Annotated in this window: 75 protein-coding genes and 1 pseudogene (2 of these 76 cut by a window edge); 38 read left to right on the top strand and 38 right to left on the bottom strand. The window is 40.9% G+C overall.

What is annotated here, in order from left to right; translation table 11 throughout:
- On the bottom strand, window positions 1-26 hold the beginning of the coding sequence (locus tag J4856_RS06080; protein ID WP_025836716.1) for a SusC/RagA family TonB-linked outer membrane protein. It extends 3,040 nt beyond the left edge of the window; only the first 26 of its 3,066 coding nucleotides appear in the window; the start codon lies at window positions 24-26; the stop codon falls past the left edge of the window.
- Between the two features lie 283 nt (window positions 27-309).
- Between J4856_RS06080 and J4856_RS06075 the strand changes: the two genes are divergently transcribed.
- Both J4856_RS06075 and J4856_RS06070 read left to right on the top strand, forming a co-directional pair.
- Window positions 310-1,335, top strand: coding sequence for a LacI family DNA-binding transcriptional regulator (locus J4856_RS06075; protein ID WP_025836715.1), 1,026 nt, complete (start codon window positions 310-312; stop codon window positions 1,333-1,335).
- A gap of 85 nt (window positions 1,336-1,420) precedes the next feature.
- Window positions 1,421-2,755: an SLC45 family MFS transporter gene (locus J4856_RS06070; RefSeq protein ID WP_025836713.1), complete on the top strand. Its 1,335-nt coding sequence runs from the start codon at window positions 1,421-1,423 to the stop codon at window positions 2,753-2,755.
- Window positions 2,756-2,949: 194 nt separating this feature from the next.
- Here J4856_RS06070 and J4856_RS06065 read toward each other — a convergent pair whose 3' ends face one another.
- Complete coding sequence (locus tag J4856_RS06065; protein WP_065367635.1) at window positions 2,950-4,830, bottom strand: IS1634 family transposase; 1,881 nt, start codon at window positions 4,828-4,830, stop codon at window positions 2,950-2,952.
- Between the two features lie 669 nt (window positions 4,831-5,499).
- Between J4856_RS06065 and J4856_RS06060 the strand changes: the two genes are divergently transcribed.
- The 5 genes from J4856_RS06060 to J4856_RS06040 all read left to right on the top strand — a co-directional run bounded on the left by J4856_RS06060 (window position 5,500) and on the right by J4856_RS06040 (window position 13,370).
- Window positions 5,500-8,193: a 4-alpha-glucanotransferase gene (locus J4856_RS06060; protein ID WP_025837029.1), complete on the top strand. Its 2,694-nt coding sequence runs from the start codon at window positions 5,500-5,502 to the stop codon at window positions 8,191-8,193.
- 97 nt (window positions 8,194-8,290) lie between these two features.
- Complete coding sequence (gene pulA / locus J4856_RS06055; RefSeq protein ID WP_065367636.1) at window positions 8,291-10,204, top strand: type I pullulanase; 1,914 nt, start codon at window positions 8,291-8,293, stop codon at window positions 10,202-10,204.
- 149 nt (window positions 10,205-10,353) lie between these two features.
- The gene (locus tag J4856_RS06050) at window positions 10,354-12,333 is read left to right on the top strand and encodes a glycoside hydrolase family 13 protein (protein ID WP_065367637.1); all 1,980 of its coding nucleotides are present in this window, start codon (window positions 10,354-10,356) and stop codon (window positions 12,331-12,333) included.
- Window positions 12,334-12,622: 289 nt separating this feature from the next.
- Window positions 12,623-13,198, top strand: coding sequence for an ATPase (locus J4856_RS06045; protein ID WP_025837031.1), 576 nt, complete (start codon window positions 12,623-12,625; stop codon window positions 13,196-13,198).
- On the top strand, window positions 13,188-13,370 hold the full coding sequence (locus J4856_RS06040) for a hypothetical protein (RefSeq protein WP_025837033.1): 183 nt from the start codon (window positions 13,188-13,190) through the stop codon (window positions 13,368-13,370). The genes J4856_RS06045 and J4856_RS06040 overlap by 11 nt, the downstream gene beginning before the upstream one ends.
- A gap of 120 nt (window positions 13,371-13,490) precedes the next feature.
- Here the strand turns inward: J4856_RS06040 and J4856_RS06035 are convergent, their stop codons facing one another.
- The 6 genes from J4856_RS06035 to J4856_RS06010 all read right to left on the bottom strand — a co-directional run bounded on the left by J4856_RS06035 (window position 13,491) and on the right by J4856_RS06010 (window position 20,767).
- Window positions 13,491-14,024 (bottom strand): DUF6646 family protein, encoded by a 534-nt coding sequence (locus tag J4856_RS06035; protein WP_025837036.1) that lies wholly within the window; start codon window positions 14,022-14,024, stop codon window positions 13,491-13,493.
- 7 nt (window positions 14,025-14,031) lie between these two features.
- The gene (locus J4856_RS06030; RefSeq protein WP_025837039.1) at window positions 14,032-15,480 is read right to left on the bottom strand and encodes a hypothetical protein; all 1,449 of its coding nucleotides are present in this window, start codon (window positions 15,478-15,480) and stop codon (window positions 14,032-14,034) included.
- A 681-nt stretch (window positions 15,481-16,161) separates the two neighbouring features.
- On the bottom strand, window positions 16,162-16,659 hold the full coding sequence (locus J4856_RS06025) for a hypothetical protein (protein WP_065367858.1): 498 nt from the start codon (window positions 16,657-16,659) through the stop codon (window positions 16,162-16,164).
- A 375-nt stretch (window positions 16,660-17,034) separates the two neighbouring features.
- On the bottom strand, window positions 17,035-17,964 hold the full coding sequence (locus tag J4856_RS06020; RefSeq protein WP_025837041.1) for a redoxin domain-containing protein: 930 nt from the start codon (window positions 17,962-17,964) through the stop codon (window positions 17,035-17,037).
- A 128-nt stretch (window positions 17,965-18,092) separates the two neighbouring features.
- Window positions 18,093-19,772: an ABC transporter ATP-binding protein gene (locus J4856_RS06015; protein ID WP_025837043.1), complete on the bottom strand. Its 1,680-nt coding sequence runs from the start codon at window positions 19,770-19,772 to the stop codon at window positions 18,093-18,095.
- Window positions 19,773-19,876: 104 nt separating this feature from the next.
- Complete coding sequence (locus tag J4856_RS06010; RefSeq protein WP_025837045.1) at window positions 19,877-20,767, bottom strand: NAD kinase; 891 nt, start codon at window positions 20,765-20,767, stop codon at window positions 19,877-19,879.
- Between the two features lie 134 nt (window positions 20,768-20,901).
- Between J4856_RS06010 and J4856_RS06005 the strand changes: the two genes are divergently transcribed.
- The 4 genes and pseudogenes from J4856_RS06005 (at window position 20,902) to J4856_RS05990 (ending at window position 26,002) form a co-directional block, all read left to right on the top strand.
- Window positions 20,902-21,471, top strand: coding sequence for a DJ-1 family glyoxalase III (locus J4856_RS06005; RefSeq protein WP_025837047.1), 570 nt, complete (start codon window positions 20,902-20,904; stop codon window positions 21,469-21,471).
- Between the two features lie 23 nt (window positions 21,472-21,494).
- Complete coding sequence (locus tag J4856_RS06000; RefSeq protein WP_025837049.1) at window positions 21,495-22,187, top strand: 2-C-methyl-D-erythritol 4-phosphate cytidylyltransferase; 693 nt, start codon at window positions 21,495-21,497, stop codon at window positions 22,185-22,187.
- Window positions 22,188-22,625: 438 nt separating this feature from the next.
- Window positions 22,626-24,723, top strand: a pseudogene (gene recG, locus J4856_RS05995) (ATP-dependent DNA helicase RecG).
- Between the two features lie 274 nt (window positions 24,724-24,997).
- A complete protein-coding gene (locus J4856_RS05990) occupies window positions 24,998-26,002 on the top strand; it encodes a peptidoglycan DD-metalloendopeptidase family protein (RefSeq protein ID WP_025837054.1) in 1,005 nt (334 codons plus the stop codon).
- A gap of 156 nt (window positions 26,003-26,158) precedes the next feature.
- Here the strand turns inward: J4856_RS05990 and J4856_RS05985 are convergent, their stop codons facing one another.
- The 10 genes from J4856_RS05985 to J4856_RS05940 form a co-directional block, all read right to left on the bottom strand.
- The gene (locus J4856_RS05985; protein WP_025837056.1) at window positions 26,159-27,373 is read right to left on the bottom strand and encodes an anaerobic sulfatase-maturation protein; all 1,215 of its coding nucleotides are present in this window, start codon (window positions 27,371-27,373) and stop codon (window positions 26,159-26,161) included.
- A gap of 237 nt (window positions 27,374-27,610) precedes the next feature.
- Entirely contained in the window at window positions 27,611-28,054 is a 444-nt protein-coding gene (locus J4856_RS05980) for a BAR domain-containing protein (protein ID WP_025837059.1), read from the bottom strand.
- 160 nt (window positions 28,055-28,214) lie between these two features.
- Complete coding sequence (locus J4856_RS05975; RefSeq protein ID WP_025837061.1) at window positions 28,215-28,994, bottom strand: glycosyltransferase family 2 protein; 780 nt, start codon at window positions 28,992-28,994, stop codon at window positions 28,215-28,217.
- Window positions 28,991-30,265: a glycosyltransferase family 4 protein gene (locus J4856_RS05970; RefSeq protein ID WP_025837064.1), complete on the bottom strand. Its 1,275-nt coding sequence runs from the start codon at window positions 30,263-30,265 to the stop codon at window positions 28,991-28,993. The genes J4856_RS05975 and J4856_RS05970 overlap by 4 nt, the downstream gene beginning before the upstream one ends.
- A gap of 1,133 nt (window positions 30,266-31,398) precedes the next feature.
- A complete protein-coding gene (locus J4856_RS05965; RefSeq protein ID WP_025837066.1) occupies window positions 31,399-31,878 on the bottom strand; it encodes a hypothetical protein in 480 nt (159 codons plus the stop codon).
- Window positions 31,868-32,380 carry an RNA polymerase sigma factor gene (locus tag J4856_RS05960; RefSeq protein ID WP_025837068.1) on the bottom strand — a complete coding sequence of 171 codons (513 nt, stop codon included), beginning with the start codon at window positions 32,378-32,380 and terminating at the stop codon, window positions 31,868-31,870. The genes J4856_RS05965 and J4856_RS05960 overlap by 11 nt, the downstream gene beginning before the upstream one ends.
- Window positions 32,381-32,860: 480 nt before the next feature.
- On the bottom strand, window positions 32,861-34,753 hold the full coding sequence (gene speA / locus J4856_RS05955; RefSeq protein ID WP_025837070.1) for a biosynthetic arginine decarboxylase: 1,893 nt from the start codon (window positions 34,751-34,753) through the stop codon (window positions 32,861-32,863).
- Window positions 34,754-34,832: 79 nt separating this feature from the next.
- Window positions 34,833-35,417: a shikimate kinase gene (locus tag J4856_RS05950; RefSeq protein ID WP_025837073.1), complete on the bottom strand. Its 585-nt coding sequence runs from the start codon at window positions 35,415-35,417 to the stop codon at window positions 34,833-34,835.
- Between the two features lie 91 nt (window positions 35,418-35,508).
- The gene (gene topA / locus J4856_RS05945) at window positions 35,509-37,845 is read right to left on the bottom strand and encodes a type I DNA topoisomerase (protein WP_025837075.1); all 2,337 of its coding nucleotides are present in this window, start codon (window positions 37,843-37,845) and stop codon (window positions 35,509-35,511) included.
- A gap of 78 nt (window positions 37,846-37,923) precedes the next feature.
- Window positions 37,924-38,460, bottom strand: a complete 537-nt coding sequence (locus tag J4856_RS05940) for an NUDIX domain-containing protein (RefSeq protein ID WP_065367639.1) — start codon at window positions 38,458-38,460, stop codon at window positions 37,924-37,926.
- A gap of 321 nt (window positions 38,461-38,781) precedes the next feature.
- Between J4856_RS05940 and J4856_RS05935 the strand changes: the two genes are divergently transcribed.
- Window positions 38,782-39,606, top strand: coding sequence for an alpha/beta hydrolase (locus J4856_RS05935; protein ID WP_065367640.1), 825 nt, complete (start codon window positions 38,782-38,784; stop codon window positions 39,604-39,606).
- Between the two features lie 170 nt (window positions 39,607-39,776).
- Here the strand turns inward: J4856_RS05935 and J4856_RS05930 are convergent, their stop codons facing one another.
- The 10 genes from J4856_RS05930 to J4856_RS05885 all read right to left on the bottom strand — a co-directional run bounded on the left by J4856_RS05930 (window position 39,777) and on the right by J4856_RS05885 (window position 57,237).
- Window positions 39,777-41,321, bottom strand: a complete 1,545-nt coding sequence (locus J4856_RS05930) for an arylsulfatase (protein WP_065367641.1) — start codon at window positions 41,319-41,321, stop codon at window positions 39,777-39,779.
- A 78-nt stretch (window positions 41,322-41,399) separates the two neighbouring features.
- Window positions 41,400-41,666 (bottom strand): helix-turn-helix domain-containing protein, encoded by a 267-nt coding sequence (locus J4856_RS05925; RefSeq protein ID WP_025837077.1) that lies wholly within the window; start codon window positions 41,664-41,666, stop codon window positions 41,400-41,402.
- Between the two features lie 709 nt (window positions 41,667-42,375).
- Window positions 42,376-43,257: a carbohydrate kinase family protein gene (locus J4856_RS05920; protein WP_025837080.1), complete on the bottom strand. Its 882-nt coding sequence runs from the start codon at window positions 43,255-43,257 to the stop codon at window positions 42,376-42,378.
- Window positions 43,258-43,264: 7 nt separating this feature from the next.
- On the bottom strand, window positions 43,265-44,425 hold the full coding sequence (locus tag J4856_RS05915; RefSeq protein ID WP_025837082.1) for an MFS transporter: 1,161 nt from the start codon (window positions 44,423-44,425) through the stop codon (window positions 43,265-43,267).
- 165 nt (window positions 44,426-44,590) lie between these two features.
- The gene (locus tag J4856_RS05910; protein ID WP_025837085.1) at window positions 44,591-46,285 is read right to left on the bottom strand and encodes a glycoside hydrolase family 32 protein; all 1,695 of its coding nucleotides are present in this window, start codon (window positions 46,283-46,285) and stop codon (window positions 44,591-44,593) included.
- 179 nt (window positions 46,286-46,464) lie between these two features.
- The gene (locus J4856_RS05905) at window positions 46,465-48,060 is read right to left on the bottom strand and encodes a glycoside hydrolase family 32 protein (RefSeq protein WP_025837087.1); all 1,596 of its coding nucleotides are present in this window, start codon (window positions 48,058-48,060) and stop codon (window positions 46,465-46,467) included.
- A 16-nt stretch (window positions 48,061-48,076) separates the two neighbouring features.
- Window positions 48,077-49,465, bottom strand: coding sequence for a DUF4960 domain-containing protein (locus J4856_RS05900; RefSeq protein ID WP_025837089.1), 1,389 nt, complete (start codon window positions 49,463-49,465; stop codon window positions 48,077-48,079).
- A gap of 3 nt (window positions 49,466-49,468) precedes the next feature.
- Window positions 49,469-51,202: a RagB/SusD family nutrient uptake outer membrane protein gene (locus J4856_RS05895; RefSeq protein WP_025837090.1), complete on the bottom strand. Its 1,734-nt coding sequence runs from the start codon at window positions 51,200-51,202 to the stop codon at window positions 49,469-49,471.
- Between the two features lie 23 nt (window positions 51,203-51,225).
- Complete coding sequence (locus J4856_RS05890) at window positions 51,226-54,327, bottom strand: SusC/RagA family TonB-linked outer membrane protein (RefSeq protein ID WP_065367642.1); 3,102 nt, start codon at window positions 54,325-54,327, stop codon at window positions 51,226-51,228.
- 273 nt (window positions 54,328-54,600) lie between these two features.
- Window positions 54,601-57,237 (bottom strand): substrate-binding domain-containing protein, encoded by a 2,637-nt coding sequence (locus J4856_RS05885; protein ID WP_025837092.1) that lies wholly within the window; start codon window positions 57,235-57,237, stop codon window positions 54,601-54,603.
- A gap of 1,212 nt (window positions 57,238-58,449) precedes the next feature.
- On the opposite strand from J4856_RS05885, the gene J4856_RS05880 reads away from it, so the two are divergent.
- A complete protein-coding gene (locus J4856_RS05880; RefSeq protein WP_172823679.1) occupies window positions 58,450-58,617 on the top strand; it encodes a hypothetical protein in 168 nt (55 codons plus the stop codon).
- 50 nt (window positions 58,618-58,667) lie between these two features.
- Window positions 58,668-61,475: a fimbrillin family protein gene (locus tag J4856_RS05875; protein ID WP_025837094.1), complete on the top strand. Its 2,808-nt coding sequence runs from the start codon at window positions 58,668-58,670 to the stop codon at window positions 61,473-61,475.
- Between the two features lie 312 nt (window positions 61,476-61,787).
- Here the strand turns inward: J4856_RS05875 and J4856_RS05870 are convergent, their stop codons facing one another.
- Window positions 61,788-62,882: a lactonase family protein gene (locus tag J4856_RS05870; RefSeq protein ID WP_025837096.1), complete on the bottom strand. Its 1,095-nt coding sequence runs from the start codon at window positions 62,880-62,882 to the stop codon at window positions 61,788-61,790.
- A 515-nt stretch (window positions 62,883-63,397) separates the two neighbouring features.
- On the opposite strand from J4856_RS05870, the gene rplM reads away from it, so the two are divergent.
- From rplM to ispF, 8 genes are all read left to right on the top strand, one after another.
- On the top strand, window positions 63,398-63,862 hold the full coding sequence (rplM, locus tag J4856_RS05865; protein WP_025837098.1) for a 50S ribosomal protein L13: 465 nt from the start codon (window positions 63,398-63,400) through the stop codon (window positions 63,860-63,862).
- A gap of 11 nt (window positions 63,863-63,873) precedes the next feature.
- Entirely contained in the window at window positions 63,874-64,260 is a 387-nt protein-coding gene (gene rpsI, locus J4856_RS05860; protein WP_004358788.1) for a 30S ribosomal protein S9, read from the top strand.
- Between the two features lie 310 nt (window positions 64,261-64,570).
- Window positions 64,571-65,386, top strand: coding sequence for a 30S ribosomal protein S2 (rpsB, locus tag J4856_RS05855; protein WP_025837104.1), 816 nt, complete (start codon window positions 64,571-64,573; stop codon window positions 65,384-65,386).
- Between the two features lie 121 nt (window positions 65,387-65,507).
- Window positions 65,508-66,506, top strand: a complete 999-nt coding sequence (gene tsf / locus J4856_RS05850; RefSeq protein ID WP_025837106.1) for a translation elongation factor Ts — start codon at window positions 65,508-65,510, stop codon at window positions 66,504-66,506.
- A gap of 164 nt (window positions 66,507-66,670) precedes the next feature.
- On the top strand, window positions 66,671-67,288 hold the full coding sequence (locus J4856_RS05845) for a fumarylacetoacetate hydrolase family protein (protein ID WP_025837107.1): 618 nt from the start codon (window positions 66,671-66,673) through the stop codon (window positions 67,286-67,288).
- A gap of 75 nt (window positions 67,289-67,363) precedes the next feature.
- Window positions 67,364-70,957, top strand: coding sequence for a type IX secretion system sortase PorU (gene porU, locus J4856_RS05840; protein WP_025837109.1), 3,594 nt, complete (start codon window positions 67,364-67,366; stop codon window positions 70,955-70,957).
- A gap of 55 nt (window positions 70,958-71,012) precedes the next feature.
- Window positions 71,013-72,179: a type IX secretion system outer membrane channel protein PorV gene (porV, locus tag J4856_RS05835; RefSeq protein ID WP_025837111.1), complete on the top strand. Its 1,167-nt coding sequence runs from the start codon at window positions 71,013-71,015 to the stop codon at window positions 72,177-72,179.
- Between the two features lie 175 nt (window positions 72,180-72,354).
- The gene (gene ispF / locus J4856_RS05830) at window positions 72,355-72,858 is read left to right on the top strand and encodes a 2-C-methyl-D-erythritol 2,4-cyclodiphosphate synthase (RefSeq protein WP_025837114.1); all 504 of its coding nucleotides are present in this window, start codon (window positions 72,355-72,357) and stop codon (window positions 72,856-72,858) included.
- Window positions 72,859-73,424: 566 nt separating this feature from the next.
- On the opposite strand, the gene J4856_RS05825 is transcribed toward ispF, so the two are convergent.
- From J4856_RS05825 to J4856_RS05815, 3 genes are all read right to left on the bottom strand, one after another.
- Complete coding sequence (locus J4856_RS05825) at window positions 73,425-74,579, bottom strand: TlpA disulfide reductase family protein (RefSeq protein ID WP_025837116.1); 1,155 nt, start codon at window positions 74,577-74,579, stop codon at window positions 73,425-73,427.
- Window positions 74,580-75,417: 838 nt separating this feature from the next.
- Window positions 75,418-76,689 (bottom strand): NAD(P)/FAD-dependent oxidoreductase, encoded by a 1,272-nt coding sequence (locus J4856_RS05820; protein WP_025837119.1) that lies wholly within the window; start codon window positions 76,687-76,689, stop codon window positions 75,418-75,420.
- Between the two features lie 87 nt (window positions 76,690-76,776).
- Window positions 76,777-78,018, bottom strand: a complete 1,242-nt coding sequence (locus J4856_RS05815; protein WP_065367859.1) for a M16 family metallopeptidase — start codon at window positions 78,016-78,018, stop codon at window positions 76,777-76,779.
- Between the two features lie 141 nt (window positions 78,019-78,159).
- On the opposite strand from J4856_RS05815, the gene J4856_RS05810 reads away from it, so the two are divergent.
- The 4 genes from J4856_RS05810 (at window position 78,160) to J4856_RS05795 (ending at window position 83,251) form a co-directional block, all read left to right on the top strand.
- Window positions 78,160-79,098 carry a carbohydrate kinase family protein gene (locus tag J4856_RS05810; RefSeq protein ID WP_025837121.1) on the top strand — a complete coding sequence of 313 codons (939 nt, stop codon included), beginning with the start codon at window positions 78,160-78,162 and terminating at the stop codon, window positions 79,096-79,098.
- A gap of 76 nt (window positions 79,099-79,174) precedes the next feature.
- Window positions 79,175-80,365, top strand: a complete 1,191-nt coding sequence (locus J4856_RS05805) for an FprA family A-type flavoprotein (RefSeq protein ID WP_025837123.1) — start codon at window positions 79,175-79,177, stop codon at window positions 80,363-80,365.
- A 12-nt stretch (window positions 80,366-80,377) separates the two neighbouring features.
- Complete coding sequence (locus J4856_RS05800) at window positions 80,378-80,896, top strand: LOG family protein (RefSeq protein WP_025837125.1); 519 nt, start codon at window positions 80,378-80,380, stop codon at window positions 80,894-80,896.
- 327 nt (window positions 80,897-81,223) lie between these two features.
- On the top strand, window positions 81,224-83,251 hold the full coding sequence (locus tag J4856_RS05795) for a glycoside hydrolase family 16 protein (protein ID WP_025837127.1): 2,028 nt from the start codon (window positions 81,224-81,226) through the stop codon (window positions 83,249-83,251).
- A gap of 137 nt (window positions 83,252-83,388) precedes the next feature.
- Here the strand turns inward: J4856_RS05795 and J4856_RS05790 are convergent, their stop codons facing one another.
- Window positions 83,389-83,823, bottom strand: a complete 435-nt coding sequence (locus J4856_RS05790; protein ID WP_025837129.1) for a DUF4299 family protein — start codon at window positions 83,821-83,823, stop codon at window positions 83,389-83,391.
- Window positions 83,824-84,250: 427 nt separating this feature from the next.
- Here J4856_RS05790 and J4856_RS05785 point away from each other — a divergent pair, with 427 nt between their 5' ends.
- The 3 genes from J4856_RS05785 to J4856_RS05775 all read left to right on the top strand — a co-directional run bounded on the left by J4856_RS05785 (window position 84,251) and on the right by J4856_RS05775 (window position 89,172).
- Window positions 84,251-85,477, top strand: a complete 1,227-nt coding sequence (locus J4856_RS05785) for a nucleoside recognition domain-containing protein (protein WP_065367643.1) — start codon at window positions 84,251-84,253, stop codon at window positions 85,475-85,477.
- A gap of 90 nt (window positions 85,478-85,567) precedes the next feature.
- Entirely contained in the window at window positions 85,568-87,019 is a 1,452-nt protein-coding gene (locus J4856_RS05780) for an oligosaccharide flippase family protein (protein ID WP_025837131.1), read from the top strand.
- 29 nt (window positions 87,020-87,048) lie between these two features.
- Window positions 87,049-89,172 carry a S46 family peptidase gene (locus J4856_RS05775; RefSeq protein ID WP_025837133.1) on the top strand — a complete coding sequence of 708 codons (2,124 nt, stop codon included), beginning with the start codon at window positions 87,049-87,051 and terminating at the stop codon, window positions 89,170-89,172.
- Window positions 89,173-89,965: 793 nt separating this feature from the next.
- Here the strand turns inward: J4856_RS05775 and J4856_RS05770 are convergent.
- Window positions 89,966-91,888, bottom strand: coding sequence for a DEAD/DEAH box helicase (locus J4856_RS05770; protein WP_065367644.1), 1,923 nt, complete (start codon window positions 91,886-91,888; stop codon window positions 89,966-89,968).
- Window positions 91,889-93,146: 1,258 nt separating this feature from the next.
- Here J4856_RS05770 and pnp point away from each other — a divergent pair.
- From pnp to J4856_RS05740, 6 genes are all read left to right on the top strand, one after another.
- Window positions 93,147-95,387, top strand: coding sequence for a polyribonucleotide nucleotidyltransferase (pnp, locus tag J4856_RS05765; protein WP_025837137.1), 2,241 nt, complete (start codon window positions 93,147-93,149; stop codon window positions 95,385-95,387).
- A 201-nt stretch (window positions 95,388-95,588) separates the two neighbouring features.
- On the top strand, window positions 95,589-97,634 hold the full coding sequence (locus J4856_RS05760; RefSeq protein ID WP_234967194.1) for a lamin tail domain-containing protein: 2,046 nt from the start codon (window positions 95,589-95,591) through the stop codon (window positions 97,632-97,634).
- Window positions 97,635-97,827: 193 nt separating this feature from the next.
- Window positions 97,828-98,469, top strand: coding sequence for an SH3 domain-containing protein (locus J4856_RS05755; protein ID WP_025837139.1), 642 nt, complete (start codon window positions 97,828-97,830; stop codon window positions 98,467-98,469).
- A 904-nt stretch (window positions 98,470-99,373) separates the two neighbouring features.
- The gene (locus J4856_RS05750) at window positions 99,374-100,930 is read left to right on the top strand and encodes a SusR family glycan utilization regulator (RefSeq protein ID WP_044080992.1); all 1,557 of its coding nucleotides are present in this window, start codon (window positions 99,374-99,376) and stop codon (window positions 100,928-100,930) included.
- Between the two features lie 927 nt (window positions 100,931-101,857).
- Entirely contained in the window at window positions 101,858-105,187 is a 3,330-nt protein-coding gene (locus J4856_RS05745) for a glycoside hydrolase family 66 protein (protein WP_065367645.1), read from the top strand.
- Between the two features lie 344 nt (window positions 105,188-105,531).
- On the top strand, window positions 105,532-105,993 hold the full coding sequence (locus tag J4856_RS05740; RefSeq protein WP_025837144.1) for a copper resistance protein NlpE N-terminal domain-containing protein: 462 nt from the start codon (window positions 105,532-105,534) through the stop codon (window positions 105,991-105,993).
- A 410-nt stretch (window positions 105,994-106,403) separates the two neighbouring features.
- On the opposite strand, the gene J4856_RS05735 is transcribed toward J4856_RS05740, so the two are convergent.
- From J4856_RS05735 to J4856_RS05725, 3 genes are all read right to left on the bottom strand, one after another.
- Complete coding sequence (locus J4856_RS05735; protein ID WP_025837146.1) at window positions 106,404-106,958, bottom strand: DUF3332 domain-containing protein; 555 nt, start codon at window positions 106,956-106,958, stop codon at window positions 106,404-106,406.
- 170 nt (window positions 106,959-107,128) lie between these two features.
- Window positions 107,129-108,049: an IS256 family transposase, variant Zn-binding type gene (locus J4856_RS05730; RefSeq protein ID WP_428842426.1), complete on the bottom strand. Its 921-nt coding sequence runs from the start codon at window positions 108,047-108,049 to the stop codon at window positions 107,129-107,131.
- A gap of 198 nt (window positions 108,050-108,247) precedes the next feature.
- Complete coding sequence (locus J4856_RS05725; RefSeq protein WP_025839717.1) at window positions 108,248-109,918, bottom strand: DUF6377 domain-containing protein; 1,671 nt, start codon at window positions 109,916-109,918, stop codon at window positions 108,248-108,250.
- Window positions 109,919-110,169: 251 nt separating this feature from the next.
- Here J4856_RS05725 and J4856_RS05720 point away from each other — a divergent pair, with 251 nt between their 5' ends.
- The 3 genes from J4856_RS05720 (at window position 110,170) to ybeY (ending at window position 113,606) form a co-directional block, all read left to right on the top strand.
- Entirely contained in the window at window positions 110,170-112,308 is a 2,139-nt protein-coding gene (locus tag J4856_RS05720) for a glycoside hydrolase family 97 protein (RefSeq protein WP_025839716.1), read from the top strand.
- A gap of 376 nt (window positions 112,309-112,684) precedes the next feature.
- The gene (gene coaD, locus J4856_RS05715) at window positions 112,685-113,131 is read left to right on the top strand and encodes a pantetheine-phosphate adenylyltransferase (protein ID WP_025839715.1); all 447 of its coding nucleotides are present in this window, start codon (window positions 112,685-112,687) and stop codon (window positions 113,129-113,131) included.
- Between the two features lie 46 nt (window positions 113,132-113,177).
- Window positions 113,178-113,606: an rRNA maturation RNase YbeY gene (gene ybeY, locus J4856_RS05710; RefSeq protein ID WP_065367646.1), complete on the top strand. Its 429-nt coding sequence runs from the start codon at window positions 113,178-113,180 to the stop codon at window positions 113,604-113,606.
- A gap of 392 nt (window positions 113,607-113,998) precedes the next feature.
- On the opposite strand, the gene J4856_RS05705 is transcribed toward ybeY, so the two are convergent.
- Window positions 113,999-115,343, bottom strand: partial view of a S41 family peptidase gene (locus tag J4856_RS05705; protein ID WP_025839714.1) — the 3' portion only. 224 nt of this gene lie beyond the right edge of the window; 1,345 of the gene's 1,569 nt are visible here — the last part of the coding sequence; its start codon lies off the right edge, out of view — the gene reads right to left on this strand; the stop codon is at window positions 113,999-114,001.

The raw sequence follows: 115,343 nt of genomic DNA, 5'->3' as shown, positions 1-115,343 counted from the left end.
GGAATTTTGCATTTTACCTGCTTCATCTTTGTTATTGTTAAAGTAATTTATAAATTGATTAAAGTTATATCGTTTAGTTCGATTAAAACGTTAGGTTAATAGCCGTTTCGTGGGCTTTTTCGGTTGCAAAGATAGTTGATATTAAGCTACTTTATACTTTTTTCGTTTTAAAATCGTTATTAAAATCAATGCAAACGATTGCGCAAATAAATATAATATAATTAAATTGACATAAGTCAAAAAATTACTAGAAAATATGTATATTTGCGATATAAAACAGTTAGCAGACTAAAAACAAAGTTAAATCGCATGAGTGACGAAACTAACATAACAATGAAAGATATAGCTCGAGACCTAGGTGTTTCGGTCGCTACCGTCTCTCGTGCGCTCAAAGACAGCCCTCGTATCTCTGCTGAAAAACGTGAGGCAATAAAGAAGTATGCACAAGAACATAACTTCTATCCTAACTTTCTTGCTGAGAGTCTGCGCAAAAGTAAGGTACAACCGATTAAGGTTATCGGTGTCATCGTGCCACAGCTTGACCACTTCTACTTCTCATCTATTCTTTCTGGTATCGAAGAAGAGGCTTCTTCACGTGGCTATCGAATTATGGTTGCACAGAGCCGAGAGAGCTATGAGGACGAAGTGAAGATCTGCCGAGCATTTTCGGAAAGTAAGGTTTGCGGAATTATTGTCTCTCAAGCCAAGAACACTATGAAGTACGATCATTTCCAAACGCTCATTGACAAGGGTATTCCTTTGGTATTCTACGATCGTATCAGTACGGGTATAAATGCGAGCCGAGTAGTTGTTGATGACTATATGGGTGCTTTCTCTGCCGTCACACACCTTATTAATACTGGTTGCAAGCGTATTGCTTATTACGGCACGTCCTTAACAATGCAAATCGCAAAGAATCGTTATAATGGATATCTTGACGCCTTACTGAAAAATGGTATGCATCCTAACGAGCAACTGATAAAGAACTGCGACAACAGATCAGAAGCCGAGCTTATCACGCCAAGCATAATGCGACTTCCCGAACCACCAGATGCCTTCTTTGCCGTCAATGATGATACGGCTATTGGTATTCTTTATTCCTGCAAACGATTAGGTTTCCGTGTACCAGAAGACATCTCTATCTGTGGGTTCACTAATGGCCAACGTGCCATTGCCTGCGACCCAATGCTGACAACTGTGGAACAAAGAGGAATCCGCATAGGAGAAGAGGCAGCAAGTATTCTCATCGATCAGGTGGAAGGAAGATTGCCTAAGGATAAAATAGAGAAACGAGTAGTGAGAACAAGGCTGATTATCAGGGGGACTACAAGGTAATTTATCTTAGCATTTATTAGCCCAATTGAGTCAATTAGCCCAAAAGTCTGATAAGTCCAATAATATTCTAAAAACAAATATAACAATGAAACAAAAGCCTAACTTAAGCTTCTGGCAACTTTGGAACCTCAGCTTCGGGTTCTTCGGAGTACAGATTGCATACGCACTACAGAGTGCCAACATCTCACGTATCTTTGCGACTTTAGGTGCTGATCCTCATAATCTTAGCTATTTTTGGATACTTCCTCCGCTGATGGGTATCGTCGTGCAGCCTATTGTAGGTTCATTCTCAGATAAAACATGGACACGCTTCGGACGCCGCATTCCTTACCTTTTCGTAGGTGCAGCTATATCCGTCCTCGTGATGTGTCTATTGCCAAATGCAGGCTCTTTAGGTATGGCTGTGTCAACTGCTATGGTGTTTGGACTCGTCTCATTGATGTTCCTCGACACAAGTATCAATATGGCTATGCAACCCTTTAAGATGTTGGTGGGAGACATGGTCAACGAGAAACAGAAGACACTCGCCTACTCTATTCAGAGTTTCCTCTGCAATGCAGGTTCTATTGCAGGTTATGTTTTTCCTTTCCTCTTCACCTTCTTGGGTATCTCTAACCAAGCTCCATCAGGTGTAGTACCAGACTCAGTAGTCTATTCTTTCTATATCGGTGCAGCCATCCTCATCCTTTGTGTTATCTATACCACAACCATGGTAAAGGAGATGCCACCAAAGGTTTATGCCGAATACCATTCTTTACAGAAAAAAGAAGAGACTACAAAGTCTAATCTCTTCACCTTATTAAAGTCTGCACCATCTACCTTCTGGAAAGTTGGTTTGGTACAGTTCTTCTGCTGGTTCGCCTTTATGTATATGTGGACTTACACCAATGGAACCGTAGCAGCAAACTGCTGGGGTGTTGACATGCTTGCTCATGATGCAACGATGACAAAGGATTATCAAGAAGCAGGCAATTGGGTAGGAATCTTGTTTGCCGTACAAGCCATTGGTTCAGTGGTCTGGGCAATGGTTCTTCCACAGTTCAAGAATACCAAACTCGCATACTCCTTCTCGCTTATCTTAGGTGGAGCAGGCTTTGTTCTCGCAGCCTTCGTGCACAATCAGTACGTGATGTTCATCCCATTCCTCCTCATCGGATGCGCTTGGGCGGCGATATTGGCAATGCCATTCACCTTAGTGACGAATGCGCTCGAGGGTTATGGCCACTTGGGAACTTATCTTGGCTTGTTCAACGGAACCATCTGTATTCCACAGATTATCGCTGCTGCTATTGGTGGCGTGATACTTCAGTTGGTTGGTTCTGTACAAAGTAATATGATGATTGTTGCAGGCGTTTCTCTATTCCTCGGTGCAATGTCCGTTGGATTCATAAAGGTACATCGTCCTGCAGAGCAAGGGTAACAATAACTTTTTTATAATCTCTCTGAATTTAAGGGTGTGCTGAAAAGTGTTTCAGCACACCTTTTCCTTTTATACAAATGCTTTTTACACCTCTTATCGATCAACAAAACAAACCTTTTCTACCTCCTACTTAGCCCAAGTTTAACCCCCACTTTCGCCTATTTCTTGCAGTCACCGTACTCTCCTCGTTTTTCTTATGGACTCTGTGTCCTACAAATTTTATTCTTTTTGTATGGTGAGTGTTTTAAGTTCAACTTATCGTATATCTGTTTTGCTTGCTTCGAAGGACTACTACATTGGCGCATCTCGATGTTCTCACCTAATGGATTTTTCCCTTTTGTTGTGACGAGCTTCTGGGTGCTCATACGTCGTACAATCTCAGTCCAGTAACAGGATTCTCCTTCTCGTTTTAATTGACAGCGGATGGTGTTTACCACCCAATAGGCTAATAAACCGAAGAAGAGGTGTGCGTCGCTTCGCTCATCTTTCTGATGATAGATAGGACGGAGGTTGAGGTCATTCTTAAGTTGCCTGTTCGTGCATTCTATCTCACGAATGAGATTGTAGTATTCCCATGTCACACGCTCAGAAAGTGTCCTGACATTGCTGCGGAGGAAGTAGACTCCGTGACCGGACTCCATTGCAGAGAGGTCTTTTATCTCCCAGTCTACGCGCAGCATCTGCTTGGGTTTCTTCTCATCTTTTATGTAGCTTATCTGATAGAACTTCGCTATAGATGGGTACTTCTGTATGGCACGTCCTGTACGTTCAACAACCTTTTCATAGGTTTTTGTTCCACCTTTCTTGGAGATTCCATCGTTTATTCTCTTCAGTTCCATCTCAAAACGCTCTCTCCAGACCCTGTTCATAGACGACTCTGTCATAGCTTTCGAAGGAGATGTTATTTCGAGATAATAATCCTTGTCATCTTCTGTCTTAACCTCTTTCAGCGTTATTTTCTGCCGACGGGCATCCATTACCGTAACACTCTTGTTATCATCACTGAGCGTATAGTCCTTCATCTTTGTACGGGATACGCAGAGATAATTGTAACCTTTTCTTTTGATCAGCTCCAAGTTCTCTTCCGTGGCAACACCTGCATCCATGACAACGAGCGTATCTTTTGTCCGTGATGGATTCCTCTTTGCTAACGTATCAATCATATTGGGCAGAGACTTAGGGTCTGCTGTATTACCCTCCAAGATAGAAGAATAACGTATAAAACCTTCTTTATTGATACATAGTGCAAGTACAAGTAGCTTACAGTCAGAGCGTTTTTCTTTTGATCGGCCGAACTTGGCCTTGTTGCTGTTACGCTTGCTGCCCTCGAAATAGAAGTTGGTTAAGTCGAAGAGCATCAACTTGTTGTCTATATTAAAGAGATCGTCAGTAACGTTGCACAGATGACGCTCTAACTGTTCCTTTAGTTCATATAATTTGTCAGTGACTTTATACAGAGAATTGATTCCTGGTGTCCAGCCAGGAACTCCACTATAAAGTTCACCAGCAGCCGAGTTATCACGCAAATAATAATAAGACGAACGTTCAGAAACAGCATATACTGTGCGAACAATCAATGCTGACAAAGCTGTGTGTATTGTATTCTCCGTCCAGCCGTTTTTGCGCAGGAAACCCTCTAATTGCAGTTTGTCTATCGTCTGCTTGCAGAGCCACTCAGCACCGACATTCCTTGCGTCAGTATATTTTGCCGTCTCAAGGTCAACGTAGTTCTCATATTTTCTCAGCGATTTCTGCTCTTCCTTGTTAAACCTATCAATTCCACCTTCGTTCTCCATACGGCTCCACCATTCGTCAGCCTTTGCCTGTTCAATAGGAGTAAGTCCGTCAAGATGTTCCTTGAAAAGCGAGGGTGTACTTCTGTTTTTGAAGCGTTCGGTAAGTGCGTATGCAATTTTTCGAACCTGTACGGCTGTAAGTGAAGGTTCGAACCCGATGTTCAACAGAATTAGCGAATGTACATGACCCTGCACGTCACGATATGACTCCTTAATGCGATAATAAGGAGCCATGTCACCTGTTGCAGGGTTGAATCGTGTCTGTACATTTGCGTGCATGAGTGCAAAGTAACAAAATAATTTTGATATGACGGTGTCCTACAAATCAGATTTTACTCCTCGTTACAATACCCTATGCCTGATTATCAGTCTTTTATGAAATTAATACTACATAAAACATCCCGAAAATTTATGAAAAATATTTTTGCCGGTTAAACTTGGGTTAGCCCCTATCTACCCCTCCCTATCAAATTATTTTCATGAAAAAAAATATTTTTCTTCATGAAAAGAAATATTTCTTCTCACATAAATAAATATTTATCATCATGATAAGAAATGATAAACCACTGAGAAGTTAATCCCAACAAAGTATTCTTTTCTAAGCAAATAAATAACTATCATCAGTTAACAAACATCCTCTTTCAAGTTTGCCATTCGCAGTTTACAATTCATATAGTCCTAATCGCAAAGTTCGTTTACCATTTCTAACGACTGTGTTGCAGCCACGCACCATTGGTGTTAAGCACTAACACGAAAACAAAGTAACATTGGTGAGCATCAAAAATTATTTTATTTATACTTATAGAGCATTAGTTCTTTAGCCATGAACTTCTTCCTGTTCATCACCATGCAAACGATTGCGCAAGAATTGATATAAATCATATAAAAGGGTATTGCTTATTCAAATTAATATTATTATCTTTGACGAAAAATAACTATCCCAACTCTATGAACATACAGTTTCACATAAACTACCAGACCTACTATGGGCAAGACCTTGTCCTGAATATTATTACAGGTCAACACAACGGGGCTGTTGAGGCCTCACAGTATAGAATGCGCACTGCTGACGGCTACCACTGGGAGGTGGAAGTGAAGAAAGATGCAAAGCCAGGAACGCATATCGAATATTTCTACAGCATTCTCTGTGGCGATACCGAACAGCGAAAGGAATGGGGCGTAATCAATCACCGACTGGATTTTGATACAGAACGCAGTCTTAATTATCGTGTTTACGACCATTGGAGTGACATTCCGGACAATGCTTATCTCTATACTTCTGCTATTACCGATTGTGTTGCGGGTAAGAAGTTACTGAAGGGAAAACTCAATAACTACAACAAAGCTGTCACGCTGAAGGTGCGTGCGCCACAGTTAGGTGCTACGGATGAGCTTTTCCTTGTAGGTGCTGAGTCTGCATTAGGTGCTTGGAACGTGAAGAAGGCATTGAAGATGGTACAGCATAATATCAACGAGTGGAGTTATACCTTAGATGCAACAAAGCTTGTTGGCGACCAGATTGAGCTAAAGTTCTTCGTCAAGAGCAATGATAGTAATGAGAATCTCGTTTGGGAATATAGCGACAACCGCACCTTACTATTGCCAACAATGGATGAAGGCGACGTTGTTGTTTATGAGTTGACAGAGGCTGCTTTCCCACTTCCTGCTATTCGCGTTGCTGGAACATTGGTTCCTGTTTTCTCACTTCGTTCGGAAACAAGCTTCGGTATCGGCGACTTCGGTGATTTAAAGAAGATGATTGACTGGGTAAGTATGACCAACCAGCGTGCGCTGCAGATTCTCCCTATCAACGACACAACTATCACTCACACTTGGACAGACTCTTATCCATATAGCTGTATCTCTATCTTTGCCCTCCATCCACAGTATGCTAACCTTACAGCATTACCTGCGTTGAAGGACAAGAAACAGAGTGAGAAGTTCGAGAAACTGCGCAAAGAGCTCAACGCACTGCCACAGATTGACTATGAGCGCGTGAACGATGCGAAGAATGAATATCTCCATCTGCTTTTTGAACAGGAGGGTGCTAAGGTACTCGAAAGCAGTACTTTCAAAACCTTCTTTGCTGAAACTGAGAGTTGGCTTGTCCCTTACGCACAATATTCATATATGAGAGATAAGTTCGGCACAGCCGATTTCTCTCACTGGCCAGATCATAAGCAATGGGATGAAGCAGACCGCAAGGCATTGTCTAACCCTAAGGATAAGGCTTATAAGGAGGTAGCATTCTTCTATTATGTACAATTCGTGCTGAGTAGTCAGCTGAAAGCCGTGCACGAATATGCACAGGCACATAAGATAATCCTCAAGGGTGACATTCCTATTGGTGTCAACCGCTATGGCTGTGACGTATGGACAGAACCACGTTACTTCAACCTTAACGGACAGGCGGGTGCTCCACCTGATGACTTCTCAGTAAACGGTCAGAACTGGGGGTTCCCTACTTACAACTGGGATGAGATGATTAAGGACGGCTGTCAGTGGTGGGTAAACCGCTTCCAGAATATGGCGCAGTACTTTGATGCTTATCGTATTGACCACGTACTCGGCTTCTTCCGTATCTGGGAGATTCCTATTCATTCGGTACACGGACTGCTTGGACAGTTCGCTCCATCGCTTGGTATGAGCCGTGAGGAGATTGAAGGCTATGGTCTGCACTGGCAGGAAGAACTCTTCACAGAGCCATTCATTGCAGATTGGGTACTCGACCGCATCTTCCGTGAGCACGCTGATGAGGTGAGACAGAAGTATGTGGAACACGTATGGGGCGACAGATACAAGATGCGTCCAGCATATGATACACAGCGAAAGGTTGAGAAAGCATTTGCTGGTAAGAACTCAGATGTTGATATCTGGCTGCGCGATGGTCTTTACGCATTGATTAGTAATGTACTCTTCGTTCGTGACCATAAGGATCCAAACCGTTTCCATCCACGTATCTGCGTACAGTTCGACTTCATTTATGAGAGTCTCTACGATAGCGATAAGGCTATATTCAATAAGCTTTACAACGATTACTACTATCGTCGTAACAACCAGTTCTGGTATCAGGAAGCAATGAAAAAACTACCAAAGTTAGTCAATGCGACTCGTATGCTTGTCTGTGCAGAAGACTTGGGAATGGTTCCTGATTGCGTGGCATGGGTAATGAACGAACTACGCATCCTCAGTCTTGAGATTCAGAGTATGCCAAAGGACCCTAAGGTTCGCTTCGGTCATCTTAGTGAGAACCCTTATCGTAGTGTTAGCACCATCTCTACTCATGACATGGCAACACTACGTCAGTGGTGGGATGAAGACTGGGAACGTGCGCAGGACTACTTCAATAGTATGTTACATCGCGGTGGTCCAGCACCTCATCCACTGCCAGGTTGGTTGGCAAGAGACATCGTTAGCCGTCACCTAACATCCCCAAGTCTACTCTGTATCCTCGGTATTCAGGACTGGATGAGTATTGATGAGGAATTGCGTTTGGCTGACCCTAATGCAGAACGTATCAATGTCCCCTCTAACCCTAAGCATTACTGGCGTTACCGTATGCACGTTAGCATTGAGGACCTGATGAAGAATAAAGCTTTCAATGAGCAGATGACAGACCTTATCTATCAGGCGGGGCGATAAAAAGAATAGGTGATGATGGCTATTGTAAATTGTTATAACAATCCATCATCACCTAATATTCAACATTCAACACCCAATATTCAACACCTAACACCCAATGAAAATAAAATATAAACTTACAGCATCAGTCGCTGCATTCATCTTCGCACAGAACGTTGTTGCACAACAGCGGTTCAACGAGATATCTTATTCTCCGAATGAGACAACCTTCCGCCTCAACGCTCCCTCTAAGCCAACGCTCCGCCTTTATGAGGCAGGACTAGGTGGGAAAGCCTACAAGAAGATAAAACTCACACAGAATGGTGACAACACTTGGACAGCTACTGTAAAGGGTGACCTCAAAGGTAAGTTCTATACTTTCGATATCGGACACGGTGAGACACCAGGTGTCTTTGCCAAAGCAGTCGGCTGTAATGGCGGTCGTGGTGCCGTTGTTGACATGAAGGAAACTAACCCAACGGGCTGGGAAAGCGATCGTCGTGTACCGACTAAGAGTCCGGCAGATCTCATTATCTATGAGTTGCACCACCGTGACTTCTCTATTGATCCTTCATCGGGCTTGATGCACAAGGGTAAATACCTTGCTTTGACAGAGCAGAAGGCTATTAATCACTTGAAGAAGTTGGGTATTAACGCTGTGCATATCCTCCCTTCGTTCGATTTTGCCTCGGTAGATGAATCCAAACCGGACGTGCCACAGTATAATTGGGGATATGACCCATTGAACTACAACGTACCAGAGGGAAGCTATTCATACGATGCTAACCTGCCTACACGCCGTATCATGGAGTTCAAGCAGATGGTACAAGCATTGCACAAGGCAGGTATCAGAGTTATCCTCGACGTTGTTTACAACCATACTTTCGACCTTACAAATAGTAACTTTGAGCGTACTTATCCTAAGGCTTACTACCGATACAAAGCTGATGGTACACCATCTGATGGCACAGGATGTGGTAATGAGACAGCAAGTGAGCGTCCTTTGATGCGCGATTATATGCTGGAGTCAATGAAGTATTGGGTGAAAGAGTATCATATTGATGGTTTCCGTGTCGATCTCATGGGAGTACACGACATTCAGACGATGAATGATATCCGTCGTGAACTCAATGCTATCGACCCAGAGATATTTGTCTATGGTGAGGGATGGAGCGCAGGTACATGTGCTTATCCTCATGAGAAGCTAGCGATGAAAGCTGCTGTTTCACAGATGCCGGGCATCGCAGCGTTCTCTGATGACATCCGTGATGCCTTGCGTGGACCCTTCTCTGACGACCATAAGCCCGGTATGCTTGGTGGTGTTACAGGCTTGGAAGAGAGCTTGAAGGCGGGTATTGCGGGTATGATTGAGCACCCACAGGTAGACTACTCAAAGGTAAACTATTCTAAGAAACCTTATGCCCTTGAACCTACTCAGATGATTGCTTACGTCAGCTGTCACGATGATATGTGTCTTGTTGACCGCTTGAAGGCTTCTATTCCAGAGGCAGAATACGATGAGAATGAGCTGATTCGATTGAACGAACTTGGCCAAACGGCTATCTTCACATCACAAGGTGTACCTTTCATGCTCTCTGGTGAGGAGATGCTTCGTAACAAGAAAGGAGTGCATAACTCGTATAATTCACCCGATAGCATCAATCACCTCGACTGGAATAACCTCAAGACTTATCCACAGGTATTCAACTATTACAGTGGACTCATCAACCTTCGCAAGGCACATCCTGCCTTCCGATTGGGCAAAGCCGACCTCGTTCGCAAGCATCTTGAGTTCCTTCCTGTACAGGACTGTTTGGTTGCTTTCCGCCTAAAAGACAATGCTGGTGGTGACAAGTGGAAGAATATCTATGTTATCCTTAATGCCAACAAGGAGCTTCGCACCGTCAACATCCCTAAGGGACAATATACGATTGTATGTGCTAATGGTGAAGTGAATGAGGCTGGATTAGGCAAAATGGAAGGTGGGGAGGTGATGGTTGACGCCCAGTCAGCCCTCATCCTACATGATTAAGGAGCTATAACCTTCCACTCTTTTCCCAAAAAGGAGGATTGCTGATCATTCAGCAGATTATTAATAGCAATTAAGGAGATTGGGCTTTTAGCCCTATTAGGCTAATAAGGCTAATAAGCCCAATCCCACAGCAAAACAAATTACCTAAAATGAACTGCAGACAACTAACGAACGAATCTAATCTTCCTCTCTTTCAAAAGACTTGGAAGATTTTATTATTCTTACTTCTTTTATCATCTCCTATGACCGCTCAGAATAGCACGGCTACTCAAAAGAAAGCCAATAATCGAACAGCTACACCAAACGTTACCCGCATTGACCCTACCAACTGGTTTGCTGACATGCAGGACCCAACGTTACAGCTGATGGTATATGGCAAGGATATCAAGTTTGCTGACGTCACAACGGACTACCCTAATGTAAAGATTGACTCGCTCGTACGCCTCGATTCACCTAATTATCTCCTTGTTTATCTTAACTTAAAAGGGGCAAAACCGGGTGAGATAACCCTTACCTTCGCTAATAAGAATGGTAAAAAGACTACGAAGAAGTTCCAACTAAAGGCACGTGAGATGGCAGGAGCAGACCGAAAAGGCTTCGATATTTCGGATGTTCTTTATATGCTTATGCCCGATCGTTTCGCTAATGGTAACCCAAAGAACGATGTAATCAAAGGGATGGAAGACCAACTATGCAACCGCAATGAGCCAAGTCTTCGACACGGTGGCGACCTTGAAGGACTCCGCCAACACCTCGATTACTTCACTAACCTTGGTGTTACTGCTCTCTGGTTGACGCCAGTATTGGAGAATGATCGCCCTGCCGATGGTGGCAAACACAGTACTTATCACGGCTATGCTACAACCGACTACTATCGTGTTGACCCTCGCTTCGGTACAAATGAGGAGTATAAAGTCCTCGTTGACGAATGTCATAAGAAGGGATTAAAGGTGGTTATGGATATGATTTTCAACCATTGCGGAGACTATCATCCATGGGCTAAGGGCACACGAGTTGATGAAAACGGCAAGACAATCAAAGACTATCCATCAAAGGATTGGTTTAATAGTCCTAACTATGGGCTGCAAACAAGCTACAAGCTTACTCCAGTCCTCGACCCATACGCCAGCAAAGTGGATATGAAAGAGACTGTTGACGGATGGTTTGTACCCTCTATGCCTGACCTCAACCAGCGCAACCCACACGTTATTAAGTATCTGATTCAGAATTCTATTTGGTGGATTGAAACCGTAGGTATCGATGGAATCCGTATGGATACTTATCCTTACGCAGACCGACAAGCCATGGCTGATTGGATGAAGGTACTCAACAAGGAATATCCTAACTTCAACACCGTTGGCGAAACATGGGTAACAGAACCTGCTTATACGGCAGCTTGGCAGAAAGACAGCAAACTCTCTGACATTAACAGCAATCTAAAGACGGTGATGGACTTCGCCTTTTTCGATCGTCTTTCGCAGGCAAAGAACGAGGAAACAGATGATTGGTGGAAGGGATGGAACCGCATTTACAACTCTCTTTGCTATGATTACCTCTATACGGACCCATCTTCTGTGATGGCATTCATCGAAAATCACGATACAGACCGCTTCCTTGGCAATGGCAAGGATTCAACGGCTTTGAAGCAGGCGTACGCCCTCTTGCTGACAATGAAGCGTATCCCGCAGCTTTATTATGGTACGGAGATTCTGATGAACGGTACGAAAGCGGAAACAGATGGCAATGTACGACAAGACTTCCCTGGTGGTTTTCCTGGTGATAAAGTCAATAAGTTCACACCAGAAGGTCGTACGAAAGCCGAGAATGCCATGTTTGATTGGACCCGTCGTCTCCTCCATTGGAGACAGAACAACGATGTAATCATCAATGGTTCACAAACACAATTCATTCCGCAACATGGCGTTTATGTACTTGCACGTCAACATAATGGCAAGACGATCCTCACCATCCTCAATGGAAAGAAAGCTGATAACCAAGTAGATGTAGCCCGCTATGCCGAGGTGATAGGCTCACACACCACCGCAACCGATATCCTTACAGGGACTACTGTAGACCTTACAAAGAACATTCCTTTGACACAACGACAAGCAATGGTGCTCAGCTTCTAACTCCTCTGTAAGTTAGAAGGATTATATAATTATTAATTACGCATTAGACAATAGCCCAAAAACTTTTCATACACTGTATATATAGGCAATGGCTACCAACTCTATTTGGTTGCTATTGCCTTTATTTTTCTTCCTTATTGAGTAAATATTACCTTCAAACATACCAAGAACTTATTACAAACACTATCAATTTTAGGTACAATTAAGAAAAGAACAAAAAAGAAATGACCTATTAATAAAAAGGCTACTCACTTGTTTTATTCATAATAAAAGATTATCTTTGCATCGAATGGTAAAACATTTATATATCATAGCAGGATGTAATGGGGCTGGAAAGACAACAGCTTCTATGACAATATTACCAAAAACTCTTTTGGTAAAGGAGTTTGTCAATGCTGATGAAATAGCAAAAGGATTGTCACCACTCAACCCTGAAGGTGCAGCCATTGAAGCCGGGAGGTTGATGCTTCAACGAATAGATTACCTCTTAAACAAAGATGAGTCATTTTCTATTGAAACAACACTTGCCACTCGCTCTTATATTAAACTCATAGAGAAGGCACATCAAAGAGGATTCGTAGTCAATCTCTTATTCTTTTGGCTACCATCACCAGAGCTTGCAAGCATACGTGTAACTGAAAGAGTAAGAAATGGTGGACACAACATTCCTAAAGACACAATATACAGAAGATATGTATTGGGAATATCAAACCTATTTAACTTGTTTATGAATAAGGTGGATATATGGTCAATATATGATAATAGCATACAGCCTAAAGAGCGTATTGCTTTTGGAGGAAATAGTATAAGAACCAGAATTAGTAATGAAGTAAAATTTAGAAAGATAAGAAGTTATGTCAAATAAAGAAATAGAAGCCTATTTAAAAACTATTGAAGAAGGGTTTATTGAGTCAGAACGAATCTTGTTAAAAGAGAAAGCTGCCAAAAATGAGCCTGTCATCAATTGTGATGAAAACGGTAATATTGTTAGCATTCCAGCGGAAGACATTATTGCCAGACACCGTCAGTATCAATAAAAAGACTATTATCATCCAATAAAGGCTATCGGAGTTTCCGATAGCCTTTATTGTTTATTTACACACGTACTTCACCACTCTGACATTCAAACATCACAAAACAGTAGTGGATAAATAGCTTTAAAACGTAACAGTCAGACCCACAGAGAGAGCTGTTTTGCCTTGATAGACGCGTCCATGTTCCACATCATCGCCAAAAGTCTTGACGAGATTCTGCCGCACCTGCCCATAAAGTCCGAATGTCTCACTAAAGTTATAGCGCACACCTGCCTGCAAACCAGCTGTTCGCAAGCCGACGGAAACACCACTATAAATATCCAGTACGGATGGTAGTTTCAGTACTTCAGCCCAATGATAGTTACCCGTCAAGCTGAAATCATACCCCATAAAGGCTCTATCACGTCCCTCGTCATAGTCCTTCACGTTGACATAAGTTAGCTGTCCGCCTACTGAGACAAAGTCGCTAAGCGCATAATCGCTGCCCAACTCTATACCAGACCTCCCTCCAACATTGGCATAACCAGCATAAACTTTAATATCTCCTTCTCCGTCCCACGCCTGTGCCTGTGCGCTATGCGGAACACAAAGCAGACAACCAAGCAGTAAAAGCCATTGATAGAGACGGAATTTATCAATATATCTCATCATCTTCATAGCTCAATTATTTTATAGTGTACTTTGTAACAGCAAACACTTTACGGCGTTCACCAGTCTTAGTATTCTTCACCACCTGCGTTCCATAGACGAGGAAGTTATCTCCATACCAGTGCTGAGAGTTAGAGTAACGCATCTTCTTAACATCTTCGTCTTCGTTATCCGTTTCTATAATCTCCGACGTACGGTCTTGAATCACATTTCCATCAGCATTTCTAAAGAGCTTTGATACCAGTCTGTTCTTATCAGTAAAGAGAAGATTCACATTATTCCCCTTCATACTTGCAGAAACAAAATGCTTTACATACATCGGCATGAGGCGTGGCTCCATAGGGAAGCATTCGTCCCAAAGCAGATTACCTGCAACATCAAACTTTGCAAGAACAGCGTGTGTATAGTTATAACCTGCGAAGGTTGTAATCATTGTATTACCAATCCAGGTTGTCCGATAAACTGGATAGTAAGCCTCACCAAGATAGAAGTAATCCTTACCATCCGTCATAATACGATGAGAAGCCATCAGATACCTCAGCGAATACTCCTTACCAGCCTTCTCTGCCTTTTCCTTTCTGCGTTCAATCTTTGCTTGCTTACGGTCGCTCATATACTCCGTAAAGTTCTTCAACTTTAAGAAGTTATAGAACTTGATATTATTAAACCTATCATCTTTCAGCTCTGAGAAGAAAATACCTTCCGCCCCACCTTTCTTCGACTTAGAGTAAGTTCCTGTAACAAAGAACTTATTTCCAGCCTTTGAGACTGATGCCGAGATGATTCGTTCAGCAATATCAGCAGTGAGATTGTTTGCTCCTAACTGATTGCCCTGCATATCCAGACGAAGCAGATAGACGTCGGTCTCTACTCCTACCAACGCATAGATAGTATTGTCTATCACGGTATTTTCAAGCACAAAGATATTCTTATCCTTCACTTTTGGGAAGTGAATATCAGTAAATCGACAGTTACCCGTCTTCAAATCAATGATGCCAATGCGGTCTAATTTCTTCTGTGTTGAACTGAAAACGACTGATCCATTCGCAATAACGAGATTTCTCATCGACCCTTTACGGGTGTATTCACCATCCGTTGTGGTTATTTTATGTGTTGCAGGATTGAAAGCAACGATCATAAACGAACCATCCTTCTGGCGCAAAACAGTATAAAGCACACCACTCTCAACCACATCTGAATAGAAATACATACCCTTATCAATCAATATTGAATCGGTACTTATCAGCTTCATTGCAGTTGAATAAAATTCTGTCTTGAAGTAACGCTTACCCTCTTTGCTGTCCTTAGCAAACGACTGAATGACCAGTCCCTTGTCATCCACAGGCAACACGACCTGATCTTCATAGTCGGCACGGTGAGGATACTCTATTCTTCCTGTCACCTGAGCAGTCATACTCATCACCTGAGAGCACAACGCAATAACACATAATAGCAGAGTTCTCATAATTACTTTATCGTTAATAGTTAATGATTAAGATTGTCTTTATCTTTTTAGAACTATCTAAAAGTTCGTTACACTATATAATTTTAGGCTCTCTTCATCCTCCTTTTAGAGTTTTAACTTACTGAACACAAAAGTACATTTTTTATTGGATAGTTACAAATAAATCAAAGAAACTTTCACTGCCTCCTATTATTTTCATCCAAATTAACCTAATCTATTGACCATAAAGAGGTTTTGAAAGATTATTGCATACAACTTATTCACTCCTTAAAAAAGTTTTTTAATAGATATACAAGGTTCTCCAGAGCCATGTAATGATAAAGCCTCTCTAATAGTAGATACTTATTCAATTTATACAAGAATAAGTTTTATTTGTGTTTGCTGTCACATTTAACACTTCGTGTAACCCTACTGTAAACTAAACAGTTATATGATGACTTTGAATGACAGCAGTGACAGCAACTTTTGTTTTAGATAAAAAGAAATCATATCGAATACAGACTCAGCACATTGGCAGAGTCCTCAATTTCCATGAACATTTCAAGCTGTTTAGGGAGCAACGAAAGACAGAAGTAATAAAGTAGAATGACCATGCCAAATGAGAAGTCGGATAACTCATCTATTGACACAACAGCGAGACAGTACGAACGCTCTTCTCGCTGCTTTTATACGTCTTTCTCCCTATTCAGCATCATACACTTTTAATAGATCCATAAGTTCATCGAACTCGGAGGAGTATTTTACTCCAGTTCGCCCCCAATCATATTGATATTGAACTGTCTTTCCGGGATAATAGAAATAAATGTAGAGTCCACCCAAATCACTGCAATGGTTGTTATCTACTACAGCCACAATGTCCTTTGCAGTACCCTTGACATATATATCATCAACAAGTTCTTGTACACGATGAGCACTATCATCACTAAACCGAACTGTTCTGATTGTGTCTTTACCATCGTCAGATGCAAATATTGATCGCGTACATTTCGTTACAATACCATCCTTATATAACATCCAATAAACCTCCGTAAGATGTAAACTAAAGCCGGGATCACGTTCAATAAGAACGGAGTCATACGCACTGAGTGTATCCTTTTTCTTGATACTACCTCGATTACCTTCTGTACAACTGACGACTGCGAAGGCAATTATTCCACACAACCATAATAACTTATTCATCCCTCTAAAAATAAAAAATTCAACCATTATCAAGCGCTTCTACTAACTATATCGAAATGCAAGACACAGTAAAACAATGCGACTATCGACCATTACCTTTCCTTATATACCTTTCACAAAAGTAAGCATTAATATTCTTGTTTCCAAACATTGCCAACAAAAGTTCGTCTTACCCATCTTTTCTATACGTATTAGTGCTTAGCACATAGCGTGCGGAGGGTAAGCACCAATGGTGCGGAGTACTAACACGATAGATGATAAAGCTGAAGTGGGTTCAAAAAGAGCGTTTTTCAAGGGATAAAAAACACAAGGCTGCCCTCGTTAGGACAGCCTTGTACATCTTATTTAGAACTTAATTGTTGTCCAATCCGTCTATTACTGGAAAACAATATTCACTGTTGTCTTACTCTTTACAGGGCGACCATTCTGCATAGCAGGATTCCACTTAGGCATATTATTCGTAAGACGAACTGCCTGCTCTTTGTAATATTCAACGCAGTTGTTCAACACACGCTTCTGTTTCTCAGCATCCATCTTCATAAAGTGCTTACTTGTACCCTTCACATTCTTTACGTCAACGACACGAGCACCAGTAACAGTGCCATCCATCTCAACATTGAAAACAACGGTCATCTCTGCCTGTACCTTTGAACGGAATGACTGAATACTGCGACGCTGACTCTGTGCAAAATAGTTATTAATAGCTTCCTGACCACCTTCAAAGGTTGGGAGCACCTCTGTCTTGCTTACCTCTGGAGCAAGCGGAAGTGATTCTAATTTAGCTTTCAGCTTATCAATCTCCACTGTTCCCATGACAATTTTGCCATCTGGGTCAACAAGATACATTGAAGGGATCCAATCAATCTTATACAACTTGTCGATAACAGTATTCTTTCTGAACTTCTTTAGTTCGCTCACCTGTGTCCAGTGCATCTGATACTTACCCCAATAAGTCTGTGCCCAAACCTCTCGATCGGTATCGAAAGAGATGCCTATAAATTGTACTCCATAGTCACGGAACTGCTCGTAAAGGGCTTTCATTGCAGGAATATCACGACGACAATCAGGGCACCAACTTGCCCAGAAGTCTAACACAACATAGCTACCACGATACTGGCTTAGACGTATTTCTCTACCATCGTATGTCTTCAACTTAAACTCAGGCGCACGTGTGCCAGGTTTGAGCATATTTGTAGCATACTTCGCATCTAAATCTTTCGTCTGTTCAACGTTTGTTGTTTGTGCAAAAGTCACTGGTGCCGACATAAAAAGTGCACAAGCAGCTGCTAAAAGAATTCTTTTCATATCTTATTGTATTCTATTATCTTAGTTTATCATCCACCAATAAAATTGGTTTTTGCAGTTTTTGGGGCTCCTTTCAGTTTTCAGTTATGTTGCAAATATACGACCTTATTTTGAATAACGCAAATACATCATTGTATTTTTTCTATGGTCAAGGTCTGGTCGCAATAGTCAACAACAGCAGGACGATGCGTTATGAAAATCACTGTTTTATCGTGATTGAAGAGTATATTCTTCAAGAGGTCACGCTCGGTCTGCGGGTCAAGAGCCGATGTAGCCTCATCAAATATCATGATACTACGGTCACGCAGCAGTGAACGGGCTATCGCAATACGTTGTGCCTGCCCCTCGCTAAGTCCACCACCCTGCTCTGAACAAAGCGTTTCAAGTCCTAGCGGTAGATGGAAAACAAAGTCGGCACAACTCTTCTTTAAGGCAGCAATCATCTCCTCTTCCGTTGCATCGACCTTACCGAGAAGTAGATTTTCACGAATTGTACCGCTCAGAAGCGTGTTGCCTTGTGGGACATAGACGAAATTAGTACGCATCAGCGGTGTCAGTTCTTTACATTCTTTTGTGTTGTAAATCTGCACAGAACCCTTATTCGGTTTTATCAAGGCAAGCAATAAACGTACAAGTGTTGTCTTTCCAGCACCTGTCTCGCCAAGAATAGCCGTACAAGAGCCTGGATAGAAGTCGAAATCGAGGTCCTTTAAGATTTCTCGTTCGGCATCATCATAACGATAATCAACATGGTTCAGACGAATACCACAAGGACCAGCAAGTTCTATTGGGTCGCCTTGTTCCTCCAAAGGGTTTTCCTCTAACTCCATTAATCGTTCGGCCGCAGTGAACACTGAGACGAAAGCAGGTACTAATTTCGTTAATTGACGAGCAGGGTTCTGAATCTTATTTACCAACTGTAAGAAGGCCGTCATACCACCGAAGGTCAGCGAATGAGCCGACATGCGGAGGGCTGCCCATGTAAAAGCAACAAGATAACCAAAAGCAAATCCAAAGTTCAAAACGAGGTTGGAGAAGACAGAGAACTTTGTTCTACGCACCACCTTACGGCGTAATTCGTGTTGGGTTCCCTCTAACTTCCCCACTATCATCTCGTCACTTTCAAGCGTTTTGATGAGCATGCGGTGCTGAATCGTTTCTTGCAGCACACTCTGAACCTTCGAGTCGGAGTCGCGGACCTCACGTGTCAAGCGTCGCATCTGTCGTACATAAACCTTACTGATTAAGACAAACAGAGGAATCATAACGACAATGATGATGGCAAGTCGCCAATCCATCGACATCAGATAGAAGAAAGCACCAAGAAACATTGCCAATGTTGAGACGGAACTTGGTATCGTCTCTGTCAAGAAACTGACCACATTAGCAACGTCAATCTCCAATCGGTTTAACACGTCACCACTGTGATGCCGCTCCTTACCATGCCATTCTGAACGTAGAATACGATCGAGCATACGCTGTTGCATACGATTCTGTGCCTTGATACCCAATAAGTTTTTCACCCATATAGCTGCAATACTCAAGGCAAAGTCACAAAGAATCAACGCTCCCATGATGCTGACAGCAGTATAAATGCTACCCTCCCTCACATGAGAAGCCACATCAATAGCATGTTGGACTGCCCATACTGTAGCCAAAGAAACGATGACACTGAGAATACCTATCAAAGCATTCAGTCCAGCTTGCTTGCGATTTCCTCGCCAAGCATTCCACAACCAACGAAAGATTTCCTTGCTTGTGTAATGCGTTTCAGGGATTTGGAAGAGTTTCTTTATCTTAGTTATCATCACTTTCTTTTATTTTTGTTTTTATTGGGGGGTAAAAATCTAGGGGGCCTAGGAGACCTTGGGATCCTAGGTCCCTAGACCTTATACTTCAAGCAATCAGCCACCTAAATTTGTCGCGTATCAACGCCCCACATCAGTTTCTCCCGCAATGTTGAGAAGAATTGCTGTCCCTCAACCCGCACTATATGCACTGTGTGTCGCGCTTTCGTTATTTTCAACGTTACTCCCTCAGATAGTTTCTCTGACCGCCCATCGACGGCTGCCAGAAAATTGTGACTTCTGCTCTGTACTTCCAGCTTTATCTCAGCCTCATCACTTATAACAATCGGACGAATATTCAGACTATGTGGTGCTACAGGTGTCATACTTAAAATACCCGATTGTGGTACGATTATCGGACCACCAACAGACAGAGAGTAAGCTGTTGAACCTGTTGGCGTACTGATAACGAGTCCATCAGCCAAATAAGTTACTAAGTATTTGCCATTGACACTTGTCTTTATCGATATCATTGCCGCATTATCGCGTTTCAAAATAGCAATATCATTCAAGGCAAAAGGACAATTTTCGAGGGTCACTCCATCAGCTTCAAGCTGAATAACAGCGCGTTCCTCTATCTCAAACTTCCCATCATAAACATTATCAAGCACGTCCCTAACCGCTTCTAGAGTTACATTGGCAAGGAAGCCTAATCGCCCCATGTTCACGCCAATGATTGGTATTTGCTTCGCACCAACCCTACCTGCAGCCCGTAAAAAGGTACCATCGCCGCCTAAGGAGATAACATAATCAACGTCAAAGTTTCCTCCTTCAAATAGTCCTGCTATTGAGAAATCCTTTTTCAGTTCTTTTAGTAGAACATGATAGAAATTCTGCTCGATATATATATCAGCCTCACGCGCTTTCAGATAGTCTAAAATTTCAACAATCTGAGGCGTGTTAAAAGCTTTGGAAGTATTGCCAAAAATAGCAAAACTAAGTTTCTTTTCTGCCATAAAAACGTGCCTTTTTAAATTCTTTTAGTCTTACAAGCCACACGATACCACGAATAATTAGTATATTTGCAGACACTAATCATTTGCAAAATTAAAGATTTTTATTGGATTTATTACTTAAAAACAAAATAATTATGGCTAAGGTATATGAGTTTCTCGCTAATGGCTTTGAAGAAGTTGAAGCTTTGGCACCAGTCGATATTTTGCGTCGCGGAGGCGTAGAGGTAAAGATGGTCAGTGTTACTGGGAGCAATCTCGTTGAATCATCACATGGTGTTGTTGTTAAAGCCGACCTCCTTTTCGAGGACATAGCCGACTTCTCTGACGCAGACCTCCTGATGTTGCCGGGCGGCATGCCTGGCTCAAAGAACCTAAATGAGCACGAAGGCGTACGCAAGGCTCTCAAAGAACAGTTTGAAAAGGGTAAGCGTGTAGCTGCAGTCTGTGCTGCACCATTAATACTGGCATCTGTCGGCTTGCTGAAAGGTAAGAAAGCAACCATCTACCCAGGTATGGAAAGTCATCTAGGTGAGGACGCCGAATACACAGCTGCACTTGTTCAAGAGGACGGAAACGTAACAACGGGTGCTGGTCCTGCTGCTTCTTTCCCATACGGATATAAGCTTCTAAGTTACTTCTTACCAGAGGAGAAGGTGGAAGAGATAAAGAAGGGAATGATTTACAATCAACTTCTAAATTCCTAAAATAGTATTTATACATCAGAATTGTGTCTCATAAAACGTCAAAATATACCATCATCGTCGCTGGCGGTAAGGGGTTGAGAATGGGGGCAGACATCCCCAAACAGTTTTTACCTATTGGTGGCATGCCTGTCCTTATGCACACCATCAGCCGCTTTCATACCTACGACAAGGATTTGAAGGTAATCCTCGTCTTACCGAAAGAGCAACAAGCTTATTGGCTGGAGCTATGTGAACAGTATCATTTCAACGAGGAGTATCTGCTGGCAGATGGTGGTGCAAGTCGTTTTCAATCGTGCAAGAATGGTATTTCGATGATACCAACTGATGCTATCGGACTCGTTGCCATCCACGATGGTGTGCGTCCTTTCGTCTCTTGTGAAACCATTGTACGTTGTTTTGATACTGCAGAGACAGCCAAAGCGGTTATCCCCGTATTGCCAGTTACTGATACGCTTCGTTTTATCGCAGACTCCCCAAGTGGAAGAAACGTACAACGCAGCGACTATAGAACCGTGCAAACGCCACAGGTCTTTGACATCCAGCTCATCAAAAAGGCTTACGAACAGGAAGAAAGTGCCGATTTCACCGATGACGCGAGCGTAGTTGAGCTACTCGGACAAGCGGTAACAATGGTGGAAGGGAATCGTGAGAATATCAAGATCACAAACCCATTCGACTTGAAAGTGGCTGAAGTTCTTTTAATTCAGAATTCATAATTGATAATTCACAATTATAATCACTGAGTTTGATGAGGTTATTGGATAAGAAGAACTAAATAATGGGGACGTAAAGATGGGAAAGTAAAGATGGTGTTTATTACTGATTAATAGTACACCTAAGCAGTGTAGAACATAGGAATAAGAAGTGTAAAGCGCGTTCTTTCCGAATTATTTTCACGTAAAAAAGAAATTATTTTCATGCAAATAATTATTTATCTTCATGAAAATAAATATTTCTTTTCATGAAAATAATTCGTAACAAACAAATTCTAACGCAAAAAAGAAAGCTGAAGAACGTGTTTATTTACACACCACTGCAAGCTAAAGGATGGTCGGATATAAGTAAGGAAGTAAACGAGTCTATCTCGTTATATGTTTTATAAAACAGCAACATCAGTAATCATAATTCTGAATTCTGAATTCTAAATTAAACTAATGGATATACTCTCGCAAGACATAATGTATTTACCGGGTGTAGGACCACACCGCAAGGAGATTCTGGGCAAAGAGCTTGAAATTCACACCTATCGTGACCTACTGGAATACTTCCCCTACAAATATGTTGACCGAACAAAGCTATATCTTATCTCTGAACTTTCACAAGATATGCCATTTGTGCAAATCAAAGGAAGAATCCTCAGCTTTGAAGAAGTTGATATGGGAAAGCGAAAAAAAACGTATTATTGCCCATTTCACTGATGGGCATGGCGTTTGTGACATCGTTTGGTTTAATGGCTCAAAGTATATCTATCAGAACTACAAGGTAAATCAGGAATATATCATCTTTGGTAAACCAACTTTCTTCAATGGCAGGTTTCAGTTTTCACACCCTGACATTGACGACGCTTCGCAGTTGCAACTCAACGACATGGGAATGCAACCATTCTATGTGACAACAGAAAGGATGAAGAAGGCAGGTATCACCTCACGTGCCATGGAGAAACTAACGAAGATGCTCATTAGCAAACTCAACGAACCTTTAGAAGAGACGCTCCCTCCTTTCATCACCACTCATTTGCACCTCATCTCACGTGATGCTGCCATGCGCAAGATTCATTACCCGAAGTCGGTTGATGACACGCAGCGCGCTCGTGTCCGTTTGAAGTTTGAAGAACTCTTCTACGTCCAGCTGAACATCCTTCGCTATGCAAGCGACCATCGTCGTAAATATCGTGGTTATATCTTCAATCGAATTGGGGCCCAATTTAATTGGTTTTACACCCAGAATCTACCCTTTGAACTTACAGGGGCGCAGAAACGAGTGATGCACGAGATACGTGCAGACATGGCAAGTGGGCGTCAGATGAATCGTTTGCTACAAGGTGATGTAGGCTCCGGCAAGACCCTCGTTGCCCTGATGTCCATGCTAATTGCCATCGACAACGGCTATCAAGCTTGTATGATGGCACCAACGGAGATTCTTGCTGAGCAACATCTCCAGACGATTAAGGAATTTCTCAAGGAAATGAACTTACGTGTTGAATTGTTGACGGGTATCGTGAAGGGGAAGAAACGACAAGAAGTATTAGATGGACTCATTGACGGTTCTATTAATATCGTTGTTGGCACACACGCTATCATAGAGGAAAAAGTGCAGTTCCAGCATCTCGGTATGGCAGTCATAGACGAGCAACACCGCTTTGGTGTGGAGCAACGAGCTAAGCTATGGAGTAAGGGTGAGAACCCTCCACATGTATTAGTCATGACTGCCACGCCTATACCACGTACACTTGCAATGACTATCTATGGTGACCTTGATGTCTCTATCATCGACGAATTACCCCCAGGACGTAAGCCAATACAGACAATCCATAAGTATGATGACCAGATGGCAAGCCTTTATAGCGGTATCCGACAGCAGATAAATCTTGGTCGTCAGGTGTATATCGTCTATCCGCTCATCAAGGAAAGCGAACGTATGGACCTCAAAAACCTCGAAGATGGCTTCAACGCAATGCAAGAAATCTTCCCTGAATTTCAATTAAGTAAGATTCACGGAAAGATGAAAGATAAGGAAAAAGAGACTGAGATGCAGAAGTTTGTCAGTGGTCAGACCCAGATACTCGTTGCCACGACAGTAATTGAAGTAGGTGTGAACGTACCGAACGCCAGTGTGATGGTTATCCTTGATGCCCAGCGTTTCGGACTTTCTCAACTCCATCAATTGCGTGGTCGTGTAGGTCGTGGTGCTGAACAAAGTTATTGTATCCTCGTTACCAACCATAAACTCAGCAAGGAAACCAGAAAACGTATTGATATCATGTGTGATACGAACGATGGATTTGAAATAGCTGAAGCCGACCTAAAGTTGCGTGGCCCCGGTGATTTAGAGGGTACACAACAAAGTGGTATAGCCTTCGACCTTAAGATAGCCGACATTGCACGTGATGGGCAAATTGTACAATTGGCACGCGAAGAAGCACAGAAAATCATTGATGATGACCCGACGTGTCAGAAAATGGAATATAACTTATTATGGAACAGGCTTAAAGCGTTAAGAAAAACTAATATTAACTGGGCTGCAATCTCATAGTATAAAAGACAATCAAACTGGCTCAAACAGCCCTGTTTTAGCGATTTGGCATAAATCATGTGAGGGCTTAAAAACGTGCTATCTCTTTGTTAAACAGGGTAAAAAAATAGCGAATGTGCAATTTATTCGATATTTTTTCGTTATCTTTGCGAGGTCTTTCGATAAAAAATTGCGTACTTTCTGAAGTTTATCTGCAATTTTGTCGTTAGAAAGGGATATGAAAATCTGTCCCGTGCCTATCAGGCATCAGAGTTTGAAACTAAACAACTTGATTATGACTTTTAAGAAAATAGTTAGAGCTTTTGCACTAACATCTCTCTTAACCTTGACAGCTCATTCAGCAAATGCACAAGACCTGCTTGCCCGTCAAGCACCTATCGACAGACGTGCCAAAGCATTAGATACAATGGTTATCAATCGTCTTCGCGAAGCAGAAGAAATAGAAGAACCATCATCAGAGCTCTATAACGATTGGAATAACAACTATGCACATCGTGGAGGTAACCTTCCAGATGTATATAAGATTGATCTTCGTGGCTTCCACATGCCAACACCGAGCCGCGTTATTACAAGTAATTTCGGACGCCGTTGGGGTCGTCGTCATCAAGGATTGGACATTAAAGTGTATATTGGTGATACCATCCGTGCTGCTTTCGCAGGTAAAGTGCGCGTAGTAAAATATGATGCTAACGGATATGGTAAATACATCGTCATCCGTCATAATAATGGACTTGAAACCATTTATGGTCACCTTTCTAAACAGATTGTTAGTCCAAACATGACTGTTCGTGCTGGTCAGCCAATCGGATTGGGTGGTAATACGGGACGTTCAACAGGTTCTCACCTCCACTTCGAAACTCGTTTGGCAGGTGTAGCATTGAACCCTGCACTCTTCTTCGACTTCGCTAATCAAGATGTTACAGGCGACTACTATGTTTATCGTCGTAGCACCGTAGCACAAGAGTCTGAACGTGCAACCGCTGTTCGTGGTACCTCATCAAGCCTTGGTTACTCTCGTGAGAACATACAGGGTAGAGGTAATCAAAGTTATAGTCCACGTCAAGAAAGACACTACAACACAGATTTCTCAAACCACACGCCACGTACGGAACCAACGGCTGACAATGGAAAGATTATCTACCATAAGGTTCTCAATGGCGAGACTTTGGAAACAATAGCCAAACAGCATGGCGTAAGTATTGAACAATTATGTCGTCAGAATCGCTTAGGTAAGTTTACCCGAATAACAGAAGGTCAATTACTATCAATTTTCAAGTAAACATTCTCCATAATATATGAACAGCTCCGATGGTCGTCCTCACGACTATCGGAGCTGTTTGCTTTATTGACTGTTTTATAAAGCATGAAAAGCTGCCTATTGCAATAAACCACAGCAGACAAAGGTAATCATAATCCTGAATTATCAAATCTCAATTTACCCAAAAACCTGATTCATCACGTTAGCGGGTGGGCGTTGATTCTCCAACTCATTCTTCATAAAGTCCATATAAGGTGCTACGTGCTCAAAGAATTGATAATAGCCCTTACAAAGATAGTTAAGACCAGGATTACCATAACAATCGCGTATAAAACGATTCTTAGGACACTCACCATGACAAGCGAACTGATACTTACACTCTTTACATTGTTGTGGAAGGAGTCGATACTTCATCTTGGAAAATTCTTTCTGTCGGTCACTATTCATCATCTCATAGATTGTTTGATAAGACAGATTTCCAAGCTTATGTTCAGGATAAACAAAGTGGTCACAAGAATAGACATCACCATTGTATTCCATTACACCTGCATGACCACATTCCTTTGCCATCGTACAAATGCCAGGCGCAACACCAACCCAGTTGGCCAAAGTAGCGTCAAAGAGCTGTATGTAATACTCTCCGACATCATGATGTACCCACTCGTCAAAGATAGTACAAAGGAAGTTACCCCATTGCTCAGCAGTAACAGAGAAGTCGGTCAGTTCACCCCCCTCCTGCATACCAGGTGCTAAGGTCAAACCATCCTCACGATTTACGATTCGCTCAACAATAGGCGTAAACTGAATGTAACGGCAACCAATCTCCTTAAAGAAGTGATAGAAATCCAACGGATAGTCTGCATTGAAATCATTGACAACGGCAAGCGCATTCCACTCTACCCCATGCTTGTTCAACAGGTTAATACCTTTCATCACCTGATGAAAGGATGGCTTCCCCATTGCATTGCGACGATACTCATCATGAAACTCCTGTGGCCCATCAATAGATACACCCACAAGAAAATTATTCTCTTTAAAAAAACGACACCACTCATCATTCAACAGAATACCATTCGTCTGAATACTATTGTCTATCTGACGGCCACGTCCATAATAACGTTGCAGTTCCAACGCACGACGATAGAAGGAGATGGGACGCATTAAGGTCTCACCTCCGTGCCATGTAAAAAGCACCTGCGGTGTCGTCTGTGCCTCTATGTATTCCTTAACAAACTTCTCAAGTAAGGCATCGGTGATTACATGGTTTTTATTATTGTCGTATAGCTTACTCTTCTCCAAATAATAGCAATATTTACACCTGAGGTTACAAAGCGAACCAGCAGGCTTCAGCATGATATACATGGGATGACTAAAAGGAATGATGGTATTCATAACAATCTTGTTTCGGACGGCAAAGGTAGTCAATTATTTACGAATGGCAAAACATTACAAATGACTTATTTCATTGCCCTCAACAGATTTCATGATAAGGCAAAAGTACCCATCATTAAGGTTATCTTTCAAGCCGTTTTCTTTTGTCGAGAACAGAAAAAAAAGAAATATTCCAAGACCACTGACCAATAATGGCCTTAGTCTTGGAACATGCATTATATAGTATGAAACGAAGTTCTATTTGGAGGTAGTGCTATCTGGTTTAAAGGAGTCAGAGATACCTTTACCAAGTTTCTGGAAGAACTTTTTACCGTCAGCACCTATCTTACGTGCTGCTTCTCCCATCGACTTTGTTTCACGTTTAATGACTTTCCCCATACCACGTGAGAAGGTTTTGAAGCCATCTTTCACTTCGGTCTCACCTGTCTGTTTGTCGTCAGGGAGTGGTGCATAGGTTGAGTTATTGCTATCCGCATTACTAACGTTTGCAGGTTTTGACTTCATCGTAGTTGACGAGGTCCCCGCCTTCGTACTATGAGTAGTCTGCTTAGATGAACTCTGCTTATTCGCTTTAACCATACGTGGTGAGGCTCCAGCAATACCACTATACTCTGTCTGAGCTGATACCGAGAGGCACAGCAACAACAAAGCAACTAACATTTTAATTCTTATTCTTTCCATTGTCGTAAGTTTTATTAGGTGGAAGGAGAAAGGCATAGAACCGCTCTATAGTTCCCCAGATTTTATACAACCTATTAGACTAACGATTAAACAAGGCAAAAATTGCAGCCCTTAACAATCAATAGGACGTATTAAGGGCATTTAAACGAAAGGACCTGACTTATTTAATAAGACTCCGAACGGCAAACCATGAATGAAGCAACAGCGTCTGAAGCAAGCCATAATGTTTACGCATGATATCGAAACGCTCACGAAGCGACTCCTTATGGTGAAGTGTTGTCTGCCCCTCCTGCACATAATTAGCAACTACTGCATGAACATTGCGTAAGAGAAGCTGCTGACGTTCACCCTCCTTCATCACACGAATACACCAATCGACATCTGCTGAATAACGATAGGAGGTATCATAAAGTAGCGAACGCGCTATATCTAAACGAGCATAAAAAGACTGATGACAAACTAACATACCATAACGGAAAGAACGCCAAGTGAGTCTTTCTGACGGACTGAGCCGACGATGATAAAGAAAGTTGCCCTTCTCATCAATGATGTCAGTATCACCAAAAAGGACGGCTGGCAACTCCTCTCCATCCCCAACGACTGCAGCTAGTACGACTTTCTCCAATGTATCATGTGCAGGGAAGCGGTCGCCAGCATTCAAAAAGACGATGTAATCGCCTGTTGCTTGCTGTAAGCCTTTATTCATGGCGTCATAAAGACCATCATCTGGTTCGCTTTGAATACGTACAACATGTTCGTTATCCGTCTCATCAGACTGTTTCTGATAGGCTTTCGCTATCTCTAACGTATCGTCAGTTGAAGCTCCATCAATAATGATATGCTCCACATGAGGATAGTCCTGCATGAGCACACTATCGAGTGTCGGCTGCAGAACAGCAGCTGCATTATAGGTTATAGTGACTACTGAAAATGTGATCATAATCGAAAGTTCTTATAGGCAAGTGCCTCATTATATATTTCAAGATATTGCATTGCAACACTACGCTGTGAATAACTGCGTAAGACTTTCCCCACAGCGGCTTCTGAAAGGCTTGCATAATCGGCCTCATCAAGTACCCAATGGATGCCTTTTGCAAGGTCATTTGCATCACGTTCTGTAGCAACATAACCATTCTTAATGTGATCGATCATCTCTGGTATTCCACCCACCTTAAAGCCTACGCAGGGCACTCCGCATGCCATAGCCTCCATAATCGTGTTAGGAAGGTTGTCTTCAAGCGATGGAAGCACAAAGACATCAGCGGCATTATAAACATCACGGATTTGTTGTTGATCGGTCACATAACCGATTGGATAAACTCGTAAAGCGAGTTTCCCTTCAAGTTCTTCAGCATGACCGCCAAGGATAGCGATACCCGTATTCTCCTTCATCTCAGGATGTTCAACGACCATCTTTTCGATAGCTTCAACAAAATAATCCATGCCCTTACGCTGATCTGTCACACGCTGAGAGACAAAGAGTACGATGCGTTTGTCCTGCGGAAGGTGTAATCTCTTTCGCGCCTCTTGCTTATCCTGTGGTTGAAATACGTGTGTGTCTATAGGATTAGGAATACTTGATACACTAAAATCACGCAAGATGCCACTGCGCTTTGCCTGTCGTGCGAGCCATTGACTACAAGTTACAAACCACATATTACCGCAACAATAGGTAGCTTTCTTGCGCTTCCAGACCTTTGCTGATAAGTCATTTCTACTTCCTCTACCTGGTAAAAGCGGACAATTACCACAGCCATTTTCATAACGATGACAGCCGTGGGCATAATGACAGATACCTGATGCTGGCCAAAGGTCATGCATTGTCCAAACAACGGGTTTGCCAGAACTCAAAATTTTCTTGATACTATTCAACGATAGCATACCTTGATTAATCCAAGAGAGATGAATAATATCAGCTTCTTTGAATTCACGTAACTTCGTAATATCTGCTCCGGCATTGGCGATATCAATCTCAAAGAGATGCTTACGAGAGAAATGAAGGTTCCAGAAGACACAGAAACGCTCCCATAATAGATTCCACTGATTTCTCCATTCGTGACCAAGGCTAACCACAGTAATGTCGTCAGTCAACTTATCACGTACCAACATCTTTGCTTTTACTCCGTTGTTATTCAGAGCATCTTTGAGCCGGTTAGCTGCAACGGCAGCCCCACCTGTTTTCTCACTGGTATTTACAATCAGTATTCTCATTGATATATCATTTGAAGCAAAGTTACAAGAAAACTGATAAAAAGCCAAGAAAAGTAACCAAATATTGATTGTTTGCGCACACAAAGACTTGATATGCGTCAAGAAAAGGGCTAATTTACAACAAAAGAGTTTTGAAATATTGTACAAGATTTGAAAAACATCTACCTTTGCATCGTCAAAAGGTTAATAGATTGTTTAGGTTAGTAGTAATAGATTTAGGTTTTTAGTTATTTTATTAAGGTAAAAGTTTAACGATTGATCTAGGATGACAAAGGTGGCCGTGAGGTTCCCTTTCATTATAAAAAGATTTCTTAGTTAAACATACTAATAACGCCGAAGCTCGTTGAGAGTCTCGGCGTTTATTTTTGCTTGGCAACTTGAGTTAATTGGGGGAAATTCTTTGATGGCTCTATAACGAATCGTGTGGGTTGTGTATTGATATTCCATCGATTTGGTGCGGGTGCTCAGCACATGTGGTGCTGGTGCTTAGCACTAATGGTGCGGATGGTATGCACCACATGTGCGAAGGGTTAACACCATTGCCGTATATGGATGGGTAGGGATTTAATGTGAGTTAAGCGTATTAAAACTAAGGTCAATCTGGAATTGTGTATAGTTGGAGGCTATACCTTTCAACAATATTTTATGCTCTATGACGAATTACCCACACGATTCGTTATAGAGCCGTTATTTTTGTTTTACCTGACAACTCATAAATCTAAGTTCCTCTCACTTCTGTCATTTATAATAGGTGCTTAACTCATTAAGTTTCAACAATATGCTTAAACTGTTAAAAATGACAGTAACTTAAAACAAAACTAATCTCGTGTTTTATGCGATAATTTCTTTCTTATTTTGGAATACTTGTTATTCAAGAGTTTGAAAGTGCTTTTTATCGTTAACCTGTTATGTGTCTATTTCTTCACCTTTTCCTACAGAGCCTAATTATGAGTTATGAATTAAGGGGTATGGATTAAAACAGAGCGTCTGATCATAAGAAGAGCCGACACTCACAAGGAGTATCGGCTCTTCTACGTTAGTATGTTATGAAAAATTTGAGAGAATTGAGACTTCACAGCCTCGTTTTGTTTTACTTAAAATGATTATTTTATAGAGAAAGCATAGAAATTGTCTTATTTTGTAATGGTTGACACAGGTAACTCCATCTTATGTTGCAAGGTATCACTGACTACTGAGTCAGCCTTTGCAACAGATAGGCCCTTCCTAGAATGCTCAACAGCTGCAGCGCTTGAGGTCACCTGACGTACATCACCATCAGAGAAAGCAGCCTGCATTGCATTACCTAAGGTAAGGAGAATTGCCACTACGGCAGCAGCCTTAAAGAGTGGCATAAGACGATGACGCATTGTTATCACGCGTGCCTTGACAGGCTCGTCTTCTTGTATCATTCCAAGGATTCTTTGATCAAAGTCATCACCCAACTTTTCCATCTCCTTTTCGTTCTGCTCATAGACAAACAGGTCACGATAAGGTAGCAACGCAGCTGGAATGTCCTCCTGTGAGAAGAACATACGCAAGATTTCCTCTTCTTGAAGAGAAGTCTTGCCACGCCAGTAACGTTCTAAAAGTTGATCGATATACTTATAATCCATAATTGTCTAATTTCAAATATTTTTGTTTGACCGTTTGTCGAGCTCTAAAGATGTTAACCTTCACTTGCTCTTCACTGATTTCAAGGACTTCTGCGATCTCTTTGTAAGATTTACCTTCAAAATCTCTCAGCTGCATACAGCTTCGTTGTTTCTCTGGGAGGGCATCTACAATCTGTTTTACGAGATTTATCTTATCCGCTTGAATCATTCGATCTTGAGGATTAGATGAAGAGAAAGGTTCTGCGACTTTAACATCTTCTAAAGAGTCATTGTTATTCTCTTTCTTCTTGATGCGGTCTAGCGATAGGTTTCGACATATAGTGAGACTGAATGCTTCGATAGAATCAATGTCTTCCCATTCATATCGACGGTTCCAAACCTTTATCAGCGTATCCTGAACGATGTCCTCAGCCTCAGCTCTATTGAGCGTGATACGGAGTGCAAGCCGAAAGAGTTCATTCTTCATCGGCAACACATCGTTACGGAAACTGACTTTCTTCATCTTCTCTCTGTTTTAATGACGTTTATCTATGGGGGAAAGTTACAGGGATGGACTAAAAAACTACATATTTAATCTTCGTTAACACACTAACTATTCTAATAAAGTAGCTTAAAACAGCAATTCAACTGGACTTATTCTCCTATTAATGAGCCTTTTATCATGATTTTTCTTCATAATGAAAGGGAACATCTTACTTAATGAGGGACATTGTTATTCATGAAAAGGAAACATTATTCTATGAATAGAAATTCGACTAGGGTACTCTTTTACAAGCAAGAACAAGAGCAATCACAGAGCAAAAATACTAATCTAAAAGAACATATGAACTAATGTATTAAAATAAACGTAGGGACGCACAGCATGTGCATCCTATACGTTACATTTAATGTCGATGCTCAGACAGTGCGTCTCTATAGCTTGTCAATGATATATGGACTTAGAGCCTTTCTGACGAATCCTCTTTCCCAAATACGTTACCGTTTACTCCAAATAGGTGTAACCATAGAGGCCGCTACGATAGTTACTGAGGAATTCTTTACCCTCTTCTAGAGAAATCTTTCCCTGCTTAACACTCTTTGTCACCCATATTTCAAGCTGGCGAACGAGTTTCTTAGGATTATACTGAACGTACTCCAAAACTTCTTCTACCGTCTCACCATCAAAGATCTGATCAATATGATAGCGTCCATCCTTCACTGAAATATGCACTGCATTGGTATCTCCAAAGAGATTATGCATGTCACCTAAAATTTCCTGATAAGCGCCAACAAGGAATACTCCGAGGTAATAAGGCTCATTCTTCTTCAATGCATGGATTGGCAGAACATGACTGCTACGTCCCATTGCAACAAAGTTTGATATCTTACCATCGCTATCACAAGTAATATCCTGCAAGGTTGCATTACGTGATGGACGTTCATTGAGTCGCTGCAGTGGCATTACTGGGAAGAGTTGATCAATCGCCCAGCTGTCTGGAAGTGACTGGAAGAGTGAGAAGTTACAGAAGTATTTATCTGCTAGGAGCTTATCCAGATTACGCAATTCATCTGGCACATGCTTCATATTCTTTGCCAGATTATTAATTTCATGGCATACACTCCAGTACATTGCCTCAATCTCGGCTCGCGTCTTCAGGTCAACCATACCATGAGAGAACAACTCTAAAGCCTCCTCACGAATCTGTTCTGCGTCGTGCCAATCCTCTAACATATTGCGAGAATCAAGGTTATCCCATATATCATAGAGGTCTTTAACCAACTGGTGATCAGTATCTTTTGCCTCAAAATCTTCAGACATTTCAGGCAAAGAGGCCGTTTCAAGCACATCAATTACAAGGACAGAGTGATGAGCAGCAAGACTTCTTCCGCTCTCAGTAATGATGTTTGGATGTGGGATATCATTCTTGTTGGCAGCATCAACAAAGGTATAAACACAATCGTTGACATATTCTTGAATACTATAATTCACTGAACTTTCACTGCTGGCAGAGCGTGTGCCATCATAGTCAACACCTAAGCCACCACCACAATCAACAAAGTCAACATTATATCCCATCTTTCTTAGGTTAACATAATACTGTGCTGCCTCGTTGAGGGCTGTCTGAATACGACGAATCTTCGTAATCTGTGAACCAATATGGAAGTGGATGAGACGCAAGCAATCATGCAAACCCTTATTATCAAGAGTCTCTAAAGCCTGCAGGAGTTCAGAAGAAGTAAGACCAAACTTAGAAGCATCGCCACCACTATCAGCCCATTTACCAGAACCACTAGAGGCAAGTTTAATGCGAATACCAAGGCTTGGTTTAACATTCAACTTCTTTGCAGCCCGTGCGATGAGTTCTATTTCGTTAAGTTTCTCTACGACAATGAAGATACGCTTACCCATCTTCTGTGCTAACAAAGCCAATTCTATATAACTCTGATCCTTATAACCATTACAAATGATGAGCGAATCACTCTGGCATTGTACAGCTATCACAGCGTGTAATTCAGGTTTTGAACCAGCTTCCAGACCTAAGTTAAACTTACGTCCATGAGAAATAATCTCCTCAACGACTGGTTGCATCTGATTTACCTTAATAGGATAGATGATGAAGTTCTCTGCTTTAAAATCATACTCCTTCTTTGCTTTCTCAAAGCAAGAGGATGTTTTCTCAATACGATTATCGAGGATATCTGGGAAACGGAGCAACACTGGAGGTGTCACATCGCGCAGAGCAAGTTCGTCCATAACATCACGCAGGTCAACCTCCGTATTGTCTTTACAAGGTGTTACAAACACATCACCCTTATTGTTAATACCAAAGTAAGATGTCCCCCATCCTGAGATATTGTACAATTCTTGAGAATCTTCAATCGTCCACTTTTTCATTTCTATTCTTCTGTCCCTATATATAATCTAGAATTAATCAATAAATTGTTTTGAAAGTCTGAATTCCGACTATTGAATTTCAGCTATTTAACTTCTGACTTTCTGACGCCTCCAGCTTTAATAACTCAAGGAGATGCGTTACAGAGATCTGTATCTTGTCGTAACTATCCATAAGACTAACGTCAAGAACGTGCTTAGCCTTCGCATAGAATGGTTCACGATGCTCCAATTGCTTGCGGATAAATAGGTTTACCTCGTCAGGTGTTTTGTTGAGCAATAAGGGGCGTATAGACTTACCCATCAGCAGATGCTTGTAAAGAACGTCGGTCTCAGCTTTCAGATAAACCGTCTCCGCTTGGCCATTCATATACTCCATATTATCAAAGAAACACGGTGTACCACCACCACAAGAGATAATAACATTTTCAAATTCAGCCACCTCGTGAAGCATCGACTGCTCTATTAAGCGGAAGCCATTTTCTCCCTTTTCATCGAAGATTTGCTTCACCGTCTTGCGCATTCTGCTCTCAATATACCAATCTAAATCGTAGAACGGAATGTTCAACGCCTTCGACAAAGCGCGCCCCACTGTCGTCTTCCCGGCTCCCATATAACCAACAAGAATGATACGAAGCGGTTTGTATTCATCTGAATATTCTGTCATACTCACGATTTATTAATCATCCATCCGTCTGTCGTTATCATTTGCCGTGCTAGATATTTCCCATCACCTTATCCGTGGAGCTTATCTTCATTTACTTTTTACGCTTTGGCTCTGGTGCATTCTTTACGATATCCATACACTGTTCGTAAGTAAGCTCTGCTGCCTTCTCATGAAGTGCCTTAGGCATACGATAGTTCTTACCATCATAAGCAATATAAGGACCATAACGACCATTCATCACCTCCATCTTAGCATCTTCACTGAAGGTCTTCAAGTGACGCTGTGCATCTTGCAAACGCTTCTTCTGAATGAGGTTGATTGCTGCATCAAGACTAATCGTGAGTGGATCTTCCTCCTTTGGTAGTGATGTGTACTTCTTATCGTGGAGTACGTAAGGACCAAAACGTCCTGCACCAATCACGACATCTGTACCTTCAAACTGTCCAAGGTTACGTGGCAACTTAAACAACTCCAAAGCCTCATCAAGGGTAATCGTTTCCATACTCTTATCAGAAGGAAGCTGAGAGAAGCGTGGCTTGTCCTCATCGTCAGCACTACCAATCTGTACCACTGGCCCAAAACGACCAATCTTTACAAATACTGGTTTGCCAGACTTAGGGTCAATACCCAACTCGCGTTCACCAGCCTTATGTTCTGAACGAGCATTCATCACCTTCTCTACTTCAGGTTCAAAATCCTGATAGAAAGTCTTCATCTCTTTGTTCCATTCAGCTTTTCCTTCTGCAATCTTATCGAACTCCTGCTCCACCTTTGCTGTGAAGTTATAGTCCATGATGTCTGGGAAGCTTATCATCAAGAAGTCGTTTACCACGATACCAATGTCTGTTGGGATAAGCTTACCCTTATCAGCACCAGCCATTTCCTTCTTGGTCTTAGATGTAATCTTCAATCCAAGCAGTGAATCAACGACATATTTACGTTCCTCTCCTTTGCGATCGCCTTTCTGTACGTACTCACGCTGCTGAATGGTAGAGATTGTTGGGGCGTATGTTGATGGACGACCAATACCGAGTTCTTCGAGTTTACGCACAAGACTTGCCTCCGTGTAACGGTTAGGACCTTGTGAGTAACGCTCTGTTGAGATAATCTCACGACGTTCCAGCTCTTCACCTTCGTGCATTACTGGCAGTGCATGTGAGAATTCTTCAGCGTTTTCGTCGTCATCTGTTGACTCGTGATAAACCTTCAAGAAACCTTCAAAAGCAATTACCTCGCCATTTGCAACAAACTGCAAATCTGTAGCGTTCTTGCCTTCTTCACTTTCAAGAGATATGTTTACAGTAGTCTTTTCTATCTGTGCGTCAGCCATCTGCGAAGCAATAGTACGCTTCCAGATAAGGTCATACAGACGCTTCTCCTGACTTGTTCCTTCAATAGAAACCTGGTCGATATACGTAGGACGAATAGCCTCGTGTGCTTCTTGGGCGCCCTTACTATGTGTCTGATATTTTCTTACCTTTCCGTAATTCTCTCCATAGAGTCGTTCAATCTCTTGCTTACAAGTATTGATAGCCAATGAAGAGAGATTCACACTATCGGTACGCATGTAGGTGATACGACCTGCCTCATACAAACGCTGAGCAACCATCATTGTCTGACTTACTGTAAAGCCAAGCTTTCTAGCCGCTTCCTGCTGAAGTGTTGAAGTCGTAAATGGAGGAGCTGGCATACGCTTCAAAGGTTTCTTAGCAATCGATGAAACCTTAAACTTAGCGTTTTTACATAGTTCAAGGAACTCCAACGCCTCTTCATGTGTCTTAAAACGTTTGCTCAACTCAGCCTTAACTTCATTCTGCGAGCCATCCTCATTGGTTACAGCAAAGACAGCGTTCAGACGATAGTAAGGTTCCGTATTAAAGTTTTGTATCTCGCGTTCACGCTCAACAATCAACCTAACGGCAACACTCTGTACACGTCCTGCACTCAAAGCAGGTTTCACCTTGCGCCATAATACGGGTGAAAGGCGAAAGCCTACCAATCGGTCAAGTACACGACGCGCTTGCTGTGCATTGACAAGATTCATATCCAAACGACGTGGTGACTCGATGGCTTTCAATATTGCTGGTTTGGTAATCTCATGAAAAACAATGCGATTGGTTTTATCTTCGTCCAATCCCAACACCTCACAAAGGTGCCAGCTGATAGCCTCTCCTTCGCGGTCCTCATCGGATGCCAACCAAACTTTCTTGGCTGCTTTCGCACTTTTCTTCAGTTCACTGACTACTTTTTTCTTCTCCTCAGGAATGACGTAATCAGGAGTTAACGTATCAAGGTCAATGCTAAGTTCCTTTTTCTTCAAGTCACGGATATGTCCATAAGATGACATCACCTTATAATCTTTACCGAGGAACTTCTCAATGGTCTTAGCCTTTGCCGGGCTCTCTACTATTACCAAGTTTTCTTGCATAATCAATCTTGTACTTTTTTCCAAGGGCGCAAAAGTACTTAAACTTTTTGCTTACACCTTATATAATAGACAAATTTTCTACTTTTTTAAGTTTTTCAACTCTATTTGTAGAAAATCATATAGTGCTTGACGGATTGAACGGAGTCCAAACTGCTCGGTATGCACTTCCGATAATGGTAGCCAAAAGGCCTCAGCGACATCATCGGCAGCCTTGAGTATTGTCTCATCTTCTACCCTGCAGACAAAGAAGGCATCTAATGTTGGGATATCAAAACCACTATATCGATACTTATTCGGAAGAGAACAGAAGTAGCGTTTTTCCTTTATAACAAGATTAGTTTCCTCCTTCACCTCACGCATCAACGCTTCTCCGATTGTCTCGTCAATATCACAGAATCCACCAGGGAGGTCCAATGTTCCTCGTCCTGGGTCGAGTTTTCTACGGGTTACAAGCAGTTCACCCTGCTCATTCAGAATAAATGCAGCGACAGCCGAACTCGGATTTAAGAAATACTCGAAGCCACAACTCGCACAACGTTTACTTTTTTCATTCTGTTCAACAAAGTGCTTACTCCCACAGACGGGACAATAGCGAAATTTATCTAATACGTGCATCTTTTGATTGTATATTGATTCTTGCATATTGATGATACCAGAAAACGGCACCAGAAAGGAAGTTGTTAACGCTAACACGAAATTATTAAAAATCGTTTATACAGCAAACCTTTTGTCATTTCTGTCTGCAAATATAATAAAAACTCTAAACATCTACCATTGAAACCGTATATTTTTGTTAACTTTGCAACTGCACATTTAAAAACTTACGATTTATTTCTCTTCTCGATGGCAGTAACTGATATTATTCTGTTCATAAAGATCAGCTAAATATAACTGAAAAGAAGAGGATAAATGAGCAAACAAAAAATAACGAATAGAATGAAATTAAGAAAACTTTTTCTCGTAATAGGATTGGCTTCAGCTGCTATAACGATGTCTGCCCAGAGTTCTTTTGACGTAAAACTCTATAATGGTCGTCCTCCCTATAACAATGGTGATGAGAGCGACACGGCTAAGGTTCGTGTCTTCCTTCCAATGGAGAAACAAGCTACTGGGCGTGCAGTAGTGATATGTCCTGGTGGCGCATACGAAACACTTTCAATGGAAAAAGAGGGTTATGACTGGGGAGAATTCTTTCAAAATCAGGGTATTGCAGCCATCGTCCTGAAGTATCGTATGCCACACGGTCAACCTGAAGTCCCTGTTTCAGATGCTGAACAAGCGATGAAACTCGTACGCCTGAATGCAACAAGCTGGAAGATTAACCGTAACGATGTCGGTATCATGGGCTTCTCTGCTGGTGGTCATCTTGCAGCAACAATTGCCACAAGAAGCCAAGGTGAGGCAAAACCGAACTTCTTGATTCTCTTCTATCCAGTTATCTCAATGATGGAAGGTTACGGACACGACAGAAGTCGTCTAAACTTCCTTGGTAAGAACCCTAGCAAGCGCGACGAGAAAAAGTATAGTGCTGACATGAACGTGAGCCGTGTTACACCTCGTACGTTCATTGCACTCAGCGATGATGACGACACTGTTCCACCAGCAAATGGTGTGAACTTCTACACCGAGCTTTACCGCAATGACGTCCGTGGTTCTCTCCATGTTTATCCTGGTGGTGGTCATGGTTGGGGTAGCAAGATTGGCTTCCGTTACCACGAGGAAATGATGATGGACCTGAAGGCTTGGTTGAAGAGTTTCTAAACGCTCATCAGACAACTCCTTCAAACGTTCCAAGCTTACGCTTACAATAGTAAAACTTGTATCAACAAGACGTTTTAAGAATATTCTTTTTCACAATATAATTTAGGGATGCACAGACCGTGCATCCCTTTTTGTATACCCTTATCACCCAACATCCAACACCCAACACCTTATTTTCCCCTTTTCATCGGCATTGTTATTGGGAACAACGGGTTATCAACATGCTCCTGATAGATAATGTTCACCATTTGGTCAACGACATTGGGGTGCTCCTGTGCCACATCTCTGTCTTCATGGAGGTCGGTCGCAAGATTATACAGATGTGGGACACCACGAATAACCACCAACTTCCAATCCCCCATGCGTACAGCTATCTGATTGGTTTCAGCAAATTCCCAATAAAGGTACGGATGCTTCTTTTGTGCCTTTTCATCGCTCATTAGGGTTGGAAAAATAGAGATTCCATCGAAGTAATCGACAGTCTTCTTCTTATTGACGAATTGTTTCGGGAAGTTACGCACACCAGCCACATCACAGAATGTTGGCATTAGGTCGTAGAAAGCAAAGGGCAGATCATTCGTCACATTTTCCTTTATATTTCCCTTCCAGCGTGCGATGAATGGAATACGGATTCCACCTTCGTAACACTGACGTTTAAGCCCTCGTAGTTTTCCATCACGGTTGAAGAACGTTGGGTCGGCGCCACCCTCCTCATGAGGACCATTATCACTGGTGAAGATGACAAGTGTATTCTCCGCAAGTCCTTGTTCGTCTAACGCATGGAGGATTTCCCCTACATACGTATCCAAGCGTGTTATCATTGCAGCAAACTGTGCATGTGTGTGTTCAACAGCATTATAGCGCGACGCTTCCTGCCCTCCCCAAGTCTTATCTACAAAGAACTTCTTTTTATAGAATGCAACTAGTGAATCCTCTGGTTGTGCTAACTCAGCATGTGGAAGCGTATAAGTGAAGATACCAAAGAATGGTTTGTCTTTACTTTGTCGTTTCAGCCAACTCAAAGCGTGCTGATGTATGAGGTCGGCTGAGTAGTCTTTACGTTGTGCATACTGCTCACCAAACATCGGATAATCGATATTATTCTGCATCACAACACGTTTAACTGCACTGTCTCCACACTCCCTGCTATATTCATTGAGGAAGTTTGGATAATAAAGATGTGCTTGGAACTGACAGATATATCCATAGAATTCATCGACACCTCGCTTATCTGGTGTTGACTTAGAACCTTCGTAACCTCCAGCCCACTTACCAAACATACCCGTGCGATAGCCCTGTTCTTTCATTATCTCAGGCAAAATAACATGCTCTGGATCGTAAGGATGCTGACCAACAACGCTGAAATCGCGATTTTTTCCGTAATAGATAGGTTTACTTGGTGCCCAATATTCCTTGTTTCCTCGTACTTCCGTATGTCCAGAATGCTGTCCTGTCATAAAGCAGGCACGCGATGGAGCACTCACCGGAGCACCTGCATACGCTTGTGTAAAACGCATACCTTCCTTTGCCATTCGGTCGATATTCGGTGTAAGGATGTACTGTTGTCCGTAACAGCCAAGGTCGCCATACCCCATATCATCACACATGATGTATATAATGTTAGGCTTTTGTTGTTTCTTAGGAGTCGCAGCATTCCCTTGTACACAACCAAAAGCTGTGAGTGGTAAAAGCGTTTTTACAAAATTTGAAATCATATTTATAGGTTTTAGGTTTTCATTATTTTAGGCTAAGAGATACAGAAGCTCAACCTTAGCAGAATTCCTGTACCTTCTTTATTGTGCTATTTTAATCAACTGACAATCTAATGCAGTTTCTATCTTAGCGATAGTTTGCATTGTAAAGTTATGCCTCCCCGTAAGCCATTTAGATATTTCTGACTCACGTTTATGTAGTTGTTTTGCAAGGTCCTTTTGTATTAATCCTTTCTTAGATAACACTTCATGGATACGTTCTGCAATCCCAAAAGAAAGTTCAAATTGGGCTTTTTGTTCTGCAGGTACTGCTGCAAGACACTGTCTGAATAGCTCGTTCTTTACCATAATGAGTCCTTGTAATCTATTAGAAAAAGACTTTAACACTCTCCAGAATTGTATTTACTCATAATAGAAAACTTTACAAAGGTAGGTCTTAACAGTTAGATTTTTCACTTTTGAGTAAACTTTTAATAAATTTTTGCGCTCTATTTAAACGCTATCGGTTCATTTAAGAACAATCTTTTGTTATGTCATTAAGCTGGTTATTTCTTTTTTGCAACGTAGGCAGAGTAAGTTATGCCCGAGATATACCAAGGTACAAAAGCTAATAAAATGCCTACAAGAATATAAGACATATCACCAAACCATAAAGTTAACAAGGCTTATCTATATCATTATCGTTTAATGAAGGATAGAGATTTAGATATAAATTAAGTATCAATTCATCCCCCTTTGCGAATTACTTTCATGAAAAAAAATAATTATTTACGTGAAAAGAAATATTTATCTTCATGAAAAAAAAGATTTATTTTCATGAAAGTAATTCGATGAGAGGGGCATTGAATGAAAAAGGAGGTCATAAATTACATATTAAGAACTCCTAGACTGACACACTAAAAAGTCCGAATTAATCGAGAAAAGTCACACTTTACTCAATCAATTCGGACCATGTAGTTTGTCTAAATACCAATTATCCCTTGCCTATTGAACTAAATACGATGAGCATAAATTATCCCACACGGAAACAATATCACGTATAAAGGAAAGAAATAATTTACTTTATTTTATCTAATAACTCCTTAGGAAGCTTTGGCATAGCACCATTCTGTGTGCAGACATAGGCACTAACCTCTACTGCTAACTTATGAGCATCAGTGATAGGCATACCCGCAAGGATGGCTGAAGTGAAAGCACCTGTAAAGGAATCACCTGCACCTACAGTATCAGCAACCTCAACCTTCGGTGTTTCTTGGAACGACTTGAGGTTTGGTGCAAAAACATACGAACCATTGACACCGCAGGTCAACACAAGCATATCAAGGTTATACTTTCCTAATATCAGCCAACACTTATTTTCAATATCAAGACCTGGATAACCAAAAAGACGACCGATAGTTACAAGTTCCTCATCATTAATCTTGAGAATATTAGCATGCTGCAGCGAAGAGGTAATAATCTCCTTTGTATAGAAGTTCTGACGAAGGTTGATATCAAATATCTTCAGACAGTCCTTAGGCGTTGCTTCGAGGAATGTCTGTATCGTCTGACGACTTACACTACTACGCTGTGCAAGTGAGCCAAAGCATACCGCACGGCAGTTCTTGGCAGCTTCTTCTATCTCCGTAGTAAATGGTATATTATCCCAAGCTACTCCCTCTTTGATATCATAGGTAGGAATACCCTCATCATCAAGCTCTACCAGCACCGTTCCTGTCTGATAATCCACTTCTGGCATCAAGTACTTTACGCCTTTTTTATCAAATTCATCGAGTGTTTCCTTACCCAAAGCATCATTTCCGACAGCACTAATAGCCAACGAATCATGCCCAAACTGTCCTGTATGATAAGCGAAGTTAGCAGGTGCGCCACCAAGCTTTCGTCCTTCTGGAAGACAATCCCACAACGCCTCTCCGAGGCCAACGATTAACTGTTTCATATCTGTATTATTTATTGTTCATCTTTGGAATATAAGAAAAGAGGTAGAGTACACCCACTGCCATTACGACAACAGCACCCACCTGACCGAATCCATCGCTGGCAAAACCCATCAAGAGTGGAAAGATGGTACCACCGAAAAGACCCATAATCATCAGTCCGCTCACCTCATTCTGCTTGTTTGGAACACTCTGCAAAGCACGTGCGAAGACCATTGAGAAGATATTACTGTTACCATAACCCACAAGTGCTATCGCAACAAAGAGCACTGTCTTTGATGTTCCTACAGCCAAGCCGCACATAGAGAGTGCCATCATCACAACAGAGATAATGAAGAACAACTTATTATTCATTACACGAAGGAAAAAGGAACCGGTCAGACATCCGATAGTACGGAAGATAAAATAGAGGGAAGTTGCAAAAGCTGCATCATTCAATGACATACCTAAACGCTCCATCAAAATCTTTGGGGCCGTTGTGTTTGTACCAACATCAATACCAACGTGACACATAATACCAAGGAAACTAAGCAACACAATAGGTTTACCCAATAGGCTGAAACATTCTGCAAAAGAGCTTGCTTTGCCTTCAATAGGTTCTTCTTCTATAGGCGTTGAGAAGAGTAATAGCGTAGCAAGTGTGCCTATAATCAAATAAATTGGGAAAAGAACACGCCATCCAAGACCAAAGGCAGGAATGCTTGCCTGCGCTCCCCATATAGCAAGATAAGGTGCCATAAAGGATGCTATAGCCTTAACAAACTGTCCGAAAGTAAGTGTTGAAGCTAAATTTCCACCTTTCATCACCGTTGAAACCAATGGATTTAACGATGTTTGCATCAAAGCATTGCCTATTCCAAGCAATGAGAATGAAACAAGCATCAAACCGTAGGACTCACCGAATATCGGTAAAAGCAGGGAGAACAAGGTAACAATAAGACTAATAAGAACCGTTTTCTTGCGTCCTATCTTATTCATCAACATACCAGTTGGTACGGAAAAGATAAGGAACCAAAAGAAAACAAGGGACGGAAAAACATTTGCAGTTGAATCCGACAGTTGCAAATCGTTCTTTACATAATTGGAGGCAATACCCACCAAATCAACGAACCCCATCGCAAAGAAGCAAAGCATTACGGGCAGTAGTGCGAGTTTATTGGTTTTCGACATAATCTTTAAATTTTTAGTTTGTGTAGTTCTATTATTTTAATTATACTTGCAAAGTTACTTTTTTACGAAGAAAGAAACCTTGAAATTCCGTTCATTAATATCAACAAATATATCTCTAACAAGATTACATATAATTAATAGACAGAATTAGTATTTTTTCTTTTATTACTTTTGATCCTTCAATTCATAAATCTTTACTTTGCATCCCTTTACTATTATCTTATCATAAGGCTTTGACGGAAAAACGAGGTTAGTCATTGCTACTTTACCTTCAGTATCAAAAGCTTCAATACTACAACGGTCTATAAATATTTGCATTGATTTAATAACACCATTAGTTGGAGCTACCGTCTTAGCCTTAAAGTCACTATGGAAATCAGTAACACCACTCTCTGTACGATCCATACTGAAAGTAGCATTCTTTCCATCATAAACCATTGTAACTCGTTCTTCCTTGTCATTACTTAACACTATAGAAGCATTACTCTTAATATTGGTCACTTCTATATAAGCAGCAGATTGGAGGCGTCCAGACGGTTTCTTCTCAAAGGCAGCAAAGACTTCTGGTGATGCCTTTACGCTAACATAATCTTCCCCATTGTAACTATAAAGCCCCAAGTCTCTTGGCAAACCATTGGCTGAACGGAACTGCTGTGTAGGAACTTGATTTGCATACTGCCAGTTACTCATCCAAGGGAGAACGACAATTCTACCATCAGGGGAATTACTAAACGAAACAGTTGCATAGTGATCTTTTCCATAATCCATCCACTTTGTCACCTCAGGTTTTGATTCGCAAGTGAATTTATGACCATCAAATGAGCCTACAAAGTATTGAGTTGCACTACCACCAAAGGGACCTCCAGGGTTAATATTACAGATAAGTACCCACTTATCACCCATCTTCAACAAGTCAGGACATTCCCAAACACCTCCATGATTACCATACCCCTCTCCAAAAGAGCTCTCAAACTTCCAATCTTTCAAGTTCTTTGAGCTATATATATTCATCTGCTGTCCAGCTGCAAGAATAAGATTCCATTGCTTCACTTCTTCATTCCAAAAAACATTAGGATCACGGAAGTCAGGTACATCACTTGTAAGAATTGGGTTGTTAGCATACTTCTTAAAGGTTTCACCATTATCCGTACTATATGCAATACTTTGTGTTTGCGCAGCTCCTGCGGAGGTGTAAAAAGCAACAACAGCATCCTTTCCAAACCCTGCGGTATTTTCTTTATCAACGACACTATTACCACTGAAAATAGTACCAAGTGCATCTGGCTGTATAGCTTCTCCTTGATTTTTCCAGTGCATGAGGTCTGTAGAGGTGCTATGTGCCCACGTCATATTCTCCCACTGCGAACCATAAGGGTTATACTGATAGTATAAATGCCATATACCATCTTTGTAGAACATACCATTAGGATCGTTCATCCAACCATAAGCTGGGGTATGGTGGTAGATTGGACGGAACTTCTCACGATTCTTGGAATCAAACACATTTGTTGCTTTTATATCTTTCCAGCAAACGAAATTATTGATTAAACCGATACTGCGCTTATCTCCTGAGAACTGGATATCAAGCAACACATCACCACCATACTCACTGATATCAAGTGGAACATTATAATCAGTCTTGTTAATAGCAAGTTTACAATTGAATTCTTTTACAACTTGATTATCTTTGATAACGAGAATATGTGCATAACCTTCTTCCTCCTCTACAGGAAGAAGAATATACTTATCGGTTGACTTCACACGTTTTATTACGTGATTTGAACTTAAGAATGATTGTGCATACATAAACGTAGAAGTTAAGAGAAGGCAAAAAGCCAATAAATTAATCTTTCTTTTCATTGTAGGTTGTATATTTACATTTTAAGTTTCTGTTAGACAAAGATAGACATTTTATTGATAAGTTCGTAAGAAAAATCGTTCATTCAATGATATTTTTGCAATGAAAGGCAATTTCTCACAGAACAAACGATTTTTCAATCCTATTAATTCTATCTTTGTTGATGAAATTAATTATAGTCTTAATACTGACTTACAGCAAGATTACTGATGGTAATGTTGCCTCCATAATTATTAATGCTCCAACAGTTCTTTTGTATTCCATAAACACGGTTAGTGTAGCAACATATGTCGTTGATATACATTACCGTTATACTATTATCTGTGTAGATGGTCACATGGTAGGTATTGTCTGAAGGACGTGTAAAGTTGTAACCATCAATACCATTTATGAAACCACGCCCCTCTGAACCTTCCTCTTCGAAGTTAATCTTACGTGTCTGTTCATTTTCAGGGTTTACCACCAAAGAATAATACTTCTCAGAATCTGTGCCACGTACGAATGAAACACCAAACTTATCCCAGTTATTAGAAGTTGTTATAGTGAAGGAAATTTTATTGTGATAGCCAAGGCGATTGAAAAGTAGGTAAGAATCACCAGAAAGCTTATAGCCATCAGTTACATTCTCAACACCATTATCACTCTTTGCCATAACCTTTACTTCTTGTTTTTTGCCGTATTTATCGCTAATCCCTTTTACTTCTCCTAAGGTAAGAGTACCATCGGCATGTTGTATGAGACGGTGAACAACAAGGTTGCCAGCCCACTCAGGTTCATTAGGAGCAGCACCAACAGCAGCATTATCCTTACCTGGACGTGTTGGACACCATCCCCAAATATAGCGATTCTGACCATCACTCGCAGTTTTACCTGCATAGAAGCCACGACTATCTAAGAATCCCTCATGTCCATCAGGCCATAAACCAGCATCATTCTGTGTACAAGCCTTCAGTTCATTAAGAGTCTTACCTTTGAAATACTGCACACGACGGATAGCTGAATGCTTTTCACTATAAACAAGATACCACCAATCACCCATCTTGAACACATCAGGACATTCATAGAATCGGTCCCACATCATGGTCATGAACGTTCCGGCATGGGTCCACGTCTTAAGATCATCTGATGTAAACTCAGCCAAATGACCTTTACTTCCTTTCAGAGTTGAGACAAGCATATGCCATTTATTATCATCGCCCTTGAAGACAAAGGGATCACGGAAATCATCTTTACTATATCCGTAATCATCACCTTTCAAGCGGAAAACACGATTCTTAGTCCATGTTTTGAAGTCGGATGATGTTGCCATCATCACCATCTCACCATTATTGGTAGAAGATGTTTGATATCTATGACCTGTATAGAAGGTATAATACAACCCATCAGCATCATTATAAACGCTAGAACCTGTACCCAGTGCTGCATCCTGTTCATTGATACCACCACAATGAATCAACTCTCCAAGTGATTGGTAGTTGGCTCCATCTGATGTTTCTACAGCCCAGATAGGATGATAAGTACCTGCCTGATTTGGACGAAAGTCCTGTAAATACATAACTTTAAAATTCTTTGTTTTAGGATCAAAGAAAGGCATTGGGTCTCCAACAAATCCAACAGTTGGCTTATAAAAGGTAGCTTGCCCCATTTCATCTGTAGACTTGAAATAAGTTGTTGTATTCCAATCTTTTTCCTCAACAATGGTCTTATCATCGCTACAGCTCGTTAGTGAGACTGATAAAGATGCGATGAGAGCGAGAGAATATATCATAGTTCTCATATCAATTATACTTTATTTAATGATTCATTAGATAGTTGAATGCGTTCTGTGTCATCTTGGCAATGTTATTGTGGTAAAAGGCTGGGACATCATCTACACTGTACCAGTCATAACATCCAGAGCCAATACAGAGAATCTTGCCCTTTGTTCCAGTTGCAGGGAATTCCCATGCAACGACAGCACCATCACCACCATAGGCCAAATCTTGTGCTCCAGTCTCTGTACGCCATTTATTTAAGTTATCATATCCACCCCAATCAGTACCAATATGCCATTGAGCAGTTGAATTGGTGATACGGTAATTTGCATCACAAGTATAAATAGCGTTAGGCTCACCACTCTTCATTATAAGATTTTGGAAAAGAGGATGACTCGTATGCCCTTGAATAAAGAAGTTCCAAGGACCACTTACTTTCTCAGCATCAGCTTCGTTCTGCCCCCAACAATTATTTGGAGCAGCATTGTTTGCTACTGCACCAATCTCAGCTGGCATGTTTGTTGCATATCGAGTGAAGAGGAAAGAACCACCATTATTATAATAGTCTCTTAAAGCAACTGCTGCATTGACAGCCTCAGGCGCACTTCTTTCGAAAGCTTCTTTTCCATCTACTCCTCCATCCTTATGATAATGCCACCATATCACTTTACACTCGCTAAGATCTACTGTGCCATTCTTAATATCAGCAAATGATGCATATAATGAATTTGGAATATTCTGAAGCATCCACTTACAAGCAGTTAATTCCTCAGAATTGAGTTCATTCATCGAAGCAGGCAAGCTAACAAAGACTGCAGTAGGCTTACCAATAGCTGTTACTTTTACTGTATAGATTGCAGAAGCAGTATTATTAGTGACAGTGAATGTAACAGGAATAGAAAAGTCTGTTGCAATACCATTAGATGGACTAACCGTCGCATTTGTACTCAAACCTATTGTAGGGATTAGAGAATGGAGGTCAAGTGTATTTGGCACATAGACAGAAATAGTCTTATTCGCTTCATCAATAACACCATTATATGTTCCATTAATCTTAAAAGAAGTTATCTTTGCCTCATCTCTCAACACATTGATAGTCCAATCAAGGAAGACGTCACCATTCTTAACACTGAGCACCTGAGCCGTAAGCATATTAAGTTTGTCACCCTCTTTGAAATTACAGATGGCGCCAGCACTTACCTTAAGTGTGCTAACAGTCATATTTGTGACATCGTAAGTCTCAGGGACACGCACAGTGATTGTACGTGAAGCCTGATCTACGACACCCTTATAATTATCCAATACGATAGAATCAACAGAGCATAATCCGTTTAATTGCAAATCAGAAATATTACTTTCGTTGCTGCAGCTACCTAATGCAAAGAAAGCAATAAGCGCTATGAATAGTGTTGTTATATTTGTTTTCATACTTTACCACTGACCAATATTTTGTTTGTAATGTCCGTTTGAAGCAGCTATTTGTGCATATGGAATAGGCAAGTACTCATTCTTATTTTTAGTGAAGTGAGCACTACTATAGATAGAGCAGTCATTAGCTTCTTCTGCATAATACTTGTTGAGTACGCGTTCTGCCTCTCCCCATCTTACAAGGTCAAAGAATCTTTCAGATTCCATACCCATCTCTATACGACGCTCCATTTTAACAATATCAAGCGCCTCTACCTGACTGTAGGTTCCAGTATATGGCATAACATTCAATCTCACACCATAATCGCTCTGATAATTGCTGATAGTACTTGTACTCTGTTTAGCACGATTACGGATTTGATTGATGATATTGATTGCTTCGTTAATACGTCCATCATTTAACTCTACCAAAGCCTCAGCACGTTCAAGTAGGACATCTGCATAACGGAAGACAATACGATTCTCTGATGTACCCCACCATGCCCCTTTCTTCAGATAAGGACTTTCTGGGTCTACATTCTGCTTTAAAGTTACATAATAGCCATACAATCCATTACTTCTACTCCATGTAGCAGTCCTATCCATCATGAACTTTGAATTAAATTCATAAGGTAAACCAGGAATACCAATGGTAAGGAATAAGCGTGGGTCTGCATAATCTGTTGCTTTATTATAGTCTTGATTGTTAAATGTACCTATATATGGATGTCCATTGGCATCTGTACGATAAGCATTAACAAGGTTTTGACTTGGTTTATAAAAATCACATCCTCCGTCAGTCACACCAGGAATATTTGGTACAATTAGTCCATAACTCCAATTGAGATTACCATTCTTAGTTCCATCATTGATAGAATATTGCATTGCCCAAAGACTTTCCTTCCCATTCTCAAATTGTGGTTCTGGCCTAAAGTTATTATGGAAATCACTCTCTAAGCCATAGCCTCCAGCAGCATAAATAGATGGATCACTAAACTGAACAGCTTTCAAAAGATCGTCTTTTGATATACTTGTAACTTCATTCGTGTTCTCATTATCTTGATGATAAGCCTTATACATATATACCTTCGTAAGGAAAGCTGCAGCTGATGCTTTTGTTGGTCGTCCCTTGTCTGCTTGATGAACAGGAAGGTTATTGTAAGATTCCATCAAGTCATCAATAATAACTTGCCAACCTTGATCATTCGTATATTCACGATTAGAAAGCATGTTATATTGCTCTGACTTAAGATTAGGGTCTACAACAAAAGGTATATTCTTATACAAACGCTTTAACAAAAAGTGTCCATATGCACGCAGGAACTTCATCTCAGCCAAACGTTCATCCTTTCGAGGGTAGACAGTACTATTGACTTGTTCAAGAAGAGCTATTGCCGTATTGACACGTGATATACAATTGTATAATCTTTGCCACATATCGCTGATATTCCAGTTTGTGGTCAAGACTCCTTGTTCTATTTCAAGTTGATGGAACACATCTCCATCACTTGTTCCGTTACCGCCTTTATAGGCATCATCACTGCGGACATCATAATTCCACATTGAAAACGAAGAATTGATATCTTCTGCTGAAATAAATATGGCATAAGCTGATGTTACGAGTTCATCAACATGATTAGCCTCCTTTACTTGCTCATCACTTAGTGTTGCCTGTGGAGTATGTTCATCCAAGAAGTCTGAACAACTTGTCATACTAAGGGTAGCGAGCACAAGTGCTGAATATATTATTTTTTTCATATTATATAGTCAGATGATAATTGTTAGAATGTAACGTTTATACCGAATGTGATATTGAGTGGAATTGGGTAACCATAGTTTGGATTCTCTGGATCAACACCGGTAAAACTCTTACTATGTATAGTTAATAAATTCTGTGCACTGAGGTAGAAACGTAAACGCTGCATTGCAAGACGATTAGTCATACGCTTTGGTAGATTATAACCTAACTGAATAGTACGCAGTTTTAAGTAGGAACCATTCTCCACCCAATAGGTAGAAACACGCTTCTCATTATTATTATCTGATAGTGAGAGCGCAGGAATATTACTATTTGGGTTGGTACTACTCCATGCGTCTAACAAGCGTTGACCCTTATTTAGGAAACCAATATTCAAACCAGCCCAAATATCAGTCTGCTTCTTTAAATCAGAGATAATATCTACACCTTGTACACCTTGCCAGAACATTGTGAAATCAAAGTTTTTGTATTCAAGATACACATTAAGACCATAAGAAAAGTCTGGTGTTGGATTATAAATCCAGTCTTGGTCTGCTTCTGTAATGACGTTATTGCCATCCAAGTCTTTCCAACGCATACGTCCAAGTTTTGCACCATCCTGTTTCGCATGATTATCTATTTCCTCTTGGCTCTTGAAGATTCCATCTGCAACATAGCCAACTTGTGCACCCATAGGATGACCAATAACACTCTTCACACCATTACCACCAAAGGTACCATTGGCAGCAACTGTTGCTGGCAAAGCTGTAATCTTATTACGATAAGTACTAAAGTTGCCTGCTATGTCATAATGAAAACCAGCATTGGTTGTCTTGCGATAACCCAAGTTGAGTTCTACACCACGATTCTCCATAGCACCAGCATTGATCCACTGTGTACTTCCTTCTCCCATAGCTGCGATACCAGCCATCTGTACGAGAATATCCTTAGTCTTTTTATAATACCAGTCAAAACTTCCATATAATGAAGAGTTGAACATAGAGAAGTCCAGACCAAGATTAGTCTGGTAGGTCGTTTCCCATTTGATATCATTATTACCGAGTTGGTCACGTTTAAATCCACTTGGCAATTGACGACCACCATTAGTACCTGCTATATCATATGATGTACCATAACTCTGACCACCATTTTCATTTACTCCATAGTTACTAACATATATGGTATAACGTGCGATGTTAGAAATCTCTTGATTACCAGTTGCTCCCCACGATGCTCTAAGTTTTAAATCATTCAACCATTGTGCACTCTTTAAGAACTTCTCTTGATTAATACGCCATCCCAAAGAAACAGAAGGGAATGTTGCATAACGATTATTCTTACCAAATCGTGATGAGCCATCATAACGAAGGGTGAATGAAGCTAAATACTTGTCAGCATAATTATAATTCAATTTTCCGAAATAAGACACCAAAGAATATCCACTCCCTCCACCATAGGCTTGTGCAGTACCAGTACCAGCATCAGGCCACATGTAGGTAGGATTAAGAATCAGGAAGTCTTCTTTATAACCAGAGAAGTAGTTATCATCTTCACGGTTCAACTCAATACCTGCCATTGCGTCTACACGATGTAAACCAGCTTGCAAATTATAAGTTGCAACAGCATTCCACATCCACTTTGTCCAATGTTCTTGTTTTGCCTCAACAGCATTCTTTGAATTAGCAACCGTTCCTTCTGTTATAGGGTAAGTAAAGAATCTCTGTTGTTTCTGAGCATAATCCAATCCAAAGGTTGAGCGCAAATTAAATCCCTTAAAAAGATGAAGATTTATGTATGCATCACCAAAAGTACGCCAATAAACATAACGATTATCACTGTTACGATACAGACGTGCAACAGGATTCTCACGATCAGGATAACCACCGACTGGACCCGCATAAGTTCCGCTCTCTGTATAAACAGGGAGTGAAGGATTAAACTGAAGAACATTCTCAAGGAACCCACCAGGTGCTTGAACTTCTGACGTACGACTTAACGTAAAATGCTCTCCAACGGTTAAAACATCTTTTATCAACTTATATTCAGTATTCATACGAGCTGAATAACGATCAAAATCAGATGTCTTAATGATACCTAAGTTCTTATAATAACCTAATGAGAAATAAGAAGAATGACGATCTGAACCGCTACTTACCGCTACATTATAGTTCTGAACAACACCTGTACGTGTCGTTTTATCAAACCAGTCTGTATCAGCAGCAGGTGTTGTTCCTGCACCATCAAGATACTTACGCATGCTAATGCTATTCAACACAGGATTTCCTTGTACGTCGTAACTCCAGTCGTAACGATACCCTAAACCATTAGTATTTGGATCCATACCATCGTTAACATAAGCTTGCCACATTACCTGTCCATATTGTTTTGCATTAAGAACTTTCATCTTATGGGCATACATTGACGCCGCAATAGAAGCATCAATATCTACGTTTACTCTTCCCTCCTTACCTTTCTTTGTAGTAATAATGATAACACCATTAGCAGCGCGGCTACCATAGATAGAAGCAGAAGAAGCATCTTTCAAAACTTGAATACTTTCTATATCACTACCATTTAACTCATGCATACCAGCCTTAGTCGGTACACCATCTATAATATAAAGAGGATCGTTATTATTCAGAGTTCCAATACCACGAATACGTACCGTAGCAGATCCTGAAGGTGAACCATCTGCAGAGATATTCATACCAGGAACCCTACCTTGTAGCGCCTTCATAGGATTGTTCTCATTCTGCTTTGCTAATTCATCTACGCTTACAACCGACACAGCACCTGTAAGATCTGCTTTGCGTTGGGTTGTATAACCCGTAACAACGACTTCGTTTAGTTCACTCGCATTTGTTTGTAGCTGTACCTTTATTCCGACACCAGCCTTTACTTCTACACTTTTATAGCCTACATAGGAGACTACAAGTGTAGCACTTTGTGGAGCCTTAAAGGTGAAATTACCATCAATATCGGTGACAGTACCATTTGATGTACCTTTCTGTACCACCGATGCACCAATAACAGGTTCCCCCTGTTCGTCAATCACTTTACCGCTAACATCTGCAGTTTGTGCCATAACCCCAGCACAATACATCAGAAGTAACAGACTCATGATTACTCGCAATACTTGTTTCATGACTTTCTGATAGTTAGTAATACTAAATAATATTCTTTTGGTTTATGGCGCAAAGATAAGAAATGGTGATATCCTTTTCCAATAATAATCGTTCTCCGAATGTAATAAATGTTACATAAAAAAGATATTAATAATAAATGAACGATTTGTCTATTCTCACGAATCTGACTAATCGTTCATTTTCTTAAATGTTCAACACCTCACCTTACAGGAGATTTACACACCCACAAGTGCCTATATCACTTATTTAAAACAGATTACATAATTCTATTATCATTTCTTGGGATTCTCCCCAAACTCGTCTTTATAGCACTTTGAGAAATAACTGGGCGTAGAGAAGCCAACAGCATAAGCCACTTCTGACACCGTGCGCTCAGTCGTTTGAAGGAGATGACGGGCACGAGTGAGACGAGCTTTACGTACAATTTCTACAGGAGAATATCCCGTAAGAGCCTTTACTTTCCGATAAAGTTGTACACGAGAAAGTCCGATTTCATCGCCAATCTGCTCTACACTTAAGTCACTATTTGCAAGGTTTTCTTGTATTATCTTTCGCAATTGCTTGAGGAAAGATTTATCAATTTCATTCGAAATATTACCGATTTCATCGTCCTCAACACCTTTTGACCATGTTTGATTCAACTTTTTCCTACTTTCTATGAGATTGTCAATACGTGAAAGGAGTAGACGAAGTGAGAATGGTTTGGACAAATAAGCATCTGCGCCATGCTCATACCCCTCAGCGCGTTGCTCATCAAGACTACGTGCTGTTAGTAAAATGACAGGTATATGACTGATAGCTTTATCCGTTTTCAGCTGTTGACAAAACGCTAATCCGTCCATCACAGGCATCATAATGTCCGACAACACTATATCTGGAACTATTTTCCGTGCAAGTTCCAAACCGACTTTTCCATCAGCGGCTTCACTCACATTATACTTTTCGGATAGTACCGACCTTAAATAAGTGCGAATATCGATATTATCATCAATGATTAACACCTCTGGTTTATCTGTTTGATAAGGCTGTATAAGTTCGTCTATATGACGAGCTTGATTCGGAACTTCTTGTGCGGATGATGGCTCAATCAATTGTTCTATTTTCTCTGTAGGCTGGTTAGTTACCTCTCCTTTCTGTCTAACTGGAATATGGATAGTAAAGGTACTTCCTTTTCCCTCTATACTTGTAGCACTTACTTCTCCGTGATGCAATTCTGTGAAAGCTTTCACAATAGCCAACCCAATACCCGTGCCACGTCCTGCATTCTTTGCTTGATAGAAACGGTCGAAAATATAAGGAAGCTCATCACTTGAAATACCACAACCATTATCTGCCACACTAATCATAACACGTCCACCCTCCTCTTTAGCCATCAGAGTGATTTCTCCACCTTCAGACGTATATTTTAGGGCATTACTAAGAAGATTATAACAGATTCGCTCTATCTTATCTTGATCCGCTCTGAGCATGATTGTATCAGGAGCATCCATACTAATGGCAATATGCTTCTTTTGTGCAGAGACACTGAAAAGCTTAATCCATTGTTTCATACTTTCCGCAAGATTAAAGTCGGAGAGGCGTAGTTCCATCTTGCCATTCTGCACCTTACGGAAGTCAAGAATCTCACTGACCAATTGTGTCAGGACAAGCACATTACGTTGTACTATCTGAAGCATACTTCGTTGTTGTGAATTAAGGTTATCATCATGGATGATATAGTTCACAGGATCAGCTATCAACGTAAGCGGTGTACGCAATTCATGACTTATATTTGTAAAAAACTGAAGTTTTGCTTTGTTGGCTTCTTCCTCTATTCGCCGCTTCATAAGTATGGTTCGATAGATATAAACCATAATACCTATCAGCAAGAGAAGGATTATACTAAAAAGCACAATATACATCTTTTGATGATTATATTGCACCAAATAAGTATCCACCTTCCCATGAAGTGCATTGAGACGGGCGGTCTGCTTATTCATCTCTTCATTTTGCATAAGTAAAACATTAGCGTTTGCCTTTGTTACCAATGCACCTTTTAGATAGTTGTCACGCTTATAAGGCTTCTTCTCAAGGATATTCAACGCGAGTTGCATAACCGAATCGCCTCGGGTAGGATAGATATAAGAAGCTTCTAAATTACCATCACGAACATTCTCCATACCTCCTCCTGGTACAGGAAGAGCATCTATTCCAACTATTTTTATTCCCTTAACCTTATGCTTCTTTATAGATTGCAAAGCACCTAAAGCCATACGGTCATTTTGTGCAAAGACATATTGGAAAGACTCCTTAGACTGCACAAGTATACTATCCATAGCCGTGACACCACTTTCTTTTATCCAATCTCCATACCCACGAGCCACTACCTTTACATTAGGGTAACTCTTCAGTGCATCCATAAAACCTCTGTTTCGTTCGATTGCAGGAGACGATGCTTGTAATCCACAAATCTCTGCTATATTCCCTTTACCCTCTAACTGCTGCCCGATGAAATAGCCTATTTCGTGTCCTGCCTCATAGTTATCAGCCCCTATAAAGGCTGTATACTTTCTTGAATCGGTCTTACGGTCGAAGAGGATAACAGGGATTCCTGCATCGTATGCTTTATCGATGACCGATGAAATGGTATGAATTTGGTTAGGAGATACAATAAGAAGATTAACCTTTTCCTTTATAAACTGCTCTATCTGCTCTTGTTGTAATTTATCGTTATCATTGGCTGAGGCAAATTTCAACGTCACATTATCATGCTGATAAGTGCTCATCACAAGTTCGGTATTAAGTTTATCACGCCAGATATCTTCTGAACATTGAGAGACACCAATGACATATTTCTTTGTGTTGTTATCCGAACAGGCTGAAAACACAACTATAAAAAGAATAACATATAGCCATTGTCTTATCTTCATACTCATTAAAAAGGTTATGTACAATACTTTTTTACCGCAGCAAAGATACATTCTTTCTTTTGTTTCTGCAAGTATTAGATAAGTTATTATGAGCGTAGAATAACGATAAATGGGAGGTGTCTTGGGGCTGTTGACAAGTTTCTGGTTAACAAGTAAACAAGTTGATTGTAGCAATAATCGACACCAGACAAAGGTAATCATAATTATGAACTATGAATTAGAAAAGTTACGCTGTCTTTATCTGTACAGAACTACGGATTACACGAGTGACATAGACAGAAGGTACATAATGAGCAGATGACTCAATGTAGTTAAAGAATCAGGGTAACCGATGAATGTACCGACTGTTTGATTACAACAGAATTGCTAAATCGCACATTTGCTCGATAAAGAAATGTGTCATTAAAAATATGCTCTTTCTGTCATTCTGTCTAAAACAAACAGAAAGTACGTATCTAACAAGAATCGTCCGGAGGCGCCGGACAAAGTGTCCGGACGCTCCGGAACAACTGTCCAGAGCCTTCGGACAAGTCTTAGAGAGCATTGGGAAATAATAAGAAAGGCTACATGTGTAGTTCTGTTGGCAGGATATATGGGTAACAAGAAGCATAAGATGGTTTATCGGAGAGGAAACGAGAGGAATAAAACGTGTGGTAACTTGCTGAAAACCATTTATTCGTCGTTTGCTTAGAAAGGTAGCGGTAAAAATCTTTTAAGCCTCTTCATCGATAGTGCTGTGTCTTGGTCCTTACTGAAGTTCTGTGTATCAATATCAATGAAATATAGTACTGCAAAGAGACCAATGATTATTGAGGAACTGTTATTTTAAGCCAACTTTTGAGGGTGGGAAACTTTAGTTAAGAATTAAATAAAGTATCGTGTTTTACTCTTTCCATATCACATGAAACAAATAGCCTTTATTTATTCAAAAAAAATATCATATAAAAACAAAAGAAAGAAACAGCTATTAAAAACAGGATATCGAAAAAAATCACCTGTTAGAAGTATAAACAACTGGTATCGTACTCGATTTGTGCCACTTTTCCTTTGACATTCATTTTATTTTATTTATCTTTGCACCCTCAATCTAAAACATACAAACGATACGAGTAATATATTGCTAAATAACCACCAAATATATGCTTGTTATCTATAGCCACTGTAAGCACTAAAAAAATAAATAGGTAAATAGGTATTCAAAACAATTATAAAATGAAAGTAAAAGAAACAAAGAAGGCTTATTTGGAGCCTCAAATTTTGATATTTAGCTTGATTGGCGAATGTTCAATCTTGGCTGGTAGCCCCCCTGTAAATACGACTCCTACAGTAATAAATCCCGATGAGGACAATGATGACACAAACCTCGTACCTGAGAATTAAGTTGGAAGAGTTTTTATTTTAAAGTAAAAAACAAACAAAATTATCCATTCATGAAGTTTAATAAAATTCGCAAGTGCAATGTTGGACGAAAATCAACAGCGGCACTCATGTTTACATGTCTTAGCGGACTGACAGTCTTGGGATTAACAGCCTGCTCTGACAACGAACTCGACTCTACAAATATTGGGCAGAATGGTACTGCCGTAAAATTTCAGGTGACAACTGCAGGCGAGCAGGCTCAGCAGGCAGCAAAGGCTAATCCAGCCTTGGCAATGACCCGTGCAGGATTCGCAGAGCAGCTGAAGATGCAGGGATTGACACCTGAGGACCTTGCAACACGCAAGATTGAAATTCCTGGCAACAGCGAGTATTGCCTCATAGAGAGTACTGTTGCAGGTATTGACGATGACTTTACTAATGCTGGTGTGGCTGCTACACGTGCTAATATTACCACAACAGCTACACTTGGCAAGTTCTCTGCAATCGCTTATCGTGGAACTTCTGCAACAAGCATCAGCACCACTCCTTGGTTCCATAACGCTGAGGTAAATGCTGACGGTACACTCGCAACGACTCAACTTTGGTCATGGAGTGAGCCATACGCACGTTTCTACGCTGTTTATCCACAGATAACAACATCTTACAGCAAGTTAACACTTTCTCCAGCATCTAACACTTCAACTCCATACGTAAATATTGAGGTTGAACCAACTGTACAAAATCAGAAAGATTTGATGACTGCTTGTTCTGGTACAACTCCTATTCACTATGCAACACAGGGTACTGCGCCTGCAGTACCATTGCAGTTCCAGCACGCAATGACCGCTATCCGTTTCAAGATTGGCGACCGCTTGTCAGGTACTCATAAGATTACAAAGATTGAGATTGTTGGTGCAAAGAGCAAGGGTAAGTTCACTTTACCTTCATCAGTACAGGCTACTACTGGTGCATCTTTCAACAGTGCATGGTCTGACGTTAGCACTCCTGCTACCTTCACACTCAGCGGTATCAGCGTAAACACATCTGGTCATGTCAATGAGACTATCGTTGGTAAAGATGGCGACAACTTCACTTTCTATATGATTCCACAGAGTTTATCGGGTCTCAAGGTTAAGGTATACTTCGACAATCAGCCTAATCCTGCTATCGTAGCACCGCTCGCTGGCACTTGGAAGGCTGGTACTACAAAGACATACGCATTATCACAGTCGGCTAATAATCTCAAATATACCTTCGAAGCTACTCCTAATCCAAGTGAAGCAGCAAACACAGAAGGTGCAACTACATCATATCAGATTACATCATACGTAGACGATGACAAGCAGCATCGTGCTGTTAAATGGAAGGTAGTTAGCTATGACGCTGATGGAGATGGTACCTTCTCTATGAGTGAGAAGCCTGATTGGTTGACTATTCCTAATGAAGGCAGAACTACAACGCAAGATGTTGAACAATATACTGCTACCTTCAAAGCCAACCAACGTGATGTCTTGGCTGACTTCAACTATGCAATGAAGCATGCAGACCCTGTTACAAACTACAATCTTGCTAATGCTAAAGGTGAGACTGCAATAGAAAATACAGCAAACTGTTACATTATCAGTGCACCTGGTACATACCGTATTCCATTGGTTTATGGTAACGCTATTAAGGGAGGTGGTACTAACTCTTCAGCATATACCAGTTCTAAAACTAAAGTAATGGGTACAGAAGAGTTCGTATTGCAGGAATTCGTTGATCATAACGACCACAAGATTACTTCTCCATATATCAACGTACAGAACGCTGGAGACCCAGCAACACAAGCTGAAATTGTATGGTCAGATGTAGCTGGTGTTGTATCCAATGCATCAGTAACAGGTAGCAGACAAAACTCTTTCCTTGAGTTTACTGTTAACAAGAATCAGTTGGTTAATGGTAATGCTGTCATCGCTGTTAAGAATGCATCAGGTACTGTTATGTGGTCATGGCACTTATGGTTTACTCCTAAGAGTTCTCTTAAGAAGATTCCATTTACCAGTGGCGGCACTACATATAACTTTATGACTGATAACCTTGGTTGGAAATACACCAAATGGACAGGCGGACTCAAGCGTGAAGTTGTTGTTAAGATAGAACAACAGGCTGAAACAGGCGAAAAGAAGACTGCTACTATTACGCTTAAGCAAGCTGCAGGTAATAATGTTCGCGAAGGATATGGAAATCTTTATCAGTGGGGACGTAAGGATCCGCTCCCTGGAACGGATACTTTCTATCCTAATACAGGTTACAAATTCAACGATGGTTATGTTATAGTTGGTGATCAGGTTACAGATTACACTAACCCTGCAAATGTACAAAGGATGGAGAAACGTACCATCGGACTTAGTATTCGTGAACCGGGTATAATGCTACCTAAGGTAGGTGGTGGTAAGTTGAGCTGGACAAATCATCAATACATCAACCTTTGGTCGGCTGATAACGATAAGATGTATGAATCAGAGACCCCTATAAAGAACGGAGTAAAGACTATCTATGACCCATCACCAGTTGGTTTCAAAGTACCAGATGCGTATGCATTTAAGGACTTAAGCAAAGGTGTAGCTGTATGGGAGAATGGTTATACGCTCAAATTAGATAATGACAAGGATATCTACTTCCCAGCTGGTGGATACCGTGATGGTAATGATGGAGTTATTAAAGGCGTAAATGGTTATGCTATGTATTGGGCATCCGCTGCTTTAATTCATGGTACAGGTGGTCCTGGCTTCGCTTTCCGTGCTTTAATGACAAGCAATAGATTTAGTATGCCAATTACAGATTCTAATGGTTTTGGAACCCGTTCGTATGGCCTAGGTGTACGCCCAGTAGCAGAGTAAACTTAACTTTTCATTATTATATAATTACAGCCTCTCAGACGCGAGTTTGGGAGGCTGTTTTGTTTCTCTTATTAGAATAAAAAAACGTTTATCATCTTCTAATTTAGGATATAGGCATAGTATGAGATTAAGACTATAAGTATATGATAATAACTGACTAAACAAAAAAGCCTAATGTGTTAACTTCATTTCTTAACTCCTTAACTACAAAAAACAGAAAAGGAGCGAAAGGAAAAAGACTATCGTCTTAACTCCATTTCACTCCTTAAATCCTTAACTCCTCTTGAAATCTCCTTAACTCCTAAAAGAGCCTTACTCCGGATAGAACTTCACGCAAACAGGGTGACTAAGGACAATGTCCTGATGAGTATTCTTAAGCAAGCCCGTATCCTTATCACGTGAGTAAACCTGTATAGAGTTATCATCACGACAAGCAACGAGCAGGAACTTACCATTTGGCGTTATAGCAAAGTTACGTGGATGTTTACCCGTACGCTGCACACCAACGCGAGTCAACGTTCCCTTATTGCCTACACGGAAGATTGTGATACCATCACCCTTCAAACGTGTGCTTGCATAAACAAACATACCATCAGGACTAACATGGATATCAGCACCACCATGTGCATTAGCGTTATCAGCAGCAATAGACTGAAGTTCCTTTAACTTACCATCACTATAACTATAAACGATCACCTTACCAGACAATTCGTTCATAAGATAAGCATATCTACCATTAGGAGCAAAAACAAGATGGCGTGGACCAGAACCAGCCTTTATATGCGCTGCAATACCATGATTCTCTAACTTCTTATCATGTTTATTATAAGAGAAACAAAGGATACGGTCGCCACTGAAATCGGTTGTAAGGATATAACCATCAGGTGCGAAGACAGCACAATGCGCATGAGGGGTGTTCTGACGTGAGCGGTTAGGACCACCCTTCTTACTACCAATCTGCAACAAAGACTTATCGAGTGTTCCGTTCTTTAGGATAGGGAATACTGAAATAGTACCACCAGAATAGTTAGCTGTAAGAGCAATCTTGCCATCGGTAGATACATAACAAGGGTCGCCACCATGGGTCAACTGTGAATTCTTAAAAGCGAAAGTACCATTAATAGGGTCGAAACCAATGCTATTAAGAACAGCTGTTGCACTATTCTTCTCACTAACAGCATAAATATGACGTCCGTCCTTACTAAATGCGAAGTAAGAAGGATCCTCTACGTTCAACGAACTCAGTTCAGATGCTGCACCTGTTGACTGATCAAAAGAGAAAGAGTACAACCCCTGACTGCCAGCATCAGTATAAGTGCCAACAACCAACTTAATATTATTATCGGCATAACCGATAACTGTACCGCAGGCTAAAGCCACGCCTAAGAAAATAGATTTTAAATTCATCTTTGTTTAATCTGTTATATTAATTTATGTTCTATGTATCACCTTTTATTATTATACCCTAATGACTTTCGTCAGCCTACGAGTGGGCAGAAAATGGTATCAAGTGGGTGCAAAAATAAACAAAACAATCATAACCCTCTATCTTTTTTACCATTTTTGACTTCATCGCCGCATTTTTAAGTTTTCGCAAACAATTGGAGACAGGGTATATAAAGACAGAGTAACATATATTAACCGGGAAGGAGAAGACAGGGAATGGGAGGAATGGGTTGGTGAGAGAAGGTGAGGAGATATTGTGTTAAATAAATATAAACATTACATACTTACACGAGGTAACATTAGTGTATAAGGTTGAAAATAAGTACCTTTGCAGTCCGATTATTAAAGGGGGAATTCTTAGAACCCCATACGATACGTGTTAATAGTGTTGTCTTTGGCCGGGCAATATGGTTAGGAAAAGCACAATCGTAGAAATAGAAAACGTTTTTTAGTAGTAAAATTATTAATTTTTTAGAATGGACACTTTAAGTTACAAGACTATTTCCGTAAACAAGGAAACAGCTAAGAAAGAGTGGGTCGTTATTGACGCGAGCGATCAGGTTGTAGGTCGCCTTTGCTCTAAGGTAGCTAAGCTTCTTCGCGGAAAGTACAAGCCAACTTTCACCCCACACGTAGATTGTGGTGACAACGTAATCATTATCAATGCAGCTAAGGTTGTATTCTCTGGTAAGAAGGAGACTGATAAGGTTTACACACGTTATACTGGTTACCCAGGTGGTCAGCGTTTTAACACTCCTGCCCAGCTTCGTACTCGTAAGAATGGTATCGACAAGATGATTCGTCATGCCGTTAAGGGTATGTTACCAAAGGGTCCTTTAGGTCGTCATCTCTTGAATAACCTCCACGTTATCGAAGGTACAGAGCTCAACGGTCTTGAGGCACAGAAGCCAAAGGCAATTGATATTAACCAGTATAAATAATAAGGAGAAAGATGGAAGTAATTAATGCAATTGGTCGCCGTAAGAGCGCTGTAGCGCGTGTTTACCTCTCAGAGGGTACCGGTAAGATCACTATCAACAAGAAAGATTTAACTGAATTCTTCCCATCAGCTATCCTGCAGTACGTGGTTAAGCAGCCACTGCAGTTGCTCGGTGTAGAAGGTCAGTATGACATTAAGGCCAACCTCGATGGTGGTGGCTTTACTGGTCAGAGCCAGGCACTGCGTCTTGCTATCGCTCGTGCATTGGTAAAAGTTAACGCTGAAGATAAGAAAGCACTAAAGGACCAGGGATTCCTGACACGCGACAGCCGTACTGTTGAGCGTAAGAAGCCAGGTCAGCCAAAGGCTCGTGCTCACTTCCAGTTCAGTAAGCGTTAATATTTTCCTTGGAACTTGGAACATTGAACATTGAAGTTGGAACTTTGAACTTTATGATATGTTTTGTTTGATAAAAGAATAAAGCAAAGCAGAAAGGAAAAGTTCAAACAGAAAGCTGAAAGGCTAAAGTTCAAATTTCAAACCTCAAAGTTCAAAGGATTAGTTCAAAGTTCAAAGGAGATGGTTTAGTATCTAAACTGACGCGATTCCTTATCGGGGGACTACCCGTCGGTTGATTCTAACGAAGCATGGTGAAGCACATTCGCCAAGAAAGAATTAAAAAGAAAGTAAACAAGTAAAAACAAACAACATGTCAAGAACAAATTTTGACCAGTTATTGGAGGCAGGATGCCACTTTGGCCACCTCCGTCGCAAGTGGAACCCAGCAATGGCTCCTTACATCTTCATGGAGCGTAATGGTATCCACATCATCGATCTTCACAAGACTGTAGCTAAGGTTGACGAGGCTGCAGAGGCACTCAAAGCTATTGCAAGAAGTGGTAAGAAGATTTTGTTCGTCGCTACTAAAAAACAGGCTAAGGAAGTTGTAGCAGAGAAGGCTGCAGCTGTTAACATGCCATACGTAAACGAGCGTTGGGCTGGCGGTATGCTGACCAACTTCCCAACCATCCGTAAGGCTGTGAAGAAAATGACGAACATCGACAAGTTGATGAACGACGGTACATTCTCTAACCTCTCTAAGCGTGAGCTCTTGCAGATTTCACGTCAGCGTGCTAAGCTCGAGAAGAACCTCGGTTCTATCTCTGACTTGACTCGTCTGCCATCTGCACTCTTCGTTGTAGATGTAATGAAGGAGCACATCGCTGTTAAGGAGGCTAATCGTCTCGGTATTCCTGTATTCGGTATCGTTGATACCAACTCTGATCCTAAGCACATCGACTACGTTATTCCAGCAAATGACGACGCTAAGGATTCTGTAGAGGCTATCCTCTCTGCTTGCTGCGACGCTATCGCAGAGGGTCTTGAGGAGCGTAAGGCAGAGAAGGCTGACGAGAAGGCAGCTGCAGAGCAGGCTGAAGAGGCTGCTGAGGCTAAGCCAAAGCGTGCTGCTCGTAAGGCTGAAGAGGCTCCAAAGGCTGAGAACGAGGCACCAGCTGCTGAGTAATAAAACGAAACATAGTGGGCGCTGGTGAGTGCTAATGGACTTCTACATTAATGAGACGAGAAGTTTGTTACACCTCATCAACGCCCACAATATTTAATAATATTAGAAAGGAAAACAAAAAATGGCTGTATCTATTGAAGATATCAAGAAGCTCCGCGCTATGACTGGCGCAGGTCTGGCTGACGTAAAGAAGGCACTCACAGAGGCTGAAGGCGATTTCGAAAAGGCAAAGGAACTTATTCGTGAGCGTGGTTTGGCTATTGCTGCTAAGCGTTCTGACCGTGAGACATCAAACGGATGTGTACTCGTTAAGCAGGCTGATGGCTTCGCTGCTATGGTTGCTATCAAGTGTGAGACAGACTTTGTTGCTAATGGTAAGGATTTCATTGCTCTCGTTCAGGAGATTTTGGACGCTGCCGTTGCTAACAAGTGCAAGAGCCTTGACGAGGTTAAGACATTGAAGCTTGCTAATGGTGAGGAGGCTGCTGCTGCAGTTCTACAGCGTTCTGGTGTTACCGGTGAGAAGATGGAGCTTGATGGCTACAACTTCCTCGAGGGTGAGAACATCTCTGTTTATGACCACATGAACAAGCACACGCTCGCTACTATGGTTCAGCTCAACGAGAACAACGAGGAAGCTGGTCACAAGGTTGCTATGCAGGTTGCAGCAATGAAGCCTATCGCTCTTGACGAGACTTCTATTCCACAATCTGTTAAGGATGAGGAGTTCAAGGTTGCTGTTCAGAAGACTAAGGAAGAGCAGGTTGAGAAGGCTGTTGTTGCTGCTATCAAGAAGGCAGGTATCAACGCTAATCTCGTTGACAGCGATGACCACATCGAGTCTAACATCAAGAAGGGTTGGTTGACTCGTGAGGAAGCTGACAAGGCTATCGAAATCCGTAACACTGTGGGCGCTGAGAAGGCTGCTAACCTCAATGAGGACATGATTCAGAACATCGCTAAGGGTCGTCTGAACAAGTTCTTCAAGGAGAACTGCCTCGTTGACCAGGAGTTCCAGTTCGGTGATGGCGAAAAGCAGAGCGTTAACGATTGGTTGAAGACTCAGAACAAGGATCTTAAGATCGTTGCTTACAAGCGTTTCACACTCGCTGCAGAGTAATAACAGAGCTTCTTAAGAAGATAAATATGGGAGTTGCAGGAAAGCCATCAGGCTCCTGCAACTCTTTTTTTAATAGACTTAAAAGCTTATTAGCCTTATTGGCACAATTAGCCTTATTGGCACAATTAGCCTTATTAGCACAATTAGCCCAATAGAATAAAACAATGAAAATCTTTGCTGTTGGCATGAATTATGCCAAACATAATAAATCGCTAAACGAAACGTTATCTACAAAGAATGAACCAATTATCTTCACCAAGGCAGACTCTGCCCTACTAAAAGATAAAAAGCCGTTCTTCATACCCGATGACTTGGGTACAATAGAATATGAAACAGAACTCGTGGTGCGCATCTGTCGATTGGGAAAGACGATCTCAGAGCGATTCGCCCATAGATACTATGACGCAGTAACCGTAGGCATCGACTTCACTGCACGCGAACTACAACAAAAACTAAGAGCACAGGGACTGCCCTGGGATATCTGCAAAGGTTTTGATGGTTCGGCAGCTTTAGGTGAATGGGTAACCAAGGATAAATTCCTTGATGTACAAAGACTCCGCTTCCATCTTGACATCAACGGACAAACCGTGCAAGAGGGATGTACGAGTGACATGCTATTTAAAATAGATGAAATCATCAGTTACATCAGTCGTTACTTCACGCTTAAAACGGGTGACATCATCTATACAGGCTGTCCATCAGGTTGTGGCCCAGTGAACATCAATGATCACTTAGAAGGATACATAGAGGAAAGAAAAGTTCTCGACTTCAACTGCAAGTAAATGGTCTAAAACTAAAATCCACAAACTACATAAAAAGAACAATGACAAATGCTTAGGGAGGAAGCTATAAACAATATGACGAAAGGAATCAATAAGTTGATGAAGAAACGCTCAGCAATATTCTGCTTAACGCTTCTGCTGAGTTGTATAAAACTATCCGCTCAACAGCAAAGATTCTTCAATCTAACTGTTCAAGATGTGACAATAGACTCACTATTGCCACAGTTCCATTATGCCATTCCTATTGGCGAGCAATATGCTGACTCCATATACGATTTAGAGATACGCTACCCTGAGTTCATCGATATGAGTAAGGAGGACATTGCTCGGTACAATGCATTAACAAGTATCGTTCCACCAACGTTACCTGAGATATATCAGCAGATGACCATTGAACGTAAACGGGGCGTCTTAGAGATTTCTCTTTCACCAATCGTCCAACGCAATGGGAAGAAGCAGTTCCTCGTCAGTTTCATGATTGCCCTAACCTCACGCCCTAAGAAGGCTACAACGAAAAAGCTAAAAGCTATAGAAACCCGTGCTGTAGGAGCATCAGCAGCAGCAAACCGATATGCTGACCATTCTATCCTGACCAATGGTAAGTGGGCAAAGATACGTGTCCCTGCTAATGGCGTCTATCAGTTAACCAAGGAACTCATCCGCCGGGCAGGCTTCTCTAACATTGATAAGGTGAAGATCTATGGTTATGGCGGGAACTTACAGAATGAAATACTCACCGATGAAGACATCAGGACACATGATGACCTGAAGGAAGTGCCAACCTTCAATAGCAATGGTAAACGCCTTTTCTATGCTCGTGGTCCTGTAAGCTGGGAAGGTAATACGTCTATAAAAAGAATCCGTAACCCCTACTCTGATTATGGTTATTATTTCTTGACAGAGGATATTAATAGCACACCAGCTGTTATTACAGACAGCACCACATTCATCAATAGCTTTTATCCATCAGCTGATGACTATCACAGTCTGCATGAAGTGGATAATTTCAGTTGGTATCATGGAGGACGAAACTTCTTCGAAGAGACACCGTTAAAGCTAAACGAAGGGAAAGTTTTCACCTTAGCCAACAAAGCACACGCAACCACTGCAAAACTAACTGTTGCCGTTACAACAGGTTCTTATAATTCTATTGTAAAGGTAGAAGCTAATGGCCAGCGTCTTGGCGACATTAGAATCACACCACAAGATTCCTTTGACAAAGGTTATGAAGAGGTGAGAACCTATACGCTCAACAGCCTCCACGCTGTTGACAGCATCAAACTGACTACCACTTCAGGTGGCCCAGCACGTCTTGATTATCTCATCATGACCTACCCCACCGCTTCACCAGCACCTTCATTGAAAGCTACTTTCCCAACACCTGAATATGTTTATAACATAACCAACCAGGACCTTCATGCGCATGAGCCTGTCAATATGGTTATTATCATACCGACAAGCCAAAAGTTATTGAAGGAAGCAGAACGCTTAGCAAACTTCCATCGCTCACATGACAATATCTCCGTTCGTATCGTTCCAGCAGACGAACTCTATAACGAATTCTCAAGTGGAACACCTGATGCTATGGCTTATCGTCGGTACATGAAGATGCTTTACGACCGTGCTAGCACTGACAATCTACCACAATCGCTCTTGCTCTTTGGCGATTGCGTATGGGACAATCGCCTGGTGACGCCTGCCTGCCGTAATCTTAACCCTGACGATTTACTCCTTGCATACGAGAGCGAAAACTCATTCAGTGAGACCGACTGCTATGTCAATGATGGTTGGTTCACATTGATGGACGATGGTGAAGGCGGGAACTTACTAAGAAGTGACAAAGAAGACCTTGGAGTAGGACGCTTCCCCGTTACTGACTTATCAGAAGCAAAGGTATTAGTCGATAAGACAATTAACTATGCAGAAAATAAGAATGGTGGTAGTTGGGAGAATATGATTATGTTCATGGGTGATGATGGTAATAACAACCTCCACATGCACGATGTCAATGAGACTGCTGAAACCATCATGAGTTTCTATCCAAGCTATCAGGTAAAGAAGGTTATGTGGGACGCTTACACACGCACTTCGTCAGCTACGGGCAATAGCTATCCTGAAGTAAGCACTATCATAAAGCAACAACAGGCACAAGGTGCATTGATTATGGATTATGCTGGTCACGGAAGAGAGGACCAGATTTCGCATGAGGCAGTACTCCGCATCAACGACTTTGCCAACTTTACCAATACCAATCTCCCACTTTGGATTACAGCCAGCTGTGATATCATGCCATACGATGCTACCATTCCAACTATCGGCGAAGCAGCGGTACTGAATAAAAAGGGTGGCTCCGTTGCTTTCTGGGGTACCACACGTACGGTATATGCTTACTATAACAAGGCTATCAACACCGCCTTCCTAAAGCATGTACTAAGTTTTACAAATGGAAAGCCAACAACATTGGGAGAAGCACAGCGATTAGCTAAATGTGAGTTGATAAACTCTAGCAGTGACCTTACCCCTAACAAACTACAATATGCCCTGTTAGGCGACCCAGCCCTCTCATTAAATCTCCCAACCCTAGAGGTCAAGGTGGAGACGATTAACGGACAAGCACCTAGTAAAACTGGGTCGTTAATACTCAAGGGAGGATCTGTCGTAACAGTCAAAGGATATATAACAAAGAACGGTAGCAAACAAACCGACTTTAAAGGACTGCTTACTGCTACCGTACGAGATACAAAAGAGCTTATCACTTGTAAGAAACAGGAGGAAACCTCAGCAAATACTTTCAAATATTACGATCGCCAGAAGGTGCTATACAATGGTACTGATAGTATTCGCAACGGAGAATTCACCTTTACCTTTGCCGTCCCACGTGACATCAACTATGCCGCAGGTACGGGTTTGATGAACTTATCGGCAATCAACGACAGCCACACCCTCATGGCACAAGGACATGAAGAAGGCTTTATGATTGATGGTTCTGAGATTGTTTACAACGATTCCATCGGTCCATCCATCTATGCTTATCTCAATTCTCCTTCTTTTGTCAATGGTGGTGAAGTAAACAGCACCCCTTACTTCTATGCACAGATAACAGATAAAGATGGTATCAATGCATCAGGCAATGGTATCGGACATGACATGCAGCTGACTATCGATGGTAAAATGACACAGACCTATATCTTGAATGATAACTTCAGATATGACTTCGGTAGCTATACCTCAGGAACAACGGGCTTTAGTCTGCCAGAACTTTCTGAGGGACCACACACCCTCCAATTCCGTGCTTGGGACATTCAGAACAACCCTTCGACTGTCACACTTCAGTTTAAGGTTGTCAAGGGTTTGGCACCGGAGATATATAGTATCAACGCTTCAAAGAACCCTACAAGAACAGAAACCACCTTCATTGTCACCCACAACTATATTGGTTCAAATGTCGATATTGACATTGAAGTATTCGATATGAGTGGTCGATTGCTATGGCATCGTAGCGAGACTGGTGTTACTTCTGGCAATGCTATCACAGCCGACTGGGACCTTACTATCGATAATGCCGCACGCCTCCAGACTGGTGTTTACCTCTATCGCGTACGCCTCAGCAGCAATGGTGCTACCAAGGTATCGAAAGCTAAGAAACTGATTATCTTAGACAATAAATAAGATAAGAAGAACGTTTCTATCCATATAAATTAATAAGCAACCCAATAAAAACAGAATGATTAATAAGCTTCGAATAGCTATCCTCTCACTCTCTGCACTGGCGTCATCAACCACTTTTGCACAGGATAAGAAGGATATCTTTAACCCTGTCAACACATCAGTAACCTCACAGACTATCGCCCCTGATGCACGTGCTGCAGGTATGGGTGACGCTGGTGCAGCTACTGATCCAGATGTGAACTCACAATATTGGAACCCTGCTAAATATCCTTTTAATATCTCGCGTGCAGGTGTGTCACTAAACTATACCCCTTGGCTCCGCCAGCTAGTGAGCGACATCGACTTGGCTTACCTTGCTGGTTACTATCGCATTGGTGACTATAGTGCTGTCTCAGCCTCTATGCGTTACTTCTCTTTGGGTGAAGTACAGATGACGGATGGTTCTAACATGACCATTAACCCATACGAAATGTCAATGGACGTAGCTTATTCTTTGATGCTGAGTGAGCATTTCTCTTTGGGTGCAGCCGTTCGTTGGATATATTCTGACCTTACCTATAGCTATACGGATGATACCGCACCAGGTTCTGCCTTTGCAGCCGACCTGTCTTGCTACTATCAGAACTATATCAACATCGGCGAGCGTGAGTGCCAGTTAGGTTTAGGTATGAACATCTCAAACATCGGCTCAAAGATTACCTTCGGTGGCGACAACCGCTCTGAGTTCATCCCAACCAACCTTCGTCTGGGTGCGTCATTGATGATCCCTATCGATGAATTCAACCGTTTTACGATTGCTGCGGATGCGAACAAACTGTTGGTACCTACTTATCCAAAGCGCAAAGCCGACGAGTCACAGGTTGATTATGACAATCGTCTTCAGAAAGAATATTATGACGTGTCATCCATCTCTGGTATCTTTAAGAGCTTCGGCGATGCGCCTAATGGTGCTTCAGAGGAGTTACAGGAGATACAATGGAGCTTAGGTGCAGAATACACCTATAATGACAAGTTCTCACTCCGTGCTGGTTATCACCACGAAAGCGAGAACAAAGGTAATCGCAAGTACTTCACCGTTGGTGCTGGTTTTAAGATGAATGTCTTCGCCCTTGACGCAGGATATGTCATTGCGACTGCCAAGAACAATCCACTTGATCAAACCCTCCGTTTCTCTCTTACCTTTGATATGGATGGTATCAAGGATTTGTTTAAGAGAAGGTAAACAACAACCTGCCCCTCCCAAAAGGGAGGGGACTGATTACTACCATTAACCAAATCCGTGATAGTGATCTTCTTTACATAAGTATTATAAGACTTTTAATATAAACCAATAAGAACCTATCCCCTGCATAAAACATCCTCTACATTAGAAGAGCCTGGGAAGGTCCCCCATTATTATGAGCAATTCTACTCAACCCATCCCATCTTTCCGTGTCGGAATGGGATACGACGTACACAAACTCGTTGAAGGTCGCGACCTATACTTAGGTGGTATCAAGATTGAGCATAGTCTTGGACTACTTGGACATAGTGATGCCGACGTACTCATTCACGCTATCTGCGACGCCCTACTCGGTGCTGCCAATATGCGCGACATAGGTTATCACTTTCCAGACACCTCAGCTGACACCCTTGACATGGACTCAAAGGTCATTCTCCGCAATACCATCGACCTCTTGGCTACAAAGGGCTATCGTGTAGGAAACATTGATGCAACGATTTGTGCCGAACGTCCTAAGATTAACCCACATATCCCTGCTATGTGCGAATGCTTGGTAGAGATTATTGGTTGTGACCTTGATGCCGTTTCAATCAAAGCCACCACCTCTGAACATTTGGGCTTCGTTGGACGAGAAGAAGGCATGGCTGCCTATGCCGTCTGCTTGATTGTGAAAGCATAGGGGGTAAAGAAGCCAGCATCTAGCAGGGATAAGGTGGATAAATAGCGACACAAAAACGAATCAAATCTTCCAGACTTTGGAATAACACGTATTTCCAAAGAAGAGAATTAGTGCATAAAACAAAATAAAGTTTTGTTTTAAGTTGCTGTCACTTTTAACATTTCGTGTATCTGATTGGAGCATAATAGGTTAAGCAAACACAATGTATGACAGAAGTGACAGGAAACTAAGTTTATGGATAAGGAGTGATGAAAGTAAGTTTCCCGATATGACAAGTCTCCCTCCCGATCTCCCTATTTGACACCCCTTCCAATATGATATGGTTCACGGAGGTAAACGCCATTTACGGAGTTGCCTACAACACAAAGAGTTTACAGAGTCTTAGCATATAGCTTGCTGGTATCTTTAAGGACAAGCTCAGTCAATACCCATTTAGACAATTCATCAACACCCGACACTCAACACTCATCACCCACATCTCTCCGATAAATTGATTACAGCGAACAGGGGACATACGAATGCCGTATGTCCCCTGTTCGTTTTATTATAAGAATAGCAGCCTTTCCTTACAGCAGCTTCAGAATCTCCTGTTCAAGATTCTTAATCTGTGAAGGATTCTTCACGATGTTGTTACCACGATCGATAAGGTAGATGATTGGAACAGTCTGTGCAGGAGCGGTATAGGCTTGACTAATTCCACTATCATCATAGACATTAATCCAAGGAAGATTAGCCACCTGCTCCTTCCAGAAGTGAGCATTGTCATCCAATGAAACCATATAAATCTCTAACCCACGGTCATGATACTTATTATAAAGGTCACGTAACTGCATAATATATTCTGTAGAACCCTTTGCCGCAAAGACATGGAAGTCGAGCAAAACAACTTTACCTTTCAAATCAGTCAAATGATGTTCCACACCTCGGTTATCACGCAAAGGAAGGTCAACAACGCCCAACTCCTTGGCTTTAATCTCCACAGGCTTATTCTGCGCTTTCACAATGCGTTCATCCTTCATACCCTTAATAGTAATGTTGTGAAGGTTCTGCGTACGTTTTGAGTCTGGATAATAGGTATCCCAACTTGTAGCTACCGCACCGAAAACCTTGTTATCATCCATATCACGCGATGGGTCGAATATTAAATGCGCCTGATTGCCAATAACGATATATTGGAACAAAGCAAAGTAACTATAGGCACGCATTGGCTCCTTAAAGATATAGTTGCGAGAAACATCGTGCTTATAGTCGTTCATCATTACGGTGATAATTGAGTCAGCAAGGCCAGGACGCTCAGCAAGGATAGACTGACAGCGAGCTTGTAAGTCAATCTGTTTGAGGGCTAACTCTTTGATTTTCTCATTATCATAAGAGCCCTTCACAGTGTAATCGGTAGCCATCTGTGGATAAGTAGCCTTCACATCAACCGTCTCAGTGGAGTCAATAGCAATGTTAATAATCTGACCAGCAATACGAAGACGATAGAACTCGGGGTTATCGACTTTATCTCCAGAGAACGAGAAAGTACCCTTTTCATCGAGTTTTACAGAGTCAACAGTAGAGAAACCATCAAGTCCGTTATGCTCAAAATAGAGTAACGAATCCTTTGCATTTGCAATAGAACCTGTCACATGAAACTTCTCACCCGCACAACTTGCCAATGCTGCGAGTCCGACAATCGCAATGCCTGCTACTAAAATGTTACCGATTTTATGCTTCATTATTTAATAGATATTACGTTTTTGATTTATGTTTCGTGCAAAGGTAACGTAAATTGATAAAACCGCAAAGCAAATGTCGTCAAATATTATCAAATTCATAGTACTTTTGGGCTCTAGAATGAATCATGTGGGTAATTCTTCATAGAGCCTAAAATATTATCCAAAAGTCTAGCCTCCAACAAAACACAACTCTTGATTGTCATTAGTTTTAATACGTTTAACTCTCATTAAATCCCTACCCTTCCATATACAGCAATGGTGTGAACCTTCCGCACGTGTGGTGCATACCATCCGCACCATTAGTGTTAAGCACCCGCACCACATGTGCTAAGCACCCGCACCAAACTTGAAGAATATCAACACACAAGCCCACACGATTCGTTATAGAGCCTACTTTTGTATAATGCCCAATATCCTCAGAAATGTCTCACAGAATCAAAGGATATTACCAATCTCAATAATTATTAGCAACTTCGCTGTACTATATTTCATTGATTATCAATAAAATAAAGAGCAACTATTATGAACACATAAGTAGATAATTTAAGCTAAACACCTAATCTTCTGAGTGTTAAAAATAAGACAAGAAGCAATGTTCTCTCACTTTTCTCAAAATTTGCTTTTGGTCATCTACCCTGTAGGTTTTCTGTGGAGAAACACGATGGTATCTCCGCTGTTCAACTGACTCTTTCTCTTTGCCTTTTCCGCATTAATGGTGAAACTGAACCATACTAGGGTCTATCCCTTCAAAATAATGGAGAATAAAAAACTCCTAACTGGTAATCACTTACCAATTAGGAGAATATGAAAGAAAGTTGTCGATAATACGACGACTTATTTATTTTGCTTTCAATATCAAACGAAGACTCTGCTTGTAATTAATGTAGTTCCATACCCAGTTAAGCAAAATGAACGTTTTGTTCTTTACGCCAAGAATTGAACGAAGGTGAACAACGAGCCATAATGCCCAAGCAGGGAAGCCACCAAACTTCTTTCCAGAGATTTCAGCAACAGCATGGTTTCGTCCGATTGTTGCCATTACACCGAGATTCTTATATCTGAAAGGCTTAGGTTCCTTACCTTTAGCAAGTGCTTTGAGGTTCTTGGCAATCGTCTTTGCCTGCTGCATAGCTACCTGCGCTAATTGTGGATGACCAAGCGGATATTCCTCATCCCCCTCTACTAAAGAGATATCACCAATTGCATAGACATCCTCTACCCCCTTCACACGACAGAAGCGATCCGTCAAAAGGCGCCCTGAATGCCCGATGCTTTCTACAGGGAAGCCACCAAGCTTATTCGCACAGATACCACTCACCCAGATAACAGTCTGCGTAGGAATCTCCAAACCAGCACTTGTTTTCAGTATTCCATCCTTGTATTCTGTCGCAAACTGTGGCTGACGAATATGCACATGTAAGTCTTTCAAATCTTTCTCTGCACGCTTTGACGAAACAGGGTCCATATTTGCAAGAAGACGATCGCCTGCGTTGACAAGATAGATGTGCATCTGTGATGAGTCAAGATCAGGGTAATCACGAGCAATGATGTTTTTCTTCATCTCTGCCACTGCACCTGCAATCTCAACACCTGAGGCTCCACCGCCAACAACAACGATATTCATCAGCGCCTGTTTGCGTTCAGGAACATCTTCCGTCTCAGCAAGTTCAAGGTTACGAAGAATGGTATTACGGAGTCGCATTGCCTCACCAACCGATTTCATCGGGAGTGTGGTAGCCTCAATATCCTTATTTCCGAAGAAATTAGTCGTAGCACCAGCTGCTATCACAAGATAGTCATACTCAATCTTTCCCACCGTAGTATCAATGAATTTCTCCTCAGTATTCACAGCTTGCACATCTGCCATACGGAAGAAGAAGTCCTTATGTCCTTGGAAAAGACGACGAAAAGGAAAGGAGATGCTACTCGGTTCAAGACCACCCGATGCTACCTGATAAATCAATGGAGGGAACTGATGATAATTATTTTTGTCAACTAATACAACCTGAAATTCATCATCAACCAATTTGAAGGCAAGATTCAATCCTCCCAATCCACCACCAACGATGACAACTCTCTTTTTGTCTGTCCCTTCGATATTTGCTTTCATTGCTTTATTATCCTTATTTTTGTTATCCGTTTATATACTAAAACTTATTGTTACGAAATTAATGCTGTGCTCAGGAATGATTATTTTCTACACGTAAATCAACTTGGATAGTCGTTCTTCTGGGAAAAGTTCGCAGGCGACAGCCTGTAACTCTTCAGCTGTTATGGTGTCAATGTTGCGATAAAGTGCGGAGATATCCTTCTTCCAACCATAGTGTAGAAAACCTTTACCAAAGTCTAATGCAAGGTTTTCACGATTGTCGCAAGCGATGCCTATCTGTCCTTTTATCTGCTGTTTGGCTATTGTCAGCTCATCATCAGTCAATGGAACGGTCATGAAATGGTCGAGCTCAGCACGAACAAGACGCAAACATTCGTACAAGTCATCAGTATCACAGCCAAAATAGATAGCCCAAACACCCGTTGAAGAATAGGTCACCATAGAACTATCGACCGTATAGACAAGCCCACGACGCTCACGCAACGCAAGGTTCAGTCGAGCACTCATACCTGGACCACCCAAGATATTGTTAAGCAAATATAATGCCATACGACGTTTATCGTGGATGTTATAAGCACGATTACCAATCATTACATGTGCCTGATGGGTCTGCTTATCAACCCTGATTGTCTGTGCCTGATACTCGCTCAATGATGGAAGTGCCATTTCGATAGGCTTTTCTGTTTCTCCTTTTGACTTTACTTTCGAACCATTTTCCTGCTCTAAAAGACTGATTAAATCATCAAAATCGATGTCTCCATAAGCAAAAAATACCGAATTCATCGGTTGATAGAACTTTTTTGTGAAGCGAAGTGCATCTTCGGTAGTGAACTTTCTGACACGTTCTGCCGAGCCAAGGATACTATGTCCTAACGGATGTCCACGGAAGATGAGATTCTCGAACTCATCATAAATAAGTTCTGAAGGACTATCGTTATAAGATTCTATCTCATCACAGATTACTTCCACCTCCTTGTTAATCTCCTTTTGAGGATAGACACTATGGAAAACAATATCTGTCAAAAGGTCTATCGCACGAGGAAGATGATCCTTCAAAATCGCAGAATAATAAACCGTATCAGTCTTAGTTGTAAAAGCGTTGAGATCGCCGCCCACTTGTTCAAGACATTGAATTACATCTATTGCCGTACGACGCATAGTACCTTTGAAGGTAACATGCTCGCAGAAATGAGCTATACCCTCTTCATCAGGTAGCTCATTGGCTGTTCCAACATTGAGTTGATAGCCACAATAAACCACTGGAGAGGCGGCAGGAAGGGCAATGATACGCAGTCCATTTTCTAAAACTGCAGTCTGATAACTTGTCATAGGATGCAAAATTAAGAAAAAAGAATGAAAAGCAATAGAGTTTAAAGCACAAAGAAAAAAGAACTTAATTCATTTTGTAATCCGTTCAAATTTCTGTATATTTGCACAACCTAAAAGTGGCACAACATAATTCACAATAAAATGCGAAAAGTAATAGGTATAGGTGAATCCGTTTTAGACATCATCTTTAAGAATAACAAGCCCGTTGAGGCAGTACCAGGAGGCTCTACCTTTAACGCTATCACATCGTTAGGACGTTGCGGTGTTAACACATCGTTTATCTCAGAAGCTGGCAAAGATCATATCGGGAAATATATTATTAACTTCCTGAAAAACAATGGTGTTAATGCTGACAACATAGCTACCTTCCCTGATTCTAAATCACCTGTATCACTGGCTTTTCTCAATGAGAAGAATGATGCCGAATATATCTTCTACAAAGATCATCCACACGACCATTTAGAATTCACTTATCCAGACATACAGCCCGATGACATCATACTTGTTAGTTCCTTTTATGCGGTAAATCCTGTGATTCGTCCGCAGGTATTAGGACTATTAGACTATGCTCGAACACGTGGCGCAATCATCTACTATGATGTCAATTTCCGGCCAGCACATAAGGATGAGGTCATCAAGATTACGCCAAATCTGATTGAGAATCTCGACTATGCTGATATTGTTCGTGGAAGCCATGAGGACTTTGCGATACTCTACAAGAAAGAAGATGCAGACAAGGTTTACAATGCTGAGATATCATTCTATTGCAAACAGTTCATTTATACGCAAGGCAGTCAGCCTGTAGAAGTGCGTTGTGGAAAGGAATTAAAGAAGTCGTATCCAGTTCCTAACACAGATATTGTTAGTACTATCGGTGCTGGCGACAACTTTAACGCAGGATTCATCTTCGGTATTTTGAAATGTGGAATCACCCGTGCCGACCTCGAGAAAGGACTTTCAGAGGAACAATGGGATAAACTCATCAACTATGCCCTGGCGTTCTCAGCAGATTGCTGTAAGGACATTTTTAACTATGTAAGCAAAGAGTTTGGGGAGAAGATGAAAGAGGGGGCTGTATAAACAGAAAGCCCTATAGCCAAACAAACATAATTGGCTTGATAAATGCGCAGAAAGGAACACTAAAAATAAAAATAAAATGATAGAAATTGCTGATAAAGTTTATTACGTTGGAGTTAACGACCGTAATAAGAACCTCTTTGAGGGATTATGGCCATTGCCACATGGCGTAAGCTACAATTCTTATCTTATAGTCGATGAGAAAGTTTGCCTTATTGATACAGTTGAAGTAGATTTCTTCACACAGTTTATAGAGAATCTGCATGAGGTATTGGGTGACCGACAGATTGATTACTTAGTCATCAACCACATGGAGCCTGACCATTCTGGTTCGCTTGCTTTATTCCGGAAATATTATCCTAACATCCAAGTTCTTGGAAACAAGAAGACCTTTGACATGTTGTCTGGTTTCTATGGCGTAAAGGAAAATACGATAGAGGTAAAGAATGGCGAAGAATTGAGTCTGGGTAAGCACACCTTACAATTCTTTATGACCCCAATGGTTCACTGGCCAGAAACGATGATGACACTTTGCAAAGGCGAGGTGAATCATTTGTTTACAGGCGATGCTTTCGGCTGTTTTGGTGCATTAAATGGTGGTCTCATCGATCAGGATATTGACACAGACTGGTGCTGGTTGGAGATGGTTCGCTACTATTCTAACATCGTTGGAAAGTATGGCATACCTGTTCAGAACGCATTGAAAAAGCTTGCTGGTGTACACTTCGATTACATCTGCTCAACTCATGGACCAGTATGGCATAAGTATATTGACAAGGTTGTTGGACTTTATGACCGTATGTCAAAGTACGAGACAGACCCAGGTTTGGTTATTTGCTATGGTACAATGTATGGCAACACAGAACGTATGGCGGAACAGATTGCTCGTTCTGCATCACTTGCTGGCGTTAAGAATATTCGTTTATACAACGTCTCTAAAACACATCACAGCTACATTCTTCAGGACATCTTCCGCTTCCGTGGCTTAATCGTTGGTGCTCCTACCTATAACGCAGGTCTCTATCATGAGATGGATGTACTCTTGCAGGAGGTTGCCAACCGCGACATCAAGAACCACCTTATCGGCTGGTTTGGTTCTTACTCATGGGCTTCAAAGGCTGTTGCAGCCATCGGCGAGTGGAATGAGAACCACTTACACTTTGAAAAGGTGGGTGAGCCAGTAGAGATGAAGCAGGCACTCACCCCCGAGATTAAGGAAGAGTGCTACCGTTTAGGACGTGAAATGGCTGCTAAACTCTTAGGAGAATAATGATTGAACAGAATGAATATTGCAGTATTTTGTTCAGCAAACAATAACATTGACCCCGACTACTTCCGTGCTGCGGAAGAGTTGGGTCAATGGATTGGAGAAAATGGTCACACCCTTGTCTATGGCGGAGGTAATAGTGGCTTGATGGAATGTATTGGTAAGGCAGTACATGAAGCAGGCGGACGCACCATTGGTGTTATCCCTCGTATCATGGAAGAAGGGCGTCGGATGAGCGACTATGTAGATATAGAAATCCCATGTGAGGATCTCTCTGATCGTAAAACCATCATGATGGAACGCTCTGACGAGTTCTATGCCTTGCCAGGTGGTATAGGTACAATTGATGAAGTCTTTACAGTTGCAGCGGCAGCTACTATAGGTTATCATCGAAAGAAGGTCACACTTCTCAATGTAAAAGGCTTCTGGGATAGTATGATTGCCCTATTAAATGACCACCAACAAAAAGGAATGATTCGTGGTAAATTCCAAGATTTTATAGAGGTAAAGGACATAAAGGACATTAATTCATAAGAATTTTTCAAAAATTTACCTTACAGATACCTTAAAACATAAAAGAAAACAATAATAAACAATAGACGTATTCTTTTCATATTCTTCAACATTAAATGAATACGTTTACAATACCTTAGCGTTATTTGACACTCCACACGGCTTTAAAAGCCGTTCAGTGTCAATGGAAAGCTGTAATTTTGTAGCCGAGTTCTATTTCGTTGTTGGATTGATAATTCATAACAGGATAGCTTAACATTATTGTTTTAGCTTTCCATCTGACACGAATATATTTTTCTAATTAAATAATCATGAGTAACATAAAACTTGCTCATATACAGCAACAACATGAAAAAAACAGGAATAACGCTTTGCGGATTGTACTTAAGCCTCTCTACGCTATCTGCACAGGTAACAGAAAACACTGCGCCAGCTATACCAGGTTGGAATTACTATGGAGGCGACGAGTTTAATGGTAACAAAATTGATAATACTCGTTGGGGTATCTATGGTGACCCAAAGTACCATTATAAGTTTGACGATTATGGTAATAACAAAAATCAGGGTAGCGTACAGTATTATCGTTCGGACATGATCAAGGTGAAAGATGGTGTAGCGTATATCACCGCTTCACGTGAACCTCTTTTAACCGGACGCCGTCGTGATGGGCAAAACGACCCTGCAGGAATCGATTATAGTGTAAGACTGCAGTCTCCTTTTAAGCCTAAACACGACTTTGGAAAGTATGGTTGGTGGTCTGGTGCACTCTCAAGTCGTAATGCTAACGAGGCTAATATGGCTCAGGGAGTTGGCATTGACAAAGGAACATACTACCCACTTTACTCACGCATAGAGATAAAAGCAAAGATACCTTATGAGTTTGGTACATGGATGGCATTATGGTTACGTCACTGTAATGGAGCAAATACGTTTGAGATTGACTTACAGGAGTTTTTTGTAAATGAAGATCGAAGAGATCCAATGAAAGAAAAAGGCTTTTATTTGCATCAAACAGTCCATGGTTTGAACTATGATGACAAAACAAGTGACGGAAAGCCAAAGACAACCTACAATAATAATTACAGAGAAGATCGTATAAAAGAGATTGACTTTGATCCTGCACAGGACTTCCATGTATATGGTGCACAGATAGACCCAGAACCTAGTGACCCTAAGAACTTAGTAGTTACATTCCTTTTGGATGGAAGGGTAAGATCTGTTTTCCGTACAAAAGCCTATATGTCAAAGGATACTAGACATCCATACAAATATAATGCACTTTTAGCAGAAAACTATTCAATCTTTGGAGAAGACCGTGTTTGGGATGTTGCCATCACCGGACAGGTTGGAGGTAAGGCATACAAAAAGGACACGGTAATTGAGCCAGAAATGTATCCATATAAAGGTTTTGGAGGTACTTTGTATCCAGAATTAAACCCTAAATATGGTGGTGATATCAATAAGACACCTAAGGAGTATGTCACTGAAATCGATTGGTTACGCGTTTACAAACGTGCTAGCGAACTCCTTTGGGTTGGGTCGCTACCAGACAAAGAAGATTATGCGCACAGAAATGACAGAACTTTAAGTCTGAACATTCCAGCTGACAAGTTTGCCAACTTGAAGACAGGCGATCAGTTGATTATGGATGTAGCAGCTCTAAATGTAACAGAGAATGTAAAGCTTGACCTATTTGACAAATATGGGAAAGCTATCGCTACATTAAAACCAGAAGTCACACCTAATGATGCACAAGTAACTTTTGTTGTAACAGATGAACTTCGCAACAAACTAAGAAATGAGGGGTGCGTGATAAAAGGAGAGAATGTCCGTTTATTCACAGTAAATCGTTCATCAAAAGAAAAGGCACTTTGGAGTGGATTTAAAGAAATGCATTGGGGCGAGACGATTGTTCCTAAAGAGCAATTTGCTAATATTGGTGATGGTCAGGAAATTGAGATTGTAGTGAGAGATGTTAAACCAGGTGCAAAGGTTTATCTACGACAGAACACGAAGATACCTGGTGAATCAAAGAGACCTAAACTCTCATTTAGAGAATTGTATGGCCATATTATCAATCTTAAAGAAGGCAATGATGAAAGCACCTATACTCTCCAACTCGAACCAAATGTTGTTCGTGATTTGAAAGAAAAAGGCTTAGTCATTACAGGACAAGGTTTCTACTTGCGTAGTGTTAATATTATTGGTAAGAGTTCATCCAATACTATTACCGGTATAAACAAGATAGCTAACACTGAACAAAACGATGGCACAGTTTATTCTATCACTGGTACAAAGGTAAGAGACGCAAATGAAAAAGGCCAATTACCGCGTGGTATCTACATTATTAATGGCAAGAAAGTCGTAGTAAAATAAACTAGATCCAACAAGATAAAGCGCATTTTATCTAAAAAGATTATGCCATGAAAAATCTATAAGAAATGGAGTTGTACCAAAATGACACATTGGTACAACTCCTTTTTTATGGATATATTGCTTTCCCTTTCTAATAACTAACAACGCTTTAAAGACTGCTGTACCCCAGAAATCAGCAAGCCCATTTCGGCTGCATTCAATCCTCTAATGAGAACGTTTGGTTCTCTGAACTCTACAGCATAATTTGACAAGGCTGGTACACAATGAAAGAAAGGTAAAGAAACAACTTCTCCAAGCTTTGTCGTACTTACAAATGTTAGTTGTATGTCAGAGAAGTTATCATCCTCATTTTTATATAATTCATTGGGATACATAGGCAGAATGGTGTTAACACCTTCGGTGATAACAAAACTCAGAAGCTTTTCGTGTCCCTCTTTTTCATAACACTGAGGTACTGCTACATAAGCTTCTGACCATAAATCGGCCTCTTCTGTCTCTTCAACATCAGAGAGACATTGTTCGTTTTGCTGAGCCTTACGCTTATTCTTTTTAAAGAAATCGAAAATACCCATACAGTCTTGTTGTTACGAATAAAATTCGCAAAGTGACTAATTTTGTGATAAAAGTAATTGGAGATAGATAAAAGCCTATCCTCAAAAGATATTTGCAAAGATAAAAACTTCATATAACATAAACACAAATTCGTATGTTAAAAAGATTAAATCGTACATACATGCATATAAAATCATCGATAAAACAGTTATGTAACAAGGTGTAATTAACGTTACTCAGAACTATCATTGAAAATAAAAAAAAACTTCTTTGCGACAAAACCATTGGAAACAGGGAGACTAAACACATCTTTTTAGCTTATTATGCCGTACGTTCACACAGAAATGTTTATCTTTGCATTGGGAAAGTATGGTGCCGTTGTGGGGCTGTCTGTCCCCACTTCTAATTCATAACAGACATATTAAAATAGTTATAAAAACGCAATAAATGGCACTGAACTATATTTGGGTAGGATTCTTCCTAATAGCCTTCGTCTTCGGCATTATCTCTCTGTTGATGGGCGATACAACAATATTTGAAAAAATGATGAATTCTACCTTTGATTCATCTAAGAATGCCTTTACAACATCAATAGGCTTAACAGGAGTCTTGACGCTATGGTTGGGAATCATGAAGATTGGCGAAAAGGCTGGTGTTGTCAATGTTCTTGCACGTATGCTCAGCCCCTTCTTCTCAAAACTCTTCCCTGATATCCCTAAGAATCACCCTGTTATGGGTTCTATCTTTATGAATATTGCATCGAATATGTTAGGGCTTGATAATGCAGCTACGCCTACTGGACTGAAGGCAATGGCGCAGATGCAAGAGTTGAACACAAAGAAGGACACGGCAACTAACCCGATGATAATGTTCTTAGTATTGAATACTTCGGGTCTGACGCTCATCCCTACGACCATTCTCGGCTATCGAAGCATGAACGGTGCAGCACAACCTATGGATGTGTTTATCCCAATTCTGTTGGCAACAACGGTAGCTACGATAGCTGGTATTCTCATTACGGCAGCTTGGCAACGTATCAATATTTTCCAACCAACATTGTTTTTGGGGCTTGTTGGTATTATAGGCTTTGTCGGATTGTTAATTTGGGGATTCGGACAGATGGATAAGCAGATGACGAATACGGTGTCATCTGTTGCTTCTAACTTGATTGTCATGTCGATAATCATGCTTTTCATCGTTGTGGCGCTATTACGGAAAGTGAATGTTTATGATGCTTTCATCGAAGGAGCGAAGGATGGATTCCAAACCGCAGTACGCATTATTCCTTATCTGGTAGCTATCCTTGTGGCTGTAGGAGTGTTCCGTGCTTCGGGTGCAATGGACCTTTTGATACAGGGAATTAAGTGGTGTGTGGAGCAGTGCGGACTTGACACAAGATTCGTAGATGCACTCCCAACTGCTTTTATGAAGCCGCTTTCTGGTAGTGGCGCACGTGGTCTTATGTTGGAATCAATGAAGACTTTTGGTGTTGACTCATTCGTTGGCAGATTGAGTTGTATCTTCCAAGGTTCAACAGATACTACTTTCTATATCTTGGCGGTTTACTTCGGAAGCATCGGAATAAGATATACACGGCACGCACTGGCTTGTGGACTATTAGCCGATTTGGCTGGTGTAATAGCTGCAATTACAATCTGCTATATATTCTTTTAGAAGATAAATGAGTCTATTAAGCTGTTGGGCTATTAGCCCTATAAGCCTTATTAGCCCAATAAGGCAAATAAGCTAAACTATAATACAACAATGGCAAATTTAAAATCACTTGCAAAAGACACTGCTATCTACGGATTGAGCAGTATCATCGGAAGGTTCTTAAACTACCTTCTTGTACCCCTCTATACAGCGAAAATTAGTGCAGCGAGCGGTGGCTATGGTGTTATCACAAACATCTATGCCTATACTGCGTTGCTGTTGGTCGTTTTGACCTATGGAATGGAGACGACCTTCTTCCGTTATGCCAATAAGACTGACCAAGATCCGAAGAAGGTTTACTCTACTACTTTGTCTTTGGTAGGTCTTTCTTCACTGCTATTCATCGCAATGGTCTTCGTCTTCTTGCAGCCTATCTGTGACTTTATGGGTTACTCGGAACATCCGTCGTATGTGTGGGTAATGGCTATCACGGTGGCGACAGATGCCTTTCAGGCTATTCCTTTTGCCTATCTCAGATATAAGAAGCGTCCGATTAAGTTTGCTACTTTCAAACTATTGTTCATTGCTTTGAACATCATTTTGAATCTTGGTTACTATCTTGTTCTTGGCGGTCATGAAGTCGGTTACGCCTTCTATATTAACCTTGTATGTACAACGACTATCACCTTCTGTTTCTGGAAAGAGCTAAAAGATGGTTTCTTCTCAGGCGGTAAGTTGCTTGATATGCCTTTGGCAAAGAAGATGTTGTCTTATACTTGGCCAATTCTATTCCTTGGTATTGCCGGTATTCTTAATCAGACAGCAGGTTACATCCTCTTCCCATACGTCTATAAGAATAGTGATGCACATACACAGTTGGGTATCTTCGGTGCTGCAAGTAAGATAGCAATGATTATGTCGATGATTACACAGGCTTTCCGTTATGCCTACGAGCCATTCGTTTTTGGTAAGGCACGCGACAAAGACAATAAGGAAACCTATGCAAGAGCGATGAAGTTCTTTATCATCTTCACGCTTTTAGCCTTCCTTGTTGTGATGGGTTATATGGATATCCTACGTCATATCATTGGCCGTGACTACTGGGTAGGACTACAGGTTGTACCTATCGTGATGGCTGGAGGTATTATGACGGGCGTCTATTTCAATCTAAGTTTCTGGTATAAGCTCATCGACAAAACCATTTGGGGAGCCTACTTCTCTGGCATCGGCTGTGCTGTAATCATCGGAATCAACGTGATATTCGTACCAAAATATGGTTACATTGCTTGTGCTTGGGCAGGATTCTTGGGCAATGCCACAGCGATGGTACTATCTTATATCGTTGGTCAGCGTAAATACCCTATCAACTATCCACTGAAGAGTATCTTTGTCTATCTACTGATAGCAGGTTTGTTCTTTGCCATCATCACTTATACTAACGCCAACCTTCCTGTTCCTGCGGCATTGGGAATTAACACCTTGGTGATTATTCTCTTCATAGCTCACGTGTTATACCACGATTTCCCGTTACAACAATTACGCAATCGGTTTGCAAAGAAATAAACAAGTATAATTTAACCAATAATATCATTATGAAGAAATCGACTTTACTTATTGCCGGACTTCTCGCATTGGGTAGTACAACCATGCACGCCGACGAGGGTATGTGGACGCTTTACAATTTGCCAAATGCCGTCTACGAACAAATGGTAGCCGAAGGATTCCAATTGCCTGAAAACATGCTTTACGGCGCACCTAACGCTATCAGCAATTCTGTAATCAACTTCTCTGGCTTCTGCTCAGGTGTTGTTGTATCACCAAATGGTCTTGTCTTCACTAATCATCATTGTGGATTCAGTGCAATTAATGCCCTTTCCACCGTTGAACATGATTATATGAAGGATGGTTTCTATGCAAAAAGCTATGCAGAGGAACTCCCAAGTAAGGACTTGTTTGTTTCCTTTATGAAGAAGCAGGAGGATATTACTCCTCGTGTTAATAAGCTTATTGCAGGGAAGAATGCTGAACAGACAGAGGCGATTATCGATTCTCTTACAAATCATTTGACCGACTCTATCAAGACCATTGATAAGACTTTGCATATCAGTGTAGATGCTTTCTACGAGGGAAATAAGTATTATGCCACTACATATCAGGACTTCCAAGACGTACGTTTGGTGTTCACTGTACCAAAGAGTATGGGTAAGTTCGGTGGTGAAACAGACAACTGGATGTGGCCACGACAGACAAGTGACTTCTCAGTGTTCCGTATTTATGCCGATCCTAAGACCAACGGACCAGCTGCCTACTCAAAGGATAATGTGCCTTATAAGCCAGCTAACTGGGCTCCTGTAAGTCTTGAGGGTTATAAGGATAAGGATTTTGCAATGACAATTGGCTATCCTGGCTCTACTAATCGTTACTTGTCTTCGTTCGGTATACAGCAGCGTCGAGACATTGAAAACACTGTTCGTGTACAAGTTCGTGATATCAAGCTCGCTATTATGAAGAAGTACATGGATAAGAACGAGAAGACTCGTCTCCAATATGAGAACAAGTACGTTACATCAGCTAACTACTGGAAAAACTCTATTGGTATGAATAAATGTATTGATTCCATCGGTTTGATTCGTCAGAAGGCTGAATATGAGGCTAAGATACAGAGATGGTTGGATGAAAAGACCGTGAAGGACCCTGCTGTAAATGTTGATCTCAAGAAGTTAAGCAACCTTTATAAGGAGAGTGCTGAGCCTGCTTTGGTTCAAGCTTACTGGAACGAGTCATTCTGGAAGGTGTCTGAATTGATTCAGAGAGCCTTGGATATCACCCGTGGCGCTATCGAACCACAAGGTCCTAAGGATGATGAATCAGCACAGTATGTACAGTTTAAGGACAATAGTAGCGACTGGAACTTAGCCCTTGATAAGGAAATGACAGCCGCTATGTTGAAGAACTATGCTGAACACGTACCTACTGCATATCGTCCAGAAGTATTTAATGTTATCAAAACAAAGTTCGGTAACAATTATAAGAAGTACACTGACTGGCTCTATGCAAACAGTAAACTACTCGTTAAGGACCATAAGTTCTATAATGATGAGAAGACACTCAACGACCCAGGTATACAGCTTGGAGTAGAACTCGTGATGCTCTATCAGCAAGTTACGACCAACTATGTTAGCAAGATAGAAGCTATCGAGCAGGAAGAGAAGAAACTTTGCGAGGCAAAGGTACAGATGGAGATGGATATGCCACATTATAGTGATGCTAACTTCACCATGCGTATGTCTTATGGACAGGTGGGTGGCTATATGATTGGTGGCTTCGATAGCAACTACTACACAACTGCTGAGAGTCTTGTTGAGAAGATGAAGTTAGGTAAGAAACTTGAGGATTACAAGGTTGAGCCTATCATGATGGACCTTATGAGTGCTAAGGACTTCGGTCGTTATGCTGATAAGACAACAGGTAAGATGCAGCTTTGCTTCCTTACTAACAATGATATCACTGGTGGTAACTCAGGTTCTCCAATGTTCGATGGTAAGGGTCGCCTTATTGGTCTTGCTTTCGACGGTAACTGGGATAGCCTTTCAAGCGATATCAACTTCGATCGCAAGCTCGCACGTTGTATTGGTGTTGACATCCGTTTCGTCCTCTACCTGATGGATAAGTGGGGTCACGCTGACCGTCTGCTGCAGGAAATCAACCCACAGTAAGGGTTACTCCTAATATATTAAAATAGGTATGTTCAAGAACGAACATACCTATTTTTCTTTTGAAAAGTAGTATCTTTATGGGTATATTATCAGCTTATTGACTTTTACTGTAAGCATACTACATTTTTATTTAGATATAACGAAAAGGGTAATCATTAATATTATTACCAAGAATACATAAGAAAACAGTCCCAACTGATATTCTTTCTTTGTCAGTAATGCCTCTTGTTCTTTCATCTTTCGCTCTGGAAATATACGAAACATTAAGAGGTATAAGGGAACGATAATAACTGCACCTATCAGGTAATCCCCTGATTTTGAGCCTGTATGCCAAAATTTTAATACACTCTGCATATTTAATAAACCAATTATTATAAATAAACAAAGTATAAACAGTGCGAGAAGGTTTGTCAAGGTAGCAAAATAAGGAATGCTTCTGTTAGCCCCTCTCATATTAAAACGGTATAAACTGGCTATGATTTTGTACATAGTTATTGCTGGTAAACTGAGAAACTGCTTTCGTATGAGTGATACCTCACGATATACGATACCGGTAATAGCCTTCTCTCTTCCCCCTTTTAGTTATCGTGTTGAGGCTCCACACTACTCGTGCTGATGCTCCGCACGAATAGTGCTAATGCTTCGCACCAATGGTGCGGATGCCTAATACCCTTCATAAATGGAGCTATGAACTATACGAAAGATTATCAATGTATAGCCTATTTATCGAAAGTCTCTCCAACGTTATGCGCTAAGTCTCCCTCCCCTTTGGGGAGGGTCGGGGAGGGGTCTTTTACTTCTTTGGTCTGCGTCTTGCCCAACCTTCCTCAGAGAAGTCTGGTTCATCGCCCTTTAGCTTAGCTGGGCTACCCTTCATAAGTTCCTTCCAATCATCTTTCTTGAACTTATGCTGTCCTCCGAAAGAATTCTCATCATACTGGCGACGACCACGGCCCTTGCGCTCACGAGACTCCTGACGACCCTCGCCACGGCTGCCGTAACCACCACGACTGCCTGCAGAGCGACCATTGCCACCTGCTGAACGACCATTAGATGAGCGACCGTGACCACCTTCTTCAGCATCGTTACAACGCACCTTACGACCTTTATAGGTTGCACCGTCCAATGACTGCATCACTTTCTGAGCATCCTGCTCTGGCACTTCGATGTAGCTCTGCTTAGCAAGGAGGTCGATATGTCCTACTGCCTGCTTACCATGTACATTCTTATTGATGAACTGCATCACCTCACCCGGATAGAAACCATCTGCCTTACCGAGATTGATAAAGAGTCGCTTATAACCACTCTCCGCCTTACGTGGACCACGGCTGCGGCTTCCTCTGCCTTCGCCTCTTGCGCCACGGCTATCTTCACGTGCACTACGTGACGATGGCTTCTCGATCTCCTGAGCATTCTTATAATAGTCAAGGAAGCGACCGAAGGTTGCAGAAACAATCTTCTTGATGACAACCTCCTTATCGATATACTCGAATTGGCGGTTGATATCCTTCATGTAAGGTGCAATCTGGTCCTCATCAACGTCTGTCTTCAGGATGTCATCCATTGTCTTAAACAGCTGCTTCTTGCAGATTTCCTCTGGTGAAGGTAGTGTTCCGTCAACAAACTCTTTACTGATTTCGCGTTCAATATTACGTACCTTATATTTCTCACGTGAGTGAATAATCGAGATAGAAGTACCCTTCTTGCCTGCACGACCCGTACGGCCAGAGCGGTGGGTATAGTTCTCGATATCATCAGGCAGACCATAGTTGATAACGTGTGTCAAGTCGTTCACATCCAATCCACGTGCTGCAACGTCTGTTGCCACGAGAATCTGTGTGAGATGTGAGCGGAACTTCTGCATCGTGAGGTCACGCTGCTGCTGCGAGAGGTCGCCATGCAACGCCTCGGCATTATATCCGTCCTTAATCAACTTGTCAGCAATCTCCTGTGTCTCAACCTTTGTACGGCAGAATACAATCGCATAAATCTTTGGATAGAAGTCAACCAATCGCTTCAAGGCAAGGTACTTGTCGCGTGCATTCACCATATAATAAATATGGTTTACACTCTCAGCACCCTCGTTACGGCTACCCACTACAATCTCTTTATAGTCATGTAGATAACCCTTTGCAACACGCTCTACCTCACGACTCATCGTAGCCGAGAACAACAATGTGTTACGATCTTCAGGTACACCGGTCAATATTTCAGTGATACTCTCTTGGAAACCCATGTTCAGCATCTCGTCAGCCTCGTCCAAAACAACGTTTCTAACCTTGTCAAGGCGAGCCTTCCCACGGTGCATAAGGTCTATTAGTCGGCCCGGTGTAGCCACGATAATCTGTACACCATGGCGCAACTGGCGAATCTGTGTATCAATAGATGCACCACCATAGACAGCTGCGATATGTAGATGAGGGATATACTTACTGAATTCCTTTAGGTCATCGGCAATCTGCAAACAAAGTTCACGCGTAGGACTCAGCACGATAGCCTGCGTCTCCTTGCTGCTTGTATCAATACGTTGCAGCAAAGGCAAACCGAATGCAGCCGTCTTACCCGTACCAGTCTGTGCCAGTGCGATGACGTCGTTACGATTACCAAGTAAATAAGGGATTACTTCTTCTTGTACAGGCATTGGATTTTCAAATCCAAGCTCACTAATGGCGCGACGAATCTCTTCGCTCACACCTAACTCTTCAAATGTCTTCAAATTCGTTTGTTTATTATTTATTATCCTATATAAAAGGTAAACTCACCACCAAACGAACCCACTAAAAAGACACTTGCCTGCGGCTGGCTTCTAACAGTCGGCACGCAGACTCTCAGGTGGCATATTACCTTTAATTGTATGCAAAGGTACGTTAAGAAGTTGAGATGCGCAAATAAAACCTCTTATAAATCAATAGGATGGAAAGAAATATATAAGAATTGAGGAGAAAAAGTTCGTTTGAATTCTAAAAAAAAGTTTTTTCAAAGAATGTATTTTATCATAAGCTATTAAAAAAAGAATACGATAACACATCTTCTGTTATAAAGTCTAAAAAGTATAAGCAAATTTTCTTGAATTACATTTTTTTATGTGGTTTTTTTATAACTTTGCATTGTCAAATAGAAAAATAGTCGTTATTAAAGTTAATTATTTGAGTTAGTACAAGGACACAAAACTTACGTGAGTAAGTTTGATGTTAAACGAAAGGCTTCGCAGTGATGCGAAACCTTTTTTGTTTGTGTAAAAAACTTCAGTATAATAATTCATAATTATGACTACCTTTGTGTGCTGTGTTTTATCGAAACGAATTTCACAAATAAACAGACAAGAAAGTCAAACACCCCATTTACACATTAACTGAGAACTCGTCAACCTACACGAAGAAGAATGTGTCATTGTCCTATATTCTTGGATTTATGCAAAAAGAGGGAAAGAACGTATTAAGAGAGCTTACAATAAGGCTCTATAACGAATCGTGTGGGTAATTCGTCATAGAGCCTAAAATATTGTTGAAAGGTATAGCCTCCAACTAGACACAACTCCAGATTGACCTTCATTTTAATATGCTTAACTCACATTAAATCCCTACCCTACCATATACAGCAATGGTGTTAAACCTTCGCACATGTGGTGCATACCATCCGCACCATTAGTGTTAAGCACCAGCACCACATGTGCTGAGCACCCGCACCACATGTGCTGAGCACCCACACCAAACCGATGGAATATCAGCACACAACCCACACAATTCGCTATAGAGCCTACAATAAAGATAAACGTTTTAACATCTGATAATTGGCAGAGCTAAAATAAATTCGTTTTTATTTGGGTGTTACATATATAATAGGTAAATTTGCACGGATTAATTTTTTCGGAACGCGTGAGAAGGTAAGTGTAAAGGCATTCGAGTCTTGCCCATAGTTACCACTTTTGGTTCCCAAAGATGTTGGTCAAAACAATAAGTATTTTAAAATTTTAGATGAACGTAATTACGAAAACAGTTCAATTGCCAGATGGAAGAACCATCTCAATTGAAACCGGAAAGGTTGCAAAGCAGGCCGATGGCGCAGCAGTTCTCCGCATGGGTAACACAGTACTTCTCGCCACTGTTTGTGCAGCTAAAGAGGCAGTTCCGGGCACAGACTTCATGCCTTTGCAAGTTGATTATCGCGAGCAGTATGCTGCCGCAGGTCGTTTCCCTGGTGGTTTCACCAAGCGCGAAGGCAAAGCCAATGACGACGAAATCCTAACATCACGCCTTGTGGACCGTGTTCTTCGTCCACTTTTCCCATCTGATTATCACTGTGAAGTTTATGTACAGGTAATGTTGCTTTCTGCTGACGGTGTTGATCAGCCTGACGCACTTGCCGGTTTGGCTGCTTCTGCAGCGCTTGCAGCTTCAGATATTCCAATCGAGCATACAACTTCAGAGGTTCGTGTTGCACGTGTTAACGGCGAGTATGTTATCGACCCAACTTTCGAGCAGATGAAGGAAGCTGATATGGACCTCATGGTTGGTGCTACCAAAGACAACATTATGATGGTAGAGGGTGAGATGGACGAGGTTTCTGAGCAAGATCTCATCGGTGCTTTGAAGGCAGCACACGAGGCTATCAAGCCAATGTGCGAAATGCAGGAAGAGCTTTCAAAGGCTTGTGGCACAGATGTTAAGCGTGCATACGAAGATGAAGTTAACGATGAAGCGTTGCGCGAAGAGCTTACCAAGGCTACATACGACGCTTGCTACGCTCAGGCTCAGAGCGGTGACGACGACAAGAAGCACCGTGAAGAGACATACGACAAGATTAAGTCTGATTTCGTTGAGGCTTATGATGCCGCTCACACAGACCTTTCAGAAGACGACCTCGAAGAAAAACACACACTTATTGACCGTTACTTTGCTGATGTTCAGCGTGACTCTATGCGCCGTAGCGTACTTGATACAGGCAAGCGTATGGACGGTCGTGCAACAGATGAGATTCGTCCTATCTGGTGCGAGATTGATACTTTGCCAATGCCACACGGAAGCTCTCTCTTCCAGCGTGGTGAAACAATGTCTCTCTCTACTTGTACGCTCGGTACAAAGATGGACGAGAAGATGGTTGATAACGTATTGGAGAAGAGCTACCAGCGCTTCCTCCTTCACTATAATTTCCCTCCATTCTGTACAGGTGAGGCTAAGGCTCAGCGTGGTGTAGGCCGTCGCGAGATTGGTCATGGTCACCTTGCATGGCGTGGTTTGAAGGGTCAGATTCCTGCTGACTTCCCTTACACAGTTCGTTTGGTAAGCCAGATTCTCGAGTCTAATGGTTCTTCTTCAATGGCTACAGTATGTGCAGGTACACTTGCATTGTTAGATGCAGGTGTTCCAATGAAGAAGCCAGTATCAGGTATTGCTATGGGTCTTATCAAGAACCCAGGAGAAGATAAGTATGCTGTGCTAAGTGACATCCTCGGTGATGAGGACCACTTGGGCGATATGGACTTCAAGACAACTGGTACAAAGGACGGTTTGACCGCAACTCAGATGGATATCAAGTGTGACGGTTTGTCATTTGAGATTCTTGAGAAGGCATTGATGCAGGCAAAGGCTGCTCGTGAGCACATCCTCAACATTATGACTGAGACAATTGCAGAGCCACGTGCTGAGATGAAACCACAGGTTCCTCGTATCGTACAGTTGGAGATTCCTAAGGAGTTCATCGGTGCTGTTATCGGTCCTGGTGGTAAGATTATCCAGCAGATGCAGGAGGAAACTGGTGCTACTATCACTATCGAGGAGACTGATGGTGTTGGTAAAGTACAGGTTTCTGCGCCTAATAAGGATTCAATCGATGCAGCTCTTGGTAAGATTAAGTCTATTGTCGCAGTTCCAGAGATTGGTGAAGTTTATGAGGGTACAGTACGTTCTATCATGCCATACGGCTGCTTCGTTGAGATTCTGCCAGGTAAGGACGGCTTGCTTCACATCTCAGAAATCGACTGGAAGCGTCTTGAAACTGTTGAAGAGGCAGGTATCAAGGAAGGCGATAAGATTAAGGTAAAACTCCTTGAGATTGATCCAAAGACTGGTAAATACAAACTCTCACGCCGCGTGTTGCTTGAGAAGCCAGAGGGGTACGTTGAGCCACAGCGTCGCCCACGTGGTGACCGTCGTCCACGTCGTGATGGAGAGCGCCGTCCACGTCGTGAAAATAACGAAAATGAGCATAACGATTAATCGTTCGTAATTAATAATATAATCCCTCAGAAGTCGCCAAGACTTTCGGGGGATTATATATTATAACAAAGCCAAATTGACTACAAGCCCAAATCTACCTGATTGACTTTAAATTTATAAAATCAATTCAAGTCTAACTATCTGACCCTTGCGTGGGATAGAAAACTCTATGTTTTATTAACCAAAACTATTAATACTAAAATGAAGAAAGAATATCTTTCTCCCACTATGGCTGTTATACCTGTCATACAGGAACATTCTGTCTTAGAAACAGGCTCTGGTAATCTCCCTGATGGTTCCCAAGGACACAACATGGATGATGAGACAGAGGAATATGACACTGATGAATCAACACATATTAGTGGTCAAGCCAAACAAGTTTCACTCTTTTTTGAAGAACCTTTCACAATGCACAAAGTTTTAAAGTTTGTTGTTTATGCAGTTATAACACTTGGTGTAGCAGCGTGTTCCCAGGATGACATTAACTCAGCTGAACAAAATAAAAGTAATGAAGAAACGACTATCACCGTTGATGTTACATTGGATAAGAATGTAGAGGAAATGGTGAACGCAAAGCAGATGACAGCTGTATGGGATACCGAACAATCCGCTATGACCCGTACACCTATCACCTACGACAAACAAGGGTCATTGACTTACAACTGGAAGGTTGGAAGTACGATTCCCTTATTTGTCTATATTACTGATGGAGCACACCGAATCAGTAGTAAGATTGATAAGGGTTTGCAGATTATTTCTGCCAATAAGGGTTACTTTACATTCTCAGTACCAGCATATTTTGACTTATCTAAACTGCAAGTAGCATCGGCTACAGGTAAGGAGGATGGTGTAGAAAATGGTGCATGGACACAAGGTATTGGCACTGATGGCGTTATGAGGGTTTCTGGACCAAAGGAAATTGATGCAACTTCATACGATTATAACATCCCACTTTATTCGAAGTTGACGAAAGTAGATCCTGTGGCAAAGCACGCTAAAGTTCAGTTTTTAATGTTAGGTAGCTGGATTGGCGTTAGAGCAAAGTCGGATATGTTTTATAAGAGCAATGTCTATTCTATCGCTTTGAAGTCTGACGTGCTTCACATGGATGGTACCTTCGATCTCTCTCAAACTTCTCCTGTATGGAAACCAAGTCCATACAGAATTAATATAGACAGACGGCAGGGAAAAGTTTTGGACGAATGTGACACGATTAAAGTCAATAATTTTGCTATTGGTGGTGAGGCTGATGGAGCAGGAACAACCAAATATACCAAGCCTTTTTATATCTGGGTAAAGGCTACACCAGGCGTAACCAGTACGACAAAAGCAAGAGTTATCCTCCGCAGTGAGGCTGATAGCAAGACTGGAGCAGTAGCCCCACAGATTGACTTCTTGTCTATGCGTAATCGATTCTGTCGTGAAGCGAAAGCCATTGTTGACTTCAAAGAGGGTGATACATATAATTTCAGTATCAATGCAAGTCTAAAAGAGACACGTGGAGCATTGATGATAACAGAGTATTACCACTCGTCTGCAGAAAATGGAGAGAATAGTTGGATTGAAATAACAAATGCCTCAAGAGAGACTGTATCGTTGAAAGGCTATTATCTTGTGAGTCCAAACCCATTGAATGTACCTCCTTATAGAGCATTATATGTTGCTAATCTGACTGACCTCAAAGCACTGAGCCGAGGAAGCAGCAGTGTCGGTATGCCAGGAAACTCTACAACATCGATACCTGCGGGAAAGTCTATTTGTTTAGCAGCAGGTACTGGTTATACAGAAGTTGTAGCTAAAAATAAGGCTTACCAAGTAATCAATACAGGTTCTGGAGTTGCTTCTCCATCAGCAGTCACTGGCGGAGTACGCTATTCTAAGTTTATTTGTAAAGATGGTTGGAATATTGATTTAAAAAATCCTAATAACAATATTGTTGACAACTTTGGTATTCAAGTAGATTATAAATTGAATGGTAGCAACGGATTCTATTATAATTATTACTTAGGGCAGAAGGATTTTATTCGTTCAAAGGAAATGTCTTTTAATGCCCCTTATAATGGATTCAACCCGATGGGATGGTATTACATGCCAATAGAAACAAGCGGATTAAACTTCCTTGGAACTTTTAATGATTATGACAGTAGGTTCATACCATTCGTGGATTATAAAGATGGTGGAAGTGCGAATAGAGTAGAACGATACCATGATATGTCTTATTACACCAATATTGTTCATCTTCCATAAGCAAAGACAATGAAGATTATTTGATAATAAACACATTGTTTATATAATCATAGGCAGGAATACTACATGTATTTCTCGTGAATTCAACAAGTAAGTGCAAATTTACTTGTTGAATTCACGAATTTCAAAACACCAAGAGAGTGCTTTTACGAACTAATTAAGTAAATGTGCACTTGCTTATTAAATTCACATTATGAAGAAATATACAATTGTGTTAATTTTGGCATGCGGATATTTTTTATCCTCACATGCACAACAATCTTGTAAAGATTGTATATATGATCTTTATAAAGTGTTAGGAACATGCCAGTCAAAATGCATAGATATAGGGAACAATACTTATTCTGTCAAGTCGCTCTATCAAGACAAAAGTGATAGTATTATTTTTGCAGCAATCACCAAGGCTCACGTCTTCAGTTACGGTAACCCGTTAGATTCCGTTGTAGAACTTGATTTGGGTGATAAAGCACTGTATTTTATGGTAACTACTGAACCACCTCGCAGTTTCAGATATTCTGATATCAATTGTGTCTATGATAGTAAAGGATGTAATCTTCTATATAAAGAGGATTACATGAAATTTCCTGCTGTGATTAATGACCCAGATGGTTTCACCTATGTCAGAGAGAGACCCTCAACGAAGTCAAAAGTAAAGACAAAGATTCGTAGGAACCAGATATTTTTATATACCCCAATTTGGAGAAGTGATTGGTGCAGGGCTTATTCTGACGATGGGAGTTTATTTATTGGATATATATATCGTAAACGAATACTACCATTTGATAAATGCTCTGTGGATATTAAAAAGAAAATGATAACACTCATGTTTGATTAAATAATTTTAAGAAGGATAAGTGGATTGTACAAACAAAGACCATATCTTTCCAGAAAACTATTGAAGGGGGGGAAGATTTTGACACACCTTCAACTTACTAGTATTAGTAAAGAAACAAAGCAAAAATCAAAAAATATTTATAAGATTACGTTTTTTAGATATGAAACTATTTGTAATAAGACTATTATATTCTCTATATTGTGCAGAAAGATAGAGTTATCATATTCCGATACGAATACTTGGACCTTTTATCAATCGTGTATGCAAACGGCTATATTTTTGAATCCATTTGGCTATATTCAGAAAAATAATCCAACGTTAGAGCACTATATAAGAAATGTGTATAAAACGATGGAAGTCGTTTTTTTTATGATATAAATATAGGAATAGGTATTGCGCATGCAGAAGAAACATTAGCTTTTATGTTTGTTCCTTATGAAATGCTTATTCTATCAGTTTTCAAGAAATTCAGAATTCCCATTTCCTTATATTTCTTATTATCACTTGTAGTCTTTCCTTACTGTTTACCCACTTCTTGGGTCAAAAAATGAGGAACATATAGGCTATTTCCATAAATTTGAAAGTCATAAGAATAATGCAGTTTGGTATGTCATTTCTTCTATATTTTTCATTGGCGCAGTTTGTGCAGGTATAATCTGCATTATGTGGTGGAATGATAAGATTTTGTTCTGCGGAATTAAGGTATGAGATAGAAGTACCGCAGAGAAACGTTATTGCATAGAAAATCAAAGGGTTATATCCGTTGAAAGGTGACCTACGTTCCTCTGTGGTTATTCTATTCTTACATGAAGCATCTTACTTACTTACATTACCACATACTAAAACCATTAATTGTAACGTTACATAAATAATGGTATCATGTTCAAAGATAAGAATGAAGCAAATGAAGAGAATTGTAATCATCTGTGTAATATTATGTACGCCATTACTTATTAATGCACAGACCCAAATACCAACACTTGACGATCTCGACCATGAGATAGCCATGTCATCCCAGTATGACAAACAATATGAGGATGTTATACGCAGTGTAAAGAAACAACTTCATACCGCTAAGAGAATGGAAGATCGTTACGATTTATCCAACAAGCTATTCAATCTTTATACATCTTATTCTGTAGATTCTGCTATAGTCTATGCCATGGAAAAGCAGAAAATAGCAAAGGCAATGGGCAGTCAGAGTAAGGTGAATGATACAAAACTTAATCTTGCCTACCTCCTGATAAGGGGTGGACAGCTTAAGGATGCAAGTGATATTGTTAACTCCATTCCTCGAAGTGAGATAAGCCAAGACTTGTCTTTCTATTATTTCTCTACGCGAAAGACTCTCTATCGTACACTTGCTGATGCCGCTTTAATCCCTTCGCAGAGGAAGCAGTACAAGCAAATGGAGAAACTTTGTAACGATTCTGTCGTAGATAATAACCAATCTCCTGACATTTGGTCACGTGCTGAACAGCTTGTTAATCGCCAACAGTATGAGCAAGCAAAGAAAATTCTCATTGATGCCTATCACCACTTGAAACCTGGCGACCGTCAAACAGCTTTTGTGTCTATCTCGCTTGCTGATATTTATGGTAGGGAAAAGAATGTGGAGGCTCAGAAACAATATCTTATTGCGGCTGCTATCTCTGATATTCGTAACTCAGTAAAGGAATATCTTGCCCTACAGCAATTGGCTGTGATTCTTTTTGAAGAAGGTGATACAAAACGCGCTTATGCCTATATGGATCACGCTATGATTGACGCCGTGTTCTGTAATGCACGTCAGCGCACGATTGCCATGGCTGACGTATGGCCTGCAATAGAAAAGTCACATGAGCGTGAAACGAAGAGTCGTGCACTCAGACTTACAGCTGCTCTTGTGCTTATAAGTCTTTTGTCTGTCTTCTTGTTGGTTATGATTATCTATACGCGTCGTCGTGTTGTAGAATTACGTGCTATTCGTGCGCGCCTTTCTAACACAAACGAATTGCTGAAAGAATCAAATAATATTAAGGATGAGTATATCACTCGCTTCCTTAGTGAGTGCTCCGCTTACATCGACAAACTCGACAGCTATCGTAAGCAGATTTATCGTCTTGTCACAGCTAACAAACGTACGGAACTGCTGAACACATTGAAGTCACAGGAGATTATTGACCGTGAGTTAGATTCCTTCTATTCAAGTTTTGATGAGACCTTCCTCGGTCTTTTCCCAAACTTCGTAGAGGATTTTAATGCATTACTCAAACCAAATGAGAAGATTGTTCCTAAACAAGCAGGGCATCTCTCGACTGATCTTCGTATCTTTGCACTCATTCGCCTTGGCGTAAATGAGAATGAACTCATTTGTTCCTTCCTTCGATGCTCAAAAGCAACGGTTTATGCTTACCGATCTCGCGTCCGTTTGAAGTCAATAAATCCAGATAACTTCGATGAAATGGTACTAAAATTATAGTTATCTGTATTTCTTTCTATTATTAATAGAATGCAAAGAATATTTATGTGCGAAAAATCAATATTCTTATATATTGATTTTTCGCACGTCTTATTTTTAATTGTTGTTATTGTTTCCCCTTGTACGAATTTACTTTTATATATTTAAAAGCCCTCTCTCTACTTCAAACTTTGTTTAGTCCCTTTCGATATCATATTATTGATTTCATCGGTATAAATCCATTTTGTTATAAATATCATGATTAACAATGGCTCTATAACGAATCGTGTAGCTTGTGTGTTGATATTCCGCACGTGTGGTGCTGGTGCTTAGCACGTGTGGTGCGGATGCTTAGCACATGTGGTGCGGATGGTATGCACCACATGTGCGAAGGATTAATACCATTGCTGTATATGGAAAGGTAAGGATTTAATGAGAGTTAAGCGTAATAAAACTAAGGTCAATTTGTAGTTGTGTTTAGTTGGAGGCTATACTTTTTGACAATATATTTAGGCTCTATGACGAATTAGCCACATAATTCATCATAGAGCCTTAACAGTTAGATGTACTATTAATAGCTCGATTTTCATTGATAAAGTCTAATTTGCTTTATATCTTATTTAGATTATATATTGTCTTATTTTTGTAACTCATTGTCTATTTGTGCAATAGAATTTTTATAGCTTGTATTTACTATTTTGTAAGTTTAATGAATAGTTTATTTGTTTATCTTTGTAACAGTTTCTCTGCTTGATATTATAAATTAAGAATAACTCTTATTTTATTTAACGATCAGGAAATAAAAGTTTTGTTTAAAGATGATACTGCAAAGACTGCGGTTGGAGAAGTGGAATCTATTTAATAGGGGATTAACTGAAATTCCTATATTACCCTAAAGAGTTGAAGTTGCCGTATAAGGCACATTAATAATAACTAAAAACAAACACCATGAGATTAAAACGATTTCTTATCCTGTGGGTAACGCTGTCGTCAGCAGTCTTTTCATTTGCTGATGACTTTGTGTATGACAACCTCAAGTATGCTACCAACTCCGACAATTCAGTGACATTGGTGGATGGAAAGAGTGCGAATGGGGATGTAATCATCCCTTCTGACGTTCGCAACAAAAACAAAGAATATGCCGTTACAGCCATTGAACACAACGCCTTTGAGGGTAACAACGCTATTACTGCTGTGACAATTCCAAGTTCGGTTAGTACTATTGGCTACAGTGCATTCAATAGTTGTAAGAGCTTACGACGAGTGATGGATGCCTCACGTGTCACTGAGATGCAAGGCTTTGAATATACTGATTGTACGAATCTAACCTCTGTAACCTTATCTGGAGCACTACAGAAGATTGGTTATCGTTCTTTTGCTGGTACAGCTTTGACACGTCTTGTCTTACCAGCAAGCATGAAGGAGATTGGTAGCAGTGCTTTTGAGGATTGCCACCAACTAAGAAATGTGCAGTTTAATACGGGTCTTCAGAATATAAAGGACCATGCTTTTAAGAATAGTGGCTTGGTATCTTTAGAACTCCCTAATGACATAAAGGAGATTGGTGAATGGGCTTTTGAAGGCTGTGCAAGCCTAAAATCAGTTCAAATTCCTTCGTCTGTAACAAACTTGGGAATGGGTGCATTCTATTATTGTACAGCACTAGAGTCAGTTGTTATACCAACTACTCTTACGAACTTCAATGACAGAACTTTCAATGGCTGTCGTAACTTGTCTGCCGTTTATTACTTAGGCAGCAGTTGCCCAAGCCTTGGACAATATACTTTTGCCGATGTTTCTGGCACTTTTGGTTTCTATGTAAAACCATCAGCCCTGCCTGCTTTGCAAGGAATTGCATTTGTTTCTGATAAGGTAAAGGACAGTTTTCCTTATCAGCAAAGCAGTAAGTACACTACCTTCTCTCGCCCTTTTGATGTCGATTTTACATCAGCTACAGGGCTGAAAGCTTATATCGCAAAGGAAAGTAATGGAAGAACTTCAGTTTCCCTGATACCTATTACAACAGCGAGTGCAGGCACAGGGCTCATCATAGAAGCTGTTCCAAACACAGTCTATCAGCTCCGTATGGCGGATAAGGCAGACCATTATGATGACAATGCACTTCGTGTTTCAACAGGTGAAACTATTAGTGCTACAACTTTAAAACTAAGAGAAGACATCACTTCTCGCTATGCTCCTGTAGAACTAACAACAGACAAGGTACGTTACGAGCCTGAGTCCATAGTTCGCTTCACATCAAAGTATCTTCTTCCAGCTAATGCAAAAGTGCGTTACTTACATGGCAATACAGTTATAAAAACCGATGAAATCGGTGGAAAACAAAGTTGGTCTTGGAAGGTTCCAGCACAGGATTTTACGGGTTATCTGGCTGAAATCTATGTTGCTGATGGTATTGCCGAGCAGACACTTGCCACGATTGGTATTGATGTTTCTACCGAATGGGGGCGCTTCCCACGCTATGGTTTCGTCTCACACTATGGCTCTGACAAGACTATTGAGCAGGTTAAAAAGGAAGTAGATATGCTTAATCGCTACCACATGACTGGCATTCAGTTCTATGACTGGCAGTGGCAACATCACAAACCAATTCCAGAAGGTGCTTCACAATGGAAGGATGTTGGCTTACGCGATATCTTCAAATCTTCTATAGAAAATTATATTACCAAGCTACATGAGGTTGGAAGCAAGTGTATGTTTTATGACTTGCTCTATGGTGTAACGGGTAATATTGTCGATGGAAAGCCAGAAACACCAGCAAATCTTGATGGGAAGGATGGTATCAGCAGCGATTGGGGCTGGATAGACCTACATGCAAACGATAAGGGTGGCTATGACCTTCATCAGGTACAGTATCCTTTAGGTTCATGGCCAAGTATCTACGTGATGAATCCTGGCAATCAGCATTGGGTGAACTACCTCTCTGAAGAAATAAAAAAGATATATCAGCATCTTAAGTTTGATGGTTATCATATTGATCAGTTAGGTCGTCAGCGCGAGGCTTATTATACCAATCTGCAGAGCAAGACAGAAAATGGTCAGAAGGTTTATACTGGTGGTGACCGCCGTGATACTCATGACTTTGAAGGCTATTATGCAAACTTTATCAATCGTATGAAATCCGATAGTAAAGACAAGTCCCTTGTTATGAATGCCGTTTCAAACTTTGGAGGACCGAATATAGTTGGTACTGGTAACGTTGAATTCGGCTATAATGAGATGTGGGGTGATGATGACTATTTGTGGAACTATCGTAAAATCATTCAGGACAATCGTCGTAATAATCGTAAGAACACCTTTAATACAGTCTTTGCTGCTTATCTGCACTGTCGCAATGGTAATAGTGGTAAGTTCCATACAAGCAGTGCTCTGTTTGGTAATGCAACTATCTTTGCACTCGGCGGTTCTCGTATTGAGTTGAGTGGTGACCATATGCTGTTCACAGAATATTTCCCTGATAACGCCAGAAAGATGTCAAACGAGTTGCAAAAGTCAATCATTCACTATTATGACTTCCTTGTTGCCTACGAAAATTACTTACGAGATGGCAATGCAGAAACCTCTGTTAATATGACAATGGATGGGGTTAATGTTGCAGCATGGGATATATCAGAACCAGATCCAACAAAAGAGAAGGCTGAATATCAGACGATTGGTCCAAAACCTTATAGTGTAAACACTTACAGCACTACAAAAGGTAATGTGACTGCAATTCAGTTACTTAATTACAGTAATGTCTCAAGAGACAACTTTAATATCCGTGACTTAAAGGAGACAATGCCAGAGCCTAATGTTCTGCTTAATAAGAAGATAGTTCTTGACGATGCTACTTCTGTATCACGTATATGGGTCGCAAGTCCTGATTGCTTCGGTGGTGCACCACAAGAAGTAGTCTTCACACAGAATAATGGTAAGGTAACATTCACCCTACCTTCTCTGGAATATTGGACGATGGTAGTCGTTGAACACGGCAGTAAGATGGATAATAGCACAGCAGAAGTACGTAATTACATTCTCCGTGGTGAATCCTTTATAGAGGCTTCAAATAATACTGTACCTGCAGGCGAGGCTTACCTCTCTTTTCCTGCGAATATAGGAAAGACCTTGCAGCCATCGTTACCTTTGATTTCTGTTATCACAGGGATTACCAATGTTACTAATAACGGACGTGATGATTATTACACTGTGTCTGGCGTCAAGGTTGATAAGCCTATGAAGGGGATATATATCCATAAAGGTAAGAAACTGATAAGCAAGTAAAAAATAGCTAATTCTTAATTGCCCCCAATGGGCATTAGTCATACTTACTATTCTACGTGCAGAAATGTTCTAATGTCCGATTGGGGGTAAATAACTTCTAAAACTTTATTAATACTCACCAGCTATCCTATTATGTCTTTCTTTAGAACCAGGCAATTCTCATTTTGTTATTCATGTTACAATTCAAATAGGTAATCAACAAATATGGGTAATAGTCATAAAAATAAAATAAAACTTGCACGATAAAGACAAATAAAGGTTAAAACATTCTTGTTTTTAATTTTAAATACAATATCTTTGCAACCCGAGAGTTAAATTAGAGTTTATATAAAACTAAAATGATTATGAAAAAGATTATGTTTATGGTAGCTGCTTGTGCAGCTATGGTAGCTTGTAACAATGGCAAGACTACTGCAAACAACGAGGGAGCAGACTCTGCAGTTCAGGATTCTGCTGCAGCAGGTGACTCTGCAGTTTACGAGGGTTTGACACCTGCAGCTGATGTTGCTGGTATCAAGTATCGTGTTGCTTTGGCAAAGGATTCATCAAATGGTTTCAGCGTATCTGAGTCTTACATGAAGTCTGCTTCTGAGGTTGATACTGTTTACAACTATACAGGTAAATATCAGGTTGTAGAGAAGGACGTTAAGGGTAAGAAGAATACTTACTACCAGTTCGAGTTGGGTAAGGATAACAAGACCAACTTCCTCGTAGTAAACGATTCTACACTTCGTCTTGTTAACTCTGACTTTGAGGAGCCAGCAGTTAATACAAAGGATATGAACTACGACTTGAAGTTGAAGTAAGAGGAATCTGTAAACAAAATATTAATATAACAGGGCTTGCCAAGGGTTCATACCTTGTGCAAGCCCTTTTTCTGTAGGGTGAGGATGATACGTATTTATCATGTAATGAACACTTTTCTTCGATTGTGTGGCTCTTTCCTGATGGTATGTAGCGTTCATTATAAGAATAGATAGCGTGTGTTTAGGATTTTGCACCACTGGTGCTAAGCCTCCGCAGCATTGGCAGCGATGGGGATGTCGATGCTTTCAAGTCATATATTTCTTTAGAAAACGATAATGAGTGAACAGTGACCGATATTTATCGAGTCTGTACAAAACGCATAGCGTGTTTTCTGAGGTACCTCATAGAAACAGAAATAGGGACACATCTGTGTCCCTATTTTTATATTACAATGTAGCAAAAATGAATTTTATCTTCTTGCCATGAAGAAGCTTGTACCAGCTTGCATCTGGCGAACCTCATAGACACCAGAAGCATCAAGTGTCACGTCAGCTGTTAGACCATTGTTAAGAAATGCCTTAACAGATCCATCACCATTGAAGTGGATAACTTTCTGCTCCTTGCCTTCAGCATTCATGTACCAAGTATTCTCTTGCTTGTTATAAGTGAAATAGAATACACTGCCATCTGGCTTTGTAATCTGATAACCATTTTCCAAATACTTTACTGCATACATCAAACCATCATCACCCTTGATGTTACGAGTTTTACCAACGCGGTTAGCTACTGGGTTATCACCTGTCCAGAACTCAATAGAATTGAGTACGAGCGCATCAGCAACACTACAAAAAGCGTATGCTGGAGAGATAACGAGGAAGATAATTTCATTGAGGAACTTAGACTTTGTAGCATGCTTGTTCCATTTTGCAAGTTTGTTGAACAAAGCAAATGAACCTACACATGAACTCATGAGGGTTGCGCCAAGCAAGATGGCAACCATAGACTTGATTCCTTTTGTTTTCATAACTTTCAAATTAGTTTATTTGGTGAATATTAATCTATTATTAATAAGCGGTTTAATTTATGCCTACAAAAATACCACTCTTATTTTGGCTTATGTGACAAAAGTGTGCTTATTTTAGCGTCGTTTTCTCTTATGTGACAAAAATGTGCTTAAAATCTCCCATTCCCCTTTTATTTCTTAGGAGAATGGGACTTTATAAAGTCTTGGATGAAGATCTTTCTTCTTTCCATACTGATCCCCTTGTGTAGGTTCAATTTTGTCTTTAAATCTGCATTGAGTGATTCAATGGCATTGTTTGTATTTGGCATCTTCAATTCAGGGTAATCATAGTATGTCCACAATGACGACATATTCCTTTTAAGGCTCAAAAAAGCACTACGTAGAGCTTTATGAGTATAATGTGATTTTCCATCTTCTGTTGTTGTCCGTTCCTTAAGAAAATCCTCCCACTTGGTGTACCATTCCTTTAAAGCCCCAATAAAGGACTCCTTGTCCGTATGACATAACATCTTGGATAATTCAAGCAGTTCTTTTGAAGCCTCAAGCTTGGGTCTTGAAGTTAGTTTTGTCTTTATAGTCATTACTTGATGGAACTGGCATAATTGGAATTTATAATTGGGAAAAGCTTGCCTAAGTCCCTTAAAACCATCGCATACAAGCCCTTGAATGGTATACCCAAGTGACTCCAAGTAGCTTATGCCCTCCTTATAGTCTTCAAGACGTTCATGCCTATTGATAAACTTAAACCAAAGTACATCACCAGACAATGAATCCTTCATGATAACGACACCAAAATTACGTCCCCAATAGGTGGCATCCATTAAAACCACTACAGGGCGAACAAGAAGGTTGGGAAGTTCTTCTTTATAAGATTTGGTGAGTTTTCTATAAATTGTCCTGGTTGAAACTCCGTACTCCTCTGATAGATCTTTGACTGTTAGATTACCCTTGGAATAACGATTATTGACAATGGTATTGGTAAGGCGATTATGTCCAACAAAGCTCCTCTTACAGCACTTACAATACCAGCGTTGACTACCATTAAGATGACCACGTTTTATAGTCGATTTTGAGCCACAATAAAAGCAGATTTTTTGCCATAAAAATATAAATAAAACAAAGATAATGATTATTAGATAGTTACAAGGATTTTAAGCACATTTTTGTCATATAGGCCCTTATTTTTATTAATAGATAATTTTATTTTATGATATTGAATGTTTGATGTTTTTAACTTGATAAGTTAATATTTTTGACACAACAAACATTTTAATTAACGCTTCTTTAATTTAGTCAGAGGATGGTTTACCAATTACTCGACAGAGTTTCATGACTTCTTCTTCGAATGTTTCTTTGTTAATGGCTTTTCCCTTTAGGACGGAGCGATAGTTATAGATGGTCTGTGGAGAGTAGAATAGTAGGTCGGCTATTTCGGCACTTTCCTTTACTCCTAATCGGATGAGTGCCATAATACGCTGTTCGGTAGTAAGTTTATCACTACTTTTGTTCTGAATTTTGCCCTCTGGTAAGAGTAGATTGTTTAATTCCTCAGTAAAGTCTGGATAGAAATCGAGGAACGCCTTATCAAAACGAGAGAGGAATGTGGCTGCGTCTTCTTCAGATAATCGTTCTGAGGAAAGCTGACTAAGCAATTCTATTGTTTGGTTGGCTTTTATCTTTCTTTTAACCAATGTCTGTTGTTTTTTGAGTCGGGCAATATACTTCGCACAAAGGTCAATATACAATTTTGCTAATCTCTCGCGTTTACTATTGGTATCAACAAGTAACGCATTGAGGTCATGAAGCTGCATATTTAGTTCTTTTTGTTGTGTATTCAGTTCAGAGAGTTGGTTGTTATTCTTTTGCAATTCCTGCTGCTGCAGACTAAGTCGTTTGGTTTGTTTAACGATATAAAAGACTGCAGAAAGTAGGAAGAGAAAAAGTAACGAGATAACTATGATAGCTATCATTTGCACTTTGTTACGCTGGTTAAGCGTCTGCTGATAGCTACTGACAATTACTGGTAGCTTACTTGAAATCTCTATAATACGGAGTCTGTTGTTATAGAAATGAGCATCCTCAAGCGCAGTTTGAATATATTGTTGTGCAAGATCAAGTTCATCTTTGTTGTGTTCAAAGATGTACATCGCAAGGTTTTGGAGTGCGAAGTTCTCCATCGTACAGTTCTCTATATCTGAAATACTCGACAATAAAAGGAACTCTTCTTGTTTGTCAGCATTTCCCTCATTGCCATAACTTCCAGAGAGGGCAAAGCATGACATGGCATAGAATCGGGAGTTTTGAGGTAACTGTTTTATGGCTTTAATGTAATGAGTACGTGCAGATTGAGGATTATTCAACACAAAAACAGCGTATTCACCGAGGTAATACTCGTAACTTTTATCGGTTTCATCGCAAAAAGGCATAGCTTTCTTAAGATAGTCTTGTGCCTTTAATCGGTGCATTGGCGTGTAGGTTTTATCGTTGCAGAAGTCTGCCCAATAGGTGTGAATACGGAAGAGTGAGAAGTAAAATTCAAAGCGTTGTGCTTTGTCAAGAACCGTTGTGTCAACCTGTTCTATTTCATGAATGGCCTCACTATATAAGCCACCAATGGATAATAGCTCTGCCTTACTTATGAGATTACTATTGTAATAATAGGTATTCTGTGTTTCTTGTGCAAGTTTGATACCTTTGTTTAAGTATGTCATTGCGGAGTCAAATTGGAAGACATAGTATTCTTCAAAGAGTTGTTCGTAGGTCTGTAGAAGTTTAAGCGTATTCTCGCTGGTCGTGAGATTCTTCTTTAGCCGGTTGATGTCTTTATTTTTATTGTTTATAAGTGTATTGCGCTGCGCCAATAAATTGTCTAACTTTTGTCGTAGCTGTTGTGTCTTACTACCGGCAGACAAGGTCATTGGCAGTAGCAAGAAAAGTATATATAATAAGCTTCTTTCCATCGTTTAATTACTATTGAGTACAAAGATAACACTTTACTTGGAAATTGAGGACATCTACTTCGATAAATTATTTTTATTATTTAAATTATTGATAATAAGTTATTTGTGATTAATGAAAATACATTTTTATCTACTTGAGTACTACTATTAACATTTACTTCAACTCTTTTTTACTATCTTTGCATAAAACCAAATGATTACTCTGCAATCTTTAAATAGAAATTATAATCATTTTATACTTTAACAAAACAATGAAGAAAACCAATATTGCCCTTTTAGGGCTACTAATGGGATGGGCAAGCATTGCGAATGCGCAGACAGTAAAGTCTCCTAACGGTAATGTTGCAGTTACTTTCTCATTAACAGGAAATGGAGTACCTACTTATGAGATGACTTATAAGGGTAAGGCTGTTGTAAAGCCTTCGCACTTAGGTTTGGAATTGGCTAAGAACAAACATGCCAGCAAGGGCATGAACGAAACCAGTCTTATGGATGGTTTCGAGAAGACAGGTACCAAAACAACAACTTTCGATGAGACTTGGAAGCCTGTTTGGGGTGAAACTGCTACTATCCGTAACCACTACAATGAGTTGGAAGTAGATCTCAATCAGCCAAGCAGCAAGCGTAATATTGTTCTCCGTTTCCGTGTTTATGACGATGGAATGGGCCTTCGTTACGAATTCCCACAGCAGCCAGAACTGAACTACTTTGTTATAAAGGATGAGCATACACAGTTTGCTATGGCTGGCGATCATACTGCATGGTGGCTCCCTGGAGACTATGACACACAGGAGCAGGAGACACAGGAATCAAAGCTTTCTGATATCCGTAAGCGTTTCCACGATGCTGTAAACTGGGACAACTCATCTGTTTCTGTATTCTCAGAGACAGGTGTTCAGACCTCTTTACAGATGAAGTCTAATGATGGCTTGTACATTAATATTCATGAGGCAGCATGTGCAAACTATGCTACAATGCACTTGAATCTGGATGACAAAACAATGACCTTCGAGTCATGGCTTACTCCTGACGCTACTGGTTTGAAGGGATTCATGCAGACTCCTTGCGAAACTCCTTGGCGTACGGTGATGGTTAGCGATGATGCACGTGATATGCTTGCTAATAACCTTATCCTCAATCTTAACGAACCTTGTAAGATTGAAGACACGTCATGGATTCATCCAACCAAATACTGTGGCGTTTGGTGGGAGATGATTGCAGGTGGTAAGTCTTGGGCTTATACTGATGAATTTAGTTCAGTAAAGCTTGGTCAGACTGATTATGCACATGCAAAGCCAAATGGTCGTCACTCGGCTAACACCGCAAATGTGAAGAAATACATCGACTTTGCTGCTGCTAACGGCTTAGACCAAGTATTGGTAGAAGGTTGGAACATCGGTTGGGAAGACTGGTTTGGTCACTGGAAAGACTATGTATTCGATTTCGTTACTCCTTATCCAGACTTTGATTTGAAAGGCTTGAATGAGTATGCACACTCTAAGGGTGTTAAGTTGATGATGCATCATGAGACTTCTTCAAGTACACAGAACTATGAGCGTCACATGGAAGATGCCTTTAATTTGATGAATAAGTATGGTTATGACGCTGTGAAGACTGGTTATGTAGGTGACATTATCCCACGTGGTGACCACCACTATTCACAGTCAATGAACAACCATTATCTCCATGTTATTAAGGAAGCTGCCAAGCATCATATAATGGTGAATGGACATGAAGCAACTCGCCCTACAGGCCTTTGTCGTACATACCCTAACCTCGTTGGTAACGAGTCAGCACGTGGAACAGAGTATGAAGCGTTCGGTGGTAGTGACCCTAACCACACTGTTATCCTTCCATTTACTCGTCTTCAGGGTGGACCAATGGATTATACCCCTGGTATTCTTGAGACTCAGCTCTCAACATGGTGTGATAATAAGAGCTATGTACACACAACTCTCGTGGGTCAGCTTGCACTTTATTTAACGATGTATAGTCCACTTCAGATGGCTGCCGACCTTCCTGAGAACTATCAGAAGTATAACGATGCCTTCCAGTTTATTAAGGATGTAGCTTGCGACTGGGATGATAGCCGTTATCTTGAGGCAGAACCAGCACGTTATATCACTGTTGCTCGTAAGGCAAAAGGAACTAACAACTGGTTTGTTGGTGGAAAGACTGGTATTGCACCACATCTCAGCGTTATCAAGTTCGACTTCCTTGACAAGGGTCGTAAATATGAGGCAACAATCTATGCTGACGCTAAGGATGCTGACTACGAGAAGAATCCAAAGGCATATACCATTACAAAGCGTACGATAAAGAAGGGAGATACTATCAAACTACAGCAGGTGCGTGGAGGTGGATTTGCCATTAGCTTAAAGGCTCTTTAATCACCTTTCGCAACTAAAAGTTACTGATTTTCATCGTGCAACAGTCCGTCTCCATAAGGGATTGATTGTTGCACGATTCGTTTTTATAATATTTGTCTCAACTTGAATGTCACCTTTAACGATAGCACAAGAATAATCCTGCCTGCTTTTTTGGTTATATAATGAAAATAGAGTAATTTTGCAGAGAACAAGGGGACGTTATTATGACAAAAATCATAAATCCTCCAACTTCGAACACCAACTTCCTGAACAAGCATGTCCAAAAGACAAGACTGTTCTATGAGTGAAGTCTTAACTTGTTCAAGATGAACTCAAAGACACATCCTGTGAAACAAACACAGTTACAATTGTGGAATAAACAAAAGATAAATATAGAATGAAAATAGGCATTTTCGTTGGAAGTTTCGACCCGTTTACAATAGGACATGACTCTATTGTACGCCGTGCTTTACCACTCTTTGACAAGGTGGTGATTGGTATTGGTGTTAACGAACGAAAGCAATGTATGCTCAGTACTGAGGAAAGAATGGAACGATTAGCACGTCTCTATGCCAACGAACCTAAGATTGAGGTTAAGACTTACAACGACCTGACCATCGACTTTGCTAGAAGAGAGGGATCCGAATATATCATAAAAGGAGTGCGGAGCGTGAAAGACTTTGAATATGAATGCGAACAAGCAGACATCAACCGTCGCTTGAGCTCTATTGAAACTATCTTCTTTTATGCAGAACCACAACTGGAGAGTATCAGCTCAAGCCTAGTAAGAGAACTTAAACACTTTGGAAGGGATATCACAGAATTTCTTCCCAAAGGTTATTAACAATGAGACAGAAACTCATAAAACTCATTGATAAAACAAAGACACGATGATAACATATAGTGCTGAAGGCGTTAAGATGCCAAAAATTAAGAAACGAGAGATCTCTCGTTGGATTAAAGCTGTTGCTGCAACTCATGGTAGAAAGGTTGGAGAAATTGGTTATATGTTCGTAGATGACGAGAAGATTCTCGAAGTAAACAACGAGTATTTAGGACATGATTACTATACGGACATCATTACTTTTGACTATGATGAGGATGATGTACTTAATGGCGACCTTATTATCTCACTTGATACAGTCCGTTCTAATGCCGAACTTTTCAAGAAGTCATACGAAGACGAACTTAACCGAGTTATCATTCATGGTATTCTTCACCTCTGTGGTATCAACGACAAGGGACCTGGAGAGCGTGAGATTATGGAAGAAAACGAGAATAAAGCACTCGCCCTATTAAAGGAGATGAGTGACAAATAAGAAGCAGTACCTTCTACTTTAGTAGGCGCTCACACGTAAAAGACAAAAGGGCTGAAATCCTATTTTGGGTTTCAGCCCTTATGGTTTGACCTCAATTCTTTACCAAAGAATTATAGATAGGCTACAAAGGGATTAATATTCGGAATTAGAATAAAAGTTCATACGCTGTTTAAAGACAGCACCACATATTCATTTTCAACTGATACATGTAAACTATTTTCACACAGTTCAAGACCGAACATGCTCTTTTGACTTCTAAAAGACGCCTAAATGGCTTGTAAAAGATACCCTTTAAGACCCTTACTAACGCCCTCTTGAAGTTCAATTAAGCACCTTATTTCATTCAGTTTTTCACTATGTCGTCACGTTATAAATACTTAAGTGTAGCCATTCTACCTACCCGTAGCCAACTCAACAGCCTTATTGACAATATCACTCTGGGCATTCCATACTCGGAAATACTCATTCATATCCCAGATATCACGGGCCGTGAGCGCCTTTATTTGTAGCGCAATATTAGGAAGGGTAGCCTTTAACTCTGCAGCATCTTTTGGTTCTATCTTTTCTTTCTTACCCTCTGCCACGATTTCATCAAGTAATGACTGTGGTACCACATAACCCTTATTGAACGCATCAAACGAACTGTATTGTGCCTTCAAAGTCTTACGATTAGCATCAGCATACTTCAAATAAGCATTGATGATTATGCTTTTTGCAGCTAACATACGATGATAACGCGTAAACTTTGTAGTGTCAAGCGGAACGAAATAATCAGGCATAATACCACCACCACCATAGACAACTCTGTGCTTACGAATGGTGTAATACTTCAATGAATCAGAGAACTGGATACTATCCGGACTGGTTAACTCACCATGTTTATAGCGATTCTCAATATCCATCTCATAGTCTTTCAGGTCGCCCTTTGTATAAGGTTTCTGAATACAACGACCACTTGGTGTATAGTAATGGGCAATCGTCAGACGAATCATACTACCATCAGGAAGGTCTAACGGACGCTGAACTAGTCCTTTACCAAAGGATCTACGACCAACAACAGTACCACGATCATTATCTTGAATAGCACCTGTAACAATCTCTGCAGCCGAAGCAGAAAGTTCATTGACCAACACAAAGACCTTTACATCCTGCAAACGTCCATTGCCAATAGCCTTGTAGTTCTGGCGACGAGCACGACGACCTTCTGTATAGACAATCATGTCATTGTCCTTAAGGAACTCATTAGAGATTTGAACAGCTGACTGAAGATAGCCTCCCCCGTTATCTTGTAGGTCGAGAATCAGGGTTTTCATTCCTTTTTTCTTCAAAGAGTCAACAGCCGACATAAACTCATCATGGGTCTTCATTCCAAAACTCTCTATTCGAACATAACCCACATTAGGGTGAATCATATAAGCGGCATTGATGGTATGAACAGGTATCTTGGCACGGGTAACGACAAAGGTTAGCATACCCTTCACACCACGACGAACAATACCCAGCTTAACCTTCGTACCTTTCTTACCACGTAGCATCTTCATTATATCGATACGTGCCATCTTTACGCCAGCGATTGTCGTATCATTGACACTGACAATACGGTCGCCTGCAAGGATTCCCACCTTTTGAGAGGGACCGTTGACAACAGGTTGTATAACGACAAGTGTATCCTCAATCATATTGAACTGCACGCCAATACCCTCAAAGTCACCTTGCAATGGTTCATTCATTGCCTTT

It is taken from the genome of Prevotella scopos JCM 17725 (genome assembly GCF_018127785.1).
Taxonomy (GTDB): domain Bacteria; phylum Bacteroidota; class Bacteroidia; order Bacteroidales; family Bacteroidaceae; genus Prevotella; species Prevotella scopos.
The sequence above is the reverse complement of the archived record's forward strand: the minus strand, read 5'-3'. Positions and strand labels throughout refer to the sequence as shown.

Excerpts from the sequence above, each read along its gene's own strand:
- J4856_RS06075 (WP_025836715.1), top strand. The coding sequence starts at position 310 with ATGAGTGACGAAACTAACATAACAATGAAAGATATAGCTCGAGACCTA.
- J4856_RS06070 (WP_025836713.1), top strand. The coding sequence starts at position 1,421 with ATGAAACAAAAGCCTAACTTAAGCTTCTGGCAACTTTGGAACCTCAGC.
- J4856_RS06065 (WP_065367635.1), bottom strand. The coding sequence starts at position 4,830 with ATGCACGCAAATGTACAGACACGATTCAACCCTGCAACAGGTGACATG.
- J4856_RS06060 (WP_025837029.1), top strand. The coding sequence starts at position 5,500 with ATGAACATACAGTTTCACATAAACTACCAGACCTACTATGGGCAAGAC.
- pulA (WP_065367636.1), top strand. The coding sequence starts at position 8,291 with ATGAAAATAAAATATAAACTTACAGCATCAGTCGCTGCATTCATCTTC.
- J4856_RS06050 (WP_065367637.1), top strand. The coding sequence starts at position 10,354 with ATGAACTGCAGACAACTAACGAACGAATCTAATCTTCCTCTCTTTCAA.
- J4856_RS06045 (WP_025837031.1), top strand. The coding sequence starts at position 12,623 with ATGGTAAAACATTTATATATCATAGCAGGATGTAATGGGGCTGGAAAG.
- J4856_RS06040 (WP_025837033.1), top strand. The coding sequence starts at position 13,188 with ATGTCAAATAAAGAAATAGAAGCCTATTTAAAAACTATTGAAGAAGGG.
- J4856_RS06035 (WP_025837036.1), bottom strand. The coding sequence starts at position 14,024 with ATGAAGATGATGAGATATATTGATAAATTCCGTCTCTATCAATGGCTT.
- J4856_RS06030 (WP_025837039.1), bottom strand. The coding sequence starts at position 15,480 with ATGAGAACTCTGCTATTATGTGTTATTGCGTTGTGCTCTCAGGTGATG.
- J4856_RS06025 (WP_065367858.1), bottom strand. The coding sequence starts at position 16,659 with ATGAATAAGTTATTATGGTTGTGTGGAATAATTGCCTTCGCAGTCGTC.
- J4856_RS06020 (WP_025837041.1), bottom strand. The coding sequence starts at position 17,964 with ATGAAAAGAATTCTTTTAGCAGCTGCTTGTGCACTTTTTATGTCGGCA.
- J4856_RS06015 (WP_025837043.1), bottom strand. The coding sequence starts at position 19,772 with ATGATAACTAAGATAAAGAAACTCTTCCAAATCCCTGAAACGCATTAC.
- J4856_RS06010 (WP_025837045.1), bottom strand. The coding sequence starts at position 20,767 with ATGGCAGAAAAGAAACTTAGTTTTGCTATTTTTGGCAATACTTCCAAA.
- J4856_RS06005 (WP_025837047.1), top strand. The coding sequence starts at position 20,902 with ATGGCTAAGGTATATGAGTTTCTCGCTAATGGCTTTGAAGAAGTTGAA.
- J4856_RS05990 (WP_025837054.1), top strand. The coding sequence starts at position 24,998 with ATGACTTTTAAGAAAATAGTTAGAGCTTTTGCACTAACATCTCTCTTA.
- J4856_RS05985 (WP_025837056.1), bottom strand. The coding sequence starts at position 27,373 with ATGAATACCATCATTCCTTTTAGTCATCCCATGTATATCATGCTGAAG.
- J4856_RS05980 (WP_025837059.1), bottom strand. The coding sequence starts at position 28,054 with ATGGAAAGAATAAGAATTAAAATGTTAGTTGCTTTGTTGTTGCTGTGC.
- J4856_RS05975 (WP_025837061.1), bottom strand. The coding sequence starts at position 28,994 with ATGATCACATTTTCAGTAGTCACTATAACCTATAATGCAGCTGCTGTT.
- J4856_RS05970 (WP_025837064.1), bottom strand. The coding sequence starts at position 30,265 with ATGAGAATACTGATTGTAAATACCAGTGAGAAAACAGGTGGGGCTGCC.
- J4856_RS05965 (WP_025837066.1), bottom strand. The coding sequence starts at position 31,878 with ATGGATTATAAGTATATCGATCAACTTTTAGAACGTTACTGGCGTGGC.
- J4856_RS05960 (WP_025837068.1), bottom strand. The coding sequence starts at position 32,380 with ATGAAGAAAGTCAGTTTCCGTAACGATGTGTTGCCGATGAAGAATGAA.
- speA (WP_025837070.1), bottom strand. The coding sequence starts at position 34,753 with ATGAAAAAGTGGACGATTGAAGATTCTCAAGAATTGTACAATATCTCA.
- J4856_RS05950 (WP_025837073.1), bottom strand. The coding sequence starts at position 35,417 with ATGACAGAATATTCAGATGAATACAAACCGCTTCGTATCATTCTTGTT.
- topA (WP_025837075.1), bottom strand. The coding sequence starts at position 37,845 with ATGCAAGAAAACTTGGTAATAGTAGAGAGCCCGGCAAAGGCTAAGACC.
- J4856_RS05940 (WP_065367639.1), bottom strand. The coding sequence starts at position 38,460 with ATGCACGTATTAGATAAATTTCGCTATTGTCCCGTCTGTGGGAGTAAG.
- J4856_RS05935 (WP_065367640.1), top strand. The coding sequence starts at position 38,782 with ATGAAATTAAGAAAACTTTTTCTCGTAATAGGATTGGCTTCAGCTGCT.
- J4856_RS05930 (WP_065367641.1), bottom strand. The coding sequence starts at position 41,321 with ATGATTTCAAATTTTGTAAAAACGCTTTTACCACTCACAGCTTTTGGT.
- J4856_RS05925 (WP_025837077.1), bottom strand. The coding sequence starts at position 41,666 with ATGGTAAAGAACGAGCTATTCAGACAGTGTCTTGCAGCAGTACCTGCA.
- J4856_RS05920 (WP_025837080.1), bottom strand. The coding sequence starts at position 43,257 with ATGAAACAGTTAATCGTTGGCCTCGGAGAGGCGTTGTGGGATTGTCTT.
- J4856_RS05915 (WP_025837082.1), bottom strand. The coding sequence starts at position 44,425 with ATGTCGAAAACCAATAAACTCGCACTACTGCCCGTAATGCTTTGCTTC.
- J4856_RS05910 (WP_025837085.1), bottom strand. The coding sequence starts at position 46,285 with ATGAAAAGAAAGATTAATTTATTGGCTTTTTGCCTTCTCTTAACTTCT.
- J4856_RS05905 (WP_025837087.1), bottom strand. The coding sequence starts at position 48,060 with ATGAGAACTATGATATATTCTCTCGCTCTCATCGCATCTTTATCAGTC.
- J4856_RS05900 (WP_025837089.1), bottom strand. The coding sequence starts at position 49,465 with ATGAAAACAAATATAACAACACTATTCATAGCGCTTATTGCTTTCTTT.
- J4856_RS05895 (WP_025837090.1), bottom strand. The coding sequence starts at position 51,202 with ATGAAAAAAATAATATATTCAGCACTTGTGCTCGCTACCCTTAGTATG.
- J4856_RS05890 (WP_065367642.1), bottom strand. The coding sequence starts at position 54,327 with ATGAAACAAGTATTGCGAGTAATCATGAGTCTGTTACTTCTGATGTAT.
- J4856_RS05885 (WP_025837092.1), bottom strand. The coding sequence starts at position 57,237 with ATGAAGATAAGACAATGGCTATATGTTATTCTTTTTATAGTTGTGTTT.
- J4856_RS05880 (WP_172823679.1), top strand. The coding sequence starts at position 58,450 with ATGAAAGTAAAAGAAACAAAGAAGGCTTATTTGGAGCCTCAAATTTTG.
- J4856_RS05875 (WP_025837094.1), top strand. The coding sequence starts at position 58,668 with ATGAAGTTTAATAAAATTCGCAAGTGCAATGTTGGACGAAAATCAACA.
- J4856_RS05870 (WP_025837096.1), bottom strand. The coding sequence starts at position 62,882 with ATGAATTTAAAATCTATTTTCTTAGGCGTGGCTTTAGCCTGCGGTACA.
- rplM (WP_025837098.1), top strand. The coding sequence starts at position 63,398 with ATGGACACTTTAAGTTACAAGACTATTTCCGTAAACAAGGAAACAGCT.
- rpsI (WP_004358788.1), top strand. The coding sequence starts at position 63,874 with ATGGAAGTAATTAATGCAATTGGTCGCCGTAAGAGCGCTGTAGCGCGT.
- rpsB (WP_025837104.1), top strand. The coding sequence starts at position 64,571 with ATGTCAAGAACAAATTTTGACCAGTTATTGGAGGCAGGATGCCACTTT.
- tsf (WP_025837106.1), top strand. The coding sequence starts at position 65,508 with ATGGCTGTATCTATTGAAGATATCAAGAAGCTCCGCGCTATGACTGGC.
- J4856_RS05845 (WP_025837107.1), top strand. The coding sequence starts at position 66,671 with ATGAAAATCTTTGCTGTTGGCATGAATTATGCCAAACATAATAAATCG.
- porU (WP_025837109.1), top strand. The coding sequence starts at position 67,364 with ATGACGAAAGGAATCAATAAGTTGATGAAGAAACGCTCAGCAATATTC.
- porV (WP_025837111.1), top strand. The coding sequence starts at position 71,013 with ATGATTAATAAGCTTCGAATAGCTATCCTCTCACTCTCTGCACTGGCG.
- ispF (WP_025837114.1), top strand. The coding sequence starts at position 72,355 with ATGAGCAATTCTACTCAACCCATCCCATCTTTCCGTGTCGGAATGGGA.
- J4856_RS05825 (WP_025837116.1), bottom strand. The coding sequence starts at position 74,579 with ATGAAGCATAAAATCGGTAACATTTTAGTAGCAGGCATTGCGATTGTC.
- J4856_RS05820 (WP_025837119.1), bottom strand. The coding sequence starts at position 76,689 with ATGAAAGCAAATATCGAAGGGACAGACAAAAAGAGAGTTGTCATCGTT.
- J4856_RS05815 (WP_065367859.1), bottom strand. The coding sequence starts at position 78,018 with ATGACAAGTTATCAGACTGCAGTTTTAGAAAATGGACTGCGTATCATT.
- J4856_RS05810 (WP_025837121.1), top strand. The coding sequence starts at position 78,160 with ATGCGAAAAGTAATAGGTATAGGTGAATCCGTTTTAGACATCATCTTT.
- J4856_RS05805 (WP_025837123.1), top strand. The coding sequence starts at position 79,175 with ATGATAGAAATTGCTGATAAAGTTTATTACGTTGGAGTTAACGACCGT.
- J4856_RS05800 (WP_025837125.1), top strand. The coding sequence starts at position 80,378 with ATGAATATTGCAGTATTTTGTTCAGCAAACAATAACATTGACCCCGAC.
- J4856_RS05795 (WP_025837127.1), top strand. The coding sequence starts at position 81,224 with ATGAAAAAAACAGGAATAACGCTTTGCGGATTGTACTTAAGCCTCTCT.
- J4856_RS05790 (WP_025837129.1), bottom strand. The coding sequence starts at position 83,823 with ATGGGTATTTTCGATTTCTTTAAAAAGAATAAGCGTAAGGCTCAGCAA.
- J4856_RS05785 (WP_065367643.1), top strand. The coding sequence starts at position 84,251 with ATGGCACTGAACTATATTTGGGTAGGATTCTTCCTAATAGCCTTCGTC.
- J4856_RS05780 (WP_025837131.1), top strand. The coding sequence starts at position 85,568 with ATGGCAAATTTAAAATCACTTGCAAAAGACACTGCTATCTACGGATTG.
- J4856_RS05775 (WP_025837133.1), top strand. The coding sequence starts at position 87,049 with ATGAAGAAATCGACTTTACTTATTGCCGGACTTCTCGCATTGGGTAGT.
- pnp (WP_025837137.1), top strand. The coding sequence starts at position 93,147 with ATGAACGTAATTACGAAAACAGTTCAATTGCCAGATGGAAGAACCATC.
- J4856_RS05760 (WP_234967194.1), top strand. The coding sequence starts at position 95,589 with ATGAAGAAAGAATATCTTTCTCCCACTATGGCTGTTATACCTGTCATA.
- J4856_RS05755 (WP_025837139.1), top strand. The coding sequence starts at position 97,828 with ATGAAGAAATATACAATTGTGTTAATTTTGGCATGCGGATATTTTTTA.
- J4856_RS05750 (WP_044080992.1), top strand. The coding sequence starts at position 99,374 with ATGAAGAGAATTGTAATCATCTGTGTAATATTATGTACGCCATTACTT.
- J4856_RS05745 (WP_065367645.1), top strand. The coding sequence starts at position 101,858 with ATGAGATTAAAACGATTTCTTATCCTGTGGGTAACGCTGTCGTCAGCA.
- J4856_RS05740 (WP_025837144.1), top strand. The coding sequence starts at position 105,532 with ATGAAAAAGATTATGTTTATGGTAGCTGCTTGTGCAGCTATGGTAGCT.
- J4856_RS05735 (WP_025837146.1), bottom strand. The coding sequence starts at position 106,958 with ATGAAAACAAAAGGAATCAAGTCTATGGTTGCCATCTTGCTTGGCGCA.
- J4856_RS05725 (WP_025839717.1), bottom strand. The coding sequence starts at position 109,918 with ATGGAAAGAAGCTTATTATATATACTTTTCTTGCTACTGCCAATGACC.
- J4856_RS05720 (WP_025839716.1), top strand. The coding sequence starts at position 110,170 with ATGAAGAAAACCAATATTGCCCTTTTAGGGCTACTAATGGGATGGGCA.
- coaD (WP_025839715.1), top strand. The coding sequence starts at position 112,685 with ATGAAAATAGGCATTTTCGTTGGAAGTTTCGACCCGTTTACAATAGGA.
- ybeY (WP_065367646.1), top strand. The coding sequence starts at position 113,178 with ATGATAACATATAGTGCTGAAGGCGTTAAGATGCCAAAAATTAAGAAA.